Origin of the sequence: Streptomyces sp. ISL-100 (genome assembly GCF_018614615.1) — a bacterium.
In the GTDB taxonomy this organism is placed as follows: Bacteria; Actinomycetota; Actinomycetes; order Streptomycetales; family Streptomycetaceae; genus Streptomyces.
Genome location: NZ_JAGGOK010000037.1, coordinates 1 through 111,504 on the forward strand (window position 1 = coordinate 1; position 111,504 = coordinate 111,504).

At 68.4% G+C, this 111,504-nt stretch carries 116 protein-coding genes, 4 tRNA genes and 3 pseudogenes (1 of these 123 only partly in view); 30 read left to right on the forward strand and 93 right to left on the reverse strand.

All coding sequences use genetic code 11. The annotated features are described in order from the left end of the window. The 3 genes from J7E89_RS16720 to glmS all read right to left on the reverse strand — a co-directional run. A partial coding sequence (locus tag J7E89_RS16720; protein ID WP_214974313.1) for an NAD(P)H-hydrate epimerase occupies positions 1 to 882 on the reverse strand: 882 nt, incomplete at its 3' end. A 45-nt stretch (positions 883 to 927) separates the two neighbouring features. Next, entirely contained in the window at positions 928 to 1,296 is a 369-nt protein-coding gene (locus J7E89_RS16725) for a holo-ACP synthase (protein ID WP_214974314.1), read from the reverse strand. A gap of 4 nt (positions 1,297 to 1,300) precedes the next feature. Beyond that, positions 1,301 to 3,175, reverse strand: coding sequence for a glutamine--fructose-6-phosphate transaminase (isomerizing) (gene glmS, locus J7E89_RS16730; protein ID WP_214974315.1), 1,875 nt, complete (start codon positions 3,173 to 3,175; stop codon positions 1,301 to 1,303). 78 nt (positions 3,176 to 3,253) lie between these two features. Here glmS and coaA point away from each other — a divergent pair, with 78 nt between their 5' ends. Further along, positions 3,254 to 4,279 (forward strand): type I pantothenate kinase, encoded by a 1,026-nt coding sequence (gene coaA / locus J7E89_RS16735; RefSeq protein WP_374196830.1) that lies wholly within the window; start codon positions 3,254 to 3,256, stop codon positions 4,277 to 4,279. 12 nt (positions 4,280 to 4,291) lie between these two features. Next, positions 4,292 to 5,236, forward strand: coding sequence for a DUF389 domain-containing protein (locus tag J7E89_RS16740; protein WP_214974316.1), 945 nt, complete (start codon positions 4,292 to 4,294; stop codon positions 5,234 to 5,236). Here the strand turns inward: J7E89_RS16740 and glmM are convergent. The 4 genes from glmM to J7E89_RS16760 form a co-directional block, all read right to left on the reverse strand. Further along, a complete protein-coding gene (glmM, locus tag J7E89_RS16745; protein WP_214974317.1) occupies positions 5,233 to 6,591 on the reverse strand; it encodes a phosphoglucosamine mutase in 1,359 nt (452 codons plus the stop codon). The genes J7E89_RS16740 and glmM overlap by 4 nt on opposite strands. Positions 6,592 to 6,716: 125 nt before the next feature. Then, positions 6,717 to 7,244 carry a 30S ribosomal protein S9 gene (gene rpsI, locus J7E89_RS16750; protein ID WP_214974318.1) on the reverse strand — a complete coding sequence of 176 codons (528 nt, stop codon included), beginning with the start codon at positions 7,242 to 7,244 and terminating at the stop codon, positions 6,717 to 6,719. A gap of 45 nt (positions 7,245 to 7,289) precedes the next feature. Beyond that, entirely contained in the window at positions 7,290 to 7,733 is a 444-nt protein-coding gene (gene rplM / locus J7E89_RS16755) for a 50S ribosomal protein L13 (RefSeq protein ID WP_214974320.1), read from the reverse strand. Between the two features lie 484 nt (positions 7,734 to 8,217). Beyond that, positions 8,218 to 9,846, reverse strand: coding sequence for an ABC-F family ATP-binding cassette domain-containing protein (locus tag J7E89_RS16760; protein WP_214974321.1), 1,629 nt, complete (start codon positions 9,844 to 9,846; stop codon positions 8,218 to 8,220). A 47-nt stretch (positions 9,847 to 9,893) separates the two neighbouring features. On the opposite strand from J7E89_RS16760, the gene J7E89_RS16765 reads away from it, so the two are divergent. Then, positions 9,894 to 10,784 (forward strand): hypothetical protein, encoded by an 891-nt coding sequence (locus J7E89_RS16765; protein WP_214974322.1) that lies wholly within the window; start codon positions 9,894 to 9,896, stop codon positions 10,782 to 10,784. Here J7E89_RS16765 and truA read toward each other — a convergent pair. The 31 genes from truA to rpsJ all read right to left on the reverse strand — a co-directional run bounded on the left by truA (position 10,761) and on the right by rpsJ (position 28,246). After that, on the reverse strand, positions 10,761 to 11,630 hold the full coding sequence (gene truA, locus J7E89_RS16770; RefSeq protein WP_214974323.1) for a tRNA pseudouridine(38-40) synthase TruA: 870 nt from the start codon (positions 11,628 to 11,630) through the stop codon (positions 10,761 to 10,763). The two genes, J7E89_RS16765 and truA, sit on opposite strands and share 24 nt — an antisense overlap. Positions 11,631 to 11,718: 88 nt before the next feature. Next, positions 11,719 to 12,216, reverse strand: a complete 498-nt coding sequence (gene rplQ / locus J7E89_RS16775) for a 50S ribosomal protein L17 (RefSeq protein WP_214974324.1) — start codon at positions 12,214 to 12,216, stop codon at positions 11,719 to 11,721. A gap of 174 nt (positions 12,217 to 12,390) precedes the next feature. Further along, entirely contained in the window at positions 12,391 to 13,413 is a 1,023-nt protein-coding gene (locus J7E89_RS16780; protein WP_003956430.1) for a DNA-directed RNA polymerase subunit alpha, read from the reverse strand. A gap of 163 nt (positions 13,414 to 13,576) precedes the next feature. Further along, the gene (rpsK, locus tag J7E89_RS16785; protein ID WP_214974325.1) at positions 13,577 to 13,981 is read right to left on the reverse strand and encodes a 30S ribosomal protein S11; all 405 of its coding nucleotides are present in this window, start codon (positions 13,979 to 13,981) and stop codon (positions 13,577 to 13,579) included. Positions 13,982 to 14,046: 65 nt separating this feature from the next. Further along, positions 14,047 to 14,427, reverse strand: coding sequence for a 30S ribosomal protein S13 (gene rpsM / locus J7E89_RS16790; protein ID WP_028812356.1), 381 nt, complete (start codon positions 14,425 to 14,427; stop codon positions 14,047 to 14,049). Positions 14,428 to 14,618: 191 nt separating this feature from the next. After that, a complete protein-coding gene (gene rpmJ / locus J7E89_RS16795) occupies positions 14,619 to 14,732 on the reverse strand; it encodes a 50S ribosomal protein L36 (RefSeq protein ID WP_009740505.1) in 114 nt (37 codons plus the stop codon). Between the two features lie 194 nt (positions 14,733 to 14,926). Beyond that, entirely contained in the window at positions 14,927 to 15,148 is a 222-nt protein-coding gene (gene infA, locus J7E89_RS16800) for a translation initiation factor IF-1 (RefSeq protein ID WP_003956442.1), read from the reverse strand. 272 nt (positions 15,149 to 15,420) lie between these two features. Continuing rightward, positions 15,421 to 16,257, reverse strand: a complete 837-nt coding sequence (gene map / locus J7E89_RS16805; RefSeq protein WP_214974326.1) for a type I methionyl aminopeptidase — start codon at positions 16,255 to 16,257, stop codon at positions 15,421 to 15,423. Positions 16,258 to 16,361: 104 nt separating this feature from the next. Further along, positions 16,362 to 17,024: an adenylate kinase gene (locus tag J7E89_RS16810; RefSeq protein ID WP_214974328.1), complete on the reverse strand. Its 663-nt coding sequence runs from the start codon at positions 17,022 to 17,024 to the stop codon at positions 16,362 to 16,364. Next, the gene (secY, locus tag J7E89_RS16815) at positions 17,024 to 18,337 is read right to left on the reverse strand and encodes a preprotein translocase subunit SecY (protein WP_214974330.1); all 1,314 of its coding nucleotides are present in this window, start codon (positions 18,335 to 18,337) and stop codon (positions 17,024 to 17,026) included. The genes J7E89_RS16810 and secY overlap by 1 nt, the downstream gene beginning before the upstream one ends. A 235-nt stretch (positions 18,338 to 18,572) precedes the next feature. Next, positions 18,573 to 19,028, reverse strand: coding sequence for a 50S ribosomal protein L15 (gene rplO, locus J7E89_RS16820; RefSeq protein WP_214974332.1), 456 nt, complete (start codon positions 19,026 to 19,028; stop codon positions 18,573 to 18,575). Between the two features lies 1 nt (position 19,029). Further along, positions 19,030 to 19,212, reverse strand: coding sequence for a 50S ribosomal protein L30 (gene rpmD, locus J7E89_RS16825; protein ID WP_028812361.1), 183 nt, complete (start codon positions 19,210 to 19,212; stop codon positions 19,030 to 19,032). Next, positions 19,212 to 19,817, reverse strand: coding sequence for a 30S ribosomal protein S5 (gene rpsE / locus J7E89_RS16830; RefSeq protein WP_214899101.1), 606 nt, complete (start codon positions 19,815 to 19,817; stop codon positions 19,212 to 19,214). Before rpsE ends, rpmD begins: the two co-directional genes overlap by 1 nt. A gap of 46 nt (positions 19,818 to 19,863) precedes the next feature. Continuing rightward, entirely contained in the window at positions 19,864 to 20,247 is a 384-nt protein-coding gene (gene rplR / locus J7E89_RS16835; RefSeq protein ID WP_214974334.1) for a 50S ribosomal protein L18, read from the reverse strand. A gap of 3 nt (positions 20,248 to 20,250) precedes the next feature. Then, positions 20,251 to 20,790, reverse strand: a complete 540-nt coding sequence (gene rplF, locus J7E89_RS16840; RefSeq protein WP_214974336.1) for a 50S ribosomal protein L6 — start codon at positions 20,788 to 20,790, stop codon at positions 20,251 to 20,253. Between the two features lie 21 nt (positions 20,791 to 20,811). Further along, positions 20,812 to 21,210, reverse strand: coding sequence for a 30S ribosomal protein S8 (gene rpsH / locus J7E89_RS16845; protein WP_028812365.1), 399 nt, complete (start codon positions 21,208 to 21,210; stop codon positions 20,812 to 20,814). 210 nt (positions 21,211 to 21,420) lie between these two features. Beyond that, complete coding sequence (locus tag J7E89_RS16850) at positions 21,421 to 21,606, reverse strand: type Z 30S ribosomal protein S14 (RefSeq protein ID WP_004571834.1); 186 nt, start codon at positions 21,604 to 21,606, stop codon at positions 21,421 to 21,423. A gap of 2 nt (positions 21,607 to 21,608) precedes the next feature. Continuing rightward, a complete protein-coding gene (gene rplE, locus J7E89_RS16855) occupies positions 21,609 to 22,166 on the reverse strand; it encodes a 50S ribosomal protein L5 (RefSeq protein ID WP_028812366.1) in 558 nt (185 codons plus the stop codon). Then, positions 22,166 to 22,489, reverse strand: coding sequence for a 50S ribosomal protein L24 (rplX, locus tag J7E89_RS16860; RefSeq protein WP_069927444.1), 324 nt, complete (start codon positions 22,487 to 22,489; stop codon positions 22,166 to 22,168). The genes rplE and rplX overlap by 1 nt, the downstream gene beginning before the upstream one ends. A 2-nt stretch (positions 22,490 to 22,491) precedes the next feature. Then, positions 22,492 to 22,860 (reverse strand): 50S ribosomal protein L14, encoded by a 369-nt coding sequence (gene rplN / locus J7E89_RS16865; protein WP_003966950.1) that lies wholly within the window; start codon positions 22,858 to 22,860, stop codon positions 22,492 to 22,494. A 97-nt stretch (positions 22,861 to 22,957) separates the two neighbouring features. Further along, positions 22,958 to 23,242: a 30S ribosomal protein S17 gene (rpsQ, locus tag J7E89_RS16870; RefSeq protein WP_028812368.1), complete on the reverse strand. Its 285-nt coding sequence runs from the start codon at positions 23,240 to 23,242 to the stop codon at positions 22,958 to 22,960. Next, positions 23,242 to 23,466, reverse strand: a complete 225-nt coding sequence (gene rpmC, locus J7E89_RS16875; RefSeq protein WP_030368408.1) for a 50S ribosomal protein L29 — start codon at positions 23,464 to 23,466, stop codon at positions 23,242 to 23,244. Before rpmC ends, rpsQ begins: the two co-directional genes overlap by 1 nt. Next, positions 23,466 to 23,885, reverse strand: a complete 420-nt coding sequence (rplP, locus tag J7E89_RS16880; protein WP_028812370.1) for a 50S ribosomal protein L16 — start codon at positions 23,883 to 23,885, stop codon at positions 23,466 to 23,468. Before rplP ends, rpmC begins: the two co-directional genes overlap by 1 nt. 5 nt (positions 23,886 to 23,890) lie before the next feature. Beyond that, a complete protein-coding gene (gene rpsC, locus J7E89_RS16885; protein ID WP_214974338.1) occupies positions 23,891 to 24,736 on the reverse strand; it encodes a 30S ribosomal protein S3 in 846 nt (281 codons plus the stop codon). Further along, positions 24,736 to 25,083 carry a 50S ribosomal protein L22 gene (gene rplV / locus J7E89_RS16890; protein WP_214974503.1) on the reverse strand — a complete coding sequence of 116 codons (348 nt, stop codon included), beginning with the start codon at positions 25,081 to 25,083 and terminating at the stop codon, positions 24,736 to 24,738. The genes rpsC and rplV overlap by 1 nt, the downstream gene beginning before the upstream one ends. Positions 25,084 to 25,124: 41 nt before the next feature. Next, positions 25,125 to 25,406 carry a 30S ribosomal protein S19 gene (gene rpsS / locus J7E89_RS16895; RefSeq protein ID WP_214974340.1) on the reverse strand — a complete coding sequence of 94 codons (282 nt, stop codon included), beginning with the start codon at positions 25,404 to 25,406 and terminating at the stop codon, positions 25,125 to 25,127. 12 nt (positions 25,407 to 25,418) lie between these two features. Beyond that, positions 25,419 to 26,255 (reverse strand): 50S ribosomal protein L2, encoded by an 837-nt coding sequence (gene rplB, locus J7E89_RS16900; protein WP_069927446.1) that lies wholly within the window; start codon positions 26,253 to 26,255, stop codon positions 25,419 to 25,421. A 39-nt stretch (positions 26,256 to 26,294) separates the two neighbouring features. Further along, positions 26,295 to 26,618: a 50S ribosomal protein L23 gene (gene rplW, locus J7E89_RS16905; protein ID WP_214974342.1), complete on the reverse strand. Its 324-nt coding sequence runs from the start codon at positions 26,616 to 26,618 to the stop codon at positions 26,295 to 26,297. Continuing rightward, positions 26,618 to 27,274 carry a 50S ribosomal protein L4 gene (gene rplD / locus J7E89_RS16910; protein ID WP_214974344.1) on the reverse strand — a complete coding sequence of 219 codons (657 nt, stop codon included), beginning with the start codon at positions 27,272 to 27,274 and terminating at the stop codon, positions 26,618 to 26,620. Before rplD ends, rplW begins: the two co-directional genes overlap by 1 nt. A 7-nt stretch (positions 27,275 to 27,281) precedes the next feature. Next, complete coding sequence (gene rplC, locus J7E89_RS16915; RefSeq protein WP_028812377.1) at positions 27,282 to 27,926, reverse strand: 50S ribosomal protein L3; 645 nt, start codon at positions 27,924 to 27,926, stop codon at positions 27,282 to 27,284. An 11-nt stretch (positions 27,927 to 27,937) separates the two neighbouring features. Further along, positions 27,938 to 28,246, reverse strand: coding sequence for a 30S ribosomal protein S10 (rpsJ, locus tag J7E89_RS16920; protein ID WP_003948644.1), 309 nt, complete (start codon positions 28,244 to 28,246; stop codon positions 27,938 to 27,940). Between the two features lie 520 nt (positions 28,247 to 28,766). On the opposite strand from rpsJ, the gene J7E89_RS16925 reads away from it, so the two are divergent. Continuing rightward, complete coding sequence (locus J7E89_RS16925; protein WP_214974346.1) at positions 28,767 to 29,570, forward strand: hypothetical protein; 804 nt, start codon at positions 28,767 to 28,769, stop codon at positions 29,568 to 29,570. A 64-nt stretch (positions 29,571 to 29,634) separates the two neighbouring features. Here J7E89_RS16925 and J7E89_RS16930 read toward each other — a convergent pair whose 3' ends face one another. Then, positions 29,635 to 29,895, reverse strand: coding sequence for a DUF397 domain-containing protein (locus J7E89_RS16930; protein WP_214974349.1), 261 nt, complete (start codon positions 29,893 to 29,895; stop codon positions 29,635 to 29,637). Next, positions 29,892 to 30,761 carry a helix-turn-helix transcriptional regulator gene (locus J7E89_RS16935; protein WP_214974351.1) on the reverse strand — a complete coding sequence of 290 codons (870 nt, stop codon included), beginning with the start codon at positions 30,759 to 30,761 and terminating at the stop codon, positions 29,892 to 29,894. The genes J7E89_RS16930 and J7E89_RS16935 overlap by 4 nt, the downstream gene beginning before the upstream one ends. 138 nt (positions 30,762 to 30,899) lie before the next feature. On the opposite strand from J7E89_RS16935, the gene J7E89_RS16940 reads away from it, so the two are divergent. The 5 genes from J7E89_RS16940 (at position 30,900) to J7E89_RS16960 (ending at position 33,795) form a co-directional block, all read left to right on the forward strand. Further along, on the forward strand, positions 30,900 to 31,316 hold the full coding sequence (locus tag J7E89_RS16940; protein ID WP_308315504.1) for an ATP-binding protein: 417 nt from the start codon (positions 30,900 to 30,902) through the stop codon (positions 31,314 to 31,316). 52 nt (positions 31,317 to 31,368) lie between these two features. Then, entirely contained in the window at positions 31,369 to 31,623 is a 255-nt protein-coding gene (locus J7E89_RS16945) for a hypothetical protein (protein ID WP_214974355.1), read from the forward strand. Between the two features lie 150 nt (positions 31,624 to 31,773). After that, on the forward strand, positions 31,774 to 31,962 hold the full coding sequence (locus tag J7E89_RS40910; protein ID WP_251060652.1) for a hypothetical protein: 189 nt from the start codon (positions 31,774 to 31,776) through the stop codon (positions 31,960 to 31,962). A 281-nt stretch (positions 31,963 to 32,243) separates the two neighbouring features. Then, complete coding sequence (locus J7E89_RS16955) at positions 32,244 to 33,152, forward strand: helix-turn-helix domain-containing protein (RefSeq protein ID WP_214974357.1); 909 nt, start codon at positions 32,244 to 32,246, stop codon at positions 33,150 to 33,152. 55 nt (positions 33,153 to 33,207) lie between these two features. Continuing rightward, positions 33,208 to 33,795, forward strand: coding sequence for a Uma2 family endonuclease (locus J7E89_RS16960; protein WP_214974359.1), 588 nt, complete (start codon positions 33,208 to 33,210; stop codon positions 33,793 to 33,795). Positions 33,796 to 33,804: 9 nt separating this feature from the next. Here the strand turns inward: J7E89_RS16960 and J7E89_RS16965 are convergent, their stop codons facing one another. Then, a complete protein-coding gene (locus J7E89_RS16965; RefSeq protein WP_214974361.1) occupies positions 33,805 to 34,335 on the reverse strand; it encodes an excalibur calcium-binding protein in 531 nt (176 codons plus the stop codon). Between the two features lie 235 nt (positions 34,336 to 34,570). On the opposite strand from J7E89_RS16965, the gene J7E89_RS16970 reads away from it, so the two are divergent. Beyond that, positions 34,571 to 36,658, forward strand: a complete 2,088-nt coding sequence (locus J7E89_RS16970) for a PIG-L family deacetylase (protein ID WP_214974363.1) — start codon at positions 34,571 to 34,573, stop codon at positions 36,656 to 36,658. A gap of 125 nt (positions 36,659 to 36,783) precedes the next feature. Here the strand turns inward: J7E89_RS16970 and tuf are convergent, their stop codons facing one another. From tuf to J7E89_RS17035, 13 genes are all read right to left on the reverse strand, one after another. Then, positions 36,784 to 37,977 carry an elongation factor Tu gene (gene tuf / locus J7E89_RS16975; protein WP_214974365.1) on the reverse strand — a complete coding sequence of 398 codons (1,194 nt, stop codon included), beginning with the start codon at positions 37,975 to 37,977 and terminating at the stop codon, positions 36,784 to 36,786. Positions 37,978 to 38,123: 146 nt separating this feature from the next. Continuing rightward, a complete protein-coding gene (gene fusA, locus J7E89_RS16980; RefSeq protein WP_214974367.1) occupies positions 38,124 to 40,253 on the reverse strand; it encodes an elongation factor G in 2,130 nt (709 codons plus the stop codon). 38 nt (positions 40,254 to 40,291) lie between these two features. Next, on the reverse strand, positions 40,292 to 40,762 hold the full coding sequence (rpsG, locus tag J7E89_RS16985; RefSeq protein WP_028812383.1) for a 30S ribosomal protein S7: 471 nt from the start codon (positions 40,760 to 40,762) through the stop codon (positions 40,292 to 40,294). 2 nt (positions 40,763 to 40,764) lie between these two features. Beyond that, the gene (gene rpsL / locus J7E89_RS16990) at positions 40,765 to 41,136 is read right to left on the reverse strand and encodes a 30S ribosomal protein S12 (protein WP_003948652.1); all 372 of its coding nucleotides are present in this window, start codon (positions 41,134 to 41,136) and stop codon (positions 40,765 to 40,767) included. Positions 41,137 to 41,541: 405 nt separating this feature from the next. Then, positions 41,542 to 45,441 (reverse strand): DNA-directed RNA polymerase subunit beta', encoded by a 3,900-nt coding sequence (locus J7E89_RS16995; RefSeq protein WP_214974369.1) that lies wholly within the window; start codon positions 45,439 to 45,441, stop codon positions 41,542 to 41,544. A 98-nt stretch (positions 45,442 to 45,539) separates the two neighbouring features. Then, on the reverse strand, positions 45,540 to 49,022 hold the full coding sequence (gene rpoB, locus J7E89_RS17000) for a DNA-directed RNA polymerase subunit beta (protein ID WP_214974371.1): 3,483 nt from the start codon (positions 49,020 to 49,022) through the stop codon (positions 45,540 to 45,542). 550 nt (positions 49,023 to 49,572) lie between these two features. Then, positions 49,573 to 49,959 (reverse strand): 50S ribosomal protein L7/L12, encoded by a 387-nt coding sequence (rplL, locus tag J7E89_RS17005; RefSeq protein ID WP_214974373.1) that lies wholly within the window; start codon positions 49,957 to 49,959, stop codon positions 49,573 to 49,575. Between the two features lie 109 nt (positions 49,960 to 50,068). Next, the gene (rplJ, locus tag J7E89_RS17010) at positions 50,069 to 50,599 is read right to left on the reverse strand and encodes a 50S ribosomal protein L10 (RefSeq protein ID WP_214974375.1); all 531 of its coding nucleotides are present in this window, start codon (positions 50,597 to 50,599) and stop codon (positions 50,069 to 50,071) included. 346 nt (positions 50,600 to 50,945) lie between these two features. Continuing rightward, a complete protein-coding gene (gene rplA, locus J7E89_RS17015) occupies positions 50,946 to 51,668 on the reverse strand; it encodes a 50S ribosomal protein L1 (RefSeq protein ID WP_214974376.1) in 723 nt (240 codons plus the stop codon). A 105-nt stretch (positions 51,669 to 51,773) separates the two neighbouring features. Next, positions 51,774 to 52,208: a 50S ribosomal protein L11 gene (rplK, locus tag J7E89_RS17020; protein ID WP_214974378.1), complete on the reverse strand. Its 435-nt coding sequence runs from the start codon at positions 52,206 to 52,208 to the stop codon at positions 51,774 to 51,776. Positions 52,209 to 52,369: 161 nt separating this feature from the next. Continuing rightward, complete coding sequence (nusG, locus tag J7E89_RS17025) at positions 52,370 to 53,248, reverse strand: transcription termination/antitermination protein NusG (protein WP_214974380.1); 879 nt, start codon at positions 53,246 to 53,248, stop codon at positions 52,370 to 52,372. 73 nt (positions 53,249 to 53,321) lie between these two features. Continuing rightward, entirely contained in the window at positions 53,322 to 53,609 is a 288-nt protein-coding gene (gene secE, locus J7E89_RS17030) for a preprotein translocase subunit SecE (protein WP_028812393.1), read from the reverse strand. Between the two features lie 106 nt (positions 53,610 to 53,715). Next, positions 53,716 to 53,788: transfer RNA gene (locus J7E89_RS17035), tRNA-Trp, on the reverse strand. Positions 53,789 to 53,993: 205 nt separating this feature from the next. On the opposite strand from J7E89_RS17035, the gene J7E89_RS17040 reads away from it, so the two are divergent. After that, positions 53,994 to 55,220 carry a pyridoxal phosphate-dependent aminotransferase gene (locus tag J7E89_RS17040; RefSeq protein ID WP_214974382.1) on the forward strand — a complete coding sequence of 409 codons (1,227 nt, stop codon included), beginning with the start codon at positions 53,994 to 53,996 and terminating at the stop codon, positions 55,218 to 55,220. Between the two features lie 124 nt (positions 55,221 to 55,344). Next, positions 55,345 to 56,364: an adenosine deaminase gene (locus J7E89_RS17045; RefSeq protein ID WP_214974384.1), complete on the forward strand. Its 1,020-nt coding sequence runs from the start codon at positions 55,345 to 55,347 to the stop codon at positions 56,362 to 56,364. Here J7E89_RS17045 and J7E89_RS17050 read toward each other — a convergent pair. Next, positions 56,361 to 56,954: a TetR/AcrR family transcriptional regulator gene (locus tag J7E89_RS17050; RefSeq protein ID WP_214974386.1), complete on the reverse strand. Its 594-nt coding sequence runs from the start codon at positions 56,952 to 56,954 to the stop codon at positions 56,361 to 56,363. The genes J7E89_RS17045 and J7E89_RS17050 overlap by 4 nt on opposite strands. A gap of 97 nt (positions 56,955 to 57,051) precedes the next feature. Here J7E89_RS17050 and J7E89_RS17055 point away from each other — a divergent pair, with 97 nt between their 5' ends. Then, positions 57,052 to 57,690 (forward strand): NAD(P)-dependent oxidoreductase, encoded by a 639-nt coding sequence (locus J7E89_RS17055; RefSeq protein ID WP_214974388.1) that lies wholly within the window; start codon positions 57,052 to 57,054, stop codon positions 57,688 to 57,690. Positions 57,691 to 57,879: 189 nt separating this feature from the next. Here J7E89_RS17055 and J7E89_RS17060 read toward each other — a convergent pair whose 3' ends face one another. The 8 genes and pseudogenes from J7E89_RS17060 to J7E89_RS17095 all read right to left on the reverse strand — a co-directional run bounded on the left by J7E89_RS17060 (position 57,880) and on the right by J7E89_RS17095 (position 62,593). Beyond that, complete coding sequence (locus J7E89_RS17060) at positions 57,880 to 58,935, reverse strand: UDP-N-acetylmuramate dehydrogenase (protein ID WP_214974390.1); 1,056 nt, start codon at positions 58,933 to 58,935, stop codon at positions 57,880 to 57,882. A 56-nt stretch (positions 58,936 to 58,991) separates the two neighbouring features. Further along, a pseudogene (locus J7E89_RS17065) lies at positions 58,992 to 60,433 on the reverse strand (MFS transporter). 84 nt (positions 60,434 to 60,517) lie between these two features. Continuing rightward, positions 60,518 to 61,069 carry a TetR/AcrR family transcriptional regulator gene (locus J7E89_RS17070; RefSeq protein WP_374196831.1) on the reverse strand — a complete coding sequence of 184 codons (552 nt, stop codon included), beginning with the start codon at positions 61,067 to 61,069 and terminating at the stop codon, positions 60,518 to 60,520. A 97-nt stretch (positions 61,070 to 61,166) separates the two neighbouring features. After that, positions 61,167 to 61,595, reverse strand: a complete 429-nt coding sequence (locus tag J7E89_RS17075; protein WP_214974394.1) for a MaoC family dehydratase — start codon at positions 61,593 to 61,595, stop codon at positions 61,167 to 61,169. After that, positions 61,595 to 62,047: a MaoC family dehydratase N-terminal domain-containing protein gene (locus tag J7E89_RS17080; protein WP_214974397.1), complete on the reverse strand. Its 453-nt coding sequence runs from the start codon at positions 62,045 to 62,047 to the stop codon at positions 61,595 to 61,597. The genes J7E89_RS17075 and J7E89_RS17080 overlap by 1 nt, the downstream gene beginning before the upstream one ends. A gap of 100 nt (positions 62,048 to 62,147) precedes the next feature. Further along, the gene (gene rpmG / locus J7E89_RS17085; RefSeq protein ID WP_003956487.1) at positions 62,148 to 62,312 is read right to left on the reverse strand and encodes a 50S ribosomal protein L33; all 165 of its coding nucleotides are present in this window, start codon (positions 62,310 to 62,312) and stop codon (positions 62,148 to 62,150) included. Positions 62,313 to 62,400: 88 nt separating this feature from the next. Beyond that, positions 62,401 to 62,473 (reverse strand) — tRNA-Met (locus J7E89_RS17090). A 47-nt stretch (positions 62,474 to 62,520) separates the two neighbouring features. Further along, positions 62,521 to 62,593 (reverse strand) — tRNA-Thr (locus tag J7E89_RS17095). 211 nt (positions 62,594 to 62,804) lie between these two features. Here J7E89_RS17095 and J7E89_RS17100 point away from each other — a divergent pair. After that, positions 62,805 to 64,064 carry an amidohydrolase family protein gene (locus tag J7E89_RS17100; RefSeq protein ID WP_214974399.1) on the forward strand — a complete coding sequence of 420 codons (1,260 nt, stop codon included), beginning with the start codon at positions 62,805 to 62,807 and terminating at the stop codon, positions 64,062 to 64,064. 67 nt (positions 64,065 to 64,131) lie between these two features. Beyond that, on the forward strand, positions 64,132 to 64,788 hold the full coding sequence (locus tag J7E89_RS17105) for an SDR family oxidoreductase (RefSeq protein ID WP_214974401.1): 657 nt from the start codon (positions 64,132 to 64,134) through the stop codon (positions 64,786 to 64,788). Between the two features lie 69 nt (positions 64,789 to 64,857). Here J7E89_RS17105 and J7E89_RS17110 read toward each other — a convergent pair. Next, a tRNA-Tyr gene (locus J7E89_RS17110) sits at positions 64,858 to 64,939 on the reverse strand. 222 nt (positions 64,940 to 65,161) lie between these two features. Between J7E89_RS17110 and J7E89_RS17115 the strand changes: the two genes are divergently transcribed. The 3 genes from J7E89_RS17115 to J7E89_RS17125 all read left to right on the forward strand — a co-directional run bounded on the left by J7E89_RS17115 (position 65,162) and on the right by J7E89_RS17125 (position 66,995). Then, a complete protein-coding gene (locus tag J7E89_RS17115; RefSeq protein WP_214974403.1) occupies positions 65,162 to 65,650 on the forward strand; it encodes a YajQ family cyclic di-GMP-binding protein in 489 nt (162 codons plus the stop codon). Positions 65,651 to 65,805: 155 nt separating this feature from the next. Continuing rightward, the gene (locus tag J7E89_RS17120) at positions 65,806 to 66,342 is read left to right on the forward strand and encodes a methylated-DNA--[protein]-cysteine S-methyltransferase (RefSeq protein ID WP_214974405.1); all 537 of its coding nucleotides are present in this window, start codon (positions 65,806 to 65,808) and stop codon (positions 66,340 to 66,342) included. Then, positions 66,339 to 66,995, forward strand: a complete 657-nt coding sequence (locus J7E89_RS17125) for an alpha-ketoglutarate-dependent dioxygenase AlkB (RefSeq protein WP_214974407.1) — start codon at positions 66,339 to 66,341, stop codon at positions 66,993 to 66,995. Before J7E89_RS17120 ends, J7E89_RS17125 begins: the two co-directional genes overlap by 4 nt. A 44-nt stretch (positions 66,996 to 67,039) precedes the next feature. Here J7E89_RS17125 and J7E89_RS17130 read toward each other — a convergent pair whose 3' ends face one another. Further along, positions 67,040 to 67,309 carry a GlsB/YeaQ/YmgE family stress response membrane protein gene (locus J7E89_RS17130; protein WP_214974409.1) on the reverse strand — a complete coding sequence of 90 codons (270 nt, stop codon included), beginning with the start codon at positions 67,307 to 67,309 and terminating at the stop codon, positions 67,040 to 67,042. Between the two features lie 58 nt (positions 67,310 to 67,367). Between J7E89_RS17130 and J7E89_RS17135 the strand changes: the two genes are divergently transcribed. Beyond that, a complete protein-coding gene (locus J7E89_RS17135) occupies positions 67,368 to 68,606 on the forward strand; it encodes an APC family permease (protein ID WP_214974411.1) in 1,239 nt (412 codons plus the stop codon). A 100-nt stretch (positions 68,607 to 68,706) separates the two neighbouring features. On the opposite strand, the gene J7E89_RS17140 is transcribed toward J7E89_RS17135, so the two are convergent. The 12 genes from J7E89_RS17140 to J7E89_RS17195 form a co-directional block, all read right to left on the reverse strand. Then, the gene (locus tag J7E89_RS17140) at positions 68,707 to 69,099 is read right to left on the reverse strand and encodes a YccF domain-containing protein (protein ID WP_214974413.1); all 393 of its coding nucleotides are present in this window, start codon (positions 69,097 to 69,099) and stop codon (positions 68,707 to 68,709) included. After that, positions 69,096 to 69,959 (reverse strand): zinc metalloprotease HtpX, encoded by an 864-nt coding sequence (gene htpX, locus J7E89_RS17145; protein WP_214974415.1) that lies wholly within the window; start codon positions 69,957 to 69,959, stop codon positions 69,096 to 69,098. The genes J7E89_RS17140 and htpX overlap by 4 nt, the downstream gene beginning before the upstream one ends. 150 nt (positions 69,960 to 70,109) lie before the next feature. Next, entirely contained in the window at positions 70,110 to 71,618 is a 1,509-nt protein-coding gene (locus J7E89_RS17150; RefSeq protein WP_214974417.1) for an NADH-quinone oxidoreductase subunit N, read from the reverse strand. Continuing rightward, entirely contained in the window at positions 71,615 to 73,171 is a 1,557-nt protein-coding gene (locus J7E89_RS17155) for a NuoM family protein (protein WP_214974504.1), read from the reverse strand. The genes J7E89_RS17150 and J7E89_RS17155 overlap by 4 nt, the downstream gene beginning before the upstream one ends. 27 nt (positions 73,172 to 73,198) lie before the next feature. Then, complete coding sequence (locus tag J7E89_RS17160; protein ID WP_214974419.1) at positions 73,199 to 75,193, reverse strand: NADH-quinone oxidoreductase subunit L; 1,995 nt, start codon at positions 75,191 to 75,193, stop codon at positions 73,199 to 73,201. Next, positions 75,190 to 75,576 (reverse strand): NADH-quinone oxidoreductase subunit NuoK, encoded by a 387-nt coding sequence (gene nuoK, locus J7E89_RS17165; protein WP_214974420.1) that lies wholly within the window; start codon positions 75,574 to 75,576, stop codon positions 75,190 to 75,192. Before nuoK (J7E89_RS17165) ends, J7E89_RS17160 begins: the two co-directional genes overlap by 4 nt. Beyond that, entirely contained in the window at positions 75,576 to 76,136 is a 561-nt protein-coding gene (locus tag J7E89_RS17170) for an NADH-quinone oxidoreductase subunit J (protein WP_214974421.1), read from the reverse strand. The genes nuoK (J7E89_RS17165) and J7E89_RS17170 overlap by 1 nt, the downstream gene beginning before the upstream one ends. Continuing rightward, entirely contained in the window at positions 76,133 to 76,717 is a 585-nt protein-coding gene (locus J7E89_RS17175) for an NADH-quinone oxidoreductase subunit I (RefSeq protein ID WP_214974422.1), read from the reverse strand. The genes J7E89_RS17170 and J7E89_RS17175 overlap by 4 nt, the downstream gene beginning before the upstream one ends. Continuing rightward, positions 76,717 to 77,685 carry a complex I subunit 1 family protein gene (locus J7E89_RS17180; protein WP_214974423.1) on the reverse strand — a complete coding sequence of 323 codons (969 nt, stop codon included), beginning with the start codon at positions 77,683 to 77,685 and terminating at the stop codon, positions 76,717 to 76,719. Before J7E89_RS17180 ends, J7E89_RS17175 begins: the two co-directional genes overlap by 1 nt. Beyond that, entirely contained in the window at positions 77,682 to 78,833 is a 1,152-nt protein-coding gene (locus J7E89_RS17185) for an NADH-quinone oxidoreductase subunit C (protein ID WP_214974424.1), read from the reverse strand. Before J7E89_RS17185 ends, J7E89_RS17180 begins: the two co-directional genes overlap by 4 nt. Beyond that, on the reverse strand, positions 78,830 to 79,456 hold the full coding sequence (locus tag J7E89_RS17190; protein ID WP_214974426.1) for an NADH-quinone oxidoreductase subunit B: 627 nt from the start codon (positions 79,454 to 79,456) through the stop codon (positions 78,830 to 78,832). The genes J7E89_RS17185 and J7E89_RS17190 overlap by 4 nt, the downstream gene beginning before the upstream one ends. Next, complete coding sequence (locus tag J7E89_RS17195; protein WP_093799593.1) at positions 79,447 to 79,839, reverse strand: NADH-quinone oxidoreductase subunit A; 393 nt, start codon at positions 79,837 to 79,839, stop codon at positions 79,447 to 79,449. Before J7E89_RS17195 ends, J7E89_RS17190 begins: the two co-directional genes overlap by 10 nt. Before the next feature lie 188 nt (positions 79,840 to 80,027). Between J7E89_RS17195 and J7E89_RS17200 the strand changes: the two genes are divergently transcribed. From J7E89_RS17200 to rarD, 6 genes are all read left to right on the forward strand, one after another. Then, on the forward strand, positions 80,028 to 81,236 hold the full coding sequence (locus J7E89_RS17200; protein ID WP_214974428.1) for a sensor histidine kinase: 1,209 nt from the start codon (positions 80,028 to 80,030) through the stop codon (positions 81,234 to 81,236). 130 nt (positions 81,237 to 81,366) lie between these two features. Next, the gene (locus tag J7E89_RS17205) at positions 81,367 to 82,719 is read left to right on the forward strand and encodes a sensor histidine kinase (RefSeq protein WP_214974431.1); all 1,353 of its coding nucleotides are present in this window, start codon (positions 81,367 to 81,369) and stop codon (positions 82,717 to 82,719) included. 177 nt (positions 82,720 to 82,896) lie between these two features. Continuing rightward, positions 82,897 to 83,556, forward strand: coding sequence for a response regulator transcription factor (locus J7E89_RS17210; protein WP_214974433.1), 660 nt, complete (start codon positions 82,897 to 82,899; stop codon positions 83,554 to 83,556). A 224-nt stretch (positions 83,557 to 83,780) separates the two neighbouring features. Next, positions 83,781 to 85,763: a 2-oxoacid:acceptor oxidoreductase subunit alpha gene (locus J7E89_RS17215; RefSeq protein ID WP_214974435.1), complete on the forward strand. Its 1,983-nt coding sequence runs from the start codon at positions 83,781 to 83,783 to the stop codon at positions 85,761 to 85,763. Then, complete coding sequence (locus tag J7E89_RS17220) at positions 85,756 to 86,814, forward strand: 2-oxoacid:ferredoxin oxidoreductase subunit beta (protein WP_214974437.1); 1,059 nt, start codon at positions 85,756 to 85,758, stop codon at positions 86,812 to 86,814. Before J7E89_RS17215 ends, J7E89_RS17220 begins: the two co-directional genes overlap by 8 nt. 183 nt (positions 86,815 to 86,997) lie before the next feature. Beyond that, the gene (gene rarD / locus J7E89_RS17225) at positions 86,998 to 87,999 is read left to right on the forward strand and encodes an EamA family transporter RarD (RefSeq protein WP_214974439.1); all 1,002 of its coding nucleotides are present in this window, start codon (positions 86,998 to 87,000) and stop codon (positions 87,997 to 87,999) included. Between the two features lie 26 nt (positions 88,000 to 88,025). On the opposite strand, the gene J7E89_RS17230 is transcribed toward rarD, so the two are convergent. Continuing rightward, the gene (locus J7E89_RS17230) at positions 88,026 to 89,477 is read right to left on the reverse strand and encodes an MFS transporter (RefSeq protein WP_214974442.1); all 1,452 of its coding nucleotides are present in this window, start codon (positions 89,475 to 89,477) and stop codon (positions 88,026 to 88,028) included. 90 nt (positions 89,478 to 89,567) lie between these two features. Between J7E89_RS17230 and J7E89_RS17235 the strand changes: the two genes are divergently transcribed. Then, entirely contained in the window at positions 89,568 to 90,044 is a 477-nt protein-coding gene (locus J7E89_RS17235; RefSeq protein ID WP_214974444.1) for a helix-turn-helix domain-containing protein, read from the forward strand. Between the two features lies 1 nt (position 90,045). Here the strand turns inward: J7E89_RS17235 and J7E89_RS42395 are convergent. Beyond that, a pseudogene (locus J7E89_RS42395) lies at positions 90,046 to 90,710 on the reverse strand (ABATE domain-containing protein). 49 nt (positions 90,711 to 90,759) lie between these two features. Between J7E89_RS42395 and J7E89_RS17245 the strand changes: the two are divergent. The 3 genes from J7E89_RS17245 to J7E89_RS17255 all read left to right on the forward strand — a co-directional run bounded on the left by J7E89_RS17245 (position 90,760) and on the right by J7E89_RS17255 (position 93,017). Further along, on the forward strand, positions 90,760 to 90,909 hold the full coding sequence (locus J7E89_RS17245; RefSeq protein WP_214974507.1) for a hypothetical protein: 150 nt from the start codon (positions 90,760 to 90,762) through the stop codon (positions 90,907 to 90,909). A 91-nt stretch (positions 90,910 to 91,000) separates the two neighbouring features. Continuing rightward, positions 91,001 to 91,501: a hypothetical protein gene (locus J7E89_RS17250; protein ID WP_214974446.1), complete on the forward strand. Its 501-nt coding sequence runs from the start codon at positions 91,001 to 91,003 to the stop codon at positions 91,499 to 91,501. A gap of 175 nt (positions 91,502 to 91,676) precedes the next feature. After that, positions 91,677 to 93,017: a M28 family peptidase gene (locus J7E89_RS17255; protein WP_214974448.1), complete on the forward strand. Its 1,341-nt coding sequence runs from the start codon at positions 91,677 to 91,679 to the stop codon at positions 93,015 to 93,017. Positions 93,018 to 93,068: 51 nt separating this feature from the next. Here the strand turns inward: J7E89_RS17255 and J7E89_RS17260 are convergent, their stop codons facing one another. The 7 genes and pseudogenes from J7E89_RS17260 to J7E89_RS17290 form a co-directional block, all read right to left on the reverse strand. Continuing rightward, positions 93,069 to 94,007, reverse strand: a complete 939-nt coding sequence (locus tag J7E89_RS17260) for an ABC transporter permease (RefSeq protein WP_214974451.1) — start codon at positions 94,005 to 94,007, stop codon at positions 93,069 to 93,071. Next, a complete protein-coding gene (locus tag J7E89_RS17265; protein WP_214974453.1) occupies positions 93,994 to 94,959 on the reverse strand; it encodes an ABC transporter ATP-binding protein in 966 nt (321 codons plus the stop codon). The genes J7E89_RS17260 and J7E89_RS17265 overlap by 14 nt, the downstream gene beginning before the upstream one ends. Before the next feature lie 11 nt (positions 94,960 to 94,970). Beyond that, positions 94,971 to 96,224, reverse strand: coding sequence for a DUF2092 domain-containing protein (locus J7E89_RS17270; RefSeq protein ID WP_214974456.1), 1,254 nt, complete (start codon positions 96,222 to 96,224; stop codon positions 94,971 to 94,973). A gap of 286 nt (positions 96,225 to 96,510) precedes the next feature. After that, positions 96,511 to 97,467, reverse strand: coding sequence for a CHRD domain-containing protein (locus tag J7E89_RS17275; protein ID WP_214974458.1), 957 nt, complete (start codon positions 97,465 to 97,467; stop codon positions 96,511 to 96,513). 127 nt (positions 97,468 to 97,594) lie between these two features. After that, entirely contained in the window at positions 97,595 to 98,605 is a 1,011-nt protein-coding gene (locus J7E89_RS17280) for a polyprenyl synthetase family protein (RefSeq protein WP_214974459.1), read from the reverse strand. A gap of 228 nt (positions 98,606 to 98,833) precedes the next feature. Further along, positions 98,834 to 100,042 (reverse strand): FAD-dependent oxidoreductase, encoded by a 1,209-nt coding sequence (locus J7E89_RS17285; RefSeq protein ID WP_214974460.1) that lies wholly within the window; start codon positions 100,040 to 100,042, stop codon positions 98,834 to 98,836. A gap of 34 nt (positions 100,043 to 100,076) precedes the next feature. After that, a pseudogene (locus J7E89_RS17290) lies at positions 100,077 to 101,244 on the reverse strand (ATP-grasp domain-containing protein). Positions 101,245 to 101,452: 208 nt separating this feature from the next. Here J7E89_RS17290 and fahA point away from each other — a divergent pair. After that, complete coding sequence (gene fahA / locus J7E89_RS17295; protein ID WP_214974461.1) at positions 101,453 to 102,679, forward strand: fumarylacetoacetase; 1,227 nt, start codon at positions 101,453 to 101,455, stop codon at positions 102,677 to 102,679. A gap of 254 nt (positions 102,680 to 102,933) precedes the next feature. Here fahA and recQ read toward each other — a convergent pair whose 3' ends face one another. The 7 genes from recQ to nuoI form a co-directional block, all read right to left on the reverse strand. Beyond that, positions 102,934 to 105,018, reverse strand: a complete 2,085-nt coding sequence (gene recQ, locus J7E89_RS17300; RefSeq protein WP_214974463.1) for a DNA helicase RecQ — start codon at positions 105,016 to 105,018, stop codon at positions 102,934 to 102,936. A 127-nt stretch (positions 105,019 to 105,145) separates the two neighbouring features. Continuing rightward, entirely contained in the window at positions 105,146 to 106,801 is a 1,656-nt protein-coding gene (gene nuoN / locus J7E89_RS17305; RefSeq protein ID WP_214974465.1) for an NADH-quinone oxidoreductase subunit NuoN, read from the reverse strand. After that, positions 106,798 to 108,375 carry an NADH-quinone oxidoreductase subunit M gene (locus J7E89_RS17310; RefSeq protein WP_214974466.1) on the reverse strand — a complete coding sequence of 526 codons (1,578 nt, stop codon included), beginning with the start codon at positions 108,373 to 108,375 and terminating at the stop codon, positions 106,798 to 106,800. Before J7E89_RS17310 ends, nuoN begins: the two co-directional genes overlap by 4 nt. A 5-nt stretch (positions 108,376 to 108,380) precedes the next feature. Beyond that, entirely contained in the window at positions 108,381 to 110,321 is a 1,941-nt protein-coding gene (gene nuoL, locus J7E89_RS17315) for an NADH-quinone oxidoreductase subunit L (protein ID WP_214974467.1), read from the reverse strand. A 16-nt stretch (positions 110,322 to 110,337) separates the two neighbouring features. Then, positions 110,338 to 110,637: an NADH-quinone oxidoreductase subunit NuoK gene (gene nuoK, locus J7E89_RS17320; RefSeq protein ID WP_018101339.1), complete on the reverse strand. Its 300-nt coding sequence runs from the start codon at positions 110,635 to 110,637 to the stop codon at positions 110,338 to 110,340. Further along, complete coding sequence (locus J7E89_RS17325) at positions 110,634 to 111,467, reverse strand: NADH-quinone oxidoreductase subunit J (RefSeq protein WP_214974468.1); 834 nt, start codon at positions 111,465 to 111,467, stop codon at positions 110,634 to 110,636. Before J7E89_RS17325 ends, nuoK (J7E89_RS17320) begins: the two co-directional genes overlap by 4 nt. Beyond that, on the reverse strand, positions 111,464 to 111,504 hold the end of the coding sequence (gene nuoI / locus J7E89_RS17330) for an NADH-quinone oxidoreductase subunit NuoI (protein WP_214974469.1). It continues 610 nt past the right edge of the window; 41 of the gene's 651 nt are visible here — the last part of the coding sequence; the start codon falls outside the window, past its right edge; the stop codon is at positions 111,464 to 111,466. Before nuoI ends, J7E89_RS17325 begins: the two co-directional genes overlap by 4 nt.

A 111,504-nucleotide genomic window follows, 5' to 3' on the forward strand; every position in this document is an offset into this window, starting at 1 on the left:
CCCGTGCCCCACGTACCGCACAGCCCCGGCCCCGCCCCGCAGCGCCCCCGCCACCGCGAGCACCGCCGCCCCCGGATACCGCTCCGACCCGGCCACGACGCCCACCACCCCGCGCCGGTACTTGTCGCTCTCCGCCCCCGGAACCGGCAGCAACGCGGCCACGTCCGCATGCTGCAGCGCCTCGACGTCCGCTTCCACCGCTTCGAGATCCAGCCCCAGCTCGACCAGCCGCACGGCCCCGACGTACTCCCGCGCGGGGTCGATCAGCAGCCCGGGCTTGTACGTACCGAAGGTGACCGTCACATCGGCGCGCACGCACTCCCCCCGCACCTCCCCACTGTCCGCCTCGACCCCGCTGGGCAGGTCCACGGAGACGACAACCGCCCCCGAGCCCCGCGCGGCCCGCACCAACGGCACAGCGGCTTCCCGCAACCCACCCCTGCCCCCAATCCCGGTGATCCCGTCGACCACAAGATCCGCACGCGCAAAATCCGCACGCGCAAGATTCGCCCGCGCAAAATCCGCACCCGCAAAATCGGCACCCGCAAGACCCACACCCGCATCACCGGCCGCCACCACGGTTCCCCCAGCCCGCCGCAACGCGGCCAGCCCACCCCCATGCGCCCGCTCCGCATCGAGCAACACCGCAGCGACCCCCGCCCCCCGCCGGGCCAGCCGCGCCCCCGCGTACAGCGCGTCGCCCCCGTTGTCCCCACTCCCGACGAGCAGCACAACCCGCGATCCGTAAACCCGTCCCAGCAGCCCCGCACACACCGCCGCGAGCCCGGCCGCGGCCCGCTGCATGAGCGCACCCTCAGGGAGGCGGGCCATCAGCTCCCGCTCAGCGGTCCGTACGGTCTCCACGCCATAAGCAGCACGCATGAGCAAAGACACCTCACCTTTCGACCTCGACGTCGACCTCGACCTTCAGCCTTCGGCAATGACCACCGCAGATGCGATCCCCGCATCGTGACTGAGCGAGACATGCCAGGACCGCACCCCCAGGGCCTGCGCCCGCGCCAGCACCGTCCCGCTCACCCGCAGCCGCGGCTGCCCGCTGTCCTCGACGTACACCTCCGCGTCCGTCCAGTGCAGCCCGGCCGGCGCGCCCAGCGCCTTCGCGAGGGCCTCCTTCGCCGCGAACCGCGCGGCGAGCGAGGCGATTCCGCGCCGTTCACCGCTCGGCAGGTTCAACTCGCTCTCCAGGAACAGCCGGTCGGCCAGATGCGGCGTACGCTCCATCGACACCCGGAAGCGCTCGATCTCGGCGACGTCAATTCCCACACCAATGATCACGCGCTCACTCCACCGTCACGGACTTGGCCAGGTTCCGGGGCTGATCAACCTCATTGCCCCGGGCCGTAGCCAGCTCACAGGCGAAAACCTGCAACGGCACAGTGGAAACCAACGGCTGCAAAAGCGTCGGCGTGACGGGAATCCAGATCAGATGATCGGCGTACGGAACAACCGCCTGATCCCCCTCCTCCGCGATGACAATTGTCCGCGCCCCCCGAGCCCTGATCTCCTGAATATTCGACACGATCTTGTCGTGCAGAACAGACCGCCCCCGAGGCGAAGGAACAACAACGACAACCGGCAGATCATCCTCGATAAGCGCAATCGGCCCGTGCTTCAGCTCACCCGCGGCAAATCCCTCCGCATGCATGTAAGCGAGCTCCTTCAGCTTGAGCGCCCCCTCCAGGGCCACCGGATACCCCACATGCCGCCCCAGGAACAGCACCGTGTCCTTCCCCGCCAGCGACCGGGCCAGCTCGCGCACCGGCTCCATCGTCTCCAGGACCCGCTCCACCTGCCCCGAGATCGCGGACAGCTCGCGCACGACGCCCCGGACCTCGTCCCCCCACTTGGCCCCGCGCACCTGCGCCAGATAAAGCGCGACCAGATAGCAGGCAACCAATTGCGTCAAAAACGCCTTGGTGGAAGCAACGGCGACCTCAGGCCCGGCATGCGTATAAAGCGCCGCATCGGACTCCCGCGGAATGGTCGACCCATTCGTATTGCATACGGCCAGCACCTTCGCGCCCTGTTCCCGCGCATGCCGCAGCGCCATCAGCGTGTCCATGGTCTCGCCGGACTGCGAGATCGCGATCACCAGCGTCCGCGAGTCCAGAATGGGATCGCGATACCGGAATTCGCTCGCCAGCTCAGTCTCGCAGGGAATCCGCGTCCAGTGCTCAATGGCCAGTTTCGCGATCATCCCCGCATGAAAGGCGGTCCCACAAGCCACCACCACAACCTTGTCGACTTCCCGCAGCACGGCGTCAGGGATCCGCACCTCATCGAGGCGCAGCGAGCCGGCACCGTCGATCCGCCCCAGCAACGTGTCGGCGACAGCCTTCGGCTGCTCGGCGATCTCCTTGAGCATGAAGTAGTCGTAGCCGCCCTTCTCGGCCGCGGAGGCGTCCCAGTCGATGTGGTACGACCGCACTTCCGCCGGCGCACCGTAGAAATCGGTCACCGCGACCGACACCCCTGCCGCGCCGCCCCCGCCCTCTTCCCGCCGTACCTCGACGACCTGGTCCTGCCCCAGCTCGATCGCCGACCGCGTATGCGCGATGAACGCGGCCACGTCGGACGCGAGAAAGGCTTCCCCCTCCCCCACACCCACCACCAGCGGCGAGTTCCGCCGCGCCCCCACCACCACATCCGGCTCATCCGCGTGCACGGCGACCAGCGTGAACGCCCCGTCGAGCCGACGGCACACCAGCCGCATCGACTCCGCCAGGTCCCCGCACGAGGAGAAGGACTCGGCCAGCAGGTGCGCCACGACCTCGGTATCGGTTTCCGAGACCAGCTCGTGCCCGCGTTCGGCGAGCTCGGCCCGCAGCGACGCGAAATTCTCAATGATCCCGTTGTGTACGACGGCGACGCGCCCCGCGTTGTCCAGATGCGGATGGGCGTTGACATCCGTGGGCCCGCCGTGTGTGGCCCACCGGGTGTGCCCGATGCCCGTGGACCCGGCCGGCAGCGGCCGCCCAACCAGCTCCTTCTCCAGGTTGACGAGCTTGCCCGCCTTCTTCCCCGCGGCCAGCCCACCGTCGGCGAGGACGGCCACCCCTGACGAGTCGTAACCCCGGTATTCGAGCCGCTTCAGTCCCGCGACGACAACATCAAGCGCCGACTGCCCGCCGACGTACCCCACGATTCCGCACATGTCCGCACCCTACGGCCGACGGCCCCACGTGACCGAGCACACCACCCACGGCAGCCCCGTACACCGGACAATGGCCCTGTGATCACTTCGCCGCCACGAAGCACCCCGCCAGGCACCCCGCCGGGCACCCCCCGAGGCGCCCAGCGCCGGGCAGACGCTTCGCCGTACCTGGACCTCACCCGGGCGGAGTGGAGCGCGCTGCGCGAGAAGACCCCCCTCCCCCTCACCGCGGAGGAGCTCGAAAAACTCCGCGGCCTGGGCGACGTCATCGACCTCGACGAGGTACGGGACGTCTACCTCCCCCTCTCCCGCCTGCTCAATCTCTACGTACAGGCGACCTCGGGCCTGCGCGGCGCCCTGAACACCTTCCTCGGCGACGCGGCCAACGGCCACGGCTCCCAGCGCGGCACCCCGTTCGTCATAGGAGTGGCGGGCAGCGTAGCCGTGGGCAAATCGACCGTCGCCCGTCTCCTCCAGGCACTGCTGGCCCGCTGGCCCGAGCACCCCCACGTCGAGCTGCTCACCACCGACGGCTTCCTCTACCCCATGGAGGAGCTCAAGAACCGCGGCCTCCTGTCACGCAAGGGCTTCCCGGAGTCGTACGACCGACGAGCCCTCACCCGCTTCGTCGCCGACATCAAGGCGGGCAAGGACGAGGTCACCGCCCCCGTCTACTCCCACCTGATCTACGACATCGTGCCCGGCGAGCGCCTTACGGTCCGCCGCCCCGACATCCTGATCGTCGAGGGCCTGAACGTCCTGCAGCCCGCGCTCCCCGGCAAGGACGGCCGCACCCGGGTCGGTCTCGCCGACTACTTCGACTTCAGCGTGTACGTCGACGCGCGCTCCGAGGACATCGAGACCTGGTACCTCAACCGCTTCCGCAAACTGCGCGAGACGGCGTTCCAGGACCCCTCCTCCTACTTCAGGAAGTACACCCAGGTCTCCGAGGAAGAGGCCCTGGATTACGCCCGTACGATGTGGCGGACCATCAACAAGCCCAACCTGCTGGAGAACGTGGCGCCAACGCGCGGCCGTGCCACGCTGGTTGTGCGCAAGGGCCCCGACCACAAGGTCAAACGCCTCTCACTCCGCAAACTCTGAGGGATACACACCGTGCTTCACCTCCGCCTGATCGTCCCTGCCGACCGCACCGACGAGGTCGTAGGCACGGTGGAGAAGACGGTAGGCACCACACACATCGCCGTCATCCCCGGGGCTGCCCGCGCCCCGGCAGGCGACCTGATCATGTGCGATGTGGCGCGCGAGGCGGGCGACGACCTCATCAACACGCTCCGCGCGATGGGCATCGACGAATGCGGCTCGATCGCCGTGGAGAACATCGACCTCTCCCTCTCCACCCGCGCCGCGAAGGCGGAGAAGGACGCACCGGGCGAGGGCGCGGACGCGGTGCTGTGGGAGCAGCTGTCGGAGGCGACGCACGAGGAGTCGACGCTCTCCGTCACCTACATCGCGTTCCTGTCGCTGGCGACGATGATCGCAGCCTGCGGTGTGGTGCTCGACAACGCGATCCTGATCGTGGGCGCGATGGCGGTGGGCCCTGAGTTCGGCCCGCTGGCCGGCTTCTGCACGGCGCTGGTGCAGCGCGCCCCGAAGCTGGCCTGGCGCTCGTTCGCCGCGCTGATCGTGGGTTTCGCGGCGGCGATGGCGGTGACGGTCCTGTTCAGCCTCTTCATGGACGCGACGAACCTCTTCACCGAGACCATGCTGGCCGCGAAGCGCCCCAACACGGGCTTCATCTACGCCCCCGACTGGCTGTCGTTCGTAGTGGCCGTACTGGCGGGCGCGGCCGGCATGCTGTCCCTCACGTCGGCCAAGTCCGGCGCCCTGGTCGGCGTCGCCATCTCGGTGACAACGGTCCCGGCGGCGGCCAACGCGGCCGTGGCGCTGAGCTACGGCCAGGTGAAGCAGACGTGGGGCTCCTCCGAGCAGCTCCTGCTCAACCTGCTCGGCATCGTCGTCGCCGGTACGCTCACGCTGCTGGCCCAGAAGTACTTCTGGGCGAAGCAGCGCGAGCGTACCGCCGGCAAGAACGCCTAACCGAGCGCGGACTTCACCACATCGGCGAGCCGCCCCGCGACCGCCTTCGCCTGCTCGATGTCGGCCGCCTCGACCATGACCCGCACGAGCGGCTCGGTGCCGGAGGACCGCAGCAGTACCCGTCCGGTGGCGCCCAGCTCACGCTCGGCGTCGGCGACGGCGGCCGCCAGCTCGGCGGAGGTGGTGACGCGCGACTTGTCGACGTCGGGCACGTTGATGAGGATCTGCGGCAGCCGGCTCATGACCCCGGCGAGGTCCGCGAGCGTACGCCCGGTGGCGGCCACCCGCGCGGCCAGCATCAGGCCGGTGAGCGTGCCGTCGCCGGTGGTCGCGTGGTCGAGCACGATCACATGCCCGGACTGCTCGCCACCCAGGGCGTACCCCTCGGCCTTCATCGACTCCAGCACATACCGGTCGCCGACGGCGGTCTGTACGAGCTGGATGCCCTCGCGCTCCATGGCCAGCTTGAAGCCGAGGTTCGACATGACGGTGCCGACCACGGTGTTCTTACGGAGCTGACCGGCTTCCCGCATGGCGAGCGCGAGCACGGCGAGGATCTGGTCCCCGTCGACCTCACGCCCTTCGGCATCCACGGCCAGACACCGGTCGGCATCCCCGTCATGCGCGACACCAAGATCGGCGCCGTGCTCGACGACGGCGGCCCGGAGCATCTCCAGGTGCGTGGACCCGCACCCGTCGTTGATGTTCAGCCCATCAGGGTCGGCACCAATGGTGACGATCTCGGCGCCGGCCCGGGCGAAGGCCTCGGGCGATACGCGCGAGGCAGCCCCGTGAGCCTCGTCCAGCACGACCTTCACGCCGTCGAGCCGATTGGGCAGCACACCAATGAGATGGGCGATGTACTGATCCGCGCCCGCGTCGTAGTCGGAAACGCGGCCGACGCCCGCCCCGGTCGGCCGGGCCCAGGGCTCGCCGGTCCTGTGCTGTTCGTACACAGCCTCGATGCGGCGCTCCAGCTCGTCGGCGAGCTTGTGCCCACCGCGCGCGAAGAACTTGACACCGTTGTCCGGCATCGCGTTGTGGCTCGCGGAGAGCATGACGCCGAGATCGGCACCCAGCGCCCCGGTGAGGTAAGCCACCGCGGGGGTCGGCAGAACTCCGACCCGCAGCACGTCCACACCCGCGCTCGCGAGACCCGCCACGACGGCGGCCTCCAGAAACTCCCCAGACGCACGCGGATCACGTCCGACCACGGCGGTCGGCCGATGCCCCTCAAAGGTGCCCGCCTCGGCGAGCACATGCGCCGCCGCGACCGACAGACCGAGCGCGAGCTCAGCCGTCAGGTCCGCGTTGGCGACACCGCGCACACCGTCAGTGCCGAAGAGTCGTCCCACTGGTGTCCTCCGAAATGCTCCGAAAATGCACTACAAAGCCAGAAAGCCAGAAAGCGATAAACGAACGCCCCGGCAGCACACGAGGTGCCGCCGGGGCGAACGTCTGATACAGGCGAGCAGGCGGATTAGCGCTTGCTGTACTGCGGCGCCTTGCGGGCCTTCTTGAGACCGGCCTTCTTGCGCTCGACCGCACGGTCGTCGCGGGAGAGGAAGCCGGCCTTCTTCAGCGTGGCGCGGTTGTTGTCCACGTCCGCCTCGTTCAGCGCACGGGCGACACCGAGACGGAGCGCACCGGCCTGACCGGAGACACCGCCACCCGCGATGCGGGCGATGACGTCGTAGCGGCCGTCGAGCTCGAGCACCTTGAAGGGCTCGTTGACTTCCTGCTGGTGCACCTTGTTCGGGAAGTAGTCCTCGAGCGTACGCCCGTTGATCTTCCACTTGCCGGTGCCCGGAACGATCCGGACGCGGGCGATGGCGTTCTTGCGACGGCCCAGGCCGGCCGCGGGCTGCGGGTCGCCGAAGCGGCCCGCGAGCGACTCGGAGGTGTACTCACCCTCGACGGGCACCTCGGACTCGAACGTCGTCACCTCGGCGAAGGTCTCTTCAGCCTCGGTGCCCTCGACGGGGGTCTCTGCAGTGGTCTCGGCCACGATTCTCCTCAGATTTCTTTCGTTCTTAGGGGGGTGTGGCCGGAACTACTGCGCGACCTGGGTGATCTCGAACGGCACCGGCTGCTGGGCAGCGTGCGGGTGCTCGGGACCTGCGTAGATCTTCAGCTTCGAGAGCATCTGACGACCCAGGGTGTTCTTGGGGATCATGCCCTTGATGGCCTTCTCGACGGCCTTCTCGGGGCTCTTCGCCAGCAGCTCGTCGTAGCGCACCGAACGGAGACCGCCCGGGAAACCGGAGTGGCGGTACGCCATCTTCTGGGTCTTCTTGTTGCCGGAGAGGTGAACCTTCTCGGCGTTGACAATGATGACGAAGTCGCCCATGTCCATGTGCGGGGCGTAAATCGCCTTGTGCTTGCCCCGCAGGAGGTTGGCGGCAGTCGTCGCCAGACGGCCCAGGACGATGTCCTGCGCGTCGATGATGTGCCACTGGCGCGTGACATCGCCGGGCTTGGGGCTGTACGTACGCACGGTCGTAGCCTTCGCTTCTTCAGTGAGTGGGTCCTGACAAGGCCACCCGGACGATCACGACAGCCGTGGCGGCATTCGGGGACGCAACCCGTCTGCCTGCCGCTGGTCATCGGCCCGGTGGACCGGCGTAAGGGCCCCTCGCGTGAGAACGACCAAGCCAATACGCATAACGAACTGGAAGCCTACCCGCCTGCCCCCGTACGGGTCAAAACGGCCCGGCGGCACCCGCCCCAAGCCCCCGCCCACATTCGGCCACCCGGCTCGCGCCCCGCCCCCGGGCCCACTCCGACCCGCCCGACCCCGCCTCGCAGGCCGCGGTGCCAGGAGGGGACGTGTCGGGGCGCTCCCCGCAGGGCGTCGAGCGCAACGAGCCCGAACGAGGGAACACCTACCCGAACGTTCGGCGCCCGAGGAGACGCCCCGACGCGGCACCGACCCCAGAGCCCCGCACCGGGAGCCGGCCCAGGCCGCCGCCGGCGCCGCGCTACCGGACCCGCTCCACCCGCCGCTCGTCCCAAACCGGCTCCGCCGTCTCCCGGACAACGCCATCCGACCCAAACACGAGATACCGGTCGAAGGACTTCGCGAACCACCGGTCGTGCGTAACGGCCAGCACCGTCCCGTCGTACGCCTCCAGCCCCTCCTGCAGCGCCTCCGCCGACTCCAGGTCAAGGTTGTCCGTCGGCTCGTCCAGCAGCAGCGCGGTCGTCCCCTCCAGCTCCATCAGCAGGATCTGGAACCGCGCCTGCTGCCCGCCCGACAGCCGGTCGAACGCCTGATCCCCCTGCCGCTCCAGCTCATACCGCCGCAGCACGCCCATCGCCCCGCCCCGGTCCTTGGAGTGCTCGGACCACAGGATGTCGACGAGCGTCCGCCCGACCAGCTCGGGATGCGCGTGCGTCTGCGCGAAGTGCCCGGCCACCACCCGCGCGCCCAGCTTCCACTTCCCCGTGTGCGTGACGTTCTCCCCGGCGAGCAGCCGCAGGAAGTGCGACTTGCCGGATCCGTTCGACCCGAGCACGGCGACCCGCTCCCCGTAATAGACCTCCAGGTCGAACGGCTTCATCAACCCGACAAGCTCCAGCCCCTCGCACACGACGGCCCGTACCCCCGTGCGCCCGCCCCGCAGCCGCATCCGGATGTCCTGCTTCCGCGGCGGCTCCGGCGGCGGGCCCGCCTCCTCGAACTTCTCGAACCGCGTCCGCATGGCGCGGTACCGCGAGGCCATGTCGGGGCTGCTCGCCGCCTGCCCCCGCAGCCTCAGCACCAGCGCCTTGAGCCGCGCACGCTCCTCCTCCCACCGGCGCAGGAGCTCCTCGAACCGGGCGAACCGCTCGGCCCGCGCCTCGTGGAAGGTGTCGAACCCGGCGCCGTGCACCCATGCGTCGGCCCCCGTCGCGCCCGGCTCCAGGCTCACGATCTTGTCGGCGGCCCGCGAAAGGAGCTCGCGGTCGTGGGACACGAAGAAGACCGTCTTGCGGGTCTCCTTCAGCCGCTCCTCCAGCCACCGCTTGCCGGGCACATCCAGATAGTTGTCCGGCTCGTCCAGCAGCAGCACTTCGTCAGACCCCCGCAGCAGCGCCTCCAGCACGAGCCGCTTCTGCTCACCCCCACTGAGTGTCCGCACCTCGCGGAACTGCGCCTTGTCGTACCCGATCCCCAGCGCCGCCATGGAGCACATGTCCCAGACGGTCTCGGCGTCGTACCCGCCGACCTCCGCCCAGTCGGACAACGCCTGCGCATAAGCCATCTGCGCCTTCTCGTCGTCCACGGTCAGGATCCCGTGCTCGGCCCGGTCGACGGCCGCGGCGGCCTCCCGGATGCGCTCCTGGGACACCGAGACCAGCAGGTCCCGCACAGTCCGCTCGTCCTGTACGGACCCCACGAACTGCCCCATCACCCCCAGCCCACCGCTCACCGTCACCGACCCGCCATGCGGCTGCAGCTCCCGGGAGATCAGCTTGAGCAAGGTCGTCTTGCCCGCTCCGTTGGGCCCGACCAGGGCCACGACAGCGCCCTCCCCGACCCGGAAGGAAACGTCACCGAGCAGCGGCCGCCCGTCCGGCAGGTAGTACTCGACGTGTGCGGCCTCAAGATGTCCCATGCTCCGCATTGTCGCCGCCGTCCGCCGCATCACCCAACCGGATTAGGATGCGCGGCATGAGCTTTGGGCAAGGGGGGCCCTCCTGGGGTGGCCCCGAGGGACAGCAGAGCCCTCAGGATCCGTACGGAACGCAGACGACACCCGACACACCGGACTGGGCGGCACTCGCCGACGCCTCCGCCGCACGCGCCCGCCGCAAGCGGTGGATGTACATCGGCGGCGGCGTCCTGGCGACGGCGGTGGTCGGCGCGATCGTCGCCACAGCGGTGGTCACGACGAACGGCAACAACACAAACACCGACAACACCAACTCGGCGAGCGAGCTGCCGACCCCCGAGACCCTGCCGACGGAGTCCGTGCAGCCCGGCCCCTCCTTCTCCTCCCAGGCGCCCCCGCCCCCGCCGAACCCCAGGGACTTCATCTCCAGCGCGCAGAAGGACAAGCTGCCGCTGAGCGCCGACACCCTCTTCCCTGGCAAGAAACTGAAGATGGGCGACCGCGCGTACGCCAAGGGCGCGACGAACCGCACCACCAGCTGCTCCGCCGCCACCCAGGGCGCCCTGGGCTCCGTACTCGCCGCCAACGGCTGCGACCAGGTCATCCGCGCGACCTACTCGAAGGACGGCGTGGCCGTCACCATCGGCGTCGCGGTCTTCGACACCGCCGCCCAGGCCCAGAAGGCCAAGGAGCAGGCAAGCGGCGGTCTCGCCTCGCTCCCCGGAGCCGGCGTCCCGACCTTCTGCCGGGCCGGCGCGATCTGCCGCAAGACGACCAACGCCTACGGCCGCTACGCGTACTTCACCGTCGCCGGCTTCACCACGGGCAAGAACGTCACGGTGTCGGACAAGGACGTCTACACGACCGGCGACGACCTCGCGGAGTTCACCTTCCGCCAGATCCACCAGCGCGGAAAGACCCAGGCGTCAGCAGCAGCCGCCGCCGGGTGACCCGGGCAGCGTCCGCATGTTGCGGGCCTGCCGGGCACGAGCCGCCAGCAGCTCGTCAGCCGGATAGCCCACTTCTTCCAGCGTGAGGCCGTGCGGGCGTACGACATGGACAGCCGAGTCCCGTACGCCCGCCGCCAGCACCTTGCCCGGCCAGTCCGCGTCCCGGTGCCCGTCGCCCACGAACAGCATCGCACCCACCAACGACCGCACCATGTTGTGGCAGAAGGCGTCGGCGCGCACGGTAGCGGTGATCACACCGTCCGCCCCCCGCTCCCAGCTGAGCTCCTGCAAGGTCCGAATGGTCGTAGCGCCCTCACGCCTCCTGCAGTACGCCGCGAAATCGTGCTCCCCGACCAGCTTCTCGGCCGCCCGGTTCATGGCGTCGACGTCCAGCGGCCAGTCGTGCCAGAGCACATGTCCGCGCAGCAGCGGGTCGACTCCCCCGGGATTGTCGGTCACGCGGTACGCGTAGCGCCGCCAGACGGCCGCGAACCGGGCGTTGAACCCCGGGGGCGCCTCCGTCACCTTCCAGACCCGTACATCGTGCGGCAGCCGCCCCGCGAGCCGCCGCAGCAGCTTGTCGTGGTGCTCGGCCCACACGTCCTCCGGCAGGTCGACGTGCGCGACCTGGCCGCGCGCGTGCACGCCCGAGTCCGTACGCCCGGCGACCGTCAGCTCGTACGTCACCGTGGACCGCGTCACGGTCCGCAGCGCGTCCTCGATCTCACCGCAGACCGTGCGCCGCTCGGTCTGCTTCGCCCACCCGGAAAAGTCCTTCCCGTCGTACGAAAGATCCAGCCGCACCCGCACGAACCCGGGAGTCGCACCCTCAATGCCCTCGCTCACCCGCAAATCCTCCCAAAGCAACAAAAACCAGAACGGGCCCGCACCGCCCCGAAGGGTGATGCGGGCCCGCCCAGTGGTGTCAGAACGCTCAGGCGTCCTTGGACTCACCCTCGGCAGCCTCGGCGGCCGGCGCGGCGTCCTCGACAGCCTCGTCCTTCTTGAGGGCGTCTTCCTTGACCGCACGCTTCGTCGCGGCCTCGGCCTCACCGGTGGCGGCCTGCGCCACGGTCAGGGCCTCGACGAGCTCGATGACCGCCATCGGGGCGTTGTCGCCACGACGGTTGCCGATCTTCGTGATGCGGGTGTAACCACCGGGGCGGTTCTCGTACCGCGGAGCGATCTCGGTGAAGAGCGTGTGAACGACGCTCTTGTCCGTGATCGTCTGCAGCACCAGGCGACGGTTGTGGATGTCGCCCTTCTTCGCCTTGGTGACCAGACGCTCGGCGACGGGGCGCAGGCGGCGGGCCTTGGCCTCGGTCGTCGTGATGCGGCCGTGCTCGAACAGCGACTTCGCCAGGTTGGCGAGAAGCAGACGCTCGTGCGCGGCGCTGCCGCCCAGACGGGCACCCTTTGCGGGACGCGGCATGGTGTTTCTCCTAGTGTCTGCACCGGCCGTATCAGGTACCGGTGTCAGTTACCGACGAGCTAATGCCCGCCGGAAGATTTCCTGCTCCGGCACGGACCAATCAGGCCCGCACCGGCAAAATCCAACCCGTCCGGCGATTGAGGACAAAGCCTCAGTCGCCGGCGCCGGGCACGATCAGTACTGCTCGGTCTCGACGAAACCGGCGTCCGCGTCGTCGTCGGCGCCAAAGGCGTCGGCAGCGGCGGTCGGGTCGAATCCGGGCGGGCTGTCCTTGAGGGCCAGGCCCATGCCGGCCAGCTTCGCCTTGACCTCGTCGATCGACTTCGCGCCGAAGTTGCGGATGTCGAGCAGGTCGGCCTCGGAGCGCGCCACGAGCTCACCCACGGAGTGGATGCCCTCACGCTTGAGGCAGTTGTACGAACGAACGGTGAGCTCGAGCTCCTCGATCGGCAGCGCCAGATCGGCGGCAAGGGCGGCGTCCGTGGGGGACGGGCCCATGTCGATGCCCTCGGCGTCGATGTTGAGCTCGCGCGCCAGACCGAACAGCTCGACCAGCGTCTTACCGGCGGACGCCATGGCGTCGCGCGGCCGCATGGCCTGCTTGGTCTCGACGTCGACGATCAGCTTGTCGAAGTCGGTGCGCTGCTCGACACGGGTCGCCTCGACCTTGTACGTGACCTTGAGCACCGGCGAGTAGATGGAGTCGACCGGAATACGGCCGATCTCCTGGCCCACCTGCTTGTTCTGGACGGCGGAGACGTAGCCGCGACCGCGCTCGACGGTCAGCTCCATCTCCAGCTTGCCCTTGCCGTTCAGCGTCGCGAGAACGAGGTCCGGGTTGTGGACCTCGACACCGGCCGGCGGGGCGATGTCAGCGGCGGTGACCAGACCCGGGCCCTGCTTGCGCAGGTACATCACGACGGGCTCGTCGTGCTCGCTGGAAACCACCAGCTGCTTGATGTTGAGGATGAGGTCGGTCACGTCCTCCTTGACACCCGGCACGGTGGTGAACTCGTGCAGGACGCCGTCGATCCGGATGCTGGTGACAGCGGCACCGGGGATCGAGGAGAGGAGCGTACGACGCAGGGAGTTGCCGAGGGTGTAACCGAAGCCCGGCTCGAGGGGCTCGATCACGAACCGCGAGCGGTACTCGTCGACGACCTCTTCGGTCAGCGACGGACGCTGAGCGATAAGCATGAGAAATGCCTCCAGTCTTGGCACCCACTATTTGATGCCAACTGTTACAAGGGTACGGGCGGCACGGCCCGAAGGACCGTACCGCCCGAGTACAACGCGTCCGGAAGTGAAGGTCGGTCTTCACTCCGAACGCACTGCAACAACCAGAGTCGGACGCGAAGCGTCAGACGCGGCGGCGCTTGGGAGGGCGGCAGCCGTTGTGCGGGGTGGGGGTGACGTCCTGGATCGAGCCAACCTCGAGGCCAGTGGCCTGGAGGGAGCGGATCGCGGTCTCACGGCCGGAGCCGGGACCCTTGACGAAGACGTCAACCTTGCGCATGCCGTGCTCCTGCGCGCGACGGCCGGCCGACTCGGCAGCCATCTGCGCGGCAAAGGGAGTGGACTTGCGCGAGCCCTTGAAGCCGACGTGGCCGGCGGAGGCCCAGGAGATCACGTTGCCCGAGGGGTCGGTGATCGAAACGATCGTGTTGTTGAACGTGCTCTTGATGTGGGCGTGCCCATGAGCGACGTTCTTCTTTTCCTTGCGGCGCACCTTCTTGGCGGCGCCCTGACGACCCTTGGGGGGCATCTATATCTCCTACGGGAGGTGGTCGGTCCTACAGCGAAGACCGCTGATAAGCGTCCGGCTGAGGACTACTTCTTGCCCGGCTTCTTCTTGCCGGCGATCGCGCGACGCGGGCCCTTGCGGGTACGAGCGTTCGTGCTGGTGCGCTGGCCGTGAACCGGCAGGCCGCGGCGGTGACGCAGACCCTGGTAGCAGCCGATCTCAACCTTGCGGCGGATGTCGGCCTGCACCTCGCGACGGAGGTCACCCTCGGTCTTGAAGTTGACGTCGACGTACTCGCGGATCTTGACCAGGTCCTCTTCGGCCAGGTCACGAACGCGCGTGTCCGGGTTCACGCCGGTAGCGGCGAGAGTCTCCTGGGCACGGGTACGACCGATGCCGAAGACGTAGGTAAGGGCGACCTCGATACGCTTTTCGCGCGGGAGGTCAACGCCTTCAAGGCGTGCCATTCATGGCTCCTGTTTGCTCGGAGGTCTTCCGCAGAACCGCTCCGTGGCCACCGACCACTCCCCTCAAGGAGCGTTACGGACCAGGTCCCCGGCCTCCGCCGGAGGTGTCAGCACCCGTGGGCACTGGGTTCTGCGTAATTACGTTTTTGCTTGCGTCGCGCGAAGTTCTGCGAGATGCAGGGGGTCGTACGTCAGCCCTGGCGCTGCTTGTGGCGCAGGTTTTCGCAGATGACCATGACCCGGCCGTGACGGCGGATCACCTTGCACTTGTCGCAGATCTTCTTGACGCTCGGCTTGACCTTCATGGGATGTGAGGTTCTCCGGGTCAGTGCCCCCGCACCAGGCGGAGGCGGGGCAAAGATCTACTTGTACCGTTGGAGTTCTCTTCCTGACGGATCAGGAAGACTCTCTCCTGGATCGCTCCGGAGAGTTTGACAGGTCAAGCCTGTCCAGCAACGACCCTCCCGGCCGCCGAGGCAAGTGCAGGACTAGCCCAAGCTCACTTGTATCGGTAAACGATCCGGCCACGCGTCAGGTCGTACGGAGACAGCTCCACCACGACCCGGTCATCCGGGAGGATGCGGATGTAGTGCATACGCATCTTGCCGCTGATGTGCGCTAGGACTTTGTGACCGTTCTGAAGTTCCACCTTGAACATTGCGTTCGGGAGGGACTCGATCACGGTGCCCTCGATTTCGATGGCACCTTGCTTCTTGGCCACGCTTCGCCCTTCGAATCGGCTACCTTGATCGACTCACGCATCCGTATGCAGGCATACGGGCACACGCGAGCCGACGAGTCAGTCTACGTCAGGCACCCGGAAAAGACGAATCCGGCAAGTGTGCCCAACAGTCAAGATCGATACTCCGCACGGCGGGACCGGGCTCAGCCCAGCGGAGCCGCTCCTCAACGCCGCTCTCGCGGGCTCGGCGCCCGGGGCGCCTCACAAGCATCGAGCGACTGCGCCGGACTCCGCCCGCCGACGGACCGAGCTCAGCCCAGCGGATCCGGCGCGGCCGTAACCCCGTACTCAGCCAGCTTCGCCTTGCCGCCGTCCACCGCGGTCAGGACCAGCGGTCCCTCTTCCGTCAGCGCCACCGAGTGCTCCCAGTGCGAGGACCAGGTCCCGTCTGTGGTCACGACGGTCCAGTTGTCCTCCAGGACATCCGTCTGCGCCGTACCGAGGCTCACCATCGGCTCGATCGCCAGGCAGAAGCCGGGAACCAGCTTCGGGCCCTTGCCGCGCTTGCGCGTGACGTAGTTCAGCAGGTGCGGGTCCATGTGCATCTCGGAGCCGATGCCGTGCCCGCCGTAGTCCTCGATGATCCCGTACTTGCCCGTCGCCGGACGCGGCTGGCGACGGATGTACGACTCGATCGCCTTCGAGATGTCGACCAGCCGGTTGCCCAGCTTCATCGCGGCGAGGCCCGCCCACATCGACTCCTCGGTCACCCGCGACAGCTCGATCAGCTCGGGCGCGTGCCCCGTACCGACGAATGCGGTGTACGCCGCGTCCCCGTGCCAGCCGTGGACGATCGCGCCGGCGTCGATCGAGATGATGTCGCCGTCCTTGAGGACCGTCTTCTCGTCCGGGATGCCGTGGACAACGACCTCGTTGACCGACGTACAGATGGTGGCGGGGAAACCGCCGTACCCGAGGAAGTTCGACTTCGCACCGTGCTCGGCGAGCACCTTGCGGGACACCTCGTCCAGATCCCTGGTGGTGGCGCCCGGCACGGCCGCCTCACGCGTGGCCGCGTGGACGGCGGCGACGACCAGCCCCGCCTCGCGCATCTTCGCGATCTGCTCGGGGGTCTTGATCTCCACCATGCGTGTGCCTTCCACATTCGCTGCAACTACTTGTACCCCGCCCAACAGTACGGCCGCGGCGCCTCTCGGACACCGCGGCCGCAACCGTTGTACTGCTTGCTCGATCAGCCCTCGTCGGAGGACTTCTTCAGGGCTTCCATCGCGCGCTTGGTCACTTCGTCGACCTTGCCCAGCGCGGAGATGGTGACCACCAGGCCCTGAGCCTTGTAGTGGTCGATGATCGGCTCGGTCTCGCTGTGGTAGACCTCCAGCCGACGCCGCACCGTTTCCTCAGTGTCGTCGCCACGCTGGTAGAGCTCGCCGCCGCAGACATCGCAGACGCCGTCCTGCTCGGGCGGGCTGTACGTCACGTGGAAGACGTGGCTCGAGTCGTTGCGGCAGGTACGGCGACCCGCGATCCGCTTGACGACCTCGTCCTCGGGGACTTCCAGGTCCAGCACGCCGTCCAGCTGCTGTCCCTCGGCCTTCAGCGACTCGTCGAGCGCCACGGCCTGCGAGACGTTCCGCGGGAAGCCGTCCAGCAGGAAGCCGCCCTTGGCGTCGTCCTGGGCCATGCGGTCCTTGGCCATCCCGATGGTGACCTCGTCCGGCACCAGGTTGCCGGCGTCCATGAACGCCTTCGCCTGCTTGCCAAGGGCAGTGCCCTGGCTGATGTTGGCGCGGAAGAGGTCGCCCGTTGAGATGTGCGGGATCGACAGGTTCTTGGCAAGGAAAGCGGCCTGCGTTCCCTTGCCGGCACCGGGCGGCCCGACGAGGACGATTCGCATCAGCGGAGGAACCCTTCGTAATTGCGCTGCTGGAGCTGACTCTCGATCTGCTTCACGGTCTCGAGACCCACACCCACGATGATGAGGATGCTTGTTCCACCGAAGGGGAAGTCCGCGTTCGCGCCGAAGCCTGCCAACGCCATCGTCGGCACAAGAGCGATCAGACCCAGATACAGCGAGCCCGGCCAAGTGATCCGGTTGAGCACGTAGCTCAGGTACTCGGCAGTAGGCCGGCCTGCCCGGATACCCGGGATGAAGCCACCATACTTCTTCATGTTGTCGGCGACTTCCTCGGGGTTGAACGAAATCGCCACATAGAAGAAGGCGAAGAACACGATCAACAGGAAGTACGTGGCGATGTAGATGGGCTTGCCATCCACGAAGTTCCCCTGAATCCACCTGCCCCAGCTGGAGTTTGCTCCGCCACCGCTGAACTGAACGATGAGCATGGGGATGTAGAGCAGCGACGACGCGAAGATGACCGGGATCACACCGGCCTGGTTCACCTTGAGCGGGATGTACGTGGACGTACCGCCGTAGGACTTGCGCCCGATCATGCGCTTCGCGTACTGCACGGGGATCCTGCGCTGCGCCTGCTCGACGAAGACCACAAGGCCGACCATGGCGAAGCCGACCAGGATCACGATGCCGAACTCAATCCAGCCGTTGGCCAGTTCTCCGGACTTCTTGATGGCCCACAGGGCGCCCGGGAAGCCGGCGGCGATCGAGATGAACATCAGGATCGACATGCCGTTGCCGATGCCGCGGTCGGTCACGAGCTCACCGAGCCACATGACGGCCGCGGTGCCCGCGGTCATCGTGATGACCATCGTGATCGTCACGAAGATGGACTTGTCCGGGACGATCTGATCCGCGACCTGACAGCCCTGGAAGATCGCGCCGTTACGGGCGGTGGCCACCAGGCCGGTGCCCTGCAGCACGGCCAGGGCGACCGTCAGATAACGCGTGTACTGCGTGATCTTGGCCGTACCGGACTGTCCCTCCTTCTTGAGGGCCTCCAGTCGCGGGATCACCACGGTCAGAAGTTGGAGGATGATGCTCGCCGTGATGTACGGCATGATGCCGAGCGCGAAGATCGTGATCTGCAGCAGAGCGCCACCGCTGAACAGGTTGACGAGCCCGAATAGCCCGCCCGTCTCTGCCGAGTCGACACAGATCTGCACGTTCTTGTAGTTGACGCCGGGAACCGGAACGTGGGCCCCGAGCCGGTACAGCACGATGATGCCCAGTGTGAAGAGCAGCTTCTTGCGCAGGTCGGGCGTCTTGAACGCCCGGGCGAACGCGGTGAGCACGGTGCCTCCTGCGACCCCCGCGCTACTGCGTCAGAGGTGACGGTATTGAGGATCGACGAATCCGACGGAACAACGAATGCAACAAATAGCAGTCAAAAGCCGTGCGGACACACCGCACGGAAGTTAACGGTGCACGCCACCATACCGGCGACGATGCCCCCCTTGGAACGACCAACCGGGGATGCCCCATATGTGAGGCATCCCCGGTCGATGTTCAAGCCATCGGGCTCGTCTCTCAGACGAGCTCGGTGACGGTGCCGCCAGCGGCAGCGATCTTCTCCTTGGCGGAGGCGGAAACGGCGTCAACCGTAACCGTCAGCGCCACGGAGATCTCGCCGGCGCCGAGCACCTTGACGAGCTCATTCTTACGAACCGCGCCCTTGGCGACCAGATCGGCCACCGTGACCTCTCCACCCTGCGGGTAGAGGTCGGCGAGCTTGTCCAGGTTCACGACCTGGTACTCGGTGCGGAACGGGTTCTTGAAGCCCTTGAGCTTCGGCAGACGCATGTGGAGGGGCATCTGCCCGCCCTCGAAGCGCTGCGGAACCTGGTAACGGGCCTTGGTGCCCTTGGTACCACGACCTGCGGTCTTACCCTTGGACGCCTCGCCACGACCCACACGGGTCTTGGCGGTCTTGGCGCCCGGGGCGGGCCGGAGGTTGTGGACCTTCAGCGGGTTGTTCTCCGCCATGTCAGTCGACCTCCTCAACCGTCACGAGGTGGCGGACGGTGTGAACCATTCCGCGGAACTCGGGGCGGTCCTCCTTGACAACCACGTCGTTCAGGCGCTTGAGCCCGAGCGAACGCAGGGTGTCGCGGTGGTTCTGCTTGCTGCCGATGTACGACTTCGTCTGCGTGATCTGGAGACGGGCCATTACGCACCCGCTCCCGCAGCACGAGCACGGAGCAGGGCCGCGGGGGCCACGTCCTCGAGGGGCAGACCACGGCGAGCCGCGATCTCCTCGGGACGCTGCAGACCCTTGAGGGCCGTCACAGTCGCGTGCACGATGTTGATCGGGTTCGACGAGCCGAGCGACTTCGACAGGATGTCGTGAACGCCGGCGCACTCGAGTACGGCACGCACCGGGCCACCGGCGATAACGCCGGTACCGGGGGAAGCCGGCTTGAGCAGGACGACGCCCGCAGCCTTCTCGCCCTGAATCGGGTGAGGGATGGTGCCCTGGATGCGCGGAACCTTGAAGAAGCTCTTCTTGGCCTCTTCAACGCCCTTGGCAATGGCCGCGGGAACTTCCTTGGCCTTGCCGTAACCGACGCCTACAGTGCCGTCACCGTCGCCCACCACGACCAGCGCGGTGAAGCTGAAGCGGCGACCACCCTTGACAACCTTGGCAACGCGGTTGATCGCGACAACGCGCTCAACGTAAGCGGTCTTCTCGGCGGCAGCGCCACCGTCGCGACCCTTCCGGTCCCGCCGCTCGCCGCCACCGGCACCGCTTCCGCGGCGCTGGGGTCCAGCCATTGGATTTACCTCTCTCTGTTACGTCCGTTAGTCCCGGAACCGGGGCTTAGAACTTCAGCCCGGCTTCGCGGGCGGCGTCAGCCAGAGCGGCAATGCGCCCGGCGTACCTGTTGCCACCACGGTCGAACACGACGGCCTCGACGCCGGCAGCCTTCGCGCGCTCAGCAACGAGCGCACCAACCTGCTGGGCCTGGGCGCTCTTGTCGCCCTCGCCGCTACGGATCGAGGTGTCCAGGGTCGACGCCGAAGCGAGCGTGTGGCCCGCGATGTCGTCGATGACCTGCGCGACAATGTTGCGGTTGGAACGCGTCACGACCAGGCGCGGACGCTCCGGCGTACCGGAGACGTGCTTGCGAACCCGGATGTGGCGGCGCTTGATGGCAGCGCGCTTGTACGCGTCACCCTTGGCGATCTTTACACCGTATGCCATGGCTTACTTACCCGCCTTTCCAACCTTGCGGCGGATAACCTCGCCGGCGTACTTGACGCCCTTGGCCTTGTACGGGTCGGGCTTCCGCAGCTTGCGGATGTTAGCGGCGACCTCGCCGACCTTCTGCTTGTCGATGCCCTCGACGCTGAGCTTCGTGGGCGACTCGACCTTGAAGGTGATGCCCTCGGGGGCCTCAACGACGATCGGGTGGCTGTAGCCCAGGGCGAACTCCAGGTTGGAGCCCTTCGCCTGGACGCGGTAACCGACACCGCTGATCTCGAGCGCCTTGGTGTAACCCGTGGTCACGCCGGTGATCATGTTCGCCACCAGCGTGCGGGACAGGCCGTGGAGGGCCTTGTTCTGACGCTCGTCGTTGGGGCGCAGCACCGCAAGGGTGCCGTCCTCGCCCTTGGTGACCTCGATCGGCGCGGCAACGGTGTGCGAGAGGGAACCCTTGGGGCCCTTCACCGCGACCGTGCGGCCATCGATGGTGACGTCCACACCGGCGGGAACCTGGATGGGGAGCTTGCCGATTCGCGACATTAGCTTTTCCTCCGTTCCCGACTACCAGACGTAGGCGAGGACTTCCCCACCTACGCCCTTCTTGCCTGCCTGCTGGCCGGTCAGGAGACCGTGGGACGTGGAGATGATCGCCACGCCCAGGCCGCCGAGGACCTTCGGCAGGTTGGTGGACTTCGCGTAAACGCGCAGACCCGGCTTCGAGATCCGCTTGATGCCCGCAATGGAGCGCTCACGGTTCGGGCCGAACTTCAGCTCGAGGACGAGGGACTTGCCAACTTCGGCGTCCTCGACCTTCCAGCCAGTGATGAAGCCCTCCTGCTGGAGGATCTCCGCGATGTGCGACTTGATCTTGCTGTGCGGCATAGCCACGGTGTCGTGGTACGCCGAGTTCGCGTTACGCAGACGAGTCAGCATGTCCGCGATCGGATCAGTCATGGTCATGAATTGGCCTTCGGCCTCTCTCGCCGGGGTTTCCTGTATGCGCCATCCCTCTCCCCACTCAGTGGCGGGACGGGTGCGGTGCGGGGACCTACGGCGTAGTAAGTCGGTCAGGGCGGCAGGCGCCCAACCCCGCAAGCCTACGGCATGCGGTGTCGGGCTCCTGCCGACCAGATACTTACCGAGAGCCTCTGGAGTACGGGAAGTCCCGTACTACCAGGAGCTCTTGGTCACGCCCGGCAGCTCGCCACGGTGAGCCATCTCACGAAGGCACACGCGGCACAGGCCGAACTTGCGGTAGACGGAGTGCGGCCGGCCGCAGCGCTGGCAACGCGTGTACGCGCGCACAGCGAACTTCGGCTTGCGGGCCGCCTTAGCGATCAGGGCCTTCTTCGCCACGGTCAGTTCTCCTTGAACGGGAAGCCGAGGTGACGAAGGAGGGCACGACCCTCGTCGTCGTTGGTCGCCGTGGTGACCACGGTGATGTCCATGCCCCGGACCCGGTCGATCTTGTCCTGGTCGATCTCGTGGAACATGACCTGCTCCGTGAGACCGAAGGTGTAGTTGCCACGGCCGTCGAACTGCTTCGGCGACAGACCACGGAAGTCACGGATACGCGGCAGCGCGAGCGACAGCGTACGGTCCAGGAACTCCCACATGCGGTCACCACGGAGGGTGACGTGGCAGCCGATCGGCTGACCCTCGCGCAGCTTGAACTGCGCGATGGACTTCCGGGCCTTGGTGACGGCCGGCTTCTGGCCCGTGATCGTGGTGAGGTCGCGAATGGCGCCATCGATCAGCTTGGAGTCGCGGGCGGCGTCGCCCACACCCATGTTGACCACGATCTTGACGAGACCGGGGATCTGCATGACGTTCTCGTACGAGAACTCTTCACGCAGCTTGCCCGCGATCTCCTCGCGGTAGCGCAGCTTGAGGCGCGGTGCGGTGGTGGTAGTCATCAGATGTCCTCACCGGTCCGCTTGGCAACGCGGATCTTGTTGCCCTCGTCGTCAAAGCGGTAGCCGACGCGGGTAACGACCTTCTTGCCGTCCTTCTCCACAACCAGCTGAACGTTGCTGACGTGGATCAGGGCCTCAGTCGTCACAATGCCACCGGTCTGCGAACCGCGAGCGGTCTGACCGGCCTTGGTGTGCTTCTTGACCCGGTTGACACCCTCGACCAGGACACGGTTCTCGCGGGGCACGGCCAGAATGACCTTGCCCTGCTTGCCCTTGTCCTTACCGGTGATGACCTGAACCAGGTCGCCCTTCTTGATCTTCATGCTTACAGCACCTCCGGCGCGAGCGAGATGATCTTCATGAACTTCTTCTCGCGCAGCTCACGGCCCACCGGGCCGAAGATACGGGTGCCACGAGGGTCGCCGTCGTTCTTGAGAATGACAGCGGCGTTCTCGTCGAAGCGGATGTACGAGCCGTCCTGGCGGCGGCGCTCCTTGACGGTGCGAACGATGACCGCCTTGACGACGTCACCCTTCTTCACGTTGCCACCGGGGATCGCGTCCTTGACGGTGGCGACGATGACGTCGCCGATGCCCGCGTAGCGGCGACCCGAGCCACCGAGAACACGGATGGTGAGAATTTCCTTCGCACCCGTGTTGTCGGCGACACGCAGTCGCGACTCCTGCTGGATCACGTCTATCTCCTGATCGTCTGCCGGTTCCCGGCAGGGGCACCGAAGTGCCCCTGCCGAGCCTGGCGGAACTGCCTAGTGGGGAGAATCCCGCTAGGAATTACTTGGCCTTCTCGAGGATCTCGACGATGCGCCAGCGCTTGCTTGCCGACAGCGGACGCGTCTCCATGATGAGGACGCGGTCGCCGACGCCTGCGGCGTTGGACTCGTCGTGAGCCTTGAGCTTGTTCGTACGGCGGATGACCTTGCCGTACAGGGCGTGCTTGACGCGGTCCTCGACAGCGACGACGACAGTCTTGTCCATCTTGTCGCTGACGACGAGACCCTCACGGGTCTTGCGGAAACCGCGCTGCTCAGTCGTCTCAGTCACATTCTTCTCGCTCATCAGGCGCTCTCCACCGTCTCGATGCCCAGCTCGCGCTCGCGCATCAGGGTGTAGATCCGGGCGATGTCCTTACGGACGGACTTGAGCCGGCCGTGGTTCTCGAGCTGTCCGGTCGCCGCCTGGAAGCGGAGGTTGAACAGTTCTTCCTTGGCCTCACGGAGCTTCGCGACGAGGTCCTCGTCGTTGAGCTCGCGCAGCTCGGTCGCCTTGATACCGGCCGCCATCACGACTCACCTGCCTCGCGCCGAACAATCCGGCACTTCATCGGAAGCTTGTGAGCAGCGCGGGTGAGCGCCTCACGAGCAATCTTCTCGTTCGGGTAGGACAGCTCGAACATGACCCGACCCGGGTGCACGTTCGCGATCCACCACTCCGGAGAACCCTTACCGGAACCCATGCGGGTCTCGGCAGGCTTCTTCGTGAGCGGGCGGTCCGGGTAGATGTTGATCCAGACCTTGCCGCCACGCTTGATGTGGCGGGTCATCGCGATACGAGCAGCCTCGATCTGGCGGTTCGTCACGTACGCCGGGGTCAGCGCCTGGATGCCGTACTCGCCGAATGCGACCTCAGTGCCACCCTTCGCCATACCGCGGCGCTTGGGGTGGTGCTGCTTGCGGTGCTTGACCCTACGAGGGATCAGCATTTCGGTCAGGCCTCCGTTCCGGTGCTCTCAGCCGGAGCAGAGGTGGCGGGAGCGTCGGCCTTGGGGGCCTCTGCTGCCGGTGCACCCTGCTGCGGCTTGCGGCCGCGGCCGCCACGCTCGCCACCACGACCACCACGGCCACCGGCCGGACGGTCGGCCGGGCCGCCACCACGGGCCGGGCGGTTACCCGCACGGGCCGCGGCGTTCTCGGCACGGACCTCGGCGATGTTCTTGACGTCGCCCTTGTAGATCCAGACCTTCACGCCGATACGGCCGAAGGTGGTCTTGGCCTCGAAGAAGCCGTAGTCCACGTTCGCGCGCAGCGTGTGCAGCGGCACACGACCCTCGCGGTAGAACTCGGACCGGGACATCTCGGCGCCGCCGAGACGGCCACCACACTGGATCTTGATGCCCTTGGCGCCGGCCTTCATCGTGCCCTGCATGCTCTTACGCATGGCGCGACGGAAGGAGACGCGGGAGGAGAGCTGCTCGGCAACGGCCTGAGCAACCAGCTGAGCGTCCATCTCGGGGTTCTTGACCTCGAGGATGTTCAGCTGCACCTGCTTGCCCGTGAGCTTCTCGAGGTCACCGCGGATGCGGTCGGCCTCGGCGCCACGGCGGCCGATGACGATGCCCGGACGAGCGGTGTGGATGTCCACACGCACGCGGTCACGGGTGCGCTCGATCTCAACCTTCGAGATGCCGGCGCGCTCCATGCCGGACGTCATCATCCTGCGGATGGCGACGTCTTCCTTGACGTAGTCCTTGTACAGCTTGTCGGCGTACCAACGGGACTTGAAGTCCGTGGTGATGCCGAGCCGGAACCCGTGCGGGTTTACCTTCTGGCCCATTACCGGGAACCTTCCTTGCTGCTGACGACCACGGTGATGTGGCTGGTCCGCTTGCGGATCCGGTAGGCACGGCCCTGAGCACGCGGACGGAACCGCTTCAGGGTCGGGCCCTCGTCGACGTACGCCTCGCTGATGACCAGCGAGGAAGCGTCCGAGTGGTCGTAGTTGTGCGCGGCGTTGGCGATGGCGCTGTCAAGCACCTTGCCGACCGGCACGCTCGCGGCCTGCGCGGCGAAACGCAGGACCGCCTGAGCCTCCGTGGCATCCATGCCACGGATAAGGTCCACCACGCGGCGGGCCTTCATGGGCGTGACGCGGATGTACCGCGCCTGGGCCCTGGCTTCCATGGTTGTCCCTTCGGTGTCGTTCATAGTCTTCGCACCCCGCCTTAGCGGCGCTTCGACTTGCGGTCGTCCTTGACGTGGCCGCGGAAGGTGCGGGTCGGCGCAAACTCGCCGAGCTTGTGGCCGACCATCGACTCGGTGACGAACACCGGGACGTGAATCTTGCCGTTGTGCACCGCGATCGTGTGTCCCAGCATGGCCGGGATGATCATCGAGCGCCGGGACCAGGTCTTGATGACGTTCTTGGAGCCTGCCTCGTTCTGTACGTCCACCTTCTTGATGAGGTGTCCGTCGACGAAGGGCCCCTTCTTGAGACTGCGCGGCATCTAAACCCGCTCCTAGCGCTTCTTGTTCGACTTGCGGCGGCGGACGATGTACTTGCTCGATGCCTTCTTCGGCGAGCGAGTACGACCTTCCTTCTGACCCCACGGGCTGACCGGGTGACGACCACCGGAAGTCTTGCCCTCACCACCACCGTGCGGGTGGTCAACGGGGTTCATCGCGACACCACGAACGGTCGGGCGGACGCCCTTCCAACGCATACGGCCGGCCTTGCCCCAGTTGATGTTCGACTGCTCGGCGTTGCCGACCTCGCCAATCGTGGCGCGGCAGCGGGCGTCGACCAGGCGGATCTCACCGGAAGGCATACGAAGGTGGGCCATCGTGCCCTCCTTCGCCAGCAGCTGCACGGAGGCACCCGCGGAACGGGCGAACTTCGCGCCGCCGCCGGGCCGCAGCTCGATGGCGTGGATGGTCGTACCGACCGGGATGTTGCGCAGCGCCAGGTTGTTGCCGGGCTTGATGTCGGCGCCAGGGCCGTTCTCAATCCGGTCACCCTGCGTGAGCCCACGCGGTGCGATGATGTAGCGCTTCTCGCCGTCTGCGTAGTGCAGGAGCGCGATGCGCGCGGTGCGGTTCGGGTCGTACTCGATGTGCGCGACCTTGGCCGGCACGCCGTCCTTGTCGTGACGACGGAAGTCGATCACGCGGTAGGCGCGCTTGTGTCCGCCACCCTGGTGGCGAACGGTGATCCGACCGGCGTTGTTACGGCCGCCCTTGCTGTGCAGGGGGCGGACCAGCGACTTCTCCGGCGTGGACCGCGTGATCTCGACAAAGTCGGCGACGGAGGAGCCACGGCGGCCCGGCGTCGTCGGCTTGTACTTGCGGATTCCCATTTCTCAGTCCTCGTCCGATTCCGGACGACTCGACCTCCGTCAGGAGGTCGGGCCGCCGAAGATGTCGATACGGTCGCCCTCGGCGAGGGTCACGATGGCGCGCTTGGTGTCAGCGCGCTTGCCGAAGCCGGTCTTGGTGCGCTTGCGCTTGCCCTGCCGGTTGATCGTGTTGACACCGGTGACCTTGACCCCGAAGACCGCCTGGACGGCCTGCTTGATCTGGGTCTTGTTGGTGCCGGGCGCGACGATGAACGTGTACTTGTTCTCGTCGAGCAGCGCGTAGCTCTTCTCGGATACAACCGGCTTGACGAGGACGTCGCGCGGGTCCGTGAAGGTCTTGCTGGTTACGGTCGCCTCAGCCATCAGACGTCGCTCCCTTCGGTCTCATCGGCCTTGGTGGGGCCAGACACGAAAGACTCGAAAGCAGCCTTGGTGAAGACCACGTCGTCAGAGACGAGCACGTCGTACGTGTTCAGCTGGCCCGGCTCCAGGAGGTGCACCTGGGGCAGGTTGCGGGCGGAGAGCCACGCGGCCTCGTCCGAACGCTCGGCGACCAGGAGCACGTGCTTGCGCTCGCTGACCTTGCCCAGCAGGGACTTCGCGGCCTTCGTGGACACAACCGCACCCTCGACCACGTCGGAGACGACGTGGATGCGAGCGTTACGGGCCCGGTCGGTGAGGGCGCCACGCAGAGCGGCGGCCTTCATCTTCTTGGGCGTGCGCTGCGAGTAGTCACGCGGCTGCGGGCCGTGTACGACGCCACCGCCTGCGAACTGCGGGGCGCGGGTCGAACCCTGACGGGCGCGGCCGGTGCCCTTCTGGCGGTAGGGCTTCCTGCCGCCACCACGGACTTCGCCGCGACGCTTGGTCTTGTGCGTGCCCTGACGGGCAGCAGCCAGCTGTGCGACAACGACCTGGTGGATCAGCGGAATGCTGACCTTGGCGTCGAAGATCTCCGCGGGGAGTTCGACGGTACCGGCCTTGTCGCCTGCCGGCGTAAGGATGTCAATGGTGCTCATCGGTTCCTCAAACCCCCTTGGCCGCGGTACGGACCAGGACGAGGCCACCGTTGGGGCCGGGGACGGCGCCCTTGATGAGCAGCAGACCCTTCTCGGCGTCAACGGCGTGGACGGTCAGGTTCTGGGTGGTGACCCGCTCGTTGCCCATACGACCCGCCATGCGCATGCCCTTGAAGACACGGCCGGGGGTGGCACAGCCACCGATGGAACCAGGCTTACGGTGCACGCGGTGGGCACCGTGGGACGCCTTGCCACCGGCGAAGTTGTGACGCTTCATGACACCGGCGAAGCCCTTGCCCTTGCTCTTGCCCGTGACGTCAACCTTGACGCCGGACTCGAACACCTCGGCAGTGATCTCCTGGCCGAGCGTGTACTCGCTGGCGTCGGAGGTACGGAGCTCCACCAGGTGGCGGCGCGGGGTCACGTCGGCCTTGGCGAAGTGGCCCTTGAGGGGCTTGTTCACCTTGCGAGGGTCGATCTCGCCGAAGGCGATCTGGACCGACTCGTAGCCGTCGGAGTCATTCGTGCGGACCTGGGTCACGACATTCGGCCCGGCCTTGACGACGGTCACCGGGACAACCCGGTTGTTCTCGTCCCAGACCTGGGTCATGCCGAGCTTCTCGCCCAGGATTCCCTTAATCTGCTTAGCCATCTCCGCGCCCCTCAGAGCTTGATCTCGATGTCAACGCCGGCCGGAAGGTCCAGGCGCATCAGCGAGTCAACGGTCTTGGGGGTGGGGTCGAGGATGTCGATGAGGCGCTTGTGCGTGCGCATCTCGAAGTGCTCGCGAGAATCCTTGTACTTGTGCGGCGACTTGATGACGCAGTACACGTTCTTCTCTGTGGGCAGCGGCACCGGGCCTGCGACCGACGCACCAGTGCGAGTCACCGTCTCGACGATCTTCTTCGCCGAAGAGTCGATGACCTCGTGGTCGTAGGCCTTGAGCCGGATGCGGATCTTCTGTCCCGCCATGGCTACCTAGTAGTCCTGTTCTCTCGTAACGCTCTGGGACCCGTGGATTGTCTGGGAAAGCACCGCTCTGCTCCGACCCACGCGGTCGGGCGTGTCGCATCCTCGCCACGTAGAAATCCCGAAGGTTTTCCCTGCAGTAGGGGATGCGGTCCGCGACCGCGAGCCGGGGGCAGAACACCCACCGGGCGCCTGGTATCAGCCCCGCTGACGCTTCCCGAAAGATTCCCGTACGTCCGCCCCAGCGCTGCCCTGAGGGGCAGTTAAGGCGACGAGTACTGTGGGACTCGCTTCCGGTCCTCCCGACGGGAGGCGCGCAGCATCGGCACTCAACCGAGCAACCCCGACAGTCTGCCATACGGGGCACAGCCCGCGCCAATCGGGCGCAGAAGATTACCCCGTGCGCGACGCACGTCAAACCGCACCGCCGTCCGGGCGCGCCGCACACGCCGTCCACCCGTGCGGGTGAAGGACCCCCCGTACGGCGGCACGAGCGGCAATCGCCTCTCTAGCGTCATATGCCATGGTCACTTCTTCGCATGAGGCTATGCACCGCATCCTCCAGGAGGCACCGGGTGCCTTCACCCGCACCTTCCGGGCACTCGACCTCCCCTTCGACGACCCCGTCGCCGTCACCCTGCTCCCAACCGACCGCGTGGACGCACTGCTGCGCTTCGACACCGCCGACCCGGCCAGCAGCTTTCTGCTGGCGGTCCAGGCCCAGGAGAAGGAGGACCCGGCGAGGCGTGCAAGCTGGGTCTACTCCCTGACCCGCCTCAATGTCGAGTACGGCGTTCCGCCGGTACTTCTCGTCGTGTGCCAGGACAGGAACACCGCAGCCTGGGCTGCCGAACCGGTCGACATCGGCCTCCCGCAGTGGCCGGCCCTGACGATGCGCCCCTTGGTCCTGGGCCCGCACAACGTCCCGGCCCTCACCGACCCCGCCGCAGCCGCCCGCGACATCCTCCTGGCCACGCTCTCCGCGATCACCCACGGCAAGGCCCCGGAGGCCGACGCCGTGCTGAAAGCGCTGGCCGCTGGGTTGAGGGCCGTGGACCGAGACACCGCGAGCATCGTCATCGAACTCGCAGAACTGGGCCTGGGCACCGCCCCGGCAGCTCAGATCTGGAGGGACCTGATGGTCATCGAGGGCCGGCTAGAGGCGCGGACGGAGGACATCCTGCTAATGCTCACCCGGCGCGGCATCGAGATCCCCGACAACGCCCGCCACCGCATCACCAGCTGTACCGACCTCGACACTCTCAGCGCCTGGCTCACCCGCACCCTCACCGCCACCTCCGCTGAGGACCTTTTCGCAGACGACTGACGGCCCCTAAGCGCCTCCGAGCCCCTGCCCTCGGTCAAACAGGGCAGGGGCTCGGGCGTGCGAGTCAGCTCGTGGACGCGTACGCCACGAAGTCGGCCCAGGCGTCGGGCGCGAACCCGAGCTGTGGGCCGCGCACGTTCTTGGAGTCGCGGACGTGGACGGTGCCGCAGCCTGCCGCGATCTCGACGCAGTCGTTGCTATCGCTGGCGCTGTAGCTGCTCTTGGTCCACGCAACCTCGACGCAGTTGGGGCCGTCATTGGTGCTGTGGCTGCTCTTGCTCCACTCCAGCGCGGAGGCGTCCCCGGCAGAGGGCTTAAGAGTCATGTCTCATCCCGCACTTTCTCGATGAAGGCCAGCGACTCCCGTGGGCTAAGAGCCTGGGCCCGGATGATCCCATACCGAAGTTCAAGGATTTGGATCTGTTTCGGATCGGGGACCATGCGGCTCATCAGCTGCGCCTCCGAGTAGCCCACCGCTGAACCGTCCCCGAACTTCAACACCTGAAGCTGACCGGCCATTCCTGCATGGTCGTCGCGATCCGTCGGCATCACCTGCATCTCAACGTTCCGCAACTGGGCGACTTCCAGGAGTCGTTCGAGCTGTCGGCGCAGCACCAATCTGCCCCCGATCGGACGCCGAAGCGTCACCTCTTCCTGCACGAAGGTGAGGGCCGGGGCGGGCGACCGGTCGAAGATCACCCTTCTTGCCATACGAGCTTCCACCTGCCGGTCCAACTCATCCACGGAGTACGCGGGCCGCCGCATGTCGAACAGCGCCCGCGCGTACTCCTCCGTCTGCAACAGGCCGTGCATGTTGTGGTTGCCGTACGCGCCGAGCTCGACCGCTTCCGCCTCCAGTTTCGCCAGATCACGGACCTTCTTCGGGTACCGCGCCTCCTCCACGTCCTTCTTCATCGCGGAGATCTTGCCGCCCGCGCCCAGGACCTCGTCCGCGCGGTCCAGGTACTCCGGCTTGGGGATGCGCCGGCCGCGTTCCACCGCCGAGACCATTTCCTCGCCGTACCCGATCGCCGCACCAAACTCGACCTGCCGCAGACCCGCAGCCTCGCGCCAGAGCTTGAGCTGGCGGCTCACCGCCTTGAGCACCGCACCGGAGTCGTCCTCCAGGCCCGTGTCCCAGCCGGGGCCGTCCGCCCCGTCCGTCGTGTAGTCCGTACTGTCGCCGCCCATACCGACACCCACCTCCGACGTGCCCGCGCGCCCGACGCCTCGTACGGGCCGGACAGGACCGGGCCGCGACCGGACAGTCACTGTCCGTATATGCGTCGTCGCTGTTCAGCGTAGATGCGTCCCGCCACGCTGGGTGATGTGAATCGAGAAATCACCCAAACCCATGCCGGAACGCGGCAGTACGCCGTCCAGCTCTCCGCCACCCGCCGGGGCGCCCGGCTCGCGCGGTTGCTCGCGACCGAGCAACTGCGCTCCTGGGGCCTCCCGTTGGAGAACGCCGCCCTTGTCGTCGCCGAGCTGGCTACGAACGCCACGACTCACGGCCGCGTGCCGGGGCGGGACTTCCGGCTCACGCTCACCGTCACCGCCACCGACACACTCCGTATCGAGGTGACCGACGCACGCGGTGATCGGCTGCCGGCGGCTCAGGCGCCCGGCGACGGAGAGTCGGGGCGCGGGCTGCTGCTCGTCGACGCGCTCGCGGACCGCTGGGGAGTTGCGTCCGGGCCGCTGCCCTGCAAGACGGTGTGGGCCGAGATCAGTTTCGTGCGCTGACTCGTTCCCTCTGCCACCGGCGGCGCGAGGGGCTGGCGGCTAAGCTCGACGTATGAGCGTGGCCTCCGACCACTATCCAGAACTGCACCGCCTGATTGACAGGCTGCGACCAGAGCAGGCCGAGGCGGTGCGGTCCGTGGTGCTGCAACTCGTCGTCGACAACACACCAGCGCCCGAACCTGCCGCGCCCACCGAAGCCCAGCGACGCCGACGGCTTTCCTTCGGTGGGGCCATCGAGGCAGAGCCGGATCTGGCGACGCGCTCATCCGACATTCTCCGCGAGGAGCTGGGCGGCACCGATCAGTGATCATCTGCGACACGGGGCCGATCGTCGCCGCGTTCAACTCCAAGGACGCCCGCCACTCGGGGCTACCTCCTGGCAACACGCGGCGGCACACGAGCTGAAGCGATGTTTCTGCGCGCCCTGGCATCCGATGAGCTGCGTCTCGTCCCGCTAATGTGTGAAGACCTCTCGCGCATGGTCGACCTGGTCGAGCAGTACGCCGATCTCCCGCTCGGAGCGGCCGACGCGTCGGTGATCGCGGTTGCCGAGCGACTGAGAGCGAGCGACATCGCCACCATCGATCTGCGGCACTTTCGTATCGTGCGCCCCCGGCATGTCAGCGCGCTCACGCTGCTTCCTTGAGCACTCGCGGACTTCTGGACCGGGTCGCGGTGTGCCGCGACCCGGTGGGCCGCGTCGTGGGGCGGCGCGACATCTAAAACTTTCAATCCGGCGGAGCAAAAGACCCTTCCCAACCCCACCAGCCTCCCGTCACCCACACGGGTGGCGTTCGCCAACTGGGCTGGCTTCGCTGCCGGTTGCCTGGCATATGCTCGCCCCGACAACCACAGACATGCGACGGCCCCCGCCGGGACTGGCATCCCGAACGAGGGCCTGACCAACGAGGAAGAAGCAGCTTCCCGATGGATGTTCAGCACCTTAGCGCGCGTTCGCGCGCCTCGTCCGGTGATCGTCGGGCTGCCACCCGTTCCGGCGTCGTTCACGCCAACACCCGGCACACCAGCCGCTACACCGTCGTCGGCAACCACCTCAGCCAGCACCGCGAACTGACCCTGGTCGCGATCGGGCTCGCCGTACACATCCAGTCACTGCCCGCCGGGGCCCGTATCGGCATCAAGTTCCTCGCGGCTCGGTTCCCGGAGAGCGAGGCGCGTATCGCCTCCGCCCTGCGGGAGCTGGAGGCCTGCGGCTACCTGAAGCGGTCGCGGGAGCGGCTGCCCAACGGCCGGATCGTCACCCGTACGGTGTCCTGCAACCAGCCGGGAGCACGCCCCGCCGCCGCTGCCCCGTCCCGGCCCCGGCGGCCGAAGGCGGCCCGGCCCGCGCCCGTCGGCGTACCCGTGGAGCAGCAGCCGGCGCCGCCGCCGGAACCCGCTCCGGCCCCGGCCTCCGCCGCCGCCGCGCCACGACGCGTGACTCCACCGCTCCCCGAGCCACTGACCGAGGACCCAGTACGCGACAGGGTCGCCGTCGACCTCCTCGCGCGCCTGCGCCAGGACGACCCGCGCCTGACGCTCGCCGAGCGGGACGTGCACCGGCTGGCCCCCGGTGTCGCCGCCTGGCTGGAACGCAGCGCCGCTCCCGAGGCCGTGCGCCAAGCCCTGACCACGGGCCTGCCGGAGCAGCCGACCAGCCCAGCGGGCCTGATCGCGCACCGGCTGACCGAGCTGATGCCGGGGCCGCTCCCGCCCGAACCCGTCGTCGTACGACCGGATCCGTTCCAGGACTGCGAGGGCTGCGACCGCCCCTTCCGCGCCCCGGAACCCGGCCGCTGCCGCGACTGCCGCCCGGTCGTTCCGGGGGCCGCCTAGCATGAAGGTGACGACCCTTCTTGCCCGGGGACACCGACCACGAGGAGCGAGCGCCATGACCATCGCCCCGGACGACGCACGGCGAGACTCCCGCCAGTACCAGGTGATGCGGGAGTTCGTTCAGGCCATGGACGACACCCTTCCCGGCAAATTCGAGATCACCAAGGAAGGGATCGTCCACGACATGATGTCGCCCGCAAAGCCGCATGAGCTCACCACGCTGCGCGTGCGGAGGCGTCTTGAGAAGGTCCTGCCGGAAGAGCTCGTAGCCCACACGGGGACGCCGGATATGGAAGAGGCGGCAGAGGGCATCATGCGTCATCCCGACGTCATGGTGATCGCCGAGGCGGACATGGAGGGCGAGGGGTCCTTCGACCCCCGCACGCTCATCGCCGCGATCGAGGTCGTGTCCCGGTCCAACCCGGACAACGACTGGGTCGGCAAGATGCGCGACTATCCGCTGCTCGGAATCCCGGTGTACGCGATCTTTGATCCTCGTACGGGTGCCGGAGCTGTGCTGTCCGACATCCACCCGACACCGGACGGTCCCCGGTACGCGACCCGGAAGGACTTCGTCTACGGCGAGGGCGTCACCATCGGCGAGTGGACGATCTCGACGGAGCAGTTGCCGCGCTACCCGTAGCCGCACCGCTCACAGCCGCCTGGCGCGGCGACGTCGCTTGGCGACCACGAAGCCAACGGTCAGAGCGGCGGCACCGGCCGCCAGCCCGAGGCCGTACAAGGTCTCGGCGGTACTGCTGCCGCCTGCGGCCGTACTGCCCGTGCCGCCCCTGACCCCGAGAGTGGGGGACGCAGTGGGCTGAACGGGTGAGGGAGTGGGCGTGGCTGTAGCCGTCGCTGGGGCTGTGGCGGTGGCCGTGGTCGGCACGGGGGCCGGGATTGTGGCTGTGACGGTGGCTGTGGCCGGCGCCGGTGGCGTGGCTGTGGCTGTGCCGACTTCGCCCCTGCTGGGCAGCGCCTCGCACGCCACGCCGTCGTCCTCCCCCTGGTCCTCGGCCAGCCCGTGCGGGTCACTGGGGTCCCGGTTGTACTCCGCCTGCGCCTCCTCCTGGAAGGCGAAGTCGCTGCAGTCGAGGTCGGGCTGCGCGTAGGAAACGCCGGACAGCGGTACGGAGGCGGCGGCAGCCAGTACCACGGCTGCTGCGGCAGTACGAAGATTCATTTCTCGAACGTAAGCAAGGTGATCTTTCCCTGCCACTCGACTGTGGCAGACAGCGTCACCGGCTGACGCGCCGACGAACCGGCTTGCCCGGCCGAGGCAACCCCGACGCCCGAACAGCCGTCTAGTCCAGCGCGGCCGGTCCCCCGGGGGGTGGGATCGGCGCCTTAAGCGATCGACGGATGTACGCGCGGCGCGAGCAACGCCCGCTGCGGGGGAAGCGGACGGAGCGCGGCGCGTGACCAGCACGACCGGACGGGGGCCTGCTGCTGCCTGCCCCCAGGACGCCACCACACCGGGCCCCACCAGGCGCGCTCTGGTCGCGTCCGCCGCCGCCCTCACCGCCGGCCTCGCCCTCACCTCGTGCTCCGTCCCCGCCCCGCGCCGCAAGGGCCCCGCCGCCGACCCGGTCCCCGGCAAGCAGATATCCAGCCCCCGGCACGCACTGCTGATGCAGATACTCGCCCACCCGGACGACGACCTGTACTTCATGAACCCGGACACCCGGCAGACGCTGGACTCCGGCGTCCCGCTGGTCTGCGTGTACGTCACCGCCGGTGAGGCCAATGGCGTCAACCGGATACCCGGCGCGGGTCCGCAGCCCGCCGACCGGACGGCGTACTCCTCCGCCCGCCATCAGGGACTGCGTCAGGCGTACGCCGTCCTCCTGGGCCTCCCCCGGTTCACCACGTGGCAGAAGTCCGTGACCACCCTGCGCGGGGACCACAAAGCCGAGCTGAACACCCTCGTCAACGGCGACCGCCGCGTCGAGCTGATCTTCCTCAACCTGGCCATGCACACCTCATGGGGGCGCATGGGTCTACCCAGCCTCTGGGAGGCGCGCGGGCTCTCCCTCCGTACCGTCGTGGCGGACGACTCGCCCCTGGAGAAGGCCGGTTCGTACAACTACGACGGGCTCATCGACGTACTCGCGGGACTGCTGGAGCGCTACCGGCCCACGGTCGTGCACACCCTCGACCCGGACCCCGACATCCAGCACAGCGACGAGGCCACGCGGCGCCGCGACAGTGAGCAGCCCGGGTACTCCGACCACGCCGACCACACCGCGGTCGCGTCGTTCGCCTGGGCGGCGATGATCCGGCGCGTCGCCGAGGCGACGGAGGGCGGCGGTGACGTGCCCGGCTTCGTCGCCACGTCCTTCCGCGGCTACTACAACCGCCACTGGCCGAAGAACCTCTCCGAGCCGGTGCTCAGGGAGAAGGCGTCCCACCTCGTCCCGTACGGCGGCGCTCCCGACTGGGAGTGCGGGAACGCGGCGGGCTGCGGCGACTACAACGTCGGCGGCGACCGCCCGCTCACCAACCGCAAGGGCTGGGTCCGCTCCACCCACTACCGCTACCCCGGCGCCCGCCCGGTCGTCGCCGCCGGCCCCGACGGGCGTCTGGCGGCGTACGGCGTGCTGGGCCTGCGGGTCGCACGCTGGCGCGAGACGGCGCCCGGCAGCGGCGCGTGGGGCGCGCCGGACGACCTCGGCGGCGGGCCACTGGCGCCCGTGCTGGGCGCGGCGACCCTGCGGGAGGGCCGCCAGCTCCTGTTCGGCCTGCGGTTCTCCGCGCTGGCCGGCCATGGCGCGGCGAATACCCGCGAGATCGTACTGCTCGAACAGCGCAAGGCCGGCGGCGAGTTCGGCGCCTGGACGGGTCTCGGCAATCCAGAAACGGACCACGACCGGGGCCGCCGCATCGGCTCCCCCGTGGCGGTGGCGACCCCCGACGGCCGGGTCCACCTCTTCGTACGGAACGCGGACAACGGCATCAGTACGCGCGTCCGGAGCACTGCCGGCCGCTGGAACGCCTGGCGCGACCTCGGCGGCGGCGAGATCCAGGACGGCCTGGCCACGGCGGTGGACGGCGGCGGCCGTGTCCACGTTTTCGCGGCGGGGCACGACACCGTGCACCACTGGACGCAGGACGCGCCCGGCAGGCCCGTAGGCCCGCGCCCCGTCACCGGCCTGCCCACCCCGGGTGGCTCCCTCACCACCCTCACCGCCCCCGACGGCGGCATAGAACTGATCTACCGCCGCCCCGCCACGTCCCGCCTCATCACGGCCCGAGTCGGCGGCAGCAGGCCGGTAGGGCTGCGCTTCAACGGTTACGGCGCGGTGGGCGCCGCATCCGCCCCCACGGGACCGGTTCTCCTGGGCCGCGACCGCAAGGGCCGGGCGCAGCTGCTGGCAGAGGGCCGCCTGATCCGCCGCGAGGGCACGCCGGCCTCCCTTGAGGGCCCGACCCTCCACCTCGGCCCGAAGGGCCCGGTAGTGGTCGGCCTGGGCCCGGACGCGACCCCGTGGCTCTGGCGCCCCTAGGAGGACTGCCGCAACGCGGCACTATCCGCCACCGCACGACAGAAGGGCCCCCGCACCGCCGCGAACGACGGAGCAGGGGCCCTTCTTTGGTGCTCGTGCAGGAGCAACCAGGTCAGACCAACAAACTACTTGTTGATCTTGGTGACCTGGCCGGCGCCGACGGTCCGGCCACCCTCACGGATGGCGAACTTGAGGCCCTCTTCCATGGCAACCGGCTGAATCAGGTTGACCGTCATGATGGTGTTGTCACCAGGCATGACCATCTCGGTGCCCTCGGGGAGGGTCACAACGCCCGTTACGTCCGTCGTACGGAAGTAGAACTGCGGGCGGTAGTTGTTGAAGAAGGGGGTGTGACGGCCACCCTCGTCCTTCGACAGGATGTAGGCCTGGGCCTCAAACTCGGTGTGCGGCGTAACCGAACCGGGCTTGATGATGACCTGGCCGCGCTCGACGTCCTCGCGCTTGATGCCACGGAGGAGGAGGCCGACGTTCTCGCCCGCCTGACCCTCATCCAGCAGCTTGCGAAACATCTCGATGCCCGTGACCGTGGTGGTGGTCTTCTCTTCCTTGATGCCCACAATGTCAACAGTCTCGTTGACCTTGAGGATGCCACGCTCGATACGACCGGTGACGACCGTGCCACGACCGGTGATCGTGAAGACGTCCTCGATCGGCATCAGGAACGGCTTGTCGACGTCGCGCTCGGGCTGCGGGATCGACTCGTCGACGGCCTTCATCAGGTCGAGGACGGTCTGGCCCCACTCGGCGTCGCCCTCGAGCGCCTTGAGCGCCGAGACCTTGACGACCGGGAGGTCGTCGCCCGGGAACTCGTACTCGGAGAGGAGCTCACGAACCTCGAGCTCGACGAGCTCCAGGATCTCCTCGTCGTCCACCATGTCGGCCTTGTTCAGGGCGACAACGATGTACGGCACGCCTACCTGGCGGGCCAGGAGCACGTGCTCCTTGGTCTGCGGCATCGGGCCGTCGGTGGCCGCGACCACGAGGATGGCGCCGTCCATCTGCGCCGCACCCGTGATCATGTTCTTGATGTAGTCCGCGTGACCGGGGCAGTCGACGTGCGCGTAGTGACGCGACTCCGTCTGGTACTCGACGTGCGCGATCGAGATCGTGATACCGCGCTGGCGCTCCTCAGGAGCCTTGTCGATCTGGTCGAAGGCCGAGGCCTCGTTCAGGGTCGGGTACGCGTCATGCAGCACCTTGGTAATCGCCGCGGTCAGCGTCGTCTTACCGTGGTCAATGTGACCGATGGTGCCGATGTTGACGTGCGGCTTAGTCCGCTCGAACTTCGCCTTCGCCACTGGGTCCTCCTGGAGTGGTTCTGTACGCCTTGCTTCATCGGCGCCAGGTGATCTTTGCTGGGGTGCCAACCGCCGGGATTCTCACACACGGGTCGCGGGGAGAGCCCCGGCGGTTGGGTCAAGCCTAAAGCGTCAACTCGGGGGAGTTACTCGCCCTTGGCCTTCGCGATGATCTCCTCGGCGACGTTCCGCGGAACCTCGGCGTAGGAGTCGAACTGCATCGAGTAGCTTGCGCGACCCGAGGTCTTGCTGCGGAGGTCTCCGACGTAGCCGAACATCTCCGAGAGGGGCACGAGGCCCTTCACGACGCGAGCGCCGCTGCGCTCCTCCATGGCCTGAATCTGGCCACGGCGGGAATTGAGGTCGCCGATCACATCGCCCATGTAGTCCTCGGGCGTGGTGACCTCGACGGCCATCATCGGCTCGAGGAGCACGGGAGAGGCCTTGCGGGCACCCTCCTTGAACGCCTGCGAACCGGCGATCTTGAAGGCGAGCTCCGAGGAGTCGACCTCGTGGTAACCACCGTCGAGAAGGGTGACGCGAACGCCGACCATCTCGTAGCCGGCCAGGATGCCGAACTGCATGGCTTCCTGCGCGCCCGCGTCCACCGAGGGGATGTACTCCCTGGGGATGCGGCCACCGGTGACCTTGTTGACGAACTCGTACGAGGCGTCGCCACCCTCGATGGGCTCAAGGGCGATCTGCACCTTCGCGAACTGGCCGGTACCACCAGTCTGCTTCTTGTGCGTGTAGTCGATACGCTCGACGGCCTTGCGGATCGTCTCGCGGTAAGCGACCTGGGGCTTGCCGACGTTCGCCTCGACGCGGAACTCTCGCTTCATGCGGTCGACAAGAACCTCGAGGTGAAGCTCGCCCATACCGCCGATGACGGTCTGGCCGGTCTCCTCGTTGGTGTGCACCTGGAAGGAGGGGTCCTCCTCCGAGAGACGCTGGATGGCTACACCCAGCTTCTCCTGGTCACCCTTGGACTTGGGCTCGATCGCGACCTCGATGACCGGCGCCGGGAAGTCCATGGACTCCAGGATCACCGGGTTCTTCTCGTCGCAGAGCGTCTCACCGGTGGTGGTCTGCTTCAGGCCCATGACGGCGATGATGTCACCGGCGCCCACCGACGCGATCTCCTCACGCTTGTTCGCGTGCATGCGGTAGATCTTGCCGATGCGCTCCCTCTTGCCCTTGACCGAGTTCAGCACGGAGCTGCCGGCCTCGAGGCGGCCCGAGTAAACCCGGACGAAGGTGAGCTTGCCGAGGTGCGGGTCGCTCATGATCTTGAATGCAAGACCGGAGAACGGCTCGTCGTCGGCCGGCTTGCGCTGGACGACCTTCTCGGGGTCCTTGACGTCGTGGCCCTCAATGGCCTCGACGTCCAGGGGGGAAGGCAGGTAGCGCACGACCGCGTCGAGCAGGGGCTGAACGCCCTTGTTCTTGAACGCGGTGCCACAGAACACCGGGGTGACGGTGACGGAGTCGGCGCTGCCCTTGGAGGCGAGGGTGATACGACGGATGGCGGCGTACAGCTGCTCCACCGTCGGCTCCTGGCCGTCGAGGTACAGCTCCATCATCTCGTCGTCGTGCTCGGCCACAGCCTCAAGGAGCTTGCCGCGGTACTCGTTGGCAGCCTCGATGTGGGTGTCCGGGATGTCGACGGTGTCGTACATCTCGCCCTTGGCGGCCTCGGCGGACCAGACAAAGGCCTTCATCGTCACGAGGTCGACGACGCCCTTGAAGTCTGCTTCAGCACCGATGGGGAGCTGCATGACCAGCGGAACCGCACCGAGGCGGTCGACGATCATGTCGACGCAGCGGTGGAACTCGGCGCCGGTGCGGTCGAGCTTGTTGACGAAGCAGATACGCGGCACGCCGTAGCGGTCCGCCTGACGCCAGACAGTCTCGGACTGCGGCTCGACGCCCGCCACACCGTCGAACACGGTGACGGCACCGTCGAGGACGCGGAGCGAACGCTCCACCTCGACGGTGAAGTCGACGTGACCGGGGGTGTCAATGATGTTGATCGTGTGATCAACCTCATTGAGCGGCCAGTGACAGGTCGTCGCGGCAGACGTGATCGTGATGCCGCGCTCCTGCTCCTGCTCCATCCAGTCCATGGTGGCTGCGCCATCGTGGACTTCACCGATCTTGTAAGACACACCGGTGTAGAAGAGGATCCGCTCGGTGGTGGTCGTCTTGCCCGCGTCGATGTGGGCCATGATCCCAATGTTGCGGACCTTGGCCAGGTCAAGCGAAGTGGTGGCCATAAGGCTCAATCTTCTCTCGGTCTCGATGTGGGTAGCGACTACCAGCGGTAGTGCGCGAAGGCCTTGTTCGACTCGGCCATCTTGTGGGTGTCCTCGCGCTTCTTGACGGCAGCGCCAAGACCGTTGGAGGCGTCGAGCAGCTCGTTCATGAGGCGCTCGGTCATGGTCTTCTCGCGGCGGGCGCGGGAGTAACCCACGACCCAGCGCAGCGCGAGGGTGGCCGCACGACCGGGCTTGACCTCGATCGGCACCTGGTACGTCGCGCCACCGACACGGCGGGACTTGACCTCGAGCGAGGGCTTGACGTTCTCAAGCGCGCGCTTCAGCGTGATGACCGGGTCGTTGCCGGTCTTCTCGCGGAGGCCTTCCATGGCGCCGTAAACGATGCGCTCGGCGGTGGAACGCTTGCCGTCAAGCAGAATCTTGTTGATCAGCGACGTGACAAGAGGAGAGCTGTAGACCGGGTCAATGATGACCGGGCGCTTCGGGGCGGGGCCCTTACGAGGCATTCTTACTTCTCCTTCTTGGCGCCGTAGCGGCTGCGGGCCTGCTTGCGGTTCTTGACACCCTGGGTGTCGAGCGAACCGCGGATGATCTTGTAGCGAACACCCGGCAGGTCCTTCACACGGCCACCACGCACGAGCACGATGGAGTGCTCCTGCAGGTTGTGTCCCTCACCCGGGATGTAAGCAGTGACTTCGATCCCGCTGGTCAGACGCACACGCGCGACCTTACGCAGGGCCGAGTTCGGCTTCTTCGGGGTGGTCGTGAACACACGCGTGCAGACGCCGCGACGCTGAGGGGAACCCTCAAGTGCGGGCGTCTTGTTCTTCTCGACCTTGTCCTGTCGGCCCTTGCGGACCAGCTGCTGGATCGTAGGCACTACTTCTCCGGTTTCTGTGTGCCGATCACTGTGAAACTAACCTGGAACACCTCCGACCCACGCGGTCGGGTGTGTCGAACACTGGAAGCCTCCACCGAAATGGAGAAGTCACAGGTTGCGGCGTGCTTTTCTACCCCGGCTCCCTTAGCGGACATAAGCACGCAGTGGAGCCAGGACACACCCCAGGCACAAGGTCTGACTGTACCTACCTCATTGACTCCGGTCAAAACAAATGCCGTCCACCCCAACACACCGGACTTCCCGAGCTCTGTCCGCAGGCCGGCCGGCCATTGGGCGGCCCGCGAACGGCCCGCAGAAAGGCACTCGGAAGGCGCACAGCCCGCCAACGCCGCAGGGCGGCCACCCCGAAGGGTGACCGCCCTGTGGACGTACTGACACGCACTCTTACTGGTTGTACGGACCGTAGTCGTAGTCCTCCAGCGGGACGGCCTGGCCGGAGCCGGTGCCGAACGGCGAGTAGTCGATGTCGTCGTAGCCGACGGCCGAGTACATCGCGGCCTTGGCCTCCTCGGTGGGCTCCACCCGGATGTTGCGGTAGCGGGACAGGCCCGTACCGGCCGGGATGAGCTTACCGATGATGACGTTCTCCTTGAGGCCGATCAGGGAGTCGGACTTGGCGTTGATCGCCGCGTCCGTCAGAACCCTGGTCGTCTCCTGGAAGGACGCCGCCGACAGCCACGACTCGGTCGCCAGCGAGGCCTTGGTGATACCCATCAGCTGCGGACGGCCGGAGGCCGGGTGGCCGCCTTCCGTGACCACACGACGGTTCTCGCCCTCGAAGCGGCCGCGCTCGACGAGCTCGCCCGGAAGCAGCTCGGCGTCGCCCGACTCGATGATCGTCACGCGGCGCAGCATCTGCCGGATGATGATCTCGATGTGCTTGTCGTGGATCGACACACCCTGGCTGTTGTAGACCTTCTGGACTTCGCCGACCAGGTGGACCTGGACCGCGCGCTGACCGAGGATCCGCAGCACGTCGTGCGGGTTGGTGGCACCCACGGTGAGCTTCTGGCCCACCTCGACGTGGTCGCCCTCGCCCACGAGCAGACGGGCACGCTTCGAGATCGGGAACGCCGTCTCGTCGCTGCCGTCGTCCGGGGTGACGACGATCTTCTTGGTCTTCTCGGTCTCCTCGATACGGATGCGGCCGGCCGCCTCCGAGATCGGGGCGACACCCTTGGGCGTACGAGCCTCGAAGAGCTCGACGACACGGGGCAGACCCTGGGTGATGTCGTCACCGGCCACACCACCGGTGTGGAAGGTACGCATCGTCAGCTGGGTACCGGGCTCACCGATGGACTGGGCGGCGATGATGCCGACCGCCTCACCGATGTCGACCAGCTTGCCGGTGGCGAGCGAGCGTCCGTAGCAGAAGGCACAGGTGCCGACCGCGGACTCACAGGTCAGGACCGAGCGGGTCTTGACCTCCTCGACGCCGTGCATGACCAGCTGGTCGATGAGCACGTCACCGAGGTCGACATTGGCCGGCGCGATGACCTTGCCGTCAATGACTACGTCCTCGGCGAGCATGCGTGCGTACACGCTGGTCTCGACGTCGTCCGTCTTGCGCAGGATGCCGTCGGCACCCTTCGACGCGATCTTCAGCTTGAGGCCGCGGTCGGTGCCACAGTCCTCCTCGCGGATGATCACGTCCTGCGAGACGTCCACCAGACGGCGGGTCAGGTAACCCGAGTCGGCGGTACGCAGGGCGGTGTCGGCGAGACCCTTACGGGCACCGTGGGTGGAGATGAAGTACTCCAGCACGGACAGACCCTCACGGAACGACGCCTTGATCGGACGAGGAATCGTCTCGTTCTTGGCGTTCGACACCAGACCACGCATACCGGCGATCTGACGCATCTGCATCATGTTTCCTCGGGCACCCGAGTCAACCATCATGAAGATGGGGTTCGTCTTGGGGAAGTTCGCGTTCATCGCCTCGGCAACCTCATTGGTCGCCTTGGTCCAGATCGCGATGAGCTCCTGAGTGCGCTCTTCCTTGGTGATGAGACCGCGCTCGTACTGCTTCTGGACCTTCTCGTCCAGCGCCTCGTAGCCCTTGACGATGGCCTTCTTGGCCTCGGGCACGACGACGTCGGAGATGGCCACGGTGACGCCCGAACGGGTCGCCCAGTGGAAGCCGGCCGCCTTCAGGTTGTCGAGCGTCGCCGCCACGATCACCTTGGGGTAGCGCTCCGCCAGGTCGTTGACGATCTCGGAGAGCTGCTTCTTGCCCACCGAGTAGTCGACGAACGGGTAGTCCTCGGGCAGCAGCTCGTTGAAGAGCGCGCGGCCCAGCGTCGTACGCAGCCGGAAGCTGTCGCCCTGCTGGAACTCCTGCTCGCCCTCCTCGGCAACCGGCGGCACCCAGCCACGCGGCGGGATGGTGCCCACCGGGAAACGGATGTCGACCTTCGCCTGGAGCGAGAGCTCGCGGTTGTCGAACGCCATGGTCGCCTCGGCGGTCGAGCCGAAGCTACGGCCCTCACCGATGACCTTGCGCTCTTCCTCGTCGGTCGTGAGGAAGAACAGGCCCAGCACCATGTCCTGGGTCGGCATGGTGACGGGACGACCGTCGGCCGGCTTCAGGATGTTGTTCGAGGACAGCATCAGGATGCGGGCCTCGGCCTGCGCCTCCGCGGAGAGCGGCAGGTGCACGGCCATCTGGTCACCGTCGAAGTCCGCGTTGAACGCGGTGCAGACGAGCGGGTGAATCTGGATGGCCTTGCCCTCGACCAGCTGCGGCTCGAAGGCCTGGATGCCGAGGCGGTGCAGCGTCGGCGCACGGTTCAGCAGAACCGGGTGCTCGGCGATGACCTCTTCCAGCACGTCGTAAACGACGGTCCGGCCACGCTCGACCATGCGCTTCGCCGACTTGATGTTCTGCGCGTGGTTGAGGTCAACCAGGCGCTTCATCACGAACGGCTTGAAGAGCTCCAGCGCCATGGCCTTGGGCAGACCACACTGGTGCAGCTTCAGCTGCGGGCCGACGACGATCACGGAACGCGCGGAGTAGTCCACACGCTTACCGAGAAGGTTCTGACGGAATCGACCCTGCTTGCCCTTGAGCATGTCGCTCAGGGACTTCAGCGGGCGGTTACCGGGACCGGTGACCGGACGGCCACGACGACCGTTGTCGAACAGCGCGTCAACGGCCTCCTGAAGCATGCGCTTCTCGTTGTTGACGATGATCTCGGGAGCACCGAGGTCGAGAAGCCGCTTCAGACGGTTGTTGCGGTTGATCACACGGCGGTACAGGTCGTTCAGGTCGGAGGTCGCGAAGCGGCCACCGTCCAGCTGCACCATCGGGCGAAGGTCCGGCGGGATGACCGGGACGCAGTCGAGCACCATGCCCTTGGGGCTGTTGGAGGTCTGCAGGAAGGCAGACACGACCTTCAGCCGCTTCAGCGCACGGGTCTTCTTCTGGCCCTTGCCGGTACGGATGATCTCGCGAAGCCGCTCGGCCTCTTCGTCGAGGTCGAAGGACTCCAGGCGCTTCTGCAGAGCAGCGGCGCCCATCGAGCCGTCGAAGTACGTACCGAAGCGGTCGCGCAGCTCGCGGTAGAGCAGCTCGTCGCCCTCGAGGTCCTGGACCTTGAGGTTCTTGAAGCGGCTCCATACCTCGTCGAGACGGTCGATCTCGCGCTGCGCACGGTCGCGCAGCTGCTTCATCTCACGCTCGGCACCTTCGCGCACCTTGCGGCGTACGTCGGCCTTGGCGCCCTCGGCCTCGAGCTCGGCCAGGTCGGTCTCGAGCTTCTTGGCGCGGGCTTCGAGGTCGGAGTCGCGACGGTTCTCGACCTGCTGACGCTCTACGGAGACGTGCGCCTCCAGCGACGGCAGGTCACGCGTGCGGCGCTCCTCGTCCACGAACGTGATCATGTACGCGGCGAAGTAGATGACCTTCTCGAGGTCCTTCGGCGCGAGGTCCAGCAGGTAGCCAAGGCGCGACGGGACGCCCTTGAAGTACCAGATGTGGGTGACGGGTGCGGCCAGCTCAATGTGGCCCATCCGCTCACGACGCACCTTGGCGCGAGTGACCTCGACGCCGCAGCGCTCGCAGATGATGCCCTTGAAGCGGACACGCTTGTACTTACCGCAGTAGCACTCCCAGTCCCGGGTCGGGCCGAAGATCTTCTCGCAGAAGAGTCCGTCCTTCTCGGGCTTGAGCGTGCGGTAGTTGATGGTCTCCGGCTTCTTCACTTCGCCGTGCGACCAGGTCCGGATGTCGTCCGCGGTGGCGAGGCCGATCCGCAGCTCGTCGAAGAAGTTGACGTCGAGCACTTGTCGTCAATCCCTCTTTCGGGGTCGAGAGTCAATCATGGTCTGAACGGGTCCGGGGAGAGCCGGCCGCCGCGGTGAAGCAGCGGCCGGACAACCCGTCAGACCTCTTCGACGCTGCTCGGCTCGCGCCGGGACAGGTCGATACCGAGCTCTTCCGCAGCGCGGAAGACGTCCTCGTCGGTGTCGCGCATCTCGATGGACATGCCGTCCGAGGACAGCACCTCCACGTTGAGGCACAGGGACTGCATCTCCTTGATGAGCACCTTGAAGGACTCGGGGATGCCGGGCTCAGGAATGTTCTCGCCCTTGACGATGGCCTCGTAGACCTTCACGCGGCCGGTGACGTCGTCGGACTTGATGGTCAGCAGTTCCTGGAGGGCGTAAGCGGCGCCATAAGCCTCAAGCGCCCACACCTCCATCTCACCGAAGCGCTGGCCACCGAACTGGGCCTTACCACCCAGCGGCTGCTGGGTGATCATCGAGTACGGACCGGTCGAACGAGCGTGCAGCTTGTCGTCGACCAGGTGGTGGAGCTTGAGGATGTACATGTAGCCGACCGAGACCGGCTCCGGGAAAGGCTCACCCGAGCGGCCGTCGAACAGGTTGGCCTTGCCCGAGGGCTGCACCATCCTGTTGCCGTCGCGGTTCGGGATCGTGGACTCGAAGAGACCCGAGATCTCGTCCTCGCGGGCACCGTCGAAGACCGGGGTGGCGACGTTGGTGCCGGGAGCGACCTCGTCGGCCCCGATCACCTTCAGGCGCTCCATCCAGTCCTCGCCGCCCTCGACCTTCCAGCCCTGACTGGCGAGCCAGCCCAAGTGGATTTCGAGGACCTGTCCCGGGTTCATTCGGGACGGGACACCCAGCGGGTTGAGGATGATGTCGACCGGGGTGCCGTCCTCCAGGAACGGCATGTCCTCGATCGGCAGGATCTTCGAGATGACGCCCTTGTTGCCGTGACGGCCGGCGAGCTTGTCACCATCGGTGATCTTGCGCTTCTGCGCGACGTAGACGCGAACCAGCTGGTTCACACCCGGCGGCAGCTCGTCGCCCTCTTCGCGGTCGAAGACGCGGACACCGATGATCTTGCCGACCTCGCCGTGCGGAACCTTCAGCGAGGTGTCGCGCACCTCGCGCGCCTTCTCACCGAAGATCGCGCGCAGCAGGCGCTCTTCCGGCGTCAGCTCGGTCTCACCCTTGGGCGTGACCTTGCCGACGAGGATGTCACCGGCGACGACCTCGGCACCGATACGGATGATGCCGCGCTCGTCGAGGTCCGCGAGGACCTCTTCGGAGACGTTCGGAATGTCCCGGGTGATCTCCTCCGGGCCGAGCTTGGTGTCACGGGCGTCGACCTCGTGCTCCTCGATGTGAATCGAGGAGAGGACGTCGTCCTGCACCAGACGCTGGCTGAGGATGATCGCGTCTTCGTAGTTGTGGCCCTCCCACGGCATGAACGCCACGAGCAGGTTCTTGCCGAGCGCCATCTCACCCTGCTGGGTGGCCGGCCCGTCGGCGAGGACCTGGCCCTCGACGACCCGGGCGCCCTCGTCCACGACAACCTTCTGGTTGACCGAGGTGCCCTGGTTGGAGCGGGAGAACTTCGCGATCCGGTACGTGGTGTACGTACCGTCGTCGTTGGCGACGGTGACGTAGTCCGCGGAAACCTCCTGGACCACACCGTCCTTCTCCGCCTTGATGACGTCACCGGCGTCGACCGCACAGCGGTATTCCATGCCGGTGCCGACGAGCGGCGCCTCGGACGTGATCAGCGGCACGGCCTGACGCATCATGTTCGCGCCCATGAGCGCGCGGTTCGCGTCGTCGTGCTCGAGGAACGGGATCATCGCGGTGGCGACCGACACCATCTGGCGCGGCGAGACGTCCATGTAGTCGACGTCGTCGCCGGGGATGTAGTCGATTTCGCCGCCACGACGGCGGACCAGCACGCGCGACTCGGTGAAGCGCATGTCCTCACCCAGCGTCGCGTTGGCCTGCGCGATGACGAAACGGTCTTCCTCATCGGCGGTCAGGTAGTCGACGTCGTCGGTGACGACACCCTCGACAACCTTGCGGTACGGCGTCTCGACGAAACCGAACGCGTTGACGCGGCCGTACGAGGCGAGCGAACCGATCAGACCGATGTTCGGGCCTTCGGGAGTCTCAATCGGGCACATACGGCCGTAGTGAGACGGGTGCACGTCACGGACCTCGAAGCCGGCCCGCTCACGGGAGAGACCACCCGGGCCAAGCGCCGACAGACGGCGCTTGTGGGTGAGACCCGACAGCGGGTTGTTCTGGTCCATGAACTGCGACAGCTGGCTGGTGCCGAAGAACTCCTTGATGGAGGCGACGACCGGCCGGATGTTGATCAGGGTCTGCGGCGTGATCGCCTCGACGTCCTGAGTCGTCATCCGCTCACGTACGACGCGCTCCATACGAGCCAGACCCGTGCGGACCTGGTTCTGGATGAGCTCGCCGACGTTACGCAGACGACGGTTGCCGAAGTGGTCGATGTCGTCGGTCTCGACGACGATGCTCCGGCCCGACTCGCCGACCGTCTCGACCTCGCCGGCGTGCAGCCGGACCAGGTACTTGATGGTGGCGATGATGTCCTTGCTGGTGAGGACACCGGCATTCAGCGGCTCGTCGGCGCCGAGCTTCTTGTTCACCTTGTAGCGGCCGACCTTCGCGAGGTCGTAGCGCTTCGGGTTGAAGTAGAGGTTCTCGAGCAGCGTCTGAGCAGCCTCACGCGTGGGCGGCTCGCCCGGGCGGAGCTTGCGGTAGATGTCGAGCAGCGCGTCGTCCTGGCCCTGGGTGTGGTCCTTCTCCAGGGTGGCGCGCATGGACTCGTACTCGCCGAACTCTTCGAGGATCTGCTCGGTGGTCCAACCGAGAGCCTTGAGGAGGACGGTCACGGACTGCTTGCGCTTGCGGTCGATGCGGACACCGACCATGTCGCGCTTGTCGATCTCCATCTCCAGCCAGGCACCCCGGGACGGGATGATCTTGGCGGAGAAGATGTCCTTGTCGGACGTCTTGTCGATGGAGGAGTCGAAGTAGACACCCGGCGAGCGGACCAGCTGCGACACCACGACACGCTCGGTGCCGTTGATGACGAAGGTGCCCTTGTTGGTCATGAGCGGGAAATCGCCCATGAAGACCGTCTGGGACTTGATCTCGCCGGTCTCGTTGTTGGTGAACTCTGCGGTGACGAAAAGGGGAGCCGCGAACGTGAAGTCGCGCTCCTTGCACTCGTCGATCGAGTTCTTCGGGGGCTCGAACCGGTGGTCGCGGAACGTCAGCGACATCGACCCGGAGAAGTCCTCGATCGGCGAGATCTCCTCGAAGATCTCTTCCAGACCAGACTTGGTGGGGACGTCCTGTCCGCTCTCGAGAGCGGCCTCGACGCGACCCTTCCAAGCGGCATTACCGAGCAGCCAGTCAAAGCTCTCGGTCTGCAGCGCGAGGAGGTTAGGAACCTCGAGGGGCTCCTTGATCTTTGCAAAGGAGATGCGCAGCGGGGCGGTGCTGGCGCCGTTGTTCGTATTAGAGGTCGAGGCGTTGCGCGAGGCGGCCAAGAGGGGGTCCTTCCGAGGGCTCGGACTCACTACGCGCGTACCGGTCCCAAGCCGGCACAGCGACAGAAATCCCTGGTCGGGGAAGTCGGCCGTCGATGCTCGAGCGAGGGTATGCCCCTGGTGACGGGCAGGAGGCAGCTAACAGGCAGCGCAAAGGGTCAGTGTAGCCACTTGGCCCACTGATGTCCAGTGCGGGTTGTTTGACACCCTCGCTGTACTCAACTCCTGCGGAAAGCCACGCGCGGTATGCGCATATCAGTACTGCCCTCTACGTCGCCGATCCATGCCTCGGATCCGGATCGGTATGACGACGCGTCCTGAGAATTGCGCGCCTCGTGCGGTTCGTCAAGGCCTCCCCCGCTCCCCACAGAGATCGTCACTGGCCACAGCGCCGAACGGCGCACGGCCACCCACGGGACGTACGGCGAAGATCACGATACTCGCCGCAGCGCGAAGAGCAAGGAAGGCGTCCCGGGAACGCTTAAGGGCGACCACCCGAATGGGTGATCGCCCTTAGAACGTGAGCAGCTGAGTCAGAGACTCAACGAGGTCACTTGACCTCGACAGCCGCGCCGGCGGCCTTGAGGGACTCGGCGGCCTTCTCAGCGGCCTCCTTGGCGACCTTCTCGAGGACCGGCTTCGGAGCGCCGTCGACGAGGTCCTTGGCCTCCTTCAGACCCAGCGAGGTCAGCTCACGCACGACCTTGATGACCTGGATCTTCTTGTCGCCGGCACCGGTGAGGATGACGTCGAACTCGTCCTGCTCCTCGACGGCCTCGGCGGCGCCACCGGCGGCACCGCCGACGGGGGCGGCGGCAACCGCGGCAGCGGCGGTGACGTCGAACTTCTCCTCGAAGGCCTTCACGAACTCAGAGAGCTCGATGAGGGTCATCTCTTCGAACTGCGCGAGCAGGTCGGCCTGGGCGAGCTTCGCCATGATGGCGTCCTTCCACTAATTCGGCTGGTGCCGATGTACATGTGAGGCGGGCGTACTTCCGGCCCGCTGCGACCTGCGCCAGACGGCGTCGGTCAAAAAGCGAGCCGAATTACTCGGCACCGCCCTGCTCGGCCTGCTTGGCACGAAGCGCCTCCGCGGTGCGGACGAACTTCGACGGAAGCGCCTTGAACAGCGAGGCAGTCTGGGACTGCTTGCCCTTCATCGCGCCCGCCAGCTTGGCGAGCAGAACCTCGCGGGACTCGAGGTCCGCGAGCTTCTTGATCTCATCGGCGGACAGCGCCTTACCGTCAAGGACACCGCCCTTGATGATCAGGTTGGGGTTCTCCTTGGCGAAGTCACGAAGACCCTTCGCCGACTCCACCGGGTCACCGGTGATGAAGGCAACCGCCGTCGGACCTGCGAACAGGTCGTCCAGCGTGTTGATCCCGGCCTCGTTGGCCGCAATCTTGGTCAGCGTGTTCTTCACCACGGCGTACTGGGCGTTCTCACCGAGCGAACGACGCAGCGTCTTGAGCTGCGCCACGGTGAGACCCCGGTACTCGGTCAGCACGGCGGCGTTCGAGCTACGGAACTGGTCCGCGAGCTCGGCTACCGCGGCAGCCTTGTCGGGCCTTGCCATAGAGCGTCGGCCTCCTTCCGGGTGATGAGGACCGCTCAGAAGGGGCTGGGCAAAACGAAACGCCCCGGCGCAGGCGCACGGGGCGTAGCTCGACCGGCTGTGCTTTCTAAAAAGCGCGTCCGGGAGCTCTCCACGACACCTACGCGGGTCGTCCGCACCTAGCGGATCCTTCGGCCACCGCACCTTCTTGCGAAGACACAGCAACGACCAGCGGTCTTTGGCTTCTGGGGAAGACTACGCGAACAGGTCAGCCACAAGCAAATCGGGCCCCGCGCCTCCCCGGGGGGAGGTACGGGGCCCGATCAGAGCCACTCAGTGACCCGAGCCGTCAGGCTCGGCCCGGCCGTCAGACAGCGGCCGGGTCTTCCTCGACGAGGAGGTTACGCGTGCGGTTCTGGTCCAGCGGGATGCTGGGGCCCATCGTCGTGGCCAGGGCGGCCTTCTTGATGTAGCGGCCCTTGGCGGCGGACGGCTTGAGACGGAGGATCTCCTCCAGCGCCGCGGCGTAGTTCTCGACCAGCTTCGTCTCGTCGAAGGAGACCTTGCCGATGATGAAGTGCAGGTTCGAGTGCTTGTCGACGCGGAACTCGATCTTGCCGCCCTTGATGTCCGTGACAGCCTTCGCCACGTCCGGGGTGACCGTTCCGGTCTTCGGGTTCGGCATCAGACCACGCGGACCGAGCACGCGGCCGAGGCGGCCGACCTTGCCCATGAGGTCCGGGGTGGCGACGACGGCGTCGAAGTCCAGACGACCCTTCGCGACCTCGTCGATGAGCTCGTCGGAGCCGACGATGTCGGCGCCGGCGGCCTCCGCGGCCGCAGCACGGTCACCGGTCGCGAAGACCAGGACCCGGGCGGTCTTGCCGGTGCCGTGCGGCAGGTTCACGGTGCCGCGGACCATCTGGTCGGCCTTGCGCGGGTCGACACCCAGACGCATGGCGACCTCGACGGTGCCGTCGAACTTCGTGGTGGAGGTGTCCTTGGCGATACGGACGGCCTCGAGCGGGGCGTACAGACGCTCCCGGTCGATCTTCGCGTCCGCGCTGCGGAAGTTCTTGCTGCGCTTCACTTCTGCTCCTGTTGGCAGTTACACCATGCGGCTTCCGCCGCGTGGGAGATGGAGTCGTGGTGCGGACCAGCGCTTGGCCCTACCACTGAGGTGCTACGGGGACTTTCAGCCCTCGACCGTGATGCCCATGGAACGGGCGGTGCCGGCGATGATCTTGTCCGCGGCGTCCAGGTCGTTGGCGTTCAGGTCGGGGAGCTTGACCGTCGAGATCTCGCGCACCTGAGCGGCGGTGAGCTTCGCGACCTTGGTCTTGTGGGGCTCGCCCGATCCCTTGTCCACACCTGCGGCCTTGAGGATCAGCTTGGCGGCCGGCGGGGTCTTCGTCACGAAGGTGAAGGAGCGGTCTTCGTAGACCGTGATCTCCACCGGCACGACCATGCCACGCTGCGACTCGGTCGCGGCGTTGTAGGCCTTGCAGAACTCCATGATGTTGACGCCGTGCTGGCCCAGCGCGGGGCCGACCGGCGGAGCCGGGTTGGCCGCGCCGGCGTTGATCTGGAGCTTGATAAGCCCCGTGACCTTCTTCTTCTTGGGAGGCATTGCTCTCTCCGGGTCCTAGTGAGAGTTTCCTGCCATCCGATCACCGGACGGAGGCATACCGCACAACGATAACGGGTATCGCGCTGCGGCTAAAAACCGAGCAGGTCAGACCGGCTGCGAGAGCCGATCTGACCTGGTCGGAAGCGTGAGTCCAGAGAAGATCAGTTCTTCTGGATCTGGTCGAAGCTGAGCTCGACCGGGGTCTCGCGACCGAAGATCTCGACGAGGCCCTTGACCTTCTTGGAGTCGGCGTTGATCTCGTTGATCGTCGCCTGGAGGGTCGCGAAGGGGCCGTCGGTGACGGTGACCGAGTCGCCCACCTCGAAGTCCAGAACCTGGACCTCCATCTTGCGGCTGGGCGCCGGCTTGCCCTCGGCCTCGGCAGCCTCGCGGGCGGCCTTCTCCTCGGCCTCCGGGGCGAGCATCTTGACGATCTCGTCCAGGGTCAGCGGGTACGGGTCGTAGGCGTTGCCGACGAAGCCGGTGACGCCGGGGGTGTTGCGGACAACACCCCAGGACTCGTTGGTGAGGTCCATGCGGACCAGGACGTAACCGGGAAGCTTGTTCTGGCGGACGTTCTTGCGCTCGCCGTTCTTGATCTGAACGATCTCTTCCTCGGGGACTTCAGCCTGGTAGATGAATTCCTCGACGTTCAGCGAAACGGCGCGCTGCTCCAGGTTCGCCTTCACGCGCTTCTCGTACCCGGCGTACGTGTGGATGACGTACCACTCGCCCGGCAGGGTGCGGAGCTCCTCGCGGAGCGCGGCGATCGGGTCGGCCGGAGCCTCGGCCTCGACGGCCTCTTCCTCGGCATCCTCGGCGGACTCGACGTCTCCACCGGACTCGGCGTCGGCGTCGGCCTCGACGACATCCTCGTCGGACTCATCGGACTCAACGTGCACGGCGGACTCTTCCGCCGGCTCGCCCGCAGCGACGTCAGCAGCTTCCGCCTGGTCCTCGTCGGCCGCCTCGACGATGTCGAGCTGGTCCTCGGCGGACTCCTGCGACTCGATGGCGTCGTTCAGGTTCGGGTCAGACACGGTGGCTGCTTCTTCCTGGATACATATGGGTGGAACGGCGAAAGGGGCGCCGGGTGGGGCGCCCTACGCGGGATCAGCCGAAAACGTACTTGACGGCTCGGGCGAAGCCCATGTCGATCACGGTCACAATGCCGATCATGATGACGACGAAGACAATCACCACGGTGGTGTACGTCGTCAGCTGGCTGCGCGTCGGCCATACGACCTTGCGCAGCTCTGCGACGATCTGACGGTAGAAGAGCGCGAGACGGCCCAGGGGGCCCTTCTTGCCGCGCTTGCCGCCTTTACGAGACTTCTTGCTGGAATCCGGCGTCTCGTCCTGGGCATCAGGCATGTCGATGGAGCCCACGGCGTCCGTCACGCTACTCACCTGATTCCGGGTCGTGGCCGTGCCGCGCCCGGTGGAGCCGCACGGCAGTGCATAGAAGTACGTACATGCGCACACATCCTGGCGAAGACGTGTGTAGCAGGGCCGGAGGGACTTGAACCCCCAACCGCTGGTTTTGGAGACCAGTGCTCTACCAATTGAGCTACGACCCTTTGTGGTTCCCCCAACCTACCGCATCCGACCGGGTGCACGGAGTGCGCACGGAGGAGCTGGCGCTGAGGGGCCAACGACGAGTGAGTGTACGTGCTCACAAGCCCGGCGTCGAACAGATACGGCCTGACCACTTCCGGTCCGCGCGGTGTCCGCCCTGCGGGATCCGTGTGCTGAGCGGGTTTGCGGTCTGGGACGATGGCCCGCATGAGCGCTGCAACTCCTCCCACCGAGCGCCGGGTCTCAGCCCGAATCGGCGCGATTTCCGAGTCCGCAACCCTTGCCGTGGACGCCAAGGCCAAGGCCCTGAAGGCCGCCGGCCGACCGGTCATCGGCTTCGGCGCGGGCGAGCCCGACTTCCCTACGCCCGGCTACATCGTCGAGGCCGCGATCGAGGCCTGCCGCAACCCGAAGTACCACCGCTACACGCCGGCCGGCGGGCTCCCCGAGCTCCGGGCCGCGATCGCCACGAAGACGCTGCGTGACTCCGGTTACGAGGTGGACGCCTCTCAGGTCCTGGTCACCAACGGCGGCAAGCAGGCCATCTACGAGGCGTTCGCCGCGATCCTGGATCCGGGCGACGAGGTCATCGTCCCGGCGCCGTACTGGACGACGTACCCCGAGTCGATCCGTCTCGCCGGCGGTGTCCCGGTCGACGTAGTGGCCGACGAGTCCACCGGCTACCGGGTCTCCGTCGAGCAGCTCGAAGCGGCCCGTACGGACAAGACCAAGGTCGTCCTCTTCGTCTCCCCGTCCAACCCGACCGGCGCGGTCTACACCGAGGCCGAGACCGAGGCCATCGGCCGCTGGGCCGTCGAGCACGGCCTGTGGGTGCTGACGGACGAGATCTACGAGCACCTGGTCTACGGCGACGCCGCCGCCGTCTCCCTCCCGGCCGTCCTGCCGGAGCTGCGGGACAAGTGCATCGTGGTCAACGGTGTGGCCAAGACGTACGCGATGACCGGCTGGCGGGTCGGGTGGATGATCGGCCCGAAGGACGTCATCAAGGCCGCGGCCAACCTCCAGTCGCACGCCACCTCGAACGTCTCCAACGTGGCGCAGATCGCGGCGCTGGCCGCCGTCTCCGGGAACCTGGACGCGGTCGCCGAGATGGGCTCCGCGTTCGACCGCCGCCGCAAGACGATCGTGCGGATGCTCAACGAGATCAACGGCGTCGTCTGCCCGGAGCCGGAGGGCGCGTTCTACGTGTACCCCTCGGTCAAGGGGCTGCTGGGCAAGGAGATCCGTGGCAAGCGCCCGAAGACCTCGGTCGAGCTGGCCGCGCTGATCCTCGACGAGGTCGAGGTGGCGGTCGTTCCCGGCGAGGCGTTCGGTACGCCGGGTTACCTGCGGCTCTCGTACGCGCTGGGCGACGAGGACCTGGCCGAGGGCGTGTCGCGGATGCAGAAGCTGCTGGCCGAGGCCCGCGACTGAGCACCTGCTACGTGAGTGGATGACGGGCTCCCGGCTGCTGCCGGGTTCCGTTTCTGCGTTCGGGGAAGTACTCGTTCGGGCAAAGACGCTTCCGGGCGGCAGTCGCGTGCGGCAGGATCTTGGGATGTTGAGTGCGCGCGATGTCCGACTGCTGCCGAAGGCCCATCTGCATCTGCATTTCACCGGGTCGATGCGGCCAGGCACGCTTCTCGATCTGGCCGACAAGTACGGCGTACACCTGCCGGAAGCGCTGACGAGCGGGGAGCCGCCGAAGCTGCGGGCGACCGACGAGCGCGGCTGGTTCCGTTTTCAGCGGCTGTACGACGCCGCCAGGGCGTGTCTGCGCGAGCCCGAGGACATCCAGCGGCTGGTGCGCGAGGCGGCCGAGGAGGATGTGCGGGACGGCTCGGGGTGGCTGGAGATCCAGGTCGATCCGACGTCGTACGCGCCGATGCTGGGTGGCCTGATTCCGGCCCTGGAGATCATCCTGGACGCGGTGGACAGCGCGTCGCGGGAGACCGGGCTGGGGATGCGGGTGCTGGTCGCGGCGAACCGGATGAAGCACCCGCTGGACGCGCGCACCCTGGCGCGGCTCGCCGTGCGGTACGCGGACCGCGGGATCGTCGGCTTCGGGCTCTCCAACGACGAGCGCAGGGGCATGGCAAGGGATTTCGACCGTGCCTTCGCGATCGCGCGGGAGGGCGGGCTGCTCGCGGCGCCGCACGGCGGGGAGCTGACCGGGCCCGCGTCCGTACGGGACTGCCTGGACGATCTGCGCGCGACGCGGATCGGGCACGGCGTACGGGCAGCGGAGGACCCGCGGCTGTTGCGGAAGCTGGCTGAAAAGGGCGTGACCTGCGAGGTGTGTCCGGCCTCGAATGTGGCGCTCGGCGTGTACGAGAAGCCCGAGGACGTGCCACTGCGGACGCTGTACGACGCCGGGGTGCCGATGGCGCTGGGCGCGGACGACCCACTGCTGTTCGGGTCGCGGCTGGCGGCGCAGTACGAGCTGGCGCGACGCCACCACGGGTTCACGGATACCGAGCTGGCGGAGCTGGCGCGGCAGTCGGTGCGCGGTTCGGCCGCGCCCGACGACGTACAGGCCAAGCTGCTGGCGGGAATCGACCATTGGCTCGCCGGCTAGCCGATTCCTCTCAGCAGGGTGCGGGCGAGGGCGGCGGCGAACTCGTCGACGGACTGCGGGGGCGTCTTGCCGATGGTCGCGTCATAGGCGAAGGCGCGTTGCGCGCAGGCGCCGAGGAGCAGTGAGGCGGCCGCGAAGGTGTCGGCGTCGGGGCTGATGCGGCCGGCTTCGCGTTCGGCGCGCAGGTAGGTGTCGAGGCCCTCGATGGGCGTGTGGGGGCCCGTGCCCATCTCCTGCAATACGTCGTCGTGGCGGCGCTTGAGCTTGGTCTCGGCGTACAGCGAGGCGCCGATCGGGAAGCTCTCCGCGTAGAAGTGGGCGGCCTGACGGGCGATCTCGGTGAGGTTCTCCTCGACGGACCGCTCCCCCGGGTCGGCGAGGAGGCGGTGGAGGAGCGGGCCGAGCTCGGGCAGGCGTTCCTTCAGCACGCTCACAAAGATTTCTTCCTTGCTGGCGAAGTGTTTGTAGAGCGCGGCCTCCGAGCACTCGGCGGCGCGGGCGATCTCCTTGGTGGTGGTACGGGCCAGGCCGATGGTGCGCATCAGCTCGTGGGAGGCGTCGAGGATCCGTTCTCGGGCCGGCTTCTGCATCTGCGCTCCAAGAAGGCTTGACGGGTGAGTGAGCACTCACCCACTCTGGTGGGACGTGTAGTGAGTGAATACTTACCCACCTGGGGAGGGGTACGCAATGAAGATCGCTGTTTTCGGCGCGACCGGCGGCATCGGACAGGAGATCGTCAAGCAGGCGCTGGCCGCCGGACACAGCGTCACCGCGGTAGTGCGCGACCCGGCGCGGTTCAGGGTTACCGGGCGGGGCCTGGAGGTCTTCACGGCGCAGCTGGGCGACGGCGACGCGGAGGCGCTGCGGCCGGCGGTCGCGGGGCGGGACGCGGTGCTGTCCGGTCTGGGGGCGCGCACCCGCAAGGACGCGGGTATGGCCGCCGCCCTCACGCGCCCGGTGCTGCAGGCGATGGAGGCGGAGGGTACGCGACGGCTGCTGACGGTCAGCGCGGCTCCGCTCGGGCCGGTGCCGGAGCGTCAGCCGCTCGTGGACCGCGTCTCGCTGGCCGTGATCAACGCGGTCCTGAAGGACATCTACGCGGATCTTCGGGTCATGGAGGCGGAGCTGGCGCGGTCGGCGACGGACTGGACGTTGGTACGGCCGCCGAAACTGACGGATGGGCCGCTGACGGGTACGTACCGGAAGGTGGTCGGCGGCAGTCCGCGCAGTGGCAGGACAATCGCACGCGCCGATGTGGCGCACGCGATGCTGGCGATGCTGGACGACCCGGCGACGGTTGGGCGGGGGGTGGGTGTCGCGTACTAGGCGGGTGCGTGTGTCCCTGCGGGGCTATTTCCCCACCCCGCCCTTCCCGAACTGGGGGCAGGCTCCCAGCCCCCAGCCCCCAGAGCACAGACGCTGCCCTGCGGGCGTGTCCTCAAGGCGCCGGACGGGCTGGATTTGCCCGCAGGTTGCGGGAAGGGCAGCGGGGAAAGCTCCGCAGGCAGCCCGCGGCTACAGGCTGACGCCCACCGTCACCGGCTCGTTCACCAAGGTCACCCCGAACGCCTCGCGCACCCCGCCCACAACCTCGCGCGCAAGCGCCAGCAGATCCTCGGTCGTGGCCTCACCCCGGTTGGTGAGAGCCAGCGTGTGCTTCGTGGAGATCCGGGCCGGCCCCGACCCGTACCCCTTCGTGAAGCCCGCCTTGTCGATCAGCCAGGCCGCGGACGTCTTGGTCCTGCCGTCACCCACCGGGAACGCCGGCGGCGCCACATCGGCGCCGAGCCTCTCCCCCACGCGGGCGACAAAGGCGGCGTACTCCTCGGCCGTCAGGATCGGGTTGGTGAAGAAGGAACCCGCCGACCATGTGTCGTGGTCCTCCGGGTCCAGGACCATGCCCTTGCCCGCGCGCAGCTTCAGCACAGTCTCGCGGGCGACGGCGGCGGGTACGCGCTCGCCGGCTTCGACGCCGAGGGTCCGCGCGGTCTCGGGGTACTTGATCGGCGCGGACATGCCGTCCGCGTCCTCCAGGGCGAGGCGGACCCGCAGGACGACAAAGCGGTCGGGGTGCTGTTTGAAGCGGCTGTGGCGGTACGAGAAGTCGCACTCGGCGGCGAGGATGGTGACCGTCTCCCCCGCGCGGCGGTCGTAGGCCACCACCTCGGTGATGACGCCGGAAACCTCCTGGCCGTACGCGCCGACGTTCTGGATCGGGGTCGCGCCGGCCGAGCCGGGGATGCCCGCCAGGCACTCGACGCCCGCGAGGCCCGCTTCGACAGTGCGGGCGACGGCGTCCGTCCAGACCTCGCCGGCGGCCAGTTCCAGCGACGTACCGTCCAGGTCGAAGCCGGTGGTCGCGATGCGCAGGGCGGTGCCGTCGAAGCCCTTGTCGCCGATGACGAGGTTGCTTCCGCCGCCGATGACGAGCAGCGGGGTGCCGGCCGCATCGGCCTCGCGGACAGTGGCGATCACCTCGTCGTCGGTGGTGGCCGTGACGAGACGGGTCGCTGGGCCGCCGAGCCGGAAGGTGGTCAGGGGGGCGAGGGGGGCGTCGTGGAGTTCCTGCACGGGGACAAGCGTACGGGGCGCCTCTGACAGCCAGAGGCGCCCTGTATCCCGCCGCATCAGTGCACGAGTTCCTTCTCACGCTCCGCGGGGGCGGGCGCTGCCGCCTCCCGCCGCGACGGGATCAGCAGCGCCACCGCCGCCGCGAGGGCCACGACGCCCGCGCCGATCCACAGGGCGGGGACGGTCCCGTCGACGAAGGTGTCGGCGGACTCGTAGCCGCCACGGGACGCGAAGACCGCGCCCAGGACCGCGATGCCGAGGGCTCCGCCGACCTCGCGCAGGGCGTTGTTGGCACCGGAGGCCACGCCCTGCTCGGCGGGGCGCACGCTGGACATGACCAGGCTGGCGGCGGGGGCGAAGTACAGCGCCATGCCGATGCCGCTGAGGATCAGCGCGGGGAGCTGGGCGGCGTACGAGACATCGGGGCCGATGACCGCGGCGTAAAACCCGAGGCCGACGGCCTGGAGGGCGAGGCCCGCCGCGACCACGGGGCGGCCGCCTATGCGGTCGGAGAGATAACCGGCGAGGGGCGCCACGATCAGCGGCATACCGGTCCAGGGCAGCATCCGCAGGCCCGCCTCGGTGGGTGAGTAGCCGAGGACGCTCTGCAGGAACTGGCTGAGCAGGAAGATCGAGCCGAACATCCCGAGGACATCAGCAGGCTCGCGATGTTGATCCCGAAGAAGGCGCGGTTACGGAAGAGCCGCATGGGGAGCATGGGGTTCTTGTTGTTGAACCCGTGGTGGACGAAGCCGCCGATGAGCGCGCTGCCGAGAATCAGGCCGGTGAGGATCGGGGCACTGCTCCAGCCGTCCGACTGCCCGTTGACCAGGGCGTACACGATCCCGAAGAGGCCGCCGCTGACCAGGAGCGTGCCGGGGATGTCGAGCCGGGCGTCCGGTGCGTACGACTCACTCAGGCGCAGCCGGGCCAGCGGCAGCAGCACCAGGCCTATCGGTACGTTCAGCCAGAAGATCCACTGCCAGGAGATGTGCTCGGTGAGGCTGCCGCCGATGAGCGGGCCGCCGGCCACGGCGAGGCCGTTGACGGCGCCGAAGATGCCCAGGGCCATGCCGCGGCGTGCGGCGGGGACGGCCGCGGTGAGCAGCGTGAGGGTTAGCGGCATCATGATCGCCGCGCCGACGCCCTGTACGGCGCGGGCGGCGACCAGGGCGTCGATTCCGGGGGCGAGGGCGGCCGCCGCCGAGGCTCCGGTGAAGACGGTCAGGCCGACGATGAAGAGCCGGCGGCGGCCGAACCGGTCGCCGAGGGCCGCGCCGAGCATGAGCAGCACGGCGAAGGTGAGCGTGTACGCGCTGACCGTCCACTCCAGGTCTTCGAGCGCGCCGCCGAGGTCCTTGCGGATGGACGGCAGGGCGGTCGTGACGACGAGGTTGTCGAGGGCCGCCATGAAACCGGCGACGCTGGTGATGATCAGCGCCCAGACGGCACTGGCTCGGCTGGATCGGCCGGCTGGGCCCGAAGTGCTCTGTTTCATGGCTCCCCCTGGTGAGGTTAGTTATTGATGACTAACTTTGTGGGACGTAAAAAAGACGTGCCCTCGCGAGCACGCCGGCGCGCCCTACTTCAGAAACGGAGTGGCGCTCATGTCGAAGCCGGACCACACGCGGTGGTCGGACGGGAAGCCCAGCGAGGCCAGCACATTGATCAGCATCCCGAAGGACAGGAAGAACGTGGTCTCTTTCGTGTCGCCCCCCAGGATGAGGTGCGAGGAGTCCCAGAGCCGCTCCCACTCCGCCCGGATCGCCTCGCCGAACGCACGGTCTCCCACCGCCTCCGCGGAGGCCACGGCCACGAACACCTGCATCTGCATGAGCAGCCTCTCCGGATCGCGGGTGAGGAGCTCCTTGTACGCGTTGGCCATGGCCATGTGCGCTTCATCGGCCGGCACCTCGCTCGCGGCGTCCGCCATCGCCTGGCGGGTCTCGGCGAGGCTGCGGGTCGCGGCGGCGAGGAACAGCTCCTGCTTGTTCTTGAACAAGCGGAAGAGGTACGGCTGCGAGACACCGACCCGCTTGGCGATCGACTCGGTGGAGGTGCCATGGTAGCCACCCCGCGCGAACTCGGTGATCGCCGCGCGGATGACGCTCTCGCGCCGCTCGTCTGCGCTCATCCTGACCATGCGAGAAAGTTAGTGGTCAATCACTAATGTCGTCAAGCAGTAAGGGGCACTCGCCATTGTGAGGTGCCCCTTACGTCAAACGAGCGCGTCAGGCCAGCTGGACCACGGCGCGGGACATGCCCAGCACCTTCTGACCGGCGCTCATCGCCGTCAGGTCCACCCGCACCCGGTTGTCCTCGAGCAGTGCGGCGACCTTCGCGCTGACCTCGATCAGCGCACCCTTGTCGTCGTTCGGGACTATGACCGGCTTCGTGAAGCGCACGCCGTACTCGACCACGGCGGCCGGGTCGCCCACCCAGTCAGTGACCACCCGGATCGCCTCGGCCATGGTGAACATGCCGTGCGCGATCACGTCCGGCAGCCCGACCTCGGTGGCGAACTTCTCGTTCCAGTGGATCGGGTTGAAGTCGCCGGATGCCCCCGCGTACCGCACCAGCGTGGCGCGCGTCACGGGAAAGGACTGCGCCGGCAGCTCAGTGCCGACCTCGACGTCCGCGTAAGAGATCTTCGCCGCCATCACGCCTCCTGGACCGCGCGCGCGACGAGCTTCGTCCACGCCGTCACCACATGCTCGCCGACCTCGTCGTGGACGTCCCCGCGGATGTCCAGGATGTCATTGCCGGCCATCGACTTGACCGCCTCTATGGTCGAAGTGACCGACAGCCGGTCCCCCGCACGCACCGGGCGCCTGTACGCGAACTTCTGGTCGCCGTGCACCACACGGCTGTAGTCCAGACCGAGCTGAGGGTCCTGGACGACCTGCCCCGCCGCCTTGAAGGTGATGGAGAAGACAAAGGTCGGCGGCGCGATCACATCGGAGTGACCGAGTGCCTTGGCGGCTTCCGGATCGGTGTACGCGGGATTGGTGTCGCCCACAGCCTCGGCGAACTCGCGGATCTTCTCCCGGCCGACCTCGTACGGTGCGGTGGGCGGATAGGCCCGCCCCACGAAGGACTGGTCGAGCGCCATGGACTCGTACCTCCTGATGCGTGATGCGTGACGAATTGACTGGATCAAACGACGCGAGGCCGCCCCCGAAACGGGGACGGCCTCGCATACGAGCCTGTGTTTAGCGGGTTTCCCGGTGCGCGGTGTGCGAGTTGCAGCGCGGGCAGTGCTTCTTCATCTCAAGACGGTCCGGGTTGTTACGCCGGTTCTTCTTGGTGATGTAGTTCCGCTCCTTGCACTCCACGCAGGCCAGCGTGATCTTCGGGCGGACGTCGGTGGCAGCCACGTGAGTGCTCCTTGGACGGACGGTTGACGGATGAACGCATAAAAGAGTAGCCGATCGAAGGACCGACCCCACAATCGGCTACCGTGTGTAGCGGTGACCGGACTTGAACCGGTGACACAGCGATTATGAGCCGCTTGCTCTACCGACTGAGCTACACCGCTTTGATGCCGGATCCCCCCGCCCGAAGGCGGGGATCACCGATCACCAGAGCCCCAATACGGAATCGAACCGTAGACCTTCTCCTTACCATGGAGACGCTCTACCGACTGAGCTATTGGGGCGAGCGATGAAGACATTACACGCTCGCCCGCCGATCGCCCAAATCCGTTTCTCGCACCCCTTCACCTGCCCACCACACGGGTCTCGTACGCCACTCGTGCCCACACCGGTACGACTATTTCGCTCCTCCTCGAAGGCTGGTTTGCGGCCCCATAGGCTCGACTCACGCTGCGTGATCTTGATCTTGCACGCCCGAGCCCCACCAGGAGCCCGATGTCCGACAGCCAGCCGCAGCCGCCCCGTTCGTCCGGCGGCACCCCTGGGAACAGCGACGGCTTGCCCACCACCGACAGCACCACGCTCCTGCTGTGCGCGGCCCGTCTGACCGACGGCCGCACGGTGGACGTACGGCTCAGCGGCGGCCGTATCGAGGCCGTCGGAACCGTCGGCAGCCTGCCCGCGGTGGGCGCTCGCGTGGACCTCGGCGGCCATCTCCTGCTCCCTGCCGCCGCCGAGCCGCACGCCCACAGTGATACTGCTCTCACCGCCGACGCCGGCGGCCCTGTCTCGTACAGCACCGAGGACGTCCAGCGCCGCACCACCGAGGCGGTGCTGCTGCAACTGGGGCACGGTGCGACCGCCGTGCGCTCGCACGTACGGATCGGGGACGTGCAGGGGCTCAGGTCCATGGAGGCAGTGCTGCAGGCGCGGCGCTCGCTGCGCGGGCTGGCCGATCTGACCGCCGTGGCCGTGCCCCGGCTGCTCACCGGGCTGGCGGGCGCCGACGGCCTGTCCATGCTGCGGGACGCCGTGAAGATGGGCGCCGGTGTGGTGGGTGGCTGTCCGGACCTCGATCCCGACCCGGCCGGGTTCACGGAAGCGGTCCTGGAGATCGCCGCCGAGCACGGCTGCCCGGTGGACCTCCACACGGAGGGTGACGATCCGGCCCGGCTGGCGCGGCTCGCGGCGATGGCGGGCGGACTGCGGCCCGGGGTCACCATCGGTCCGTGCGCCGGGCTCTCGCGGCTGCCCCTGGACGCCGCGACGCGCGCCGCCGGGCAGTTGGCCGCCGCCGGCATCACCGTGGTCTGTCTGCCGCAGGGCGACTGCTCCGGGGTGGAGCGGCGGGGCGCCGGGCCGGCTCCCGTACGGCTGCTGCGGGCGGCCGGGGTACGGGTCGCGGCGGGCAGTGGAGCGCTGCGCGACGTGGCGAATCCGGTGGGGCGCGGGGACCCGCTGGAGGCGGCCTATCTGCTGGCCTCGCAGGGCGGGATGCGGGCCGCTGACGCCTACGGCGCTGTGAGTTCGGCGGCGCGGGAGGCGATGGGGCTGCCCGAGGTACGGGTGGAGGCGGGCTTCCCGGCCGAACTGGTCGCCGTACGGGGGGACCGGATCGCGGGTGTGCTGTCCCTCGCGTACAGCCGCGTCGTCATCCATCGCGGGCGTGTCGTGGCACGTACCAGCGCGGTTCGCGAGTACTGCGACTCGGCGGCCGCCGTCGCGCTCGACCTCCCACGGCAGGGGCGGGGTTGAGCCGGTTTCATGGCGCGATGCGCCCGGCCCTGAGCACACGCGCGCCGGTGCGCGTACGGTCGGAATCATGCGCATTGTCATCGCAGGTGGACATGGTCAGATCGCGCTGCGGCTGGAGCGGTTGCTCGCCGCGCGCGGGTACGAAGCCGCGGGCATCATCCGCGATCCCCGGCAGAGCGAGGATCTGCGGGCGGTGGGCGCCGAACCGGTCGTACTGGACCTGGAGTCGGCCTCCGTCGAGCAGGTCGCCGAGGTACTGGAGGGCGCCGACGCCGCCGTCTTCGCGGCGGGCGCGGGGCCCGGCAGCGGTACGGAGCGCAAGGACACGGTGGACCGGGGCGCGGCCGTGCTGTTCGCGGACGCGGCGGAGCGGGCGGGCGTACGCCGCTGTCTCGTCGTGTCCTCCATGGGCGCGGACGCGGATCGGGCGGGCGACGAAGTGTTCGACGCGTACCTGCGCGCCAAGGGTGCGGCGGACGCGGACGTGCGCTCGCGAACCGGGCTCGACTGGACGATCCTGCGGCCGGGCAGCCTGACGAACGACGCGGGGACCGGGCTTGTGCACCTTGGGGTCTCGACGGGGCGTGGCCCCGTGCCGCGTGACGACGTGGCGGCTGTGCTGGCCGAGCTGCTGGACACGCCGTCGACTGCGGGTCTGACGCTGGAGCTGATCAGCGGGTCGGTGCCGGTCTCGGTCGCGGTGAAGGACGTCGCCGGCAATTGACCGGCCGTACGAACGAGAAAACCCCCTCCGGTCTGCGTTTCTGCAGTCCGGAGGGGGTTTCCCTACCTGTGGCGGCGCCAGGATTCGAACCTGGGAAGGCTAAGCCGGCGGATTTACAGTCCGCTCCCATTGGCCACTCGGGCACACCGCCATGGGATGTCGCTTTGGTACGACCGCCTGGGCGGTGTTCCGTGGCAACGACGTAAACGATACCTGATACCCAGGGGTGCTTCGCCACCGGATTGATCAGCACCCGGGGCAGGTCCGGGTGGCTAGGCTTTACGGGAGCGGCCCGGGACGCCCGGCCGCGCACCCTGCCCGGTGAGGCACCCGATACCGGTATCCCCGCCCCCGATCAAAGGAGCCACAGGACATGGCCGACTCCAGTTTCGACATCGTCTCGAAGGTCGAGCGGCAGGAGGTCGACAACGCCCTCAACCAGGCCGCGAAGGAGATCTCGCAGCGCTACGACTTCAAGAACGTCGGAGCCTCGATCGATTGGTCGGGCGAGAAGATCCTGATGCAGGCCAACTCCGAGGAGCGGGTCAAGGCGATCCTCGACGTCTTCGAGACCAAGCTGATCAAGCGCGGGATTTCACTCAAGGTGCTGGACGCCGGCGAGCCGCAGCTGTCCGGCAAGGAGTACAAGATCTTCGCGTCCATCGAGGAGGGCATCTCCCAGGACAACGCCAAGAAGGTGGCGAAGATCATCCGCGACGAGGGCCCCAAGGGCGTCAAGGCGCAGGTCCAGGGCGACGAGCTGCGGGTCAGCTCGAAGAGCCGTGACGACCTCCAGGCCGTGCAGGCGCTGCTGAAGGGCAAGGACTTCGACTTCGCGCTGCAGTTCGTGAACTACCGGTGACCAGCTGCTGAGCCGGTGGTTCGCATCGGGACGGGGGTGGAGGCGGCGTGGTCGGCTCCACCCCCGTCGCGATGTCCGAATACCGCCAGCCGCGACGGGCCCCGCGTCGCAGACTCGTCGTGACGGGCGACGTAATGCGAGGGAAGGAATCAGCCATGACGCTCTACGCGACCATGGACAGCCCACTGGGTGAACTGCTGCTGGTCGGCGAAGAGTCCGCGACGGCCACCGGCGGCACGGCGCTGGCCTCGCTGTCCGTGCCGGGGCAGAAGGGCGGGGTCGCTGTCGAGGACGTACCCGAGGCCTGGCGGCGTGATCCCGGCGCCTTCAGGGAGATCGGGCGGCAGGTACGGGCGTACTTCGGCGGGGAGTTGACGCGCTTCGATGTCGAGTACGCCGTGGGTGTGGGTCCCGGTGCCGGTACGGACTTTCAGCGGCGGGTCTGGGAAGCGCTGGAGACCATTCCGTACGGCACTACGACTTCGTACGGGAAGCTCGCCGAGCGGATCGGGGTCTCGCGGGCCGCTGTGCGGGCGCTGGGGACGGCGATCGGGCGCAATCCGCTGCTCGTCGTGCGGCCGTGCCACCGGGTGATCGGGGCGGACGGCTCGCTGACCGGGTACGCGGGTGGGCTCGAACGCAAGCGGCAGCTGCTGGAGCTGGAGCTTGAGGGAGCCGGGGCGCGGCCGTGACCGGGCTGTTCCCCCGTGAGCGGGCGCAGATCGCGCCGGGGGCCGTGCATGTGCCCGGCTGGCTGTCGGTGGACGAGCAGCGGGAACTGGTCGGGGCGTGCCGGGAGTGGGCGCGGGGGCCGGTGCCGATCCGGCATACGCGGCTGCCGAATGGGGGCGTCATGTCGGTGCGGACGGTGTGCGTGGGGTGGCACTGGCAGCCGTACCGGTACACGCGCACGGCCGATGACGTGAATGGCGCGCGGGTCGCGGAGTTTCCTGAGTGGCTGGTCGAGCTGGGGCGGCGGGCGCTGGCCGATGCGTACGGGGACGAGGAGGCGGCGCGGGCGTACGCGCCGGACACCGCACTCGTCAATTTCTATGACGGTGACGCGAAAATGGGGATGCACCAGGACAAGGACGAGCGGTCCGGGGCTCCTGTGGTGTCGCTGAGCATCGGTGATTCGTGTGTGTTCCGGTTCGGCAATACGGAGGGGCGGGGGCGGCCGTACACGGATGTTGAGCTGGTGTCCGGTGATTTGTTTGTGTTCGGGGGGCCGTCGCGCTTCGCGTACCACGGTGTGCCGAAGGTGCTGCCGGGGACGGGCGATCCGGCGAGCGGGATGACGGGCGGGCGGCTCAACATCACGTTGCGCGAGACGGGGCTGCGCTAGCGGCCCCGGGGCGGCAGTGTCCGCGTGGCTTGGCCCGGCTCTCTTTATCGCGAGCGCGAGTGGCCGAAAAGGATCCGGTAGACGACCAGGAGGGCCAGCGCGCCGCCGATGGCCGCGGCCCAGGTGGCGCCGTCGTAGAACTCGTTGGCGATCGGGCGGTCCAGGTAGCGGGCCGAGGCCCAGCCGCCGATGAACGCGCCCGCGATGCCGATCAGGGTTGTGCCGATCAGGCCGCCCGGGTCGCGCCCGGGGAGCAGGATTTTGGCTGCGGCTCCGGCGAGCAGCCCGAGGATGATCCAGCTGATGATGCTCATGTGCCTTGAAGACGTACCGGAACGCCGGGTGGTTGCGTACGTCAGTAGGGTGCGGCACATGACACAGGAACTGCGACGCACGCTCGGGGTCTTCGACGCCGTTGTGATCGGGCTCGGGGCAATGGTCGGCGCGGGGATCTTCGTGGCGCTCGCACCGGCGGCGGGCGCGGCCGGCTCCGGGACGCTGCTGCTGGCGGGGCTGGCGCTGGCCGCTGTGGTGGCGTACTGCAACGCGATGGCGTCCGCGCGGCTCGCGGCCCTCTATCCGGCCTCGGGCGGGACGTATGTGTACGGGCGGGAGCGGCTGGGGCCCTTCTGGGGGTATCTGGCCGGCTGGGGTTTCGTGGTGGGCAAGACCGCCTCGTGCGCCGCCATGGCGTTGACCGTCGGGGCGTACGTGTGGCCGGAACAGGCGCACGGGGTGGCGGTTGGCGCGGTGGTCGTGCTGACTGCGGTCAATTACGGGGGCGTTCAGAAGTCGGCTTGGCTCACGCGGGCGATCGTGGTGGTGGTGCTGGCGGTTCTGGTGGGGGTCGTGGCTGTTTGTGTGGGGGTGGACGGGCCTTCGCTCGGCTCGGGGCCTGGTGGGTCTGGGGTTGGAGGAGTGCTTCAGGCCGGTGGGCTGTTGTTCTTCGCGTTTGCCGGGTACGCGCGGATCGCGACGCTCGGGGAAGAGGTGCGCGATCCGGGCCGTACGATTCCGCGCGCGATTCCCGTGGCGCTGGGGATCGCGCTCGTGGTGTACGCGTGCGTGGCGGTCGCGGTGCTGTCGGTGCTGGGGGCCGGGGAACTGGCCTCTTCCGCTGCGCCGTTGGCGGATGCGGTGCGCGCGGCCGGTGTTGCGGAGATGGCGCCCGTGGTGCGGGTCGGGGCGGCTGTGGCGGCGCTCGGGGCGCTGCTGGCGCTGATCCTCGGGGTGTCGCGTACGACGCTGGCGATGGCCCGGGACGGGCATCTGCCGGGTGCGCTGGCCGCCGTACACCCTCGGTTTCAGGTGCCGCACCGGGCTGAGCTGGCGGTGGGTGTTGTGGTGGGGGTGGTTGCCGCGGTGGCGGATGTGCGGGGGGCTATTGGGTTTTCGTCGTTCGGGGTGCTGGCGTACTACGCGATCGCCAACGCTTCGGCGTGGACGCTCGGGCCGGGGCGCGGGCGGGTTCTGGCGGCGGGCGGGCTTGTGGGGTGCGTGGGGCTGGCGTTCGCGCTGCCGGTGTCGTCGGTGGTGGCGGGGGCGGCGGTGCTGGCGGTGGGGGCGGCGGCGTACGGGGTGCGGCGGCGGGCGGGGCGTTGGGGTCGGTGACGCCCCGTGGCGTCTCCTCGGGCGCCGAACAATTCGGGTACTCGCGGTTGTTCGGCCTCGTTGCGTTCGACACCCTGCGGGGCCTGCGGGGGCGCGGTGGTCAGCGGGTTGCGAACAGCTGGTCTGTGGGGACGATTTCGCGGCCCAGTGGGAGCAGTGAGAGCGGGACCATCTTGAAGTTGGCGATGCCGAACGGGATGCCGATGATCGTGACGCACAGCGCGACGCCCGTGACGATGTGGCTCAGCGCCAGCCACCAGCCCGCGAGGATCAGCCACAGGACGTTGCCCACGAGGGAGGGTGCTCCCGCGTCGTGGCGCTCTGTCGTGGTGTAGCCGAAGGGCCAGAGGGCGTACACGCCAATCCGGAAGGCCGCCAGCCCGAAGGGGATGCCGATGATCGTGATGCACAGCAGGATGCCTGCCAGCAGGTAGCCGAGGAAGAGCCAGAAGCCGCTCAGGACCAGCCATATGACGTTCAGGATTGTCTTCATGGGCGGTGACCTGCCATCTGTTCGAGTCGGGCAATGCGTTCCGCCATGGGCGGGTGGGTCGAGAAGAGCCTCGCGGCTCCCTGTCCCGGGCGGAACGGGTTCGCAATCATCATGTGGCTTGCGGTCTCGATGCGCGGCTCGGCAGGTAGTGGCAGCTGCTTTGTGCCGGCGTCGAGCTTGCGCAGCGCGCTGGCGAGAGCCAGCGGGTCGCCTGTCAGCTGGGCGCCGGACGCGTCCGCCTGGTACTCGCGGGAACGGCTTACCGCCAATTGGATGACGGAGGCGGCGAGGGGACCGAGGATCATGATCAGCAGCATGCCGAAGAGGCCGGGGCCCTCGTCGTCGTCGGAGCGGCCGATGGGGATCAGCCAGGCGAAGTTGACCAGGAACATGATCACGGAGGCCAGGGCGCCGGCGACCGATGAGATCAGGATGTCGCGGTTGTAGACGTGGCTCAGTTCGTGGCCGATGACGCCGCGGAGTTCTCGCTCGTTGAGGAGGCGGAGGATGCCTTCTGTGCAGCAGACGGCCGCGTTGCGGGGGTTGCGGCCGGTCGCGAAGGCGTTCGGTGCCTGGGTGGGCGAGATGTACAGGCGGGGCATCGGCTGGCGGGCCTGGGTGGAGAGCTCGCGCACCATGCGGTACAGCTGTGGCGCCTGGAACTCGCTCACGGGGCGGGCGCGCATGGCTCGCAGGGCGAGCTTGTCGCTGTTCCAGTACGCGTAGGCGTTGGTGCCGAGTGCGACGAGAACCGCGACAATCAGGCCCGTACGGCCGAAGAAGCTGCCGATGACGATGATGAGGGCTGACAGTCCCCCGAGGAGGACGGCGGTCCTCAGCCCGTTGTGCCGGCGGTGCACGGTGCGCCCTCCAAATGGTGCGGCAGGGGAACCCCTTGCTCAGGGGGGCCTTCCACATCCAGTGGACGCTCCCTTACTGGTCAACGCCAAGTGAGGGGGGCTAGTTCCCTTGTGCACCGGGCCGCCCGTTGAGCCGTACGGGCAGCCGGCTTACTGGAAGAGGTTCCCTGTGGCGAAGCGCAGTACCAGCTGCGGTACGCCGGACAGGGCGATGCCGATGACGGCGGTGAGGACGATGGCCACCGTGACGGGCATGGGGACCGCGTGCTTGGACGGTTCGCCCTCGGGGGCGCGGAAGAGGACCGCCGTCCATTGGAGGTAGTAGTAGAGGGCGATCACTACGTTCGCCGCCATGACGACCGCGAGCCAGCCGAGTCCCGCGTCGACTGCGGCGGAGAAGACCGTGACCTTGGCGAAGAGTCCGATGATGCCGGGCGGCAGGCCTGCCAGGCAGAGGAGGAAGAAGCCGAGCGCGAGTGCTGCCAGGGGGCGGGTCGCGTAGAGGCCGCGGTAGTCGGAGACGCGGTTGAGCGGGTGCGTACGGGCTACCAGGGCGGCGACTGCGAAGGCGCCGAGGTTGACCACGGCGTACATCAGGGCGTACGCGACCGTGGAGCCGATCTGGTCGTCGCTGGAGTACGCCGCTGCCGCGATCGGGACCAGGATGTAGCCGGCCTGGCCGACGGAGGACCAGGCGAGCAGACGAACCGCGCTGTACGCGCGCGTGGGCGACTGGCGCAGGGCGGCCACATTGCCCACGGTCATGGTGAGCGCTGCCAGCACGGCGATGGCCGGTCCCCATACGTCGGCGTACGAGGGGAAGGCGACGACGGTGACCAGGATGAGGCCCGTGAAGCCGACCGCCTTTCCGATGACGGAGAGGTAGGCGGCTACGGGGAGGGGCGCTCCGACGTACGTGTCGGGAACCCAGAAGTGGAAGGGGACCGCCGCCGTTTTGAAGGCGAAGCCGACGAGGGTCAGGGCGACGCCGGCCTTGGCGAGGGTGTCGAGCTGCGCCGGTACGTCGTCGAGGCGTACGGCGATCTCGGTGAGGTGCAGGGTGCCGGTCGTCGCGTAGATGAAGCTGACGCCCAGCAGCATCACCGCCGTCGCCGTGACGGAGGAGAGGAAGAATTTCAGGGCCGCCTCGGAGGAGAGGCGGTTGCCGCGCTTCATGCCGACCAGGGCGAAGGCGGGCAGCGACGCCACTTCGAGGGCGACGACGAGGGTGGCGAGGTCCCGGGAGGCGGGCAGCAGGGCTGCTCCGGCCGCGGAGGACATCAGGAGGAACCAGAACTCGCCCGCCGGCAGCTTGTTCTTCGCCGTCTCCGTGATCGAGAGCAGGGCGGTGAGCAGCGCGCCGCCGAGTACCAGGAGCTGGATGACCAGGGTGAAGTGGTCGGCCGTGTAGCTGCAGACGTCGGTGTCGGAGGTCAGGCAGAAGGTGGAGCGGTCGCCCTCGCGGAGCGGGAGGAGGGTGAGGAGCGCCGCGGCCAGACCGGCGATCGAGAGCCGGCCGAGGAGCTGCTTCTTGCTCTCGGGTACGAACAGGTCGGCGACCAGGACGATCAGGCCCATGGTCGCCGTGATCGTGGGCGGGGCGATCGCCCACCAGTCGACGGACTGGACGAGGCTGGCGGTTTCGGCGGCCACGGTCACGACTTGCCTCCTGCGAGGAGCTTCTGCACGGCCGGGTCGGTGAGGCCGAGGAGGACCGCGGGCCAGAGTCCGGCAAGGACGGTGAGTGCGACGAGCGGGGTCCAGGCGGCGAATTCGTAGCCCTGGACGTCTGCGATCTTCGGCTCGGTCGCCTGCTGCTGCGGTACGCCCATGCAGACGCGGCGTACGACGACCAGGAGGTACGCGGCGGTGAGGAGCGTGCCGACGCCGGCGATCACCATGAAGGTGAGGAAGGCGGGGCGGTTGAGGCCCTCGGCGGGGTCGAAGGCGCCGAACATCGTCAGCATCTCGCCCCAGAATCCGGCGAGGCCGGGCAGGCCCAGGGAGGCGATCGCGGCGAAGGCGAGGAGGCCACCGAGGCGGGGGGCGCGGCCGTAGAGGGCCGCACCGGTGGCGCCGGCGAGGGTGTCGAGGTCGGCGGTGCCGTAGCGGTCCTTGAGGGCGCCGACCAGGAAGAAGAGCAGGCCGGTGATCAGGCCGTGGCCGATGTTGGCGAAGAGCGCGCCGTTGACGCCGGTGGGGGTCATCGACGCGATGCCGAGGAGTACGAAGCCCATGTGGCCGACGGAGGAGTACGCGATCAGGCGCTTGAGGTCGCCCTTGGCGCCCTTGCGGGTGAGGGCGAGGCAGGCCAGGGATCCGTAGATGATGCCGACGACCGCGAAGGCGGCGAGGTAGGGCGCGAAGGTGCGCATGCCGTCGGGGGTGATGGGCAGTGCGATGCGGACGAAACCGTACGTGCCCATTTTGAGCAGGACGCCGGCGAGGAGGACCGAACCGACGGTGGGGGCGGCGGTGTGGGCGTCGGGGAGCCAGCTGTGCAGGGGCCACATCGGGGTCTTGACGGCGAGGCCGAGGCCGATCGCGAGAACGGCGATGACCTGCACGGATGTGGTCAGTCCACGGCCGTTGTCAGTGGCGAGTGCCACCATGTCGAACGTGCCCGACTTCAGTCCGATGAGGAGGAGACCGAGGAGCATGACGACGGAGCCGAGAAGTGTGAAGAGGATGAACTTCCAGGCTGCGGCCTGACGTTGGTCGCCGCCCCAGCGGGCGATCAGGAAGTACATCGGGATGAGGACCATCTCGAACGCCAGGAAGAAGAGCAGGAGATCGAGGACCGCGAAGGTCGCGAGCATGCCGGACTCGAGGACCAGGACGAGGGCGACAAATGCCTTCGGGGACGGGCCCTCGGGCATCTTGAAGTAGCTGTAGAGCGCGCAGAGGAAGGTCAGCAGCGCGGTCATTACGAGGAGGGGGAGCGAGATGCCGTCGATGCCGAGGTGGATCCTGACGTCGAGCGCCGGGATCCAGCTGATGTCGGTCGTGGCCTGCATCTTCGAGGGGTGGCTGTGGTCGAAGCCGAGGGTGAGGGCGATGGTGGCGATCAGGATCGCGCCGGTCATGGTCACGCCGTGGCGGAGTACGGCCTGCCCCGGGCTCTTGCCCTTCAGGCCGGGCGGGGCCGGGAGTAGGGCCGCGGCGGCGCCGAGGAGCGGGCCGACGACGATGAACGCCAGGAGGAACTGCATCACGGACGGGCTGATATCGATCACGGCTCACGCTCCGACGGCGGCGACGATGACGGCGGCGATCGCCAGGACGACGGAACCGGCGAGCAGTGCGCTGAGGTAGGTCTGCACGTTGCCGGTCTGGGCTCGGCGTACGGCTGCGCCGAGGAGGCGCGGGGCGGCGCCCGCACCTCGTACGTACGTGTCGACGACCTCGCGGTCCAGGAAGCGGACCAGCTTGGCGCCTGCCACGACGGGCCGTACGAAAAGGGTGTTGTAGACGGCGTCGAGGTGGAAGCCGGCGGCCGCGTGGCGGTGCAGCGGGCCCAGCAGGAGCCGGCCGGGGTCGGCGGGGTCCGGGGCTGACGCGATGTCGCCGTAGGCGGGGGTGTGGGTCGCGATGGCTTCCGCCTCGGAGAGGGCCGGGCCGTCGCCGGGGTGGGCTGCTACGGCGCCGATCGGGGGGCGGGCCGCCATGGCGGTGGTGTGCCGCCAGGCGCCGTAGGTGACCAGTCCGCCGACGAGGGCGACACCGGTGCCGAGGACGGCGGTGGTGACGGTCGGGGTGAGGGCGTGGCCGTCGAACCAGTCGGCGAGGTAGCCGACGGTGAGGCCGAAACCGAGGGAGGGGACGGCGAGGACCCACAGGACGCCGTTCATGGCGAGGGGCTGCTTGCCGTGGTCGGCGGCGGCGGGGCCACGGCCGCGGAAGGCCAGCAGCCACAGGCGGGTGGCGTACGCCGCGGTGAGGAGGGCGGTGAGAAGGGCCGCGACGAGCACGGTCCAGCCGGCGCCGGAGGGGACGCCCGTGGTCTCGCCGAGCGATGCGTGTTCGGCGGCGACCAGGACGGCTTCCTTGGAGAAGAAGCCGGCGAAGGGCGGGATCGCGGCGAGGGCGAACAGGGCGATGGTCATCGTCCAGTAGGCGTCGGGGATGCGCTTGGCCAGGCCGCCCATGCGGGACATGGCGGCGAGGGAGTTAGTGCCGGCGGCGTGGATGATCACGCCGGCGCCGAGGAACAGCAGCGCCTTGAAGGCGCCGTGGGAGAGGAGGTGGAAGACGGCGGCGCCGCGGTCGCCGACGGCCAGGGCGCCGGTCATGTAGCCGAGCTGGCCGATCGTCGAGTACGCGAGTACGCGCTTGATGTCGTCCTGGGCCAGGGCGGCGAGGGCCGAGCCGACCATCGTGACCGCGGCCATGACGGCCAGGACGGTCAGGGCGGCGGCGGAGGCAGCGAAGACGGGGAGGAGGCGGGCCACGAAGTAGACACCGGCGGCGACCATCGTCGCGGCGTGGATCAGCGCGGAGACGGGTGTGGGGCCCGCCATCGCGTCGGGCAGCCAGGTGTGCAGCGGGAACTGCGCCGACTTGCCCGCCACACCGGCGAGGAGCAGCAGGGCGATGAGGGTGGGGTGGTCCAGTCCGTCGCCGGCGACGGCGCCGAGGATGCCGGTGATCCGGAACGTACCGGCGTCGGCGGCGAGCGCGAACAGGCCGAACAGGAAGGGGACGTCGCCGAGCTTGGTGACCAGGAACGCCTTGAGGGAGGCGGCGCGGGCTTCGGGCGTCTCCCAGTAGTGGCCGACGAGGAAGTACGAGCAGATACCCATGATTTCCCAGCCGACCAGCAGCACCATCAGGTCGCCGGAGTAGACGACGAGCAGCATCGCGGAGGTGAAGAGGGAGATCAGGGCCGCGTACGAGGGGTAGCGCGGGTCGTCGCGCAAGTAGCACGTCGAGTAGAGCTGCACGCAGGTCGCGACGACCCCGACCAGGACGGCGACGAGGACCGCGAAGCCGTCGAGGTGCAGGGCGAGGTCGATGGGGACCGAGCCCGTGGGGGTGAGCTGCGTCGACGCGTCGATCGGCCCGCCGCCGCCCTGGCGTGCGGCGACGATCGCGGCCAGCACGGCGGCGGCCACGGTCGGCAGCACGGCGAGGGGGCGGACGAATCCGGGGGCGGTGCGGCCGAACAGCAGGCCGGCCGCGGCGCCGAGGAAGGGAAGGAGGGGGACGAGGACGGCGAGGGTCGTGGTCGTCACGCGGCGGCCTCAGCCTTCTCTGCGGCCTCTTGTGCGGCCTTGTGTGCCATGGCGGAAGCCTCGTCGTCGGCGGCCTGGCCTTCGACGGTGTCGCGCAGCTTGTCGATGTCCGAGGTCCCGCGGTTGCGGTAGACCATCAGGACGATCGACAGGCCGATGCCGATCTCCGCCGCGGCGATGGCGATGGTGAACAGGGTGAGTGCCTGGCCGGAGTGCAGGGCGTCGCGGAGCCAGACGTCGAAGGCGACCAGGTTGAGGTTGACGGCGTTGAGCATCAGCTCGACGGACATCAGGACCAGGATCGCGTTGCGGCGCGCGAGCACTCCGTACAGACCGGTGCAGAAAAGGAGGGCGGCGAGCACGGCGGGATAGGCGAGGTGCATCAGCGCTGCTCCTTGTCGCTGTCGCTCTTGCGGGAGAGGACGATCGCGCCGACGAGTGCGGCGAGCAGGAGAACCGAGAGCGCCTCGAAAGGCAGCACCCAGTGCTGGAAGAGGATCTGGCCACTGACCTTGGTGGAGCCCTGGGACGGTCCGTCCAGGTCGATCCACTGGGTGCGGAACGCGTCCACGACCACCCAGACGAGTGCGGCGGCCGCGGCGAGGGCCACCACGAGGGCGGCCCAGCGGTTGCCGGAGTCGGCGTCCGGGGAACGCCCGATGGGCGCCTTGGTGAGCATCAGCCCGAAGAGGAGGAGGACGACCACGGAACCGACGTAGATCAGGACCTGCACCCAGGCGATGAATTCGGCTGTCAGCAGGAGGTACTCGACGGCGAGGCCGCCGAGGGCCACGACCAGCCAGAGTGCGGCGTGCACGAGCTGCTTGGTGGTGACGGTGATGGCGGCCGCGCCGAGGGTGGCGATGCCGACGAGGACAAAGGCGATCTCGACGCCGGTCGGGGAGAGGAAACCCTGCTCGGCGGCTGCGGCGAGGTGGCTCATTCGGCGGGCCCCTGCCCCTCTTCTTGGTGCGCTGCCTGTTCCTGGGCCGGCTGCTCTTGGGCTGCGGCGAGTTTTTCGGCGGCCTTGCGGGCTGCCGCGATCTCCTTGGGCTCCTCGGCGCCCGGGTCGAGCGCGGGCGGCTCGGGAACCGTCCACATCCACTCGCGGAGCTTGTCCCGCTCGTGGGTGAGTTCGTGGATCTCCGTCTCGGCGTACTCGAATTCCGGGGACCAGAAGAGCGCGTCGAAAGGACAGACCTCGATGCAGATACCGCAGTACATGCAGAGCGAGAAGTCGATCGCGAAGCGGTCGAGGACGTTGCGGCTGCGCTCACGGCCACCGGGGGCGGCGGCCGGGACCGTCTCCTTGTGCGAGTCGATGTAGATGCACCAGTCGGGGCACTCACGGGCGCAGAGCATGCAGACCGTGCAGTTCTCCTCGAACAGGCCGATCACGCCGCGCGAGCGGGGCGGGAGTTCGGGCTGGACGTCCGGGTACTGCGCGGTGACGTTCTTCTTCGTCATCGTGCGGAGCGTGACGGCCAAGCCCTTGGCGAGGCCTGAGCCTGGGATCGGAGCCATTACTGGATCGCCACCTTCACGATGCCGGTGAGCGCGATCTGCGCGAGAGCGAGCGGGATGAGTACGGTCCAGGCGAGCTTCTGGAGCTGGTCCTCGCGCAGCCGCGGGTAGGTCACCCGCAGCCAGATGACGCCGAACGCGAGGATCGCGGTCTTGAGCAGCGTCCAGACCCAGCCGAGGCCGTCCGCGCCCCAGGGGCCGTGCCAGCCGCCGAGGAAGAGGACGGTGGTCAGACCGCACAGGACGACGATGCCGGCGTACTCGGCGAGGAGGAAGAGCGCGAAGCGCAGGCCCGTGTACTCGGTGTACGCGCCGAAGATGATCTCCGAGTCGGCGACCGGCATGTCGAAGGGCGGCCGCTGGAGTTCGGCGAGGCCGGCGACGAAGAAGACGGTCGCGCCGACGATCTGCCACGGCAGCCACCACCACTCGAAGGCGTTCAGGATGCCGGGCAGCGAGACGGTGCCGGCCGCCATCGCCACGGAGGCGGCGGCGAGCAGCATCGGCAGTTCGTACGCGAGCAGCTGGGCGGCGGTGCGCAGGCCGCCGAGTAGGGAGAACTTGTTGGCCGAGGCCCAGCCCGCCATGAGCGAGCCGAGCACTCCCACGCCCATGACGGCGAGCACGAAGAAGATGCCCGCGTCGATGACCTGGCCTACCGCGCCCTCGCTCGGGCCGATCGGGATCGCGACGAGCACCAGGAGGTACGGGAGGAGGGCGACGGCCGGTGCGAGCTGGAAGATACGGCGGTCGGCGTTGGCCGGGACGATGTCTTCCTTCTGCGCGAACTTCACGCCGTCGGCGACGAGCTGGGCCCAGCCGTGGAAACCACCCGCGTACATGGGGCCGAGGCGGCCCTGCATGTGCGCCATCACCTTGTGCTCGGTCTGCCCCACGACGAGCGGCAGGACCATGAACACGGCGAAGACGATGACCAGTCGGAAGGCGACATCGAGTACGTCGTTCACGCGTCGTCGCTCCCTTGATCCGGGGTGGTGGTGCCGGTTGTGCCCTTGTCGGCGGAGCCGGCCTGGCCGGGCTCCTTCGCGGCGCCCGCGTCGCCGCCCAGGGTTTCGTCGGCCGCTGCGTCGGCGGCTGCCGCCGCGTCGGCCTCTGTCTCTGCGGACGCGCCCGTTTTGGTCGCCGCGTCGGACTCCGCGCGCTCATCAGCGTCCTCGAACGCGGGGCGCGCGTGGTGCCAGGGCGCGTCGGCGCTACGGGCGGGTGCGGGTGCGGCCTCGCCTTCGGCGGGCGCGGCACCCTCGGCCGGCGGCGTTGCGGCCTCCGGCGTTGCGGCAGGCGTCGCCGCCTCCACCGACTGGCTCGCCGAGCCCTCGGACACGCTGCGCGCGCGGCGCGGTGGCCTTGCGGCGGCACCTTCCGGGGCCGGCGTCGCGGCCTCCGTCGCCTGGGTCGCTGAGCCCTCCGCGACGCTGCGCGCGCGGCGCGGCGGGCGGTCGGCTGCCGCACCGGGCGCGCCGGCCGCGCGCGGGGTGCGCGCGGGGCGGGCCGGGGCCGGCGGGAGCTGGCCCTTCTGGGGGCCCCATTCGTTCGGGTCGGGGACGCCGGGCGGCAGCATCTGGCGGCGCTTCGGGCCGCCGTGGTCCGACTCCCCCGGCTCCTTCGCGCCGGGCCACGCCTTGGCGACCCGGGCCGCCAGGACGAAGTCCTTGCGCAGCGGGTAGCCCTCGAAGCCGTCCGGCAGGAGAAGCGGCACCAGGTGCGGGTGGCCGGTGAAGTCGACGCCGAACATCTCGTGCGTCTCCCGCTCGTGCCACTCGGCGCCCGCGTAGATCTCGACGGCGGAGGGTACGGCGGGCGCCGAGTGCGGGACGGTCGTACGGACAAGGAGGCGTCGGACCGTACGGCCTTCGAGGGCGACGACGTGGGCGCAGACGCGGAAGCCCGTGCCCGGCTCGTCGACAGCGCTCAGCCAGTCGAAGTACGTGCAGCCGAGCTTGTCGCGCGCGATTTCGAGGGCCGCGATCCAGGAGCCGATCGGGACGTCGACAGTGAGCAGGGCGTAGGCGCGCTCGGCGGTCGCTTCCTCGCCGAAGATCTCGGTGACGGCGTCAGGCAGGCTGTCGTACGCCGTCGTGTTGGGCCTCTCGCTCACTTCCCGGCCTCCCCGGAAGCCGGGGCCAGCGGCGGCGCGACGAGGCCGCTCTGGAGGGCCGCCGTGGAGGGCCGGCCGTGACCGTAGCGCTCGCTCAGGGACTCGCGGGCGATCTTCTCCTGAAGCTTGAGGATGCCCTGGAGAAGAGCCTCGGGCCGGGGCGGGCAGCCCGGTACGTACACGTCGACCGGGATGATCTGGTCGACGCCCTTCGTCACGGAGTACGAGTCCCAGTACGGGCCGCCGCAGTTGGAGCAGGCGCCGAAGGAAATGACGTACTTCGGCTCGGGCATCTGCTCGTACAGACGCTTCACGGCCGGGGCCATCTTGTCCGTGACCGTGCCCGAGACGACCATCAGGTCGGCCTGGCGCGGCCCCGGCGCGAAGGGGATCACGCCGAGCCGGATGAAGTCGTGGCGCGCCATTGACGCGGCGATGAACTCGATCGCGCAGCAGGCGAGACCGAAGTTGAAGACCCACAGGCTGTAGCGGCGGCCCCAGTTCAGGACCACCTTCATGGGCTCGGGTGCCAGGCGCGCGAGAGCTCCCAGTCGCTTCGGCTCGGGGAGCGGCGGCAGCGTCGGTTCGGGGAGATCGACAGGGGTCACTCGGGTCACGTCCATTCGAGGACGCCCTTCTTCCATGCGTACAGCAGTCCCACGGCCAGGAAGCCGAGGAAGATGAACATCTCGACCAGGGTCGTCGCGCCGTACTCGGGCGCGGCGAAGACCGTCGCCCACGGGAACAAGAAGATGGAGTCGACGGCGAAGATCACGTACAGGAAGGCGTAGACGTAGTAGCGGACCTGCGTGTGCGCCCAGCCCTCGCCGACCGGGTCCACGCCGCATTCGTACGTCAGCAGCTTCTCCGGCGTCGGCACGACGGGCCGCAGCAGCCGCCCGGCCCCGAAGGCCACGGCGACGAAGAGGACGCCGACGACTGCGAGCAGTCCGACGACCGAGTAACTCTGGAAGTACCCGTCCGCGAGAACTGTCGGTTCCGGCACGTCCGCCCCTCTCGCTCCCTGGCTGCGCTGGCTGCGTCAGCCTCGTTCGACGATCTGTACGCACGGGAGTCTAGGCCCTGGTAAAAGTCGGGTAAGCAGCCGTCTCACGCAGTGGTGGGGTTATCCCTACTTCCGCACACCCAGTTACCCCATGGCATCCGTGGTCGGGGCCCGGCAGGCTGAGCACCATGACTGCCGGCGCCAGCGACCACCTCCCAGATTACGACCGGTCAAACCGGTCCGGCCGACCCCAGCCCGTGGGCTTCCCGTACAGCTCCGACACCTGGAAGGAGATCGCGCACCTCCTCCTGAATCTGCCGATGGCTCTCTTCGGCTTTGTGTTCACCGTGGTGGTTCTCCTCCTCGGGTGCGGACTTTCGGTCACGGTGATCGGCCTGCCGCTGCTGGCGGCGGGGCTGCTGGCGGCACGCCGGTTCGGCACGGTCGAACGGGCGCGGGCGCGGAACCTGCTCGGCGTGTACGTCGATGAGCCGAGCTCGGCGGCCGCGGGCCGGCGGCCGGGCGGCTTCCTGGCGCGGCTGTGGGCGGGGCTGAAGGATCCGGTGGGGTGGCGGACCGCGCTGTACGCGTTCATCCGGCTGCCCTGGGGCGTACTGACCTTCGCGGTCACGCTGACCGGGCTCTTCGTGCTGTGGCCGGTGCTGCCGTTTCTGGCGCGCGCGATGGCCAATGCCGACCGGGCGATGGTCCGTGGCCTGCTCTGCCCCTCCGACGAACTGGAGCGGCGGATCGCCGAACTGGAGTCGGACCGGGGCGTCGTCGTCGACACCGCGGCCGCCGACCTGCGGCGTATCGAACGCGATCTGCACGACGGGGCGCAGGCCAGGCTCGTGGCGCTCGCCATGGGGCTCGGCATGGCGAAGGAGAAGCTGACCGGCGACTTCAAGGACCCCGTCGCCGCGGCGGCGATGGTCGACGAGGCGCACGGCGAGGTGAAGCTGGCGTTGCAGGAGCTGCGCGATCTGGCGCGCGGTATCCACCCCGCCGTGCTGACCGACCGCGGTCTGGACGCGGCGCTGTCGTCGATCGCGTCGCGCTGCACGGCTCCGGTGCGGGTCACCGTCGATCTGACGGCGCGTCCGGCGGAGGCGATCGAGGGCATCGCGTACTTCACCGTCTCCGAGCTCCTCCAGAACGTCAGCAAACACAGCGGGGCGCGGTCCGTTTCCGTGGATGTGTGGCGGAGCGAGGAGCGGCTGCTGATCCAGGTGCGGGACGACGGGCGCGGCGGTGCGCGGCTGGACGGCGGCACGGGCATGGCCGGTCTGGCCGACCGGCTCGGCGCGGTGGACGGGCTCTTCCTCCTCGACTCCCCCGCGGGCGGGCCGACAACGGTGACGGCCGAGCTGCCGTGGCGGGACCGGGTGCGGGAGTAGGGAAAACCCCCGGTCAAAAACGGTGACCGGCCTCATGGTCCCGGTGTCCCCGTCCCAGCATTCTTGAGTCACACAAAGCAGCACACAGCGGCACTCATCTCAACCACCAGAGCAGAAACGGACGGCAGCGATGGCCACGGAGTACGCACCGCAGACGCGGGACCAGTGGAAGCCCGCGGGCCGCCCCCCGAAGAGGCACTTCCTTCCCCCGGCGCTGCGCGCGCCGATCGAGGCCCGGACCTGGCGCGAGTTCGGCTACCTGTTGCTCAGCCTGCCGGTCAGCGTGCTGCTCTTCGTATTCGCCGTCACCATGACGTCGCTGGGCCTGGGCCTGCTGATCACCTTCCTGGGCGTACCGGTGCTGGCGGCGTGCCTGGCCGGCTGCCGGGGTCTCGGAGCGATGGAGCGAGCCCGCGCCAGAGGCCTGCTCAAGCTGGACGTCGCGGACCCGGCTCCTGTGCGGGCCAAGACGGGTGGCGGGGGCGGGCCGATGGCCTGGATGGGCGCGATGCTCAAGAGCGGGACGTCCTGGCGCCATCTGCTGTACGCCGTACTGCACATGCCGTGGGCGGTGTTCGCCTTCTCGGTGTCGCTGGTCCTGTGGTCGTACGGCTGGGCCATGCTCACGTACCCGCTGTGGAAGTGGGTGTTCCCGGTGTACGCCGGTGTGGACGGCCTCCAGCTGTACGGCGACAACACGCACAACATCTACCTCGACAGTCCCGTCGAACTGGCCGCGACCAGCGCGTTCGGCCTGCTCATCACCCTCGCCACCCCTTGGCTCATACGCGGCCTGACGACCGTGGACCGGGTGATGGTGGCCGGGCTGCTCGGCCCGTCCCGGCTCGCCACCCGGGTATCCGAGCTGGAGTCGGACCGGGGCGTCGTCGTCGACACCGCGGCGGCCGACCTGCGGCGCATCGAGCGTGATCTGCACGACGGGGCGCAGGCCAGGCTCGTCGCCCTCGCGATGGATCTGGGACTGGCCAAGGAGAAGCTGACGCACGACCCGGAGGCGGCGGCGCGCATGGTGGGGGAGGCACACGGCGAGGTGAAGATCGCGCTTCAGGAGCTGCGGGACCTGGCCCGGGGCATCCACCCGGCCGTCCTGACCGACCGCGGCCTGGACGCGGCGCTCTCCGCGGTGGCCTCCCGGTGCACGGTGCCGGTGCGGGTGGAAGTGGACCTTCCGGCGCGGCCGGCCCCGGCCATCGAGGGCATCGCGTACTTCACCGCCTCCGAACTCCTCCAGAACGTCAGCAAGCACGCGCGGGCGTCACGGGCGACGGTCGAGGTGTGGCAGACGGCCGACCGGCTGATGCTCCAGGTGAGCGACGACGGGCAGGGCGGGGCGGACACGGCGGCCGGCTCGGGGCTGGCCGGGCTCGCGGAGCGGCTGGACGCGGTCGACGGAATCCTGGTCGCCGACTCGCCGGCGGGCGGGCCGACCACGGTTACGGCGGAGCTGCCCTGGCGCGGCTGACCCGCCCCACCACGGCCCGTTCCCCGCTCCCCGCTCCCAGCCCTCTTCCTCTCCATTCCCCTCCATTCCCCCGACCCTGGCGCCTGTTGGTCCCGATACTGGGATGCTGGGGCTCTCCGTTCGATGGAGCGGGGAGGGATTCAATTGCTGGGGGGCTTCAGGGCTGTGGAGGACAGGGTGCGGGTCGTCATCGCCGAGGATTCAGTGCTGCTTCGGGAGGGCCTGACCCGGCTTCTGACCGATCTCGGACACGATGTCGTCGCGGGTGTCGGGGACGCGGAAGCGCTGATCAAGACAGTGGGGGATCTGGCGTCGCAGGGCGAGCTGCCGGATGTGGTGGTCGCGGACGTACGGATGCCGCCCACGCACACCGACGAGGGCGTGCGGGCGGCGGTGCGGCTGCGCAAGGACTACCCCGGGATCGGTGTCCTGGTGCTGTCGCAGTACGTCGAGGAGCAGTACGCGACGGAATTGCTGGCCGGGTCGAGCCGGGGCATCGGCTATCTGCTCAAGGACCGGGTGGCCGAAGTGCGTGAGTTCGTGGACGCCGTCGTCCGCGTGGCCCAGGGCGGGACCGCACTGGACCCCGAGGTCGTGGCGCAGCTGCTGGGCCGCAGCCGGAAGCAGGACGTCCTGGCCGGGCTGACCCCGCGCGAGCGGGAGGTCTTGGGCCTCATGGCCGAGGGCCGGACGAATTCGGCGGTCGCCAAGCAGTTGGTGGTGAGCGACGGCGCGGTCGAGAAGCACGTCAGCAACATCTTCCTTAAGCTCGGACTCTCGCCCAGCGATGGGGATCACCGGAGGGTGCTGGCGGTGTTGACGTACCTGAAGACCTAGAAGACCCAGCCGGTCCCAGAACCAAAGGGTGAGCACGGAGCGTCATCGAGTAGAGCGCCGGGGGGCGAATGAATCATGGCGAAACAGGGCAATAGTGCGTCTCAAAACGGGGTCCAGTATGTGATAACCCCAGGGAAGGACACCCTTACCGACGTAGGGTGGGCCCTGGGGCCACCGGCTGGCCGGCCGGCCCCGAGCAGCCGCCTCGAGGGAGGTCCAGTTCAGTGACCAGCCAGGTCAGTAGCCCGGCCGAGAAGGCCAACGGATCCGATGGTGCCGACGGAGTGAATGACACCGTCGTCGGGGAACAGCGCAGCACGCGGGCCCGGAGAGGGTCCGAAAAGGAACGGTCCGAAAAAGAGGTCCGCCGTCTGGACCGGGTGATCATTCGTTTCGCGGGTGACTCCGGTGACGGAATGCAGCTCACGGGCGACCGCTTCACTTCGGAGACGGCGACCTTCGGAAACGATCTGTCGACGCTGCCTAACTTCCCTGCCGAGATCCGGGCACCCGCCGGCACCCTTCCGGGCGTATCCAGCTTCCAGCTGCATTTCGCCGACCACGACGTCCTGACGCCCGGCGACGCGCCCAATGTCCTGGTGGCCATGAACCCGGCCGCGCTGAAGGCGAACATCGCGGACGTCCCGCGCGGCGCCGAAATCATCGTCAACACCGATGAGTTCACCAAGCGCCCGATGGCCAAGGTCGGGTACGAGACGTCTCCGCTGGAGGACGGCTCCCTGGCGGCGTACAACGTCCATCCGGTCCCGCTGACGACGATGACGATCGAGGCGCTCAAGGACTTCGGCCTGTCCCGGAAGGAGGCCGAGCGGAGCAAGAACATGTTCGCTCTGGGCCTGCTGTCGTGGATGTACCACCGGCCGACCGAGGGAACCGAGAAGTTCCTGCGGACCAAGTTCGCCAAGAAGCCGCAGATCGCCGAGGCCAACGTGGCGGCGTTCCGGGCCGGCTGGAACTTCGGCGAGACCACCGAGGACTTCGCGGTCTCCTACGAGGTCGCCCCAGCGACCAAGGCGTTCCCGCCGGGGACGTACCGCAACATCTCCGGGAATCTGGCGCTGTCGTACGGCCTGATCGCCGCGAGCCAGCAGGCGGACCTGCCGCTGTATCTGGGCTCGTACCCGATCACTCCGGCCTCCGACATCCTGCACGAGCTCAGCAAGCACAAGAACTTCGGCGTGCGGACCTTCCAGGCCGAGGACGAGATCGCGGCCATCGGCGCGGCGCTGGGTGCCGCCTTCGGCGGGCAGCTGGCCGTGACCACCACCTCGGGTCCCGGTGTGGCGCTGAAGTCGGAGACCATCGGCCTCGCGGTGTCGCTGGAGCTGCCGCTGCTGGTGGTCGCCATCCAGCGCGGCGGCCCGTCGACCGGACTGCCGACCAAGACCGAGCAGGCCGACCTGCTCCAGGCGATGTACGGCCGCAATGGTGAGGCCCCGGTGCCGATCGTGGCGCCGAGGACCCCCGCCGACTGCTTCCACGCGGCCATGGACGCGGCCCGGATCGCTCTGACGTACCGGACGCCGGTGTTCCTGCTGTCCGACGGCTACCTGGCCAACGGCAGCGAGCCGTGGCGGATCCCGGAAATCGACGAGTTGCCGGACCTGCGCGTGCAGTTCGCGACCGGCCCGAACCACGAGCTCGCCGACGGCACCGAGGTCTTCTGGCCGTACAAGCGCGACCCGCAGACGCTGGCGCGTCCGTGGGCGGTGCCCGGCACCCCGGGCCTGGAGCACCGTATCGGCGGCATCGAGAAGCAGGACGGCACGGGCAACATCTCCTACGACCCGGCCAACCACGACTTCATGGTCCGCACCCGCCAGGCCAAGATCGACGGCATCGAGGTCCCGGATATCGAGGTCGACGACCCGGACGGCGCGAAGACGCTGGTGCTGGGCTGGGGCTCGACGTACGGGCCGATCACGGCCGCCGTACGACGGCTGCGGGCGGCGGGAACGCCCATCGCGCAGGCTCACCTGCGCCACCTCAACCCGTTCCCCCGGAATCTCGGTGAGGTTCTGGGGCGTTACGAGAAGGTGGTCGTGCCCGAGATGAACCTCGGACAGCTGGCCACCCTGCTCAGAGCCAGATACCTGGTCGACGCTCACTCGTACAACCAGGTCAACGGAATGCCGTTCAAGGCCGAGCAGCTCGCCACGGCTCTCAAGGAGGCCAACGATGCCTAAGGCGAACGAGACGCTTTCGCTGGTCCCCAAGGCCGAGGCCAAGCAGTCCATGAAGGACTTCAAGTCCGACCAGGAAGTGCGCTGGTGCCCCGGTTGCGGTGACTACGCGGTCCTTGCCGCCGTGCAGGGGTTCATGCCCGAGCTCGGGCTGGCGAAGGAGAACATCGTCTTCGTCTCCGGGATCGGCTGCTCGTCGCGCTTCCCGTACTACATGAACACGTACGGGATGCACTCGATCCACGGCCGCGCGCCCGCGATCGCGACCGGCCTCGCTTCGTCGCGGCGTGACCTGAGCGTGTGGGTGGTGACGGGTGACGGTGATGCGCTGTCGATCGGCGGCAACCATCTGATTCACGCGCTGCGGCGCAACGTCAACCTGAAGATTTTGCTCTTCAACAACCGGATCTACGGGCTGACCAAGGGCCAGTACAGCCCGACCTCCGAGCTCGGCAAGATCACCAAGTCGACGCCGATGGGCTCGCTCGACGCGCCCTTCAATCCGGTGTCGCTGGCGATCGGCGCCGAGGCCAGCTTCGTCGCCCGTACGGTCGACTCCGACCGCAAGCACCTCACCGAGGTGCTGCGGCAGGCCGCCGACCACCCCGGCACCGCGCTGGTGGAGATCTACCAGAACTGCAACATCTTCAACGACGGCGCCTTCGATGTGCTCAAGGACAAGCAGCAGGCCGAGGAGGCCGTGATCCGCCTCGAGCACGGGCAGCCGATCCGCTTCGGCGCCGAGGGGTCGAAGGGTGTCGTACGGGATGCGGCCACCGGCGATCTGAAGGTCGTCGCGGTGACCGCCGACAACGAGTCGCAGGTCCTGGTCCACGACGCGCACGCCGCCTCGCCCACGACGGCGTTCGCGCTCTCGCGCCTCGCCGACCCGGACACGCTGCACCACACCCCCATCGGGGTGCTGCGCAGCGTCGACCGCCCGGTCTACGACACCCTGATGGCCGACCAGCTCGATACCGCCATAGAGCAGAACGGCAAGGGCGATCTGAGTGCGCTGCTCGCGGGCAACGACACGTGGACTGTCGTCGGCTGACGCGGCCCTGTTGTCGCCAGGAGGGGCGCCCGGTCCTGAGGGACCGGGCGCCCCTCCTTTCGTCTCTCTGCGTTTTGCGTCTCTCTGCGCGAGATGTAATGACCGTATTGGAATACGGACATGACACATGGGCTGGGTCGGCGCTACCGTCAGCACGATGATGTGTGCGGGTGGGGAGAGCCAGTGAAGTCGGTCAACGAACAGCGGTCGGGGTTGCTGTACGGCATCGGCGCCTACGGGATGTGGGGGCTCGTGCCCCTGTTCTGGCCGCTGCTCAAGCCGGCCGGCGCGATGGAGATCCTGGCCCACCGCATGGTCTGGTCCCTCGCCGTCGTCGGAATCGCGCTGCTGGCGGTACGCCGGTGGTCATGGATCGGGGAGCTGGTCCGTCAGCCTCGCAGGCTGGGGCTCATCGCGGTCGCCGCGACCGTCATAACCGTCAACTGGGGCCTGTACATCTGGGCCGTCAACAACGGCCAGGTCGTCGAAGCGTCCCTCGGCTACTTCATCAATCCGCTGGTCACCATCGCCATGGGTGTCCTGCTGCTGAAGGAGCGTTTGCGGCCGGCGCAGTGGGCGGCGGTCGGGATCGGCTTCGCTGCGGTGCTCGTGCTGGCCGTCGGGTACGGGAAGCCGCCGTGGATCTCCCTGATCCTGGCGTTCTCGTTCGCGACGTACGGCCTGATCAAGAAGAAGCTCAACCTCGGCGGCGTGGAATCGCTGGCCGCCGAGACCGCCGTCCAGTTCTTGCCCGCGCTGGGTTATCTGCTGTGGATCGGGTCGCACGGGGATGCCACCTTCGGTGCACAGGGGGCGGGCCATGCGGCGCTGCTCGCCGCCACCGGCATCGTGACCGCCGCGCCGCTGGTGTGCTTCGGCGCGGCGGCGATACGGGTGCCGCTGTCGACGCTGGGGCTGTTGCAGTACCTCGCGCCGCTCTTCCAGTTCGGGCTGGGTGTTCTGTACTTCCACGAGGCGATGCCGCCGGAGCGGTGGGCGGGCTTCTCGCTCGTCTGGGCGGCGCTGGCGCTGCTCACGTGGGATGCGCTGCGGACGGCTCGCCGGGGGCGGTCGGAGGCTACGCGGTTGGCGGCGGTTGCGCTGGCTGCCGGCGCAACCGCCAGTGCGGGTGGCTTGCCTGGCGCTGCGGATGAGCCCGCGCCGGCGGCCAAGTCGGCCCCCTGAGCGAACAGCCCCGGCAGGGCCCCGGCCTACGCCGCCGGGACGGACCCGGGCTGGGCCTGGGCCTGAGCGGCGGCAGTGGACGGGGACGCCTCCACCAGTCGCCCACCGCGCCGCCCCCGCAAACCGAACGCCGTGATCGCCGCGCCCACCACCACCATCGCCACCGGAACCGCAAGCGCCGCCCGGAACGCGCTGAGCGTCGACTCCGGCGAGCCGTCACCGCCCGCCGCCACCAGGCCGTACACCGCCGTCACCGCCGAGATCCCCACCGCCGAGCCGAACTGCGTCGCGGTCTGGAGCAGTCCGCCCGCCAGGCCCTGCTCCTTCTCCTCGATGCCGTCCGTCGCGGCGATCGTGAGCGGCCCGTACGCCAGGGCGAACGCCGTGCCCGTCAGGAACAGCGTCGGCAGCATCGCGGCGTACGACCAGTGGAGCCCCACCGGCAGGAACAGCACGTACGACACGATCGCCAGCATGAAGCCGCCGAAGATCACCCGCGCGTTGCCGAACCGGTTCACCAGGCGCGGCGTCAGCGTCGGCGCCAGCACCGCGTCCGTGCCCATGACCACCAGCGCCAGCGCGGTCTCCAGCGAGGACCAGCCGCGCAGTTCCTGGAGGTAGAGCGTGACCATGAACTGGAAGCCGAAGAAGGAGCCGACGAAGAGCAGCGCCCCCAGGTCGGCGCGGATCATCGACGCCTTGCGCAGAATGCCGAGCCGTACGAGCGGCGCGGCCGAGCGGCGCTCGATCGCGACGAACGCCGCCGCGAGCAGCAGTCCCGCGGCCACCGCGCCGGCCGTGAACCGCCAGCCGTCGAAGCCGTGCTCCAGCCGTACGATCGAGTACGCCAGCAGCAGCATCGCCCCGGCGGCGGTCGCCGCACCCGCCAGGTCGAAGGAGCCGCTGCGGCGGGCCGGCCGCGCCTCCGCCGGGAGCAGCCGCAGCGCCGCGATCAGGATGAGCCCGCCCAGCAGCACCGGGGCGAAGAACACCCACCGCCAGCCCAGCTGGGTCAGCAGCCCGCCGATGACCAGGCCGAGCGTGAAGCCGCCGGCGGCCGTGCCGGCGAAGACGAGCAGGGCCTTGTTGCGCTGCGGACCCTCCTCGTACGACGTGGTGATGATCGACATCGCGGCCGGAGTCATGAAGGCCGCTGCTACGCCCGTCACGAAGCGGGCGACGATCAGCATCCAGCCCTCGGTCGCGAACCCGCCCAGCACGGAGAAGCCGAGGAAGACCGTGAGCCAGGTGAGGAACATCCGCCGCCTGCCGAACAGGTCCGCCGCACGCCCGCCGAGCAGGGTGAATCCGGCGTACCCGAGGACGTACGCGCTCATCACCCACACCGCGGTGCCGGTCGGCAGCTCCAGGTCGGATCTGATGGACGGCACGGCCACCGAGAGCATGGCGACGTCGATGCCTTCGAGAAAGATCGTGCCGCAGAGTACGAGTAGCAGTGCCCAGGCGCGTCGAGTCATGGGTGGTGACCTCTCACATCAAGTCAGTTATCGGAATGCCGGTCGGTTCTCTCTTGTAACCATTGGCATCCTGAGGCAGCATCACGGCCTATGGAAGAAGGCACTTTGAAGTCACCGAGTAACTGCGAAGTCACCGACTCCCAGGGGGCCTACGGCGACACCGACCCTTTCCAGTGGGACACCCGTGAGGACTGCGAGGTCCGCCAGATCCTCGACCGCGTGGCCGACAAGTGGTCGCTGCTGGTCATCGCGCTGCTCGACAGCCACGTGCTGCGCTTCACCGAGCTGCGGCGCAAGATCGACGGCATCAGTCAGCGCATGCTGACGGTGACGCTGCGTCAGCTGGAGCGCGACGGGCTCGTCAAGCGCACGGTCCATCCGGTGGTTCCGCCGCGTGTGGAGTACGAACTCACCCCGCTCGGCGCGACGTTGCACACCACGATCCGCTCACTCGTCACGTGGACCGAGCAGCACCAGAACGAGATCGCGGCGGCCCGCGCGGACTACGACGCCCGTACGGCGGCCGAGGAGGAAGCGACGCCCGCCGCCGTCACGGCCGCGAACTGATTCACTCAGCGAGCGCGGCTCTGTCGCTGCCGCCGGCGCCGGCGCTCTGGCGGGCCCGGTGGGCGCGCGCCTTGCTGCGGTTTCCGCAGCGCTCCATCGCGCACCAGCGGCGGCGGCCGGGGCGCGAGGTGTCGACGAACAGCAAGTAGCAGTCGTGCGAGCCGCATTCGCGGATGCGGTGGGCGTACGGCCCGGTGAACAGGTCGATCGCGTCGCGGGCCACCGTCGACAGCAGCTGAGTCCCAGTGGCGCCCGGCGCCCACGCGCGTACGGCGCCCACGCGCGTACGGCGCCCACGCCCGTACCGATGTCGATACGGGCGACCAACGCCTCCCCCGCCGCGCGCTCGTTGACCACATCAAGGTCGGCGGCGGCCAGCGCCCGGCCGTGGGCGCGGTCTGCGGCCAGCCGGTAGAGCGCGTCGCGCAGGGCGCGCGCGTCCGCGAGCTCACTCGCGCTCACGGCCAGGCCGAGGCGGGCCGGGAGCCGGCTCCGCCCTGCCCAGCGCACCAGATCGGCCGGCTCGTGCAGCACCTCGTAGCGGGCGAGCAGCCCGGGGCCTCCGGTCGGCAGCAACTCAAGGCAGAGGGCGCCCGGATCGAAGAGGAACGGGCGGCCCTCCGGCGTGCGCAGGATCAGTCCGGGCGTGTCCGTTGCGGGCTCCATCACGTAACCACTCTAACTGGTTAGCACGATACTGCACCAGAAGCTCGTCGTGGACGCCGCGCACGGCGGGATCCGGTCGCCGTCCGGCATCCGGACGACCCGTACGACACTCGGCCGCCGGATCCTCTTCCAGCGCGTACCGGAGATGAAGACGGTCAAGCAAACCGACCCCGAGAGCAACGAGTTCTGCGCCCACTGAAGCTCTGGCTTGGCTCAAGTCGGGGTTGGCCTTCCCCGCCGGGCGGCATGGTCGATTGACCAGTACGACCGACCGACCGACGGGGGACCTGATGAAGGACGTCATACGCCCGGCCGGCGCGGCACTCGCCGCGTTCGCCTTTCTCGCCGGCGCGGCGGCCTGCACCACGCCGCCGCCTCTTCCCGGGCAGCAGCAGTCGACGGCGAGCCCCCGGCCCGGCCTGCCCGCCGAGCAGCGGCTCGCTGCGGCCGCGACTGCCGCCCTGACCGACCAGGACACGCTCGACGAAGAAGGTACGTTCGTACTTTCGGCGGCCGGTGGCATCGACGGCTCCAACAACCAGAGCGAGATCACGCCCAGCACTCGCCTGCTCGTCGAGGCGGCCTGCGCGGGCGAGGGATCGGTGACCCTCACCGTCACCTCGGGCAGCGCCAAGGCCCGTCGGCACCTCGCCTGCGCCGCCAAGCCACGCGCGAAGACCTTCACCTTCACCACCCGTGCCGGCTCGATCTCCTTCGATGCCGACCGGGACACGGCCACGCGCGGCGGTCTTGCCTACCTCGCGCGCCGTCCGGCATCCGAACACCGCTGACCGGTTTCCGCTCTTGACGGAGAGTCAAGCTCTCCCTGAACATTCAGCACGCACAGCTCACGCGTAGCTCACGCACAGCCCTTGCACCAACAGCTCCAACGCCCCGCGCCGCCACCCGCGTCGAGGGGCGTCTCGCACGTTCCGTCAGTCCCCGTACGGAATCCGGAGCCCCCACATGAACCACTCCCAGCACTCCAAGCTCTCGAGTCTCTCCCACCCCAGACGCACCGCCACAGCCGTCGCCGTCGCCCTCGCCCTCACCGGCCTGGCCACCGCCACCGCGCCTTCCTCCGCCGCCGCCCCGGCCGCGGCGCTCGCCGCCCCCGACATACCCGTCGCCAACGTCAAGGCGCACCTCACCCAGCTCCAGTCGATAGCCACCGCCAACGGCGGCAACCGCGCACACGGCCGCCCCGGCTACAAGGCCTCCATCGACTACCTGAAAGCGAAGCTGGACGCCGCCGGATTCACCACCTCCGTCACGACGTTCACCTCCAGCGGCGCGACCGGATACAACCTGATCGCCGACTGGCCGGGCGGCGACCCGAACCAGATCCTGATGGCCGGCGCGCACCTCGACTCGGTCAGTTCGGGCCCCGGCATCAACGACAACGGGTCCGGCTCCGCCGCCGTCCTGGAAACCGCACTCGCCGTCTCCCGCGCCCAGCTCAAGCCCACAAAGCACCTGCGGTTCGGCTGGTGGGGCGCGGAGGAGCTCGGCCTCGTCGGCTCAAAGGCGTACGTCAACAGCCTGCCCACCACGGAGCGTTCGAAGTTCACCGGCTACCTCAACTTCGACATGATCGGCTCGCCGAACCCCGGCTACTTCGTCTACGACGACGACCCCGCCATCGAGAAGACGTTCAAGGACTACTACGCGGGCATCGGCGTCCCGACCGAGATCGAGACCGAGGGCGACGGCCGCTCCGACCACGCCAACTTCAAGAACGTGGGCATACCGGTCGGCGGCCTCTTCACCGGCGCCAGCCGCACGAAGACGAGCGCCCAGGTCCAGAAGTGGGGCGGCACCGCCGGCACGGCCTTCGACCGCTGCTACCACTCCTCCTGCGACACCACGGCGAACATCAACGACACCGCCCTGGACCGCAACAGCGACGCGATCGCCCACGCCATCTGGACGCTGGGCAACGAGCCGACCGTCCCGCCCGGCGACGTCCACGAGAACACCACCGACGTCGCCGTCCCGGACAACGGCGCCGCTGTCACCTCTTCCGTCACCGTCTCCGGCCGTACGGGCAACGCCCCGGCCACGCTCAAGGTGGGCGTGGACATCAAGCACACCTGGCGCGGTGACCTGGTGGTGGACCTGCTCGCGCCCGACGGGACGGCGTACCGGCTGAAGAGCTCCAGCAGCAGCGACTCGGCCGACAACGTGATCGCCACGTACACGGTGGACGCGTCGAGCGAGGCGGCCAACGGCATCTGGAAACTCAGGGTCCAGGACATCGCCGCGCAGGACACCGGCTACATCGACAGCTGGAAGCTCACCTTCTGATTCCCGTCTGGACGGCCCGGCCCCGGCGGGGGCCGGGCCGTCTCACGCCCCTCAGGCCGAGATGTCCTTCGTCGTGAAGCGCGCCCAGGCCGCCGAGCCGAACACCGCCGCGTACAGCGCCTGGAGCCCGAGGTTGTCCAGCACCTCGTCCCAGTAGACCGGCTCGCGCAGCAGGTCCGTGAAGGACAGCCAGCGGTGCGGGAAGAGATACGGATGGATCGCGTCCAGCTGCGGGATCGTGTCCAGGATCTGCACGGTGATCAGCAGCCCGACCGTCGCCGCCATCGCCGCTACGCCGCTGTTGGTGAGGGTCGAGACGAACACGCCGATCGCCGCGAGTCCGACCAGCGAGGCCGCCACGACCGCCGCCACCACTGCGGCCCGTACCAGGCCTTCTCCGAAGCTGATCTGCGTACCGGAAATCGTCGTGACTTCCCCCAGCGGGAAGAGCAAAGCCCCGGTGGCCAGCGCCGATGCGGCCACCGTCAGCGTTGCGACCAGGCAGAAGACCATCGTGGACACGTACTTGGCGAGCAGCAGCCGGGTACGTCCGGCCGGCGCGACCAGCAGATAGCGCAGCGTGCCGGCGTTCGCCTCGCCCGCCACCGCGTCGCCCGCGATGACGCCGACAGCCATCGGCAGGAAGACCGGGAGGGTCGCGGCGAGCGCCGCGAAGACGAGGAAGAGACCGTTGTTGGTGATCTGGGTCAGGAAGGCCGGGCCCGCGCCGCCCCCTTCTCCTCCACCGCCGCCACCGCCGCCGATCGACGATCCGTCGCTCGTCTCGATCTTCACCGCGATGCCGATCAGCACGGGTACGGCGGCCAGCACTGCCAGCAGCGCGAGTGTGCGCCATCGCCGGAAGGTGGTGGTCAGCTCGGAACGGAGGAGGCCGAGGGTCCACAGCGGACTGCGGGCCCGCTGTGGACCGACCGTCGGCCGAACCGTCGTTTCGGCCTGCGGCTCAACGTGCGACTCAGCCTGCGACATCGAAGCCCTCCCCCGTCAGCGCCACGAACGCGTCCTCCAGCGAGGTCCGTGCGACGCCGAAAGACCTCACCCGTACATCGGCCCGCACCAGCGCGGTGTTGATGTCGGCCGGATCCACATCCCCCGGCGGCAGCTCCCCGGTCACCCGGCCGCCCTCCGTGACCACCAGGTCGGTTACGCCCATTTCCTTGAGCACCCGCGCCGCGTCCGCCGTGTCCGGTGTGGTGACGGCGAGCCGCCCGCGCGCACCGGCCGCCAGTTCGGCGACCGGACCCTGGACGATCAGCCGCCCCTGGGCCATCACCGCCGCGTGCGTACACACCTGCTCGATCTCGTCGAGCAGGTGCGAGGAGAGAAAGACCGTCGTACCTTCCGCCGCCAGTTCCCGCACCAGCGAGCGGATCTCGCGCATGCCTTGCGGGTCGAGACCGTTCGTCGGCTCGTCGAGCACGAGCAGCTTGCGCGGCTGAAGCAGCGCGGACGCGAGCCCGAGCCGCTGCTTCATCCCCAGCGAGTACGCCTTGGCCTTCTTACCTCCCGCCGCAGTCAGGCCCACGCGGTCGAGCGCCGCCGCGACACGCGCCCGGCGGGTGCGCGGGTCGGCCGCCGGATCGGCCGCGTCGTAACGGATCAGGTTGTCGCGGCCCGACAGGAATCCGTACAGCGCGGGCCCCTCGATGAGCGCGCCGACCTGCGGGAGCACGGTACGGGCGGCGCGCGGCACGGGCCGGCCGAGCAGCGTCGCCGTACCGGAGGTCGGCTCGATGAGCCCCATCAGCATCCGGATGGTGGTCGTCTTCCCGGAGCCGTTGGGCCCGAGGAAGCCGAAGACGCTGCCGGCGGGCACGCTGAGGTCGAGCCCGTCGACGGCGAGCTGCCCGCCGCGGAAACGCTTCGTGAGCCCACGTGTGTCGATCACGGCCTCACTACCCACGGCAGACAGCTCCTCCATCCCCGCTCCGCCTACTTGGCCGCGTTGGCGGCCTGGACCAGCGCGTCCGGGGTGACAGCGCCGACGTACACCTTGCCGTCGTCCGTCATCAGAGCGTTGACGAGACGGGTCTTGAAGACCGTGCCCGAGCCGAACTTGCCGGACACCTTGTCACCCAGCGCGTCCAGGAACTGCTGCGCCTCCGGCGGTACGTCGCCCTTCTCGGGCGCCTTCGAGCCGGCGCCGTCGCCTGCTTCGCCGCCGGGGGACGAGATCTCGGCGACCGAGGTCCAGCCCTTGCCGATGACGTTGAGCCCCTCGAAGTCCTTCAGGTCTTCGTCGCCCTTGAAGTCCTTCTTGAAGTCCTTGTTGAATTCCTGCTCCTGGGACTTCAGCTCGTCGTCGCCCTCGGTCACCTTCGCGCCCTTGGGCGGGCTGAACTTGAAGGTGTCCGCGGACGGCTTCGCGAAGTCGACCTTCGTGAAGCCCGCGTCGATCGCGGCCTTGCCGCCGCTGCTCGGCGTGAGCGTGAACTTGAGCGGTACGCCGTTCTCCGCGTCGACCGCGACCCGGATGGAACCGATGGTCGAACCGGACTGCTTGGGCTTGATGAGCAGCTGGTACGCGTCCCGGCCCGCGACCTGCGCCGTACCGTCGACCGTCACCGATGTGGTGTCGTCCGCGGCCTTCAGCGCCTCCTCGGCCAGACCCTTAGGGGTCGTCGGAACCCCCTCAGGGGCCTTCTCGTGCTTCCCCGAGTCCCGGGAGTCCGCGGGCGCCTTCGTGTGGAACGCCTCGTTCGAGGCACTGTCGTACGCCCAGACCTCGCCCGCGTTGTGAATCAGGCTGTACTCCGCGGTGTCGTCCAGGATCGACACCCGCTGCTTGTCGGGGCCGTCGGCCGCCACGCGCAGGGTGTGCGTACCGGAGGCGAGTTCCATCAGCTTGGCCTGCGGATCGGCCGACGAACCCTCCCCGTCGGCCTCGCCCTTGGGCGCCAGGCTTCCGGCGAGGCCGCCGAGCGAGGGAATACCCAGGTCGGTGTTGATCTTCACGGTTCCGGAGAGCTGCTGTGTGTCCGACGCCGCGATCTTCTCGATCAGCTGCTGAGCGGTGATCTTCGGCAGTTCGGGGTCGCCGGAATCGGCGAGCGCCGGGACGAGCCCGATGGTCGCCGCCGCCACCCCCGCCACCGCGACGGGAACGATGTAGCGGGCGGCCTTCCGGCGGCCCGCGGCAAAGTGGTCCCTGCCCTCGGTGGTCTGTGCGCTGTCGTTCGGTGCCATGTGTGCTCTACCTCCGTGGTTGGCGGCCGTCGTCCATTGCACTCGTCCACCCCGCGCCGCCATTCTCACCCGAATTGGTCGGGAGTGGTTGTCCCAATCTGACCAAAACGGCGGCCAGGAAGCGTCAGACCCCGGGATCAACTCCGTGTACTGCTAGGGGATGACACACGGCGTCAGCGCCTCCCCCGCGAGAGAGGGGAGACGTCGATTGCCCCTTGCATCCAGTTGCCGCTTCCGCCGAGATACTGCGGAGCTACCGTCGAACTACCGCCGAACCACCGTCGAACTACCGCTGGATGAATACGTAGTCCGCCTGGTACGGAACGGCCGCCAGGGAGCCCGCCTCGCAGTCGCCGGCCGGCGCCACGCCACCCACCGTGTTGAGCCGCAGGATCTCGGTCGTGTGCGCGAAGAGTCCGTGCTTCTTGCCGGACTGCGCGGCCTGGAGGTCGAGTTCCGGAATGTTGCCGGCACCGTTCGCACTCTTGCTGATGAGCGAGCCGGTGACCGCGCTGCGGTCCGGGGCGATCCACTGCGGCGTACCGGAGTTCGGCCGTACGAAGGAATGCGCGATACCGCCGGCGAGTACGGCCCGTACGTCACGCTGCTGGAACGAACTCCTGCCGTCCGTCCCCTTCTCGCACTCGTAGATCTGCTTGCCCTTGGCGACCGGCGCCTGGAAGTTGTTCAGCGCGCGGTCGAAGTGGAAGGCGTTGGTGACCTTGTGGAACTGGCCGCGCACCGCACCGCCCGGGAACTCGGCGGTGTGCAGATTGGCGTAGAAGCTCGTGGGGTCGGACGTGAAGGCCTTCAGCACCGCCGCGTCCGCGTCCGCGACATTGACCGAGCCGGTCGCAGTCCGCGCCTTGCCCTTCTTCTTCCCGAGCTGCTTCGTAAAGTCGATCTTCACGCCGCCATTGACGCCCTTGCCGGCCTGGTGGATGTGGAGCGCGGTCGGCTTGTCGGTACCGCGCCACTTCACGGCGAACGACACCGTGCTGCCCTCGACCTTGACGAACTCCAGCGCGGAGCCGTCCTTGTCGCCGGCGGTGGGCCCGCCCTGGACCGGCACCTCGTTGGCGCCGTTCAGGCTGGCCACGAAGTACGACGCGTCGCCGGCGCCGCTGTGGCTGTCGGCGGCGACGGCCGGAATCACAGCGAGCGTGACGCCCGCCGCTGCCAGGACCGCGGTGGTGCCGATGATGACGCTCTTAGGTGTACGAAGCTTCGCGATACCGCCCATGGCCGGATATCTCCCCGTTCCAGTGCCGCCGCCCCCTGCGTCGGCTTCTGGGCATGAATACGGAGCGAATCCGGGCCTGAACTCAGCGCGACGGTGTGAACTGCGTCACGCCACCTCGGTTACCGTTCTAACCCGCGCGGTGCACCACCGCGTCGCACAGCTCCTCCAGAGCCGACTTCGCGTAGCACTCGGGCAGCGGCGCGAGCGAGGCTCGCGCCTCCTCGGCGTACCGGATGGTGTCGCGTCGCGCCTGCTCCAGCGCCGGGTGCGCGCGCAGCCGGCGCAGCACCTCGGCGAGCCGGGCGTCGTCGGTGAGGTCGCCGTCCAGCAGCTCGCACAGCTCGACGTCTTCGGGGCGCCCGTGCTCGGCGGCCTGCGCGCGCAGCAGCAGCACCGGCAGCGTGGGAATGCCTTCGCGCAGGTCCGTGCCCGGCGTCTTGCCGGACTCGTGGCTGTCGCTCGCGATGTCGAGTACGTCGTCGGCCAGCTGGAAGGCGGTGCCGAGGCGCTCGCCGTACTGGGTGAGGATGTCGACGACGCGCTCGTCGGCGCCCGACATCATCGCGCCGAAGCGCCCCGAGACGGCGATCAGCGAGCCGGTCTTGCCCGCGATGACGTCCAGGTAGTGCCCGACGGGCTCCTGGCCCTCGCGCGGTCCGGCCGTCTCCAGGATCTGGCCGGTGACGAGGCGTTCGAACGCCTCCGCCTGGATCCGTACGGCTTCGGGCCCGAGGTCGGCCAGGATGTGCGAAGCGCGCGCGAAGAGGAAGTCGCCGGTGAGGACCGCGACCGAGTTGCCCCAGCGGGCGTTGGCGCTGGCGACTCCGCGGCGTACGTCCGCCTCGTCCATCACGTCGTCGTGGTACAGCGTCGCCAGATGCGTCAGCTCGACGACCACGGCCGAGGGCACGATGCCCGGCGCGTAAGGGTCACCGAACTGCGCGGCCAGCATGACCAGCAGCGGCCGGAACCGCTTGCCCCCGGCCCGGACCAGATGCTGCGCGGCCTCCGTGATGAAGGGAACCTCGCTCTTGGTAGCGTCGAGGAGTCCTTCCTCGACGGCTGCCAATCCGGTCTGGACATCGGTCTCAAGAGCCTGGTCCCGCACGCTCAGTCCGAACGGCCCGACGACGGTCACGAGGGTCACTCCTGTCTGCTGACGATCACACGGATTGTCGATGTGTCGCTGTCTTCACTCAAGTCAGCGTATCCGGTCGCCTTTCGATCGCAGTGAGCGCCTTCCCGTCGCCCCGATCACAGTCCGATGGGCGCCGGTATGTTCTTTCTCACCCGATACGAGGGGGAGTGATCCCTTTGTCCAGGCGCGGCAAATCAAGCCCTCCCGTCAGCGAAGGAACCAGCGCCCTCAGCGAACCTCCACCGCCCGCGCCACCCGCGGCGACGCATACTCCGTACCGCACACGAACCGCATCACCGGCCCGAACGACGCCGCAGCCGCCAGCCCCGTGAAGTAGAGCCCCGGCACAGAAGACCCGTACCCCGCATCCAGCCGCGGCGCCCCCCGCGAAACCGACAGCGCCGTCCTCAGTTCATGCCCCAGGAAGCCCAACGCGGCCACGTCCATCCGGTAACCGGTGGCCGCCATCACATGGTCGGCGGACAGCTCCCGCCCTGCGCCCTGCCCACCGCTCAGCGTCAGGACCGGCCGCCCGTCCTCCACCCGGGCCCGCACCACGCGCCGGCCGTCGGTGACCTGAATCCGCCCCGCTGTGAAGCGGTCCCGCAGCCACCACGCGCCGAGCGGCCCGAGCACCCGCCGCACCAGATAGTGGCGGGCGGGCGCGGGAAGACGGCGTACATGCGTCGCGTGATACGTCAGCCCGTACAAAGACCACGCCCGCCCGAACGGCGACTCCGGACGCAGCCGCGACTGCCGGTCAGGCGCGTCCCCAAAGGCCACGGCGCCCCGGCTGCGCGCCACCACACGTACCGATGCCGCCCCAGCCTCCGCCATCAGTACGGCGTTCTCCAGCGCCGACTGCCCCGCACCAATGACGATCACGTCCTGCCCGGCGAACCGCGACACGTCGCGGTGCTGCGCGGCATGCGAAAAGGGCCCGGTCGCCGAAAGCCCGTCCGACGTCGCCGCCGCCAGCTCGCGCGGCAGGCGGGCGAGCCCCGACAGCCCCGTCGCCACGACCACCGCCCGCGCCGTGAACTGCTCCCCCGAGTCGAGCTTCAACTCGAACCCGTCACGCCCGGCCCCCGCGCGGTCGACGGAAACCACCCGTACCCGCTCAAGGTCCGGAAGCAGCTTGTCCGCGAACCACTGCCCGTACCGCGCGAAGATCTCGACCGGCACGAGGTCCCAGTCGGACTCGTACCGCCGCTCCCCCGTATCCGCGCAGAAGTCGATCAGATCATGGCCCGGCTGCGGGGCGTCGATGTTGGACGCCACCGGCGTCGACTTGAGCAGCATCCCGGCGCGCATGTGCTCCCGCCAGCTCACCATCGGCGAGCCGAAGACACGAACCGGAATGCCGCGCGCCCGCAGATGGGCGGCGGTGGACAGGCCGTACGGCCCGGCTCCGATGACTGCGACCGGACGGATCATCTGAAATCCCCTCCCCAGGGCAACACACAGCGCATCACTTCGCGGAACCGCTTCCGCCACCCCGACGGGTCGCCCGGCCGCCGCGCCACATCTGGTACAGGTGCTTGGCACCCGGCCGTACGAACCGCGCCATCATCATGGCGACCGGCACCATGTCGTCAGCCGCGACCCACGCGAGCACCGTGCTGCCCGCCCGCACCGGCGCGTGCGGCGTCGTGTAACCGCTGCGGCGGTAGGCGAGCAAAGCAGCCAGGTCGATGTTCTCGACGACATAGCGGTGACCGGCCCGCTGCTCCCCCTCCGGAACCTTCCGGCCGGTCAGATGAAGATGCTGCGCCCTTACGACGTCGACCCCGGCCTCGTTCTCGAAGAGCCGGAACTGCGCGCCCATCCTGGGATTGAAGTCGAGCAGCTTGTACCGCCCGTCGCGCCGGTCGAAGCGAAGATCGAGGTCGACGACCCCACTGAATCCGATCCGCTTGATGAACTGACCGGCCAGCTCCGCCAATTCGGGGTTGCCCACCACATACGCGTTCGCCGTCATGCCCGCGTGCGGCGGCCACGACCGCACCTTCACCCCGGTGAACATCGCCAGCGCCGAACTGTCCGCGTCGAAGTAGGCATGGACGATCCAGTCCTCGGCGTCCTCGCGCGGCAGGTATTCCTGGAGGATTACGCCGGGATGCTCGCCCCAGCCGCGCGCGAGCACCAGCAGCCGCTCGGGCCCCTCTATGCGGGTAGTCCCGCTGACAGCCGGCTGCTTCCTACGTACGAACGCCTCCCGGTTCCTCGTGCAGCCCCTGCTTGCTGGCGAGGCGGCGCGGCAGTCCGGCGTCGACGCGCGGGAACAGGAAAGGCCCCGCGAGGGCGTCCTGATGCTCGGCGATCAGTACCGCCGCCTCTTCGTCGGTGGGGACGAGGACGGCCGGCCGCCCGATCCGGCGCCCGATCCGCAGCAACCCCTCCACGAGCCGCTCCGGCTCCTCCGTCCCCGTGGTGGGCCAGACGAAGGCGCGCTCCAGATAGCGGGAACGCGCGGCCGGGGTCCACCGGTCCTCGGTGACGGCGTACATAGGGATGCCGAGTCTTCCCAGGCTGCGGATCGCCCCCACTCCGCCGTGGTGCAGCGGGTAGTTCCCGATCTTCACGATGAGTCCGGGAACGTCCCGGTCAGGCGTGAATGGCGCATGTTTGAACGGCACACTGCGGCTCGCCACCTGTCCCCCTACGACACGGCCCCGCCCCTGCCCGCCCTACCTGCCCTGCTGCCGTGTCCCCAAAGGACGCTAAGCCGGAATTCCCCACTCCAGCAAGGTCTTTTCGGACATTACGAACTCTTTAGGCACTGCCGCCACAGGCGACACCCACGTAACGTGTTCTTCTCACGACCTGGAAAGCGAGGCAGCACCGATGCCCGAGCAGAGCCCGCTCGACCTTGCCGAAGGCGACCCCTTCGGCCCGCACAACCTCCCTTACGGCGTCTTCTCGACCACCGAGGAGCCCGAGCGCCGCCGGGTCGGTGTCCGTATCGGCGGCCATGTGCTGGACGCGGGGGCGGCCGCTCTCACGCTGGGCTCTCCGTACGCCGCGCTGCTCGACCAGCCGACGCTCAATCCGCTGCTCGCGGCGGGGCGTACCGCGTGGCGTGATGTACGCCGGGCGCTCACCGCGTGGGTGACAAGCCCCGCGCACCGCGCCGAAATCGAGCCCCTGCTGCACCCGGTCACGGCGGTGACTCTCCACCTCCCCTACGACGTGGCGGACTATGTCGACTTCTACGCGAGCGAGCACCACGCCACGAACGTAGGCAAGATCTTCCGCCCGGACGGCGATGCGCTGACCCCCAACTGGAAGCACCTGCCGATCGGTTACCACGGCCGGGCCGGCACGGTTGTGGTGTCCGGTACGGATGTGGTGCGCCCCAGCGGCCAGCGCAAGGCGCCGGCGGACCCGGCGCCGATCTTCGGCCCTTCCATCAAGCTGGACATCGAAGCGGAGGTCGGCTTCGTGGTCGGCACCCCTTCCGCCCACGGCAATCCGGTCCCGCTCGCGGACTTCCGGGACCACGTCTTCGGCCTGTTCCTCCTCAACGACTGGTCGGCGCGGGACATCCAGGCCTGGGAGTACGTGCCGCTCGGCCCCTTCCTGGGCAAGTCCTTCGCCACGTCGGTGTCGGCGTGGGTAACTCCTCTGGAGGCCCTGGACGCGGCCCACGTATCGCCCCCGGCCCGGGACTTCTCCCTTCTCCCCTACCTCGACGACTCCGACGAGGAGGAGCCCGGCGGCTACGACATCCGCATCGAGGTGAAGATCAATGGAGAGGTGGTCTCCACTCCCCCCTTCTCCACCATGTACTGGACGGCGGCGCAGCAGCTCGCCCAGATGACGGCGAACGGCGCGTCGCTCCGCACGGGCGACCTCTTCGGCTCCGGCACGGTCAGCGGCCCCGAAGTGAACCAGCGAGGCTCCCTCCTCGAACTGACCTGGAACGGCCGTGACCCGCTGGAACTCCCCACCGGCAAGCGCACGTTCCTGGAGGACGGCGACGAGGTAACGATGACGGCCTGGGCCCCGGGCCCACACGGCACGAAGGTCGGCCTCGGCGAGGTAACAGGCCGAATCGCGCCGGCGGTCTAGGCAGGGGTGCCGCTGCCGAGGGCGCAGGCGCGGGACCTTGCCCAAGCCCTGCGTGCCCCTGCCCGGGACCATGGTGCCGCTGCGCGGGGCTGTTCCCCGACCCGCCCCTTCCCGAACTGGGGCTCCGCCCCAGACCCCGCTCCTCAAACGCCGGAGGGGCTGGGGGCTTGCCCGCCCACGCGGCGGAGCCGCAAAGTGTCACAGCGGGAAGGGGCGGGGTGGGGAACAAGCCCCGCGCAGCGGCCCAAGCCGGCCTACTCCGGCTCGTCCCAGTCCGGCTCCGCGTCCCAGTCCCATTCCGCCCCCGCGTCAGCAACCGGCCCAGCCGGGGCAACCGGGGCAACCGGGGCAACCGACCGAGCCGTGCGCGCCGGACCCGGGGTCCCAGCCGGGGCCACCGCCGGTGCAGGGGCCGCCGGACCCGCCGGAGCCACCGCAACCGGCACTCCCGCGACGCCCAGCGAGCCCAGCACCCCCAGCACACCCTCCCCATACGTAGCCAGCTTCTTCTCGCCGAGCCCGGCGATGCCGCCCAGCTCCGCCACCGACCCCGGCCGCACCGTAGCGATCTCCCTCAGCGTCGCGTCGTGGAAGATGACGTACGCCGGTACGCCCTGCTCCCGCGCCTGCTCCGCCCGCCAGGCGCGCAGCGCCTCGAAGACCGGCACCGCCTCCGCCGGCAGGTCCGCCTTCGCGGCAGCCGCCTTCACCTTGCGCTCACCCTTGGCGGCGGCCCGAGCCCCCGGCACAGGCTTCGCCTCCTTGCGCAGCCGCACTTCCCGCTCCCGGCTCAGCACGGAGGCACTCTCCTCCGTCATCACCAGCGTGCCGAACTCACCCTCGACCGCCAGCAGCCCCTGCGCCAGCAGCTGCCGCACCACGCCCCGCCATTCCGTCTCCGACAGCTCCTCGCCGATACCGAAGACCGACAGCTGGTCATGATCGAACTGGATCACCTTGGCGGTCTTGCGGCCCAGCAGGATGTCGATGATCTGACCCGCCCCGAACTTCTGCCTGCGCTCCCGCTGCAACCGCACCACCGTCGACAGGAGCTTCTGCGCCGGCACCGTCCCGTCCCACGTCTCGGGCGGGGTCAGACACGTATCGCAGTTGCCGCAGGCGGACGCCCCGGGCTCCTGCCCGAAGTACGCCAGCAACTGCGCCCGCCGGCACTGCGCGGTCTCGCAGAGCGCGAGCATCGCGTCGAGATGGGACGCCGCACGCCGCCGGAACGCCTCGCCGCCTTCCCCGCCCTGGATCATCTTGCGCTGCTGCACCACGTCCTGGAGCCCGTACGCCATCCATGCCGTCGACGGCATCCCGTCACGCCCGGCGCGCCCCGTCTCCTGGTAGTAGCCCTCCACCGACTTGGGCAGGTCCAGATGCGCCACGAAACGCACGTCCGGCTTGTCGATGCCCATGCCGAAGGCGATGGTCGCCACGACGACCAGCCCCTCCTCCCGCAGGAACCGCGACTGGTGCGCCGCACGCGTCCCCCCGTCGAGCCCCGCGTGGTACGGCACGGCCTCGATCCCATTGCGGCAGAGAAACTCCGCCGTCTTGTCCACAGAGTTGCGCGAGAGGCAGTAGACGATGCCCGCGTCCCCCGCGTGCTCCTCCCGCAGGAACGAGAGCAGCTGCTTCTTGGGGTCGGCCTTCCCCACGATCCGGTACTGGATATTCGGGCGGTCGAAGCTCGCGACGAAATGCCGCGCATCAGGCATCCCGAGCCGCTGGGTGATCTCCTGATGCGTGGCGTGCGTGGCGGTCGCCGTCAGCGCGATCCGCGGCACCTCCGGCCACCGCTGCCCCAGCACCGACAGGCTGAGGTAGTCCGGCCGGAAGTCGTGGCCCCACTGCGCGACACAGTGCGCCTCATCGATCGCGAACACGGAGATCTTGCCCCGGCCCAGCAGGTCCAGCGTCGAGTCCAGCCGCAGCCGCTCCGGCGCCAGGTACAGCAGGTCCAGCTCCCCGGCCAGGAACTCCGCCTCCATCGCGCGCCGCTCGCCGAAGTCCTGGGTGGAGTTGATGAACCCGGCCCGCACACCGAGCGCCCGCAGCGCGTCGACCTGGTCCTGCATGAGCGCGATGAGAGGGGAGATCACAATGCCCGTACCCGGTCTGACCAGCGCCGGGATCTGGTAGCACAGCGACTTTCCGCCGCCGGTCGGCATGAGTACGACCGCGTCCCCGCCAGCCACCACATGCTCGATGACCGCGGCCTGCTCACCGCGGAACGCGTCGTACCCGAAGACGCGGTGCAGCGTCTCCAGCGCGTCGCTCCGCGTCACCGCACCGGCCTCGACCGCCTCGACCATGCCACCTGTCCCGTCCATCGCTCTGTCCCCCGTACGTACCGTGCCGGCTGTCCACGATAGGGGCACCCTCTGACACCACCGCCCAAAAGCTGCCGCCCGGCACCCCTACGAGGAGGGACACCGGGCGGCGATCATGCCCGTACGGTCAGCGAACGAAGACTCCCGCCTGGCCGGCCAGATCCAGGAAGTACTGCGGCGCGACGCCCAGCACCAGCGTCACCGCGACGCCCACCCCGATCGCCACCATCGTCAGCGGCGACGGCACGGCGACCGTCGGCCCCTCCGGCTTCGGCTCGCTGAAGAACATCAGGACGATCACCCGGATGTAGAAGAACGCGGCGATCGCCGACGAGATCACACCGACCACGACCAGCGCCCCGGCGCCACCCTCGGCCGCCGCCTTGAACACCGCGAACTTCCCCGCGAAGCCCGACGTCAGCGGAATCCCGGCGAAGGCCAGCAGGAACACCGCGAAGACCGCGGCCACCAGCGGCGAGCGCCGCCCCAGCCCCGCCCACTTCGACAGATGCGTCGCCTCGCCCCCGGCGTCGCGCACCAGCGTGACCACCGCGAAGGCGCCGATCGTCACGAAGGAGTACGCCAGGAGGTAGAAGAGGACGGACGAGATGCCGTCGGGCGTCGTCGCGATCACACCGGCCAGGATGAATCCGGCGTGCGCGATCGACGAGTACGCCAGCAGCCGCTTGATGTCGGTCTGGGTGATCGCGACGATCGCGCCGCCCAGCATCGTGACGATCGCGACGGCCCACATCACGGGACGCCAGTCCCACCGCAGGCCCGGCAGTACGACGTACAGCAGCCGCAGCATGGCGCCGAAGGCGGCCACCTTGGTCGCGGCGGCCATGAAACCGGTGACCGGCGTCGGAGCTCCCTGGTAGACGTCCGGGGTCCACATGTGGAACGGAACCGCGCCGACCTTGAAGAGCAGGCCCATCAGGATCATCGCGCCACCGATCAGCAGCAGCGCGTCGCTGCCCATGGTGTCGGCGAGCGCCGGGTCGATCTGCTTGACCGTGCCGTCGACGACGCTCGCGATCCTGGCGTACGAGACCGAGCCCGCGTACCCGTACATCAACGCGATGCCGAAGAGCAGGAACGCCGACGAGAAGGCGCCGAGGAGGAAGTACTTCACCGCGGCCTCCTGCGACATCAGCCGCTTGCGGCGGGCGACGGCGCACAGCAGGTACAGCGGGAGCGAGAAGACTTCCAGCGCCACGAACAGCGTCAGCAGGTCGTTGGCCGCCGGGAAGACGAGCATCCCGCCGATCGCGAAGAGCGCGAGCGGAAAGACCTCGGTGGTGGTGAACCCGGCCTTGACCGCGGCCTTCTCACTGTCGCTGCCCGGTACGGACGCGGCCTGCGCGGCGAACGAGTCGACCCGATTGCCGTGCGCGTCCGGGTCGAGCCTGCGCTCGGCGAAGGTGAACACGGCGATCAGCGAGGCCAGCAGGATCGTGCCCTGCAGGAACAGCGCCGGGCCGTCGACCGCGATGGCGCCCTCCGCCGCGATCTGCGCCTTTGTCGTGCCGTACCCGCCGGCCGCGAGCGCCACGATCGCCGCGAAGGCGGCGGTGATGGCGACGACCGACAGGAACAGCTGTGTGTAGTACCGGGCCTTGCGCGGCACGAACGCCTCGACGAGTACGCCCAGAACCGCCGCGCCGAGGACGATGAGCGTCGGCGACAGCTGGGCGTACTCGATGTGCGGGGCCGTGAAACCGCCCTCGGCGCTCGGCGCCGCGACCGTCGTCCACAGGCTGTGGACAGCTGATGTGCTCACTTGGCCGCCTCCGCCTCAATCTCGGGCTTGGGGTCCGTCTTCCGGACGTCGGACATGGTGTGCTTCACGGCCGGGTTGACGATGTCCGTAAGCGGCTTGGGAAAGACGCCGAGGAGCAGCAGCAGGGCGATCAGCGGGGTGACGACCACGAGCTCGCGGGCCTTGAGGTCGGGCATGGTCCGCACCTCGGCCTTGACCGGGCCCGTCATCGTCCGCTGGTAGAGGACGAGCGTGTAGAGCGCGGCAAGGACGATACCCACGGTCGCGATGACCCCGGCCGCCGGATACGCCGCGAACGCGCCGACCAGCACCAGGAATTCACTCACGAACGGCGCCAGCCCCGGCAGCGAGAGCGTCGCGAGGCTGCCGACCAGGAACGTCCCGGCGAGCACCGGCGCGACCTTCTGCACTCCGCCGTAGTCGGCGATGAGCCGCGACCCGCGCCGCGAGATCAGGAAGCCGGCCACCAGCATCAGAGCGGCGGTCGAGATCCCGTGGTTGACCATGTAGAGCGTCGCGCCCGACTGCCCCTGACTCGTCATCGCGAAGATGCCGAGCACGATGAAGCCGAAGTGCGAGATCGAGGCGTACGCGATCAGCCGCTTGATGTCGCGCTGGCCGACCGCGAGCAGCGCGCCGTAGATGATGCTGACCAGCGCCAGCACGATGATGACTGGCGTTGCCCACTTGCTGGCCTCCGGGAAGAGCTGGAGACAGAAGCGCAGCATCGCGAAGGTGCCGACCTTGTCGACGACCGCGGTGATCAGCACGGCGACCGGGGCGGTCGCCTCACCCATGGCATTGGGCAGCCAGGTGTGCAGCGGCCACAGCGGCGCCTTGATGGCGAACGCGAAGAAGAAGCCGAGGAAGAGCAGCCGCTCCGTGTTGGTCGCCATCTCCAGCTCGCCGCTCGCGCGCGCCTCGGCGATCTCCGCGAGCGAGAAGCTCCCGGCGACCACGTACAGCCCGACGACGGCGGCCAGCATGATGAGCCCGCCGGCCAGGTTGTAGAGGAGGAACTTGACGGCGGCGTACGAGCGCTGGGTGGCCGCCGCGCCGTCGGTGCCCGCATGCGCCCGGTCCCCGAAGCCGCCGATGAGGAAGTACATCGGGATGAGCATGGCTTCGAAGAAGATGTAGAAGAGGAAGACGTCGGTGGCCTCGAAGGAGAGGATCACCATCGCTTCGACCATCAGGATCAGGGCGAAGAAGCCCTGAGTCGGCCGCCAGCGGGACGACTTGGTCTCCAGGGGATCGGCGTCGTGCCAGCCCGCCAGGATGATGAAGGGAATCAGCAGCGCCGTCAGCGCGATCAGCGCGACCGCGATGCCGTCCACGCCCAGCTCGTACCTGACCCCGAAGTCCGGGATCCAGGCGTGCGATTCGTTGAGCTGGTAGCGGTCGCCGCCGGGCTCGAAGCGGACGACCACGAGGGCCGCCAGCACCAGCGTGGCCAGCGAGAAGGACAGCGCCAGCCACTTGGCGGCGGTGCGGCGCGCGGCGGGTACGGCGGCGGTCAGGACCGCACCGACCGCCGGGAGCGCCGCCGTAACCGTCAGAAGGGGAAAGGACATCGTAATCAGACCGCCCTCATCAGCAGGGTCACGGCGATGAGGACCGCCGTACCGCCGAACATCGAGACCGCGTACGAGCGGGCGTAGCCGTTCTGCAGTTTCCGCAGCCGGCCGGAGAGCCCGCCGACTGTGGCCGCCGTTCCGTTGACCACCCCGTCGACCAGGGTGTGGTCGACGTACACGAGCGAGCGGGTGAGGTGCTCGCCGCCGCGGACCAGGACCACGTGGTTGAAGTCGTCCTGGAGCAGATCCCGCCGGGCGGCGCGGGTCACGAACGAGCCGCGCGGGGCGACGACCGGGACGGGCTTGCGGCCGTACTGGACGTACGCGATCGCGACGCCGGCCAGCAGGACGGCGACCGTCAGGCCCGTGATCACCGGGACGCTGATCGGCGGGTGCGGGTGCTCGAACTGCGTCACCGGCTCCAGCCAGTTCACGAACCGGTCACCGATGCTGAAGAACCCTCCCGCGAAGACCGACCCGAAGGCGAGCACGATCATCGGGATCGTCATCGACTTCGGCGACTCGTGCGGATGCGGCATCTCACCGGGGTGCACCTCGATGCCGGGCTCGACGCTGGGCGCCGTGTCCGGGTCGGGGGCGGGCTGCCAGCGCTTCTCGCCGAAGAACGTCAGGATCATCACGCGCGTCATGTAGTACGCCGTGATGCCCGCGCCCAGCAGGGTCACGGACCCGAGGATCCAGCCCTGCGTGCCGCCCGAGGCGAAGGCCGCCTCGATGATCTTGTCCTTGGAGAAGAAGCCGGACAGTCCCGGGAAGCCGATGATCGCGAGGTAGCCGAGCCCGAACGTCACGAACGTCACCGGCATGTACTTCCGCAGGCCGCCGTACTTCCTCATGTCGACCTCGTCGTTCATGCCGTGCATGACCGATCCGGCGCCGAGGAAGAGGCCCGCCTTGAAGAAGCCGTGCGTCACCAGGTGCATGATCGCGAAGGCGTAACCGATCGGGCCGAGGCCCGCCGCCAGGATCATGTAGCCGATCTGCGACATCGTCGAACCGGCCAGCGCCTTCTTGATGTCGTCCTTCGCGCAACCGACGATCGCACCGAAGAGGAGCGTGACCGCACCGACCACCACGACCGCCAACTGCGCGTCCGGGGCGGCGTTGAAGATCGCGCCGGAGCGGGTGATCAGGTAGACGCCGGCGGTCACCATGGTGGCGGCGTGGATGAGGGCCGAGACCGGGGTCGGGCCCTCCATCGCGTCACCGAGCCACGACTGGAGCGGCACCTGCGCCGACTTGCCGCACGCTGCCAGCAGCAGCATCAGGCCGATGGCCGTCATCTTGCCCTCGCTCGTGTCCCCGGTAGCCCCCAGCACCGGCCCGAAGGCGAAGGTCCCGAAGGTGGTGAACATCAGCATGATCGCGATGGACAGACCGATGTCACCGACACGGTTGACGATGAAGGCCTTCTTGGCCGCCGTCGCCGCGCTGGGCTTGTGCTGCCAGAAGCCGATGAGCAGGTACGACGCCAGGCCGACGCCCTCCCACCCGAAGTACAGCAGCAGGTAGTTGTCGGCGACGACCAGCAGGAGCATCGCCGCGAGGAAGAGGTTCAGGTAGCCGAAGAAGCGGCGCCGGCGCTCGTCGTGCTCCATGTAGCCGATCGAATAGATGTGGATCAGCGTGCCCACACCGGTGATCAGCAGCACGAACGTCATCGACAACTGGTCGAGCTGGAAGGCCACATCGCCCTGGAAGCCCTCGACGGGAATCCAGCTGTACAGGTGCTGACGCATGGTCCGCGCCTCGACGTCGTACCCCAGCATCGCGCCGAACAGCACCACGCCGAGCACGAACGAGGCCCCGGCGAGCACCGTGCCGATCCAGTGGCCGACGCGGTCGAGCCGCCGCCCGCCGCACAGCAGGACCGCCGCTCCGAGCAAAGGCGCTGCGACGAGCAGCGCAATCAAGTTCTCCACGATTTCTTCCGACCCCTTACAGCTTCATCAGGCTGGCGTCGTCGACCGAGGCCGAGTGGCGGGACCGGAACAGCGACACGATGATCGCCAGACCCACCACGACCTCCGCGGCGGCGACGACCATCGTGAAGAACGCGATGATCTGGCCGTCGAGATTGCCGTGCATCCGGGAGAAGGTGACGAACGCGAGGTTGCAGGCGTTGAGCATCAGCTCGACGCACATGAAGACGACGATCGCGTTCCGCCGGATCAGCACACCCGCGGCGCCGATGGTGAACAACAGCGCCGCGAGATACAGGTAATTGACCGGGTTCACTTCGCGGCCTCCGATTCGTTCTCGTCACGGCCGGGCTCACGGCCGAGCCGTTCCTCGGAGCGCTGCTCCAGCGCCTTCAGGTCGGCAATGGCCTGGCTGGACACGTCACGGATCTGACCGCGCCCGCGCAGCGTCTTGTTAACCGTGAGCTCGGACGGCGTGCCGTCCGGCAGCAGACCCGCGATGTCCACCGCGTTGTGCCGGGCGTACACACCCGGTGCGGGCAGCGGCGGCAGGTGCTTGCCGCGTACGCGCTCCTCGGACATCTCGCGCTGCGTCTTCGCGCGCTCGGTGCGCTCGCGGTGCGTGAGGACCATCGCGCCGACGGTCGCCGTGATGAGCAGGGCGCCGGTGAGCTCGAAGGCGAAGACGTACTTGGTGAAGATGAGCTCGGCCAGCCCCTCGACGTTGCCGCCGCTCGCGGCGTTGGCCCTGCCGAGTCCGTTGAAGGTGCTCAGCGAGGCGCTGCCGATGCCCGCGGTCAAGAGGATGCCGAAGCCGAGGCCGCAGCCCGCGGCCAGCCAGCGCTGGCCCTTGAGCGTCTCCTTCAGGGAGTCGGCGGCCGTGACACCGACCAGCATGACCACGAAGAGGAACAGCATCACGATCGCGCCGGTGTAGACGATGATCTGGACGACGCCGAGGAAGTACGCCCCGTTGGCGAGGTAGAAGACCGCCAGCACGATCATGGTCCCGGCCAGGCACAGCGCGCTGTGCACGGCCTTCTTCATCAAGACGGTGCACAGGGCGCCGATGACGGCGACCGTACCGAGCACCCAGAACTGCACGGCCTCGCCGGTCGAAGCGGCCGAGGCGGCAAGAGCGTTCATCCCCCGATCACCTTCTCCGACGTCGGCTCGTCCTCGC

What these genes read in the sequence shown, in the direction of transcription:
- glmS (WP_214974315.1), bottom strand. Translation starts at nt 3,175, where the DNA reads ATGTGCGGAATCGTGGGGTACGTCGGCGGGCAGTCGGCGCTTGATGTT.
- J7E89_RS16760 (WP_214974321.1), bottom strand. Translation starts at nt 9,846, where the DNA reads ATGCGGAGCATGGGACATCTTGAGGCCGCACACGTCGAGTACTACCTG.
- J7E89_RS16765 (WP_214974322.1), top strand. Translation starts at nt 9,894, where the DNA reads ATGAGCTTTGGGCAAGGGGGGCCCTCCTGGGGTGGCCCCGAGGGACAG.
- rplQ (WP_214974324.1), bottom strand. Translation starts at nt 12,216, where the DNA reads ATGCCGCGTCCCGCAAAGGGTGCCCGTCTGGGCGGCAGCGCCGCGCAC.
- J7E89_RS16780 (WP_003956430.1), bottom strand. Translation starts at nt 13,413, where the DNA reads ATGCTTATCGCTCAGCGTCCGTCGCTGACCGAAGAGGTCGTCGACGAG.
- rpsK (WP_214974325.1), bottom strand. Translation starts at nt 13,981, where the DNA reads ATGCCCCCCAAGGGTCGTCAGGGCGCCGCCAAGAAGGTGCGCCGCAAG.
- rpsM (WP_028812356.1), bottom strand. Translation starts at nt 14,427, where the DNA reads ATGGCACGCCTTGAAGGCGTTGACCTCCCGCGCGAAAAGCGTATCGAG.
- rpmJ (WP_009740505.1), bottom strand. Translation starts at nt 14,732, where the DNA reads ATGAAGGTCAAGCCGAGCGTCAAGAAGATCTGCGACAAGTGCAAGGTG.
- map (WP_214974326.1), bottom strand. Translation starts at nt 16,257, where the DNA reads ATGGTGGAGATCAAGACCCCCGAGCAGATCGCGAAGATGCGCGAGGCG.
- J7E89_RS16810 (WP_214974328.1), bottom strand. Translation starts at nt 17,024, where the DNA reads ATGCGAATCGTCCTCGTCGGGCCGCCCGGTGCCGGCAAGGGAACGCAG.
- rplO (WP_214974332.1), bottom strand. Translation starts at nt 19,028, where the DNA reads ATGGCGGAGAACAACCCGCTGAAGGTCCACAACCTCCGGCCCGCCCCG.
- rpmD (WP_028812361.1), bottom strand. Translation starts at nt 19,212, where the DNA reads ATGGCCCGTCTCCAGATCACGCAGACGAAGTCGTACATCGGCAGCAAG.
- rpsE (WP_214899101.1), bottom strand. Translation starts at nt 19,817, where the DNA reads ATGGCTGGACCCCAGCGCCGCGGAAGCGGTGCCGGTGGCGGCGAGCGG.
- rplR (WP_214974334.1), bottom strand. Translation starts at nt 20,247, where the DNA reads ATGGCATACGGTGTAAAGATCGCCAAGGGTGACGCGTACAAGCGCGCT.
- rplF (WP_214974336.1), bottom strand. Translation starts at nt 20,790, where the DNA reads ATGTCGCGAATCGGCAAGCTCCCCATCCAGGTTCCCGCCGGTGTGGAC.
- rpsH (WP_028812365.1), bottom strand. Translation starts at nt 21,210, where the DNA reads ATGACCATGACTGATCCGATCGCGGACATGCTGACTCGTCTGCGTAAC.
- rplE (WP_028812366.1), bottom strand. Translation starts at nt 22,166, where the DNA reads ATGACTACCACCACCGCACCGCGCCTCAAGCTGCGCTACCGCGAGGAG.
- rplX (WP_069927444.1), bottom strand. Translation starts at nt 22,489, where the DNA reads ATGAAGATCAAGAAGGGCGACCTGGTTCAGGTCATCACCGGTAAGGAC.
- rpsQ (WP_028812368.1), bottom strand. Translation starts at nt 23,242, where the DNA reads ATGAGCGAGAAGAATGTGACTGAGACGACTGAGCAGCGCGGTTTCCGC.
- rpmC (WP_030368408.1), bottom strand. Translation starts at nt 23,466, where the DNA reads ATGGCGGCCGGTATCAAGGCGACCGAGCTGCGCGAGCTCAACGACGAG.
- rplP (WP_028812370.1), bottom strand. Translation starts at nt 23,885, where the DNA reads ATGCTGATCCCTCGTAGGGTCAAGCACCGCAAGCAGCACCACCCCAAG.
- rpsC (WP_214974338.1), bottom strand. Translation starts at nt 24,736, where the DNA reads ATGGGCCAGAAGGTAAACCCGCACGGGTTCCGGCTCGGCATCACCACG.
- rplV (WP_214974503.1), bottom strand. Translation starts at nt 25,083, where the DNA reads ATGGAAGCCAGGGCCCAGGCGCGGTACATCCGCGTCACGCCCATGAAG.
- rpsS (WP_214974340.1), bottom strand. Translation starts at nt 25,406, where the DNA reads ATGCCGCGCAGTCTCAAGAAGGGGCCCTTCGTCGACGGACACCTCATC.
- rplB (WP_069927446.1), bottom strand. Translation starts at nt 26,255, where the DNA reads ATGGGAATCCGCAAGTACAAGCCGACGACGCCGGGCCGCCGTGGCTCC.
- rplW (WP_214974342.1), bottom strand. Translation starts at nt 26,618, where the DNA reads ATGGCTGAGGCGACCGTAACCAGCAAGACCTTCACGGACCCGCGCGAC.
- rplD (WP_214974344.1), bottom strand. Translation starts at nt 27,274, where the DNA reads ATGAGCACCATTGACATCCTTACGCCGGCAGGCGACAAGGCCGGTACC.
- rplC (WP_028812377.1), bottom strand. Translation starts at nt 27,926, where the DNA reads ATGGCTAAGCAGATTAAGGGAATCCTGGGCGAGAAGCTCGGCATGACC.
- rpsJ (WP_003948644.1), bottom strand. Translation starts at nt 28,246, where the DNA reads ATGGCGGGACAGAAGATCCGCATCCGGCTCAAGGCCTACGACCACGAG.
- J7E89_RS16925 (WP_214974346.1), top strand. Translation starts at nt 28,767, where the DNA reads ATGGTCACTTCTTCGCATGAGGCTATGCACCGCATCCTCCAGGAGGCA.
- J7E89_RS16930 (WP_214974349.1), bottom strand. Translation starts at nt 29,895, where the DNA reads ATGACTCTTAAGCCCTCTGCCGGGGACGCCTCCGCGCTGGAGTGGAGC.
- J7E89_RS16935 (WP_214974351.1), bottom strand. Translation starts at nt 30,761, where the DNA reads ATGGGCGGCGACAGTACGGACTACACGACGGACGGGGCGGACGGCCCC.
- J7E89_RS16945 (WP_214974355.1), top strand. Translation starts at nt 31,369, where the DNA reads ATGAGCGTGGCCTCCGACCACTATCCAGAACTGCACCGCCTGATTGAC.
- J7E89_RS40910 (WP_251060652.1), top strand. Translation starts at nt 31,774, where the DNA reads ATGTGTGAAGACCTCTCGCGCATGGTCGACCTGGTCGAGCAGTACGCC.
- J7E89_RS16955 (WP_214974357.1), top strand. Translation starts at nt 32,244, where the DNA reads ATGGATGTTCAGCACCTTAGCGCGCGTTCGCGCGCCTCGTCCGGTGAT.
- J7E89_RS16960 (WP_214974359.1), top strand. Translation starts at nt 33,208, where the DNA reads ATGACCATCGCCCCGGACGACGCACGGCGAGACTCCCGCCAGTACCAG.
- J7E89_RS16965 (WP_214974361.1), bottom strand. Translation starts at nt 34,335, where the DNA reads ATGAATCTTCGTACTGCCGCAGCAGCCGTGGTACTGGCTGCCGCCGCC.
- fusA (WP_214974367.1), bottom strand. Translation starts at nt 40,253, where the DNA reads ATGGCCACCACTTCGCTTGACCTGGCCAAGGTCCGCAACATTGGGATC.
- rpsG (WP_028812383.1), bottom strand. Translation starts at nt 40,762, where the DNA reads ATGCCTCGTAAGGGCCCCGCCCCGAAGCGCCCGGTCATCATTGACCCG.
- rplL (WP_214974373.1), bottom strand. Translation starts at nt 49,959, where the DNA reads ATGGCGAAGCTCGCCCAGGCCGACCTGCTCGCGCAGTTCGAAGAGATG.
- rplJ (WP_214974375.1), bottom strand. Translation starts at nt 50,599, where the DNA reads ATGGCAAGGCCCGACAAGGCTGCCGCGGTAGCCGAGCTCGCGGACCAG.
- rplK (WP_214974378.1), bottom strand. Translation starts at nt 52,208, where the DNA reads ATGCCTCCCAAGAAGAAGAAGGTCACGGGGCTTATCAAGCTCCAGATC.
- J7E89_RS17040 (WP_214974382.1), top strand. Translation starts at nt 53,994, where the DNA reads ATGAGCGCTGCAACTCCTCCCACCGAGCGCCGGGTCTCAGCCCGAATC.
- J7E89_RS17045 (WP_214974384.1), top strand. Translation starts at nt 55,345, where the DNA reads ATGTTGAGTGCGCGCGATGTCCGACTGCTGCCGAAGGCCCATCTGCAT.
- J7E89_RS17050 (WP_214974386.1), bottom strand. Translation starts at nt 56,954, where the DNA reads ATGCAGAAGCCGGCCCGAGAACGGATCCTCGACGCCTCCCACGAGCTG.
- J7E89_RS17055 (WP_214974388.1), top strand. Translation starts at nt 57,052, where the DNA reads ATGAAGATCGCTGTTTTCGGCGCGACCGGCGGCATCGGACAGGAGATC.
- J7E89_RS17070 (WP_374196831.1), bottom strand. Translation starts at nt 61,069, where the DNA reads ATGAGCGCAGACGAGCGGCGCGAGAGCGTCATCCGCGCGGCGATCACC.
- J7E89_RS17075 (WP_214974394.1), bottom strand. Translation starts at nt 61,595, where the DNA reads ATGGCGGCGAAGATCTCTTACGCGGACGTCGAGGTCGGCACTGAGCTG.
- J7E89_RS17080 (WP_214974397.1), bottom strand. Translation starts at nt 62,047, where the DNA reads ATGGCGCTCGACCAGTCCTTCGTGGGGCGGGCCTATCCGCCCACCGCA.
- J7E89_RS17100 (WP_214974399.1), top strand. Translation starts at nt 62,805, where the DNA reads ATGTCCGACAGCCAGCCGCAGCCGCCCCGTTCGTCCGGCGGCACCCCT.
- J7E89_RS17105 (WP_214974401.1), top strand. Translation starts at nt 64,132, where the DNA reads ATGCGCATTGTCATCGCAGGTGGACATGGTCAGATCGCGCTGCGGCTG.
- J7E89_RS17115 (WP_214974403.1), top strand. Translation starts at nt 65,162, where the DNA reads ATGGCCGACTCCAGTTTCGACATCGTCTCGAAGGTCGAGCGGCAGGAG.
- J7E89_RS17120 (WP_214974405.1), top strand. Translation starts at nt 65,806, where the DNA reads ATGACGCTCTACGCGACCATGGACAGCCCACTGGGTGAACTGCTGCTG.
- J7E89_RS17130 (WP_214974409.1), bottom strand. Translation starts at nt 67,309, where the DNA reads ATGAGCATCATCAGCTGGATCATCCTCGGGCTGCTCGCCGGAGCCGCA.
- J7E89_RS17135 (WP_214974411.1), top strand. Translation starts at nt 67,368, where the DNA reads ATGACACAGGAACTGCGACGCACGCTCGGGGTCTTCGACGCCGTTGTG.
- J7E89_RS17140 (WP_214974413.1), bottom strand. Translation starts at nt 69,099, where the DNA reads ATGAAGACAATCCTGAACGTCATATGGCTGGTCCTGAGCGGCTTCTGG.
- J7E89_RS17155 (WP_214974504.1), bottom strand. Translation starts at nt 73,171, where the DNA reads ATGCAGTTCCTCCTGGCGTTCATCGTCGTCGGCCCGCTCCTCGGCGCC.
- nuoK (WP_214974420.1), bottom strand. Translation starts at nt 75,576, where the DNA reads ATGCACCTCGCCTATCCCGCCGTGCTCGCCGCCCTCCTTTTCTGCACC.
- J7E89_RS17170 (WP_214974421.1), bottom strand. Translation starts at nt 76,136, where the DNA reads ATGAGCCACCTCGCCGCAGCCGCCGAGCAGGGTTTCCTCTCCCCGACC.
- J7E89_RS17175 (WP_214974422.1), bottom strand. Translation starts at nt 76,717, where the DNA reads ATGGCTCCGATCCCAGGCTCAGGCCTCGCCAAGGGCTTGGCCGTCACG.
- J7E89_RS17190 (WP_214974426.1), bottom strand. Translation starts at nt 79,456, where the DNA reads ATGGACGTGACCCGAGTGACCCCTGTCGATCTCCCCGAACCGACGCTG.
- J7E89_RS17200 (WP_214974428.1), top strand. Translation starts at nt 80,028, where the DNA reads ATGACTGCCGGCGCCAGCGACCACCTCCCAGATTACGACCGGTCAAAC.
- J7E89_RS17205 (WP_214974431.1), top strand. Translation starts at nt 81,367, where the DNA reads ATGGCCACGGAGTACGCACCGCAGACGCGGGACCAGTGGAAGCCCGCG.
- J7E89_RS17220 (WP_214974437.1), top strand. Translation starts at nt 85,756, where the DNA reads ATGCCTAAGGCGAACGAGACGCTTTCGCTGGTCCCCAAGGCCGAGGCC.
- J7E89_RS17230 (WP_214974442.1), bottom strand. Translation starts at nt 89,477, where the DNA reads ATGACTCGACGCGCCTGGGCACTGCTACTCGTACTCTGCGGCACGATC.
- J7E89_RS17235 (WP_214974444.1), top strand. Translation starts at nt 89,568, where the DNA reads ATGGAAGAAGGCACTTTGAAGTCACCGAGTAACTGCGAAGTCACCGAC.
- J7E89_RS17250 (WP_214974446.1), top strand. Translation starts at nt 91,001, where the DNA reads ATGAAGGACGTCATACGCCCGGCCGGCGCGGCACTCGCCGCGTTCGCC.
- J7E89_RS17255 (WP_214974448.1), top strand. Translation starts at nt 91,677, where the DNA reads ATGAACCACTCCCAGCACTCCAAGCTCTCGAGTCTCTCCCACCCCAGA.
- J7E89_RS17260 (WP_214974451.1), bottom strand. Translation starts at nt 94,007, where the DNA reads ATGTCGCAGGCTGAGTCGCACGTTGAGCCGCAGGCCGAAACGACGGTT.
- J7E89_RS17265 (WP_214974453.1), bottom strand. Translation starts at nt 94,959, where the DNA reads ATGGAGGAGCTGTCTGCCGTGGGTAGTGAGGCCGTGATCGACACACGT.
- J7E89_RS17270 (WP_214974456.1), bottom strand. Translation starts at nt 96,224, where the DNA reads ATGGCACCGAACGACAGCGCACAGACCACCGAGGGCAGGGACCACTTT.
- J7E89_RS17275 (WP_214974458.1), bottom strand. Translation starts at nt 97,467, where the DNA reads ATGGGCGGTATCGCGAAGCTTCGTACACCTAAGAGCGTCATCATCGGC.
- J7E89_RS17285 (WP_214974460.1), bottom strand. Translation starts at nt 100,042, where the DNA reads ATGATCCGTCCGGTCGCAGTCATCGGAGCCGGGCCGTACGGCCTGTCC.
- fahA (WP_214974461.1), top strand. Translation starts at nt 101,453, where the DNA reads ATGCCCGAGCAGAGCCCGCTCGACCTTGCCGAAGGCGACCCCTTCGGC.
- recQ (WP_214974463.1), bottom strand. Translation starts at nt 105,018, where the DNA reads ATGGACGGGACAGGTGGCATGGTCGAGGCGGTCGAGGCCGGTGCGGTG.
- J7E89_RS17310 (WP_214974466.1), bottom strand. Translation starts at nt 108,375, where the DNA reads ATGTCCTTTCCCCTTCTGACGGTTACGGCGGCGCTCCCGGCGGTCGGT.
- J7E89_RS17325 (WP_214974468.1), bottom strand. Translation starts at nt 111,467, where the DNA reads ATGAACGCTCTTGCCGCCTCGGCCGCTTCGACCGGCGAGGCCGTGCAG.